This is a genomic window from Pseudomonas sp. MWU13-2517, assembly GCF_023242545.1.
GTDB lineage: Bacteria > Pseudomonadota > Gammaproteobacteria > Pseudomonadales > Pseudomonadaceae > Aquipseudomonas.
Genome location: NZ_JALMFA010000015.1, coordinates 112,933 through 205,642, shown reverse-complemented (window position 1 = coordinate 205,642; position 92,710 = coordinate 112,933). Strand labels below are relative to the sequence as shown.

General features: G+C 58.8%; 104 protein-coding genes, 4 tRNA genes and 1 pseudogene (1 of these 109 cut by a window edge). 77 read left to right on the top strand and 32 right to left on the bottom strand.

Annotation, left to right across the window (positions count from 1 at the left end; all coding sequences use genetic code 11):
- Positions 1-92: 92 nt before the first annotated feature.
- From birA to bfr, 49 genes are all read left to right on the top strand, one after another.
- Entirely contained in the window at positions 93-1,052 is a 960-nt protein-coding gene (birA, locus tag M5B97_RS22015) for a bifunctional biotin--[acetyl-CoA-carboxylase] ligase/biotin operon repressor BirA (protein ID WP_248732641.1), read from the top strand.
- Positions 1,042-1,791, top strand: coding sequence for a pantothenate kinase (locus M5B97_RS22010; protein ID WP_123714346.1), 750 nt, complete (start codon positions 1,042-1,044; stop codon positions 1,789-1,791). Before birA ends, M5B97_RS22010 begins: the two co-directional genes overlap by 11 nt.
- A gap of 7 nt (positions 1,792-1,798) precedes the next feature.
- Positions 1,799-2,245: a hypothetical protein gene (locus M5B97_RS22005; protein ID WP_248732640.1), complete on the top strand. Its 447-nt coding sequence runs from the start codon at positions 1,799-1,801 to the stop codon at positions 2,243-2,245.
- Positions 2,246-2,388: 143 nt separating this feature from the next.
- Positions 2,389-2,473 (top strand) — tRNA-Tyr (locus M5B97_RS22000).
- Positions 2,474-2,497: 24 nt separating this feature from the next.
- Positions 2,498-2,571: transfer RNA gene (locus M5B97_RS21995), tRNA-Gly, on the top strand.
- A gap of 26 nt (positions 2,572-2,597) precedes the next feature.
- Positions 2,598-2,673: transfer RNA gene (locus M5B97_RS21990), tRNA-Thr, on the top strand.
- Positions 2,674-2,835: 162 nt separating this feature from the next.
- A tRNA-Trp gene (locus M5B97_RS21985) sits at positions 2,836-2,911 on the top strand.
- Positions 2,912-2,956: 45 nt separating this feature from the next.
- Positions 2,957-3,325: a preprotein translocase subunit SecE gene (gene secE / locus M5B97_RS21980; RefSeq protein WP_003194658.1), complete on the top strand. Its 369-nt coding sequence runs from the start codon at positions 2,957-2,959 to the stop codon at positions 3,323-3,325.
- Between the two features lie 9 nt (positions 3,326-3,334).
- Positions 3,335-3,868: a transcription termination/antitermination protein NusG gene (gene nusG / locus M5B97_RS21975; RefSeq protein ID WP_123714344.1), complete on the top strand. Its 534-nt coding sequence runs from the start codon at positions 3,335-3,337 to the stop codon at positions 3,866-3,868.
- A 117-nt stretch (positions 3,869-3,985) separates the two neighbouring features.
- Positions 3,986-4,417: a 50S ribosomal protein L11 gene (gene rplK, locus M5B97_RS21970; RefSeq protein ID WP_003176435.1), complete on the top strand. Its 432-nt coding sequence runs from the start codon at positions 3,986-3,988 to the stop codon at positions 4,415-4,417.
- Positions 4,417-5,112, top strand: coding sequence for a 50S ribosomal protein L1 (rplA, locus tag M5B97_RS21965; protein ID WP_025132370.1), 696 nt, complete (start codon positions 4,417-4,419; stop codon positions 5,110-5,112). The genes rplK and rplA overlap by 1 nt, the downstream gene beginning before the upstream one ends.
- Before the next feature lie 198 nt (positions 5,113-5,310).
- Positions 5,311-5,811, top strand: a complete 501-nt coding sequence (rplJ, locus tag M5B97_RS21960) for a 50S ribosomal protein L10 (protein ID WP_123714343.1) — start codon at positions 5,311-5,313, stop codon at positions 5,809-5,811.
- A gap of 78 nt (positions 5,812-5,889) precedes the next feature.
- Positions 5,890-6,255 carry a 50S ribosomal protein L7/L12 gene (gene rplL, locus M5B97_RS21955; RefSeq protein WP_123714342.1) on the top strand — a complete coding sequence of 122 codons (366 nt, stop codon included), beginning with the start codon at positions 5,890-5,892 and terminating at the stop codon, positions 6,253-6,255.
- Between the two features lie 219 nt (positions 6,256-6,474).
- Positions 6,475-10,548 (top strand): DNA-directed RNA polymerase subunit beta, encoded by a 4,074-nt coding sequence (gene rpoB, locus M5B97_RS21950; RefSeq protein ID WP_123714341.1) that lies wholly within the window; start codon positions 6,475-6,477, stop codon positions 10,546-10,548.
- A 64-nt stretch (positions 10,549-10,612) separates the two neighbouring features.
- A complete protein-coding gene (rpoC, locus tag M5B97_RS21945; RefSeq protein ID WP_248732639.1) occupies positions 10,613-14,812 on the top strand; it encodes a DNA-directed RNA polymerase subunit beta' in 4,200 nt (1,399 codons plus the stop codon).
- A 216-nt stretch (positions 14,813-15,028) separates the two neighbouring features.
- A complete protein-coding gene (gene rpsL / locus M5B97_RS21940) occupies positions 15,029-15,400 on the top strand; it encodes a 30S ribosomal protein S12 (RefSeq protein WP_002555494.1) in 372 nt (123 codons plus the stop codon).
- A 118-nt stretch (positions 15,401-15,518) separates the two neighbouring features.
- Positions 15,519-15,989 carry a 30S ribosomal protein S7 gene (gene rpsG / locus M5B97_RS21935; protein WP_002555493.1) on the top strand — a complete coding sequence of 157 codons (471 nt, stop codon included), beginning with the start codon at positions 15,519-15,521 and terminating at the stop codon, positions 15,987-15,989.
- A gap of 30 nt (positions 15,990-16,019) precedes the next feature.
- Complete coding sequence (gene fusA, locus M5B97_RS21930; protein ID WP_123714339.1) at positions 16,020-18,125, top strand: elongation factor G; 2,106 nt, start codon at positions 16,020-16,022, stop codon at positions 18,123-18,125.
- A 30-nt stretch (positions 18,126-18,155) separates the two neighbouring features.
- Positions 18,156-19,349 (top strand): elongation factor Tu, encoded by a 1,194-nt coding sequence (gene tuf, locus M5B97_RS21925; RefSeq protein ID WP_123714338.1) that lies wholly within the window; start codon positions 18,156-18,158, stop codon positions 19,347-19,349.
- 158 nt (positions 19,350-19,507) lie between these two features.
- Positions 19,508-19,819 (top strand): 30S ribosomal protein S10, encoded by a 312-nt coding sequence (gene rpsJ, locus M5B97_RS21920; RefSeq protein ID WP_003186070.1) that lies wholly within the window; start codon positions 19,508-19,510, stop codon positions 19,817-19,819.
- 81 nt (positions 19,820-19,900) lie between these two features.
- Positions 19,901-20,536 carry a 50S ribosomal protein L3 gene (gene rplC, locus M5B97_RS21915; RefSeq protein WP_003194649.1) on the top strand — a complete coding sequence of 212 codons (636 nt, stop codon included), beginning with the start codon at positions 19,901-19,903 and terminating at the stop codon, positions 20,534-20,536.
- Between the two features lie 12 nt (positions 20,537-20,548).
- Positions 20,549-21,151 (top strand): 50S ribosomal protein L4, encoded by a 603-nt coding sequence (gene rplD / locus M5B97_RS21910; protein WP_003176424.1) that lies wholly within the window; start codon positions 20,549-20,551, stop codon positions 21,149-21,151.
- Positions 21,148-21,447 carry a 50S ribosomal protein L23 gene (gene rplW / locus M5B97_RS21905; RefSeq protein WP_002555488.1) on the top strand — a complete coding sequence of 100 codons (300 nt, stop codon included), beginning with the start codon at positions 21,148-21,150 and terminating at the stop codon, positions 21,445-21,447. Before rplD ends, rplW begins: the two co-directional genes overlap by 4 nt.
- Positions 21,448-21,461: 14 nt before the next feature.
- Positions 21,462-22,286, top strand: coding sequence for a 50S ribosomal protein L2 (gene rplB, locus M5B97_RS21900; protein WP_003186055.1), 825 nt, complete (start codon positions 21,462-21,464; stop codon positions 22,284-22,286).
- Positions 22,287-22,302: 16 nt separating this feature from the next.
- On the top strand, positions 22,303-22,578 hold the full coding sequence (gene rpsS / locus M5B97_RS21895) for a 30S ribosomal protein S19 (protein ID WP_002555486.1): 276 nt from the start codon (positions 22,303-22,305) through the stop codon (positions 22,576-22,578).
- A gap of 11 nt (positions 22,579-22,589) precedes the next feature.
- On the top strand, positions 22,590-22,922 hold the full coding sequence (gene rplV / locus M5B97_RS21890) for a 50S ribosomal protein L22 (protein ID WP_003103908.1): 333 nt from the start codon (positions 22,590-22,592) through the stop codon (positions 22,920-22,922).
- Positions 22,923-22,935: 13 nt separating this feature from the next.
- Positions 22,936-23,622 (top strand): 30S ribosomal protein S3, encoded by a 687-nt coding sequence (gene rpsC, locus M5B97_RS21885; protein ID WP_003176422.1) that lies wholly within the window; start codon positions 22,936-22,938, stop codon positions 23,620-23,622.
- 12 nt (positions 23,623-23,634) lie between these two features.
- The gene (gene rplP, locus M5B97_RS21880) at positions 23,635-24,048 is read left to right on the top strand and encodes a 50S ribosomal protein L16 (RefSeq protein WP_003176421.1); all 414 of its coding nucleotides are present in this window, start codon (positions 23,635-23,637) and stop codon (positions 24,046-24,048) included.
- Positions 24,048-24,239, top strand: a complete 192-nt coding sequence (gene rpmC / locus M5B97_RS21875; RefSeq protein WP_002555481.1) for a 50S ribosomal protein L29 — start codon at positions 24,048-24,050, stop codon at positions 24,237-24,239. Before rplP ends, rpmC begins: the two co-directional genes overlap by 1 nt.
- A 2-nt stretch (positions 24,240-24,241) precedes the next feature.
- Positions 24,242-24,508, top strand: a complete 267-nt coding sequence (gene rpsQ, locus M5B97_RS21870; RefSeq protein WP_003176419.1) for a 30S ribosomal protein S17 — start codon at positions 24,242-24,244, stop codon at positions 24,506-24,508.
- A 23-nt stretch (positions 24,509-24,531) separates the two neighbouring features.
- Positions 24,532-24,900, top strand: coding sequence for a 50S ribosomal protein L14 (rplN, locus tag M5B97_RS21865; protein ID WP_002555479.1), 369 nt, complete (start codon positions 24,532-24,534; stop codon positions 24,898-24,900).
- 11 nt (positions 24,901-24,911) lie between these two features.
- The gene (gene rplX / locus M5B97_RS21860; RefSeq protein WP_007896770.1) at positions 24,912-25,226 is read left to right on the top strand and encodes a 50S ribosomal protein L24; all 315 of its coding nucleotides are present in this window, start codon (positions 24,912-24,914) and stop codon (positions 25,224-25,226) included.
- A gap of 22 nt (positions 25,227-25,248) precedes the next feature.
- Positions 25,249-25,788, top strand: a complete 540-nt coding sequence (rplE, locus tag M5B97_RS21855) for a 50S ribosomal protein L5 (protein WP_003194642.1) — start codon at positions 25,249-25,251, stop codon at positions 25,786-25,788.
- 13 nt (positions 25,789-25,801) lie between these two features.
- The gene (gene rpsN, locus M5B97_RS21850; protein WP_003176414.1) at positions 25,802-26,107 is read left to right on the top strand and encodes a 30S ribosomal protein S14; all 306 of its coding nucleotides are present in this window, start codon (positions 25,802-25,804) and stop codon (positions 26,105-26,107) included.
- 208 nt (positions 26,108-26,315) lie between these two features.
- Positions 26,316-26,708 (top strand): 30S ribosomal protein S8, encoded by a 393-nt coding sequence (gene rpsH / locus M5B97_RS21845; RefSeq protein ID WP_010566853.1) that lies wholly within the window; start codon positions 26,316-26,318, stop codon positions 26,706-26,708.
- Positions 26,709-26,720: 12 nt separating this feature from the next.
- Positions 26,721-27,254, top strand: a complete 534-nt coding sequence (rplF, locus tag M5B97_RS21840) for a 50S ribosomal protein L6 (RefSeq protein ID WP_003194640.1) — start codon at positions 26,721-26,723, stop codon at positions 27,252-27,254.
- 10 nt (positions 27,255-27,264) lie between these two features.
- Complete coding sequence (gene rplR / locus M5B97_RS21835; protein ID WP_003186037.1) at positions 27,265-27,615, top strand: 50S ribosomal protein L18; 351 nt, start codon at positions 27,265-27,267, stop codon at positions 27,613-27,615.
- A gap of 3 nt (positions 27,616-27,618) precedes the next feature.
- Positions 27,619-28,119, top strand: a complete 501-nt coding sequence (gene rpsE / locus M5B97_RS21830) for a 30S ribosomal protein S5 (RefSeq protein ID WP_003176409.1) — start codon at positions 27,619-27,621, stop codon at positions 28,117-28,119.
- A 2-nt stretch (positions 28,120-28,121) separates the two neighbouring features.
- Positions 28,122-28,298 carry a 50S ribosomal protein L30 gene (gene rpmD, locus M5B97_RS21825; protein ID WP_003176408.1) on the top strand — a complete coding sequence of 59 codons (177 nt, stop codon included), beginning with the start codon at positions 28,122-28,124 and terminating at the stop codon, positions 28,296-28,298.
- Positions 28,299-28,301: 3 nt separating this feature from the next.
- Positions 28,302-28,739, top strand: a complete 438-nt coding sequence (gene rplO, locus M5B97_RS21820) for a 50S ribosomal protein L15 (protein ID WP_003176407.1) — start codon at positions 28,302-28,304, stop codon at positions 28,737-28,739.
- Positions 28,740-30,068, top strand: coding sequence for a preprotein translocase subunit SecY (secY, locus tag M5B97_RS21815; protein ID WP_016969470.1), 1,329 nt, complete (start codon positions 28,740-28,742; stop codon positions 30,066-30,068).
- A gap of 27 nt (positions 30,069-30,095) precedes the next feature.
- On the top strand, positions 30,096-30,212 hold the full coding sequence (rpmJ, locus tag M5B97_RS21810) for a 50S ribosomal protein L36 (RefSeq protein ID WP_002555468.1): 117 nt from the start codon (positions 30,096-30,098) through the stop codon (positions 30,210-30,212).
- A gap of 129 nt (positions 30,213-30,341) precedes the next feature.
- Entirely contained in the window at positions 30,342-30,698 is a 357-nt protein-coding gene (rpsM, locus tag M5B97_RS21805; protein ID WP_003194635.1) for a 30S ribosomal protein S13, read from the top strand.
- A gap of 30 nt (positions 30,699-30,728) precedes the next feature.
- A complete protein-coding gene (rpsK, locus tag M5B97_RS21800) occupies positions 30,729-31,118 on the top strand; it encodes a 30S ribosomal protein S11 (protein WP_002555466.1) in 390 nt (129 codons plus the stop codon).
- Between the two features lie 18 nt (positions 31,119-31,136).
- Positions 31,137-31,757, top strand: a complete 621-nt coding sequence (rpsD, locus tag M5B97_RS21795) for a 30S ribosomal protein S4 (protein ID WP_003176404.1) — start codon at positions 31,137-31,139, stop codon at positions 31,755-31,757.
- 22 nt (positions 31,758-31,779) lie between these two features.
- Positions 31,780-32,781: a DNA-directed RNA polymerase subunit alpha gene (gene rpoA, locus M5B97_RS21790; protein ID WP_003176403.1), complete on the top strand. Its 1,002-nt coding sequence runs from the start codon at positions 31,780-31,782 to the stop codon at positions 32,779-32,781.
- Positions 32,782-32,822: 41 nt separating this feature from the next.
- Complete coding sequence (rplQ, locus tag M5B97_RS21785) at positions 32,823-33,209, top strand: 50S ribosomal protein L17 (protein WP_003176402.1); 387 nt, start codon at positions 32,823-32,825, stop codon at positions 33,207-33,209.
- Between the two features lie 237 nt (positions 33,210-33,446).
- Positions 33,447-34,895, top strand: a complete 1,449-nt coding sequence (locus M5B97_RS21780) for a catalase (RefSeq protein WP_248732638.1) — start codon at positions 33,447-33,449, stop codon at positions 34,893-34,895.
- 155 nt (positions 34,896-35,050) lie between these two features.
- Positions 35,051-35,515, top strand: a complete 465-nt coding sequence (bfr, locus tag M5B97_RS21775; protein ID WP_015886133.1) for a bacterioferritin — start codon at positions 35,051-35,053, stop codon at positions 35,513-35,515.
- A 67-nt stretch (positions 35,516-35,582) separates the two neighbouring features.
- On the opposite strand, the gene uvrA is transcribed toward bfr, so the two are convergent.
- Entirely contained in the window at positions 35,583-38,417 is a 2,835-nt protein-coding gene (uvrA, locus tag M5B97_RS21770; RefSeq protein ID WP_123717352.1) for an excinuclease ABC subunit UvrA, read from the bottom strand.
- A 178-nt stretch (positions 38,418-38,595) separates the two neighbouring features.
- On the opposite strand from uvrA, the gene M5B97_RS21765 reads away from it, so the two are divergent.
- Together M5B97_RS21765 and M5B97_RS21760 are read left to right on the top strand one after the other, a co-directional pair.
- Positions 38,596-39,990: an MFS transporter gene (locus M5B97_RS21765; protein WP_071489835.1), complete on the top strand. Its 1,395-nt coding sequence runs from the start codon at positions 38,596-38,598 to the stop codon at positions 39,988-39,990.
- Positions 39,991-39,999: 9 nt separating this feature from the next.
- On the top strand, positions 40,000-40,515 hold the full coding sequence (locus M5B97_RS21760) for a single-stranded DNA-binding protein (protein ID WP_003232445.1): 516 nt from the start codon (positions 40,000-40,002) through the stop codon (positions 40,513-40,515).
- A 68-nt stretch (positions 40,516-40,583) separates the two neighbouring features.
- On the opposite strand, the gene M5B97_RS21755 is transcribed toward M5B97_RS21760, so the two are convergent.
- Entirely contained in the window at positions 40,584-41,492 is a 909-nt protein-coding gene (locus M5B97_RS21755; RefSeq protein WP_248732637.1) for a LysR family transcriptional regulator, read from the bottom strand.
- Between the two features lie 101 nt (positions 41,493-41,593).
- Here M5B97_RS21755 and tam point away from each other — a divergent pair, with 101 nt between their 5' ends.
- Positions 41,594-42,355 carry a trans-aconitate 2-methyltransferase gene (tam, locus tag M5B97_RS21750; protein ID WP_248732636.1) on the top strand — a complete coding sequence of 254 codons (762 nt, stop codon included), beginning with the start codon at positions 41,594-41,596 and terminating at the stop codon, positions 42,353-42,355.
- 21 nt (positions 42,356-42,376) lie between these two features.
- On the opposite strand, the gene M5B97_RS21745 is transcribed toward tam, so the two are convergent.
- Positions 42,377-42,940, bottom strand: coding sequence for a cysteine hydrolase family protein (locus tag M5B97_RS21745; RefSeq protein ID WP_248732635.1), 564 nt, complete (start codon positions 42,938-42,940; stop codon positions 42,377-42,379).
- A gap of 99 nt (positions 42,941-43,039) precedes the next feature.
- On the opposite strand from M5B97_RS21745, the gene M5B97_RS21740 reads away from it, so the two are divergent.
- The 3 genes from M5B97_RS21740 (at position 43,040) to M5B97_RS21730 (ending at position 46,006) form a co-directional block, all read left to right on the top strand.
- On the top strand, positions 43,040-43,996 hold the full coding sequence (locus M5B97_RS21740) for a GlxA family transcriptional regulator (protein WP_248732634.1): 957 nt from the start codon (positions 43,040-43,042) through the stop codon (positions 43,994-43,996).
- Between the two features lie 170 nt (positions 43,997-44,166).
- On the top strand, positions 44,167-45,276 hold the full coding sequence (locus M5B97_RS21735) for a DUF3182 family protein (protein WP_248732633.1): 1,110 nt from the start codon (positions 44,167-44,169) through the stop codon (positions 45,274-45,276).
- Positions 45,266-46,006 (top strand): alpha/beta fold hydrolase, encoded by a 741-nt coding sequence (locus M5B97_RS21730; protein ID WP_248732632.1) that lies wholly within the window; start codon positions 45,266-45,268, stop codon positions 46,004-46,006. The genes M5B97_RS21735 and M5B97_RS21730 overlap by 11 nt, the downstream gene beginning before the upstream one ends.
- 5 nt (positions 46,007-46,011) lie before the next feature.
- Here M5B97_RS21730 and M5B97_RS21725 read toward each other — a convergent pair whose 3' ends face one another.
- The 5 genes from M5B97_RS21725 to M5B97_RS21705 all read right to left on the bottom strand — a co-directional run bounded on the left by M5B97_RS21725 (position 46,012) and on the right by M5B97_RS21705 (position 51,345).
- Positions 46,012-46,968 carry a lysylphosphatidylglycerol synthase domain-containing protein gene (locus M5B97_RS21725; protein ID WP_248732631.1) on the bottom strand — a complete coding sequence of 319 codons (957 nt, stop codon included), beginning with the start codon at positions 46,966-46,968 and terminating at the stop codon, positions 46,012-46,014.
- Positions 46,958-48,220 (bottom strand): cardiolipin synthase ClsB, encoded by a 1,263-nt coding sequence (gene clsB, locus M5B97_RS21720; protein ID WP_248732630.1) that lies wholly within the window; start codon positions 48,218-48,220, stop codon positions 46,958-46,960. Before clsB ends, M5B97_RS21725 begins: the two co-directional genes overlap by 11 nt.
- Complete coding sequence (locus tag M5B97_RS21715; protein WP_248732629.1) at positions 48,217-48,993, bottom strand: endonuclease/exonuclease/phosphatase family protein; 777 nt, start codon at positions 48,991-48,993, stop codon at positions 48,217-48,219. Before M5B97_RS21715 ends, clsB begins: the two co-directional genes overlap by 4 nt.
- Complete coding sequence (locus tag M5B97_RS21710; protein ID WP_134660507.1) at positions 48,990-49,916, bottom strand: DUF72 domain-containing protein; 927 nt, start codon at positions 49,914-49,916, stop codon at positions 48,990-48,992. Before M5B97_RS21710 ends, M5B97_RS21715 begins: the two co-directional genes overlap by 4 nt.
- A 226-nt stretch (positions 49,917-50,142) precedes the next feature.
- Positions 50,143-51,345: an MFS transporter gene (locus tag M5B97_RS21705; RefSeq protein WP_248732628.1), complete on the bottom strand. Its 1,203-nt coding sequence runs from the start codon at positions 51,343-51,345 to the stop codon at positions 50,143-50,145.
- A gap of 173 nt (positions 51,346-51,518) precedes the next feature.
- On the opposite strand from M5B97_RS21705, the gene M5B97_RS21700 reads away from it, so the two are divergent.
- Positions 51,519-53,630, top strand: coding sequence for a mechanosensitive ion channel domain-containing protein (locus M5B97_RS21700; RefSeq protein ID WP_123717364.1), 2,112 nt, complete (start codon positions 51,519-51,521; stop codon positions 53,628-53,630).
- 69 nt (positions 53,631-53,699) lie between these two features.
- Here M5B97_RS21700 and M5B97_RS21695 read toward each other — a convergent pair whose 3' ends face one another.
- The gene (locus M5B97_RS21695; RefSeq protein ID WP_248732627.1) at positions 53,700-57,947 is read right to left on the bottom strand and encodes a DEAD/DEAH box helicase; all 4,248 of its coding nucleotides are present in this window, start codon (positions 57,945-57,947) and stop codon (positions 53,700-53,702) included.
- 142 nt (positions 57,948-58,089) lie between these two features.
- Between M5B97_RS21695 and M5B97_RS21690 the strand changes: the two genes are divergently transcribed.
- On the top strand, positions 58,090-58,974 hold the full coding sequence (locus M5B97_RS21690) for a sugar nucleotide-binding protein (RefSeq protein WP_123717366.1): 885 nt from the start codon (positions 58,090-58,092) through the stop codon (positions 58,972-58,974).
- A 127-nt stretch (positions 58,975-59,101) separates the two neighbouring features.
- Here M5B97_RS21690 and M5B97_RS21685 read toward each other — a convergent pair whose 3' ends face one another.
- The 5 genes from M5B97_RS21685 to M5B97_RS21665 form a co-directional block, all read right to left on the bottom strand.
- Positions 59,102-59,800, bottom strand: a complete 699-nt coding sequence (locus M5B97_RS21685; RefSeq protein WP_123717367.1) for an OmpW family outer membrane protein — start codon at positions 59,798-59,800, stop codon at positions 59,102-59,104.
- A 95-nt stretch (positions 59,801-59,895) separates the two neighbouring features.
- On the bottom strand, positions 59,896-60,417 hold the full coding sequence (locus tag M5B97_RS21680; protein ID WP_123717368.1) for a DUF3299 domain-containing protein: 522 nt from the start codon (positions 60,415-60,417) through the stop codon (positions 59,896-59,898).
- A 123-nt stretch (positions 60,418-60,540) separates the two neighbouring features.
- Positions 60,541-61,806, bottom strand: coding sequence for an ABC transporter permease (locus tag M5B97_RS21675; protein ID WP_248732626.1), 1,266 nt, complete (start codon positions 61,804-61,806; stop codon positions 60,541-60,543).
- Position 61,807: 1 nt separating this feature from the next.
- Complete coding sequence (locus M5B97_RS21670) at positions 61,808-62,518, bottom strand: ABC transporter ATP-binding protein (protein WP_248732625.1); 711 nt, start codon at positions 62,516-62,518, stop codon at positions 61,808-61,810.
- Positions 62,519-62,637: 119 nt separating this feature from the next.
- Positions 62,638-63,243, bottom strand: coding sequence for a DUF2796 domain-containing protein (locus M5B97_RS21665; RefSeq protein ID WP_248732624.1), 606 nt, complete (start codon positions 63,241-63,243; stop codon positions 62,638-62,640).
- A gap of 130 nt (positions 63,244-63,373) precedes the next feature.
- On the opposite strand from M5B97_RS21665, the gene M5B97_RS21660 reads away from it, so the two are divergent.
- Complete coding sequence (locus M5B97_RS21660; RefSeq protein WP_248732623.1) at positions 63,374-63,715, top strand: hypothetical protein; 342 nt, start codon at positions 63,374-63,376, stop codon at positions 63,713-63,715.
- Here M5B97_RS21660 and trxA read toward each other — a convergent pair.
- The 3 genes from trxA to M5B97_RS21645 are packed head-to-tail and all read right to left on the bottom strand — an operon-like array spanning position 63,712 to position 65,731.
- On the bottom strand, positions 63,712-64,584 hold the full coding sequence (gene trxA, locus M5B97_RS21655) for a thioredoxin (protein ID WP_123717372.1): 873 nt from the start codon (positions 64,582-64,584) through the stop codon (positions 63,712-63,714). The genes M5B97_RS21660 and trxA overlap by 4 nt on opposite strands.
- A gap of 32 nt (positions 64,585-64,616) precedes the next feature.
- On the bottom strand, positions 64,617-65,279 hold the full coding sequence (locus M5B97_RS21650) for a 50S ribosomal protein L11 methyltransferase (protein ID WP_248732622.1): 663 nt from the start codon (positions 65,277-65,279) through the stop codon (positions 64,617-64,619).
- Positions 65,276-65,731, bottom strand: a complete 456-nt coding sequence (locus M5B97_RS21645; protein ID WP_123717374.1) for a YbaY family lipoprotein — start codon at positions 65,729-65,731, stop codon at positions 65,276-65,278. Before M5B97_RS21645 ends, M5B97_RS21650 begins: the two co-directional genes overlap by 4 nt.
- A gap of 139 nt (positions 65,732-65,870) precedes the next feature.
- Between M5B97_RS21645 and nrdR the strand changes: the two genes are divergently transcribed.
- The 11 genes from nrdR (at position 65,871) to M5B97_RS21590 (ending at position 74,065) form a co-directional block, all read left to right on the top strand.
- On the top strand, positions 65,871-66,335 hold the full coding sequence (nrdR, locus tag M5B97_RS21640; protein ID WP_167659696.1) for a transcriptional regulator NrdR: 465 nt from the start codon (positions 65,871-65,873) through the stop codon (positions 66,333-66,335).
- The gene (gene ribD / locus M5B97_RS21635) at positions 66,332-67,468 is read left to right on the top strand and encodes a bifunctional diaminohydroxyphosphoribosylaminopyrimidine deaminase/5-amino-6-(5-phosphoribosylamino)uracil reductase RibD (RefSeq protein ID WP_248732621.1); all 1,137 of its coding nucleotides are present in this window, start codon (positions 66,332-66,334) and stop codon (positions 67,466-67,468) included. Before nrdR ends, ribD begins: the two co-directional genes overlap by 4 nt.
- Positions 67,469-67,513: 45 nt before the next feature.
- Positions 67,514-68,176 carry a riboflavin synthase gene (locus M5B97_RS21630; protein ID WP_248732620.1) on the top strand — a complete coding sequence of 221 codons (663 nt, stop codon included), beginning with the start codon at positions 67,514-67,516 and terminating at the stop codon, positions 68,174-68,176.
- Between the two features lie 15 nt (positions 68,177-68,191).
- Positions 68,192-69,283, top strand: a complete 1,092-nt coding sequence (gene ribBA, locus M5B97_RS21625) for a bifunctional 3,4-dihydroxy-2-butanone-4-phosphate synthase/GTP cyclohydrolase II (protein WP_123717378.1) — start codon at positions 68,192-68,194, stop codon at positions 69,281-69,283.
- 88 nt (positions 69,284-69,371) lie between these two features.
- Positions 69,372-69,848 (top strand): 6,7-dimethyl-8-ribityllumazine synthase, encoded by a 477-nt coding sequence (ribE, locus tag M5B97_RS21620; protein WP_034100965.1) that lies wholly within the window; start codon positions 69,372-69,374, stop codon positions 69,846-69,848.
- Positions 69,845-70,345, top strand: coding sequence for a transcription antitermination factor NusB (nusB, locus tag M5B97_RS21615; protein ID WP_123717379.1), 501 nt, complete (start codon positions 69,845-69,847; stop codon positions 70,343-70,345). Before ribE ends, nusB begins: the two co-directional genes overlap by 4 nt.
- A gap of 18 nt (positions 70,346-70,363) precedes the next feature.
- Positions 70,364-71,329 carry a thiamine-phosphate kinase gene (gene thiL / locus M5B97_RS21610; protein ID WP_134660511.1) on the top strand — a complete coding sequence of 322 codons (966 nt, stop codon included), beginning with the start codon at positions 70,364-70,366 and terminating at the stop codon, positions 71,327-71,329.
- A gap of 56 nt (positions 71,330-71,385) precedes the next feature.
- The gene (locus M5B97_RS21605) at positions 71,386-72,111 is read left to right on the top strand and encodes a transporter substrate-binding domain-containing protein (RefSeq protein WP_248732619.1); all 726 of its coding nucleotides are present in this window, start codon (positions 71,386-71,388) and stop codon (positions 72,109-72,111) included.
- A gap of 129 nt (positions 72,112-72,240) precedes the next feature.
- Positions 72,241-72,858: a GTP cyclohydrolase II gene (gene ribA / locus M5B97_RS21600; protein ID WP_123717382.1), complete on the top strand. Its 618-nt coding sequence runs from the start codon at positions 72,241-72,243 to the stop codon at positions 72,856-72,858.
- On the top strand, positions 72,855-73,274 hold the full coding sequence (locus M5B97_RS21595) for an MFS transporter (RefSeq protein WP_248732618.1): 420 nt from the start codon (positions 72,855-72,857) through the stop codon (positions 73,272-73,274). The genes ribA and M5B97_RS21595 overlap by 4 nt, the downstream gene beginning before the upstream one ends.
- Positions 73,271-74,065, top strand: coding sequence for a cobalamin-binding protein (locus M5B97_RS21590; RefSeq protein ID WP_248732617.1), 795 nt, complete (start codon positions 73,271-73,273; stop codon positions 74,063-74,065). Before M5B97_RS21595 ends, M5B97_RS21590 begins: the two co-directional genes overlap by 4 nt.
- On the opposite strand, the gene M5B97_RS21585 is transcribed toward M5B97_RS21590, so the two are convergent.
- From M5B97_RS21585 to ycaC, 8 genes and pseudogenes are all read right to left on the bottom strand, one after another.
- The gene (locus tag M5B97_RS21585; RefSeq protein ID WP_248732616.1) at positions 74,062-75,957 is read right to left on the bottom strand and encodes a TonB-dependent receptor; all 1,896 of its coding nucleotides are present in this window, start codon (positions 75,955-75,957) and stop codon (positions 74,062-74,064) included. The genes M5B97_RS21590 and M5B97_RS21585 overlap by 4 nt on opposite strands.
- A gap of 136 nt (positions 75,958-76,093) precedes the next feature.
- Positions 76,094-77,992, bottom strand: a complete 1,899-nt coding sequence (dxs, locus tag M5B97_RS21580) for a 1-deoxy-D-xylulose-5-phosphate synthase (protein ID WP_248732615.1) — start codon at positions 77,990-77,992, stop codon at positions 76,094-76,096.
- 110 nt (positions 77,993-78,102) lie between these two features.
- A complete protein-coding gene (ispA, locus tag M5B97_RS21575; RefSeq protein ID WP_248732614.1) occupies positions 78,103-78,990 on the bottom strand; it encodes a (2E,6E)-farnesyl diphosphate synthase in 888 nt (295 codons plus the stop codon).
- A complete protein-coding gene (locus M5B97_RS21570) occupies positions 78,987-79,229 on the bottom strand; it encodes an exodeoxyribonuclease VII small subunit (protein ID WP_248732613.1) in 243 nt (80 codons plus the stop codon). The genes ispA and M5B97_RS21570 overlap by 4 nt, the downstream gene beginning before the upstream one ends.
- 78 nt (positions 79,230-79,307) lie before the next feature.
- A pseudogene (locus M5B97_RS21565) lies at positions 79,308-79,436 on the bottom strand (DUF4172 domain-containing protein); the annotation flags it as partial.
- Positions 79,437-79,548: 112 nt separating this feature from the next.
- On the bottom strand, positions 79,549-79,929 hold the full coding sequence (locus M5B97_RS21560; RefSeq protein WP_248732612.1) for a MerR family transcriptional regulator: 381 nt from the start codon (positions 79,927-79,929) through the stop codon (positions 79,549-79,551).
- Positions 79,868-80,512, bottom strand: coding sequence for an NAD(P)H-dependent oxidoreductase (locus M5B97_RS21555; RefSeq protein WP_248732611.1), 645 nt, complete (start codon positions 80,510-80,512; stop codon positions 79,868-79,870). The genes M5B97_RS21560 and M5B97_RS21555 overlap by 62 nt, the downstream gene beginning before the upstream one ends.
- 269 nt (positions 80,513-80,781) lie before the next feature.
- A complete protein-coding gene (ycaC, locus tag M5B97_RS21550; protein ID WP_248732610.1) occupies positions 80,782-81,414 on the bottom strand; it encodes an isochorismate family cysteine hydrolase YcaC in 633 nt (210 codons plus the stop codon).
- 328 nt (positions 81,415-81,742) lie between these two features.
- Between ycaC and M5B97_RS21545 the strand changes: the two genes are divergently transcribed.
- From M5B97_RS21545 to M5B97_RS21510, 8 genes are all read left to right on the top strand, one after another.
- A complete protein-coding gene (locus tag M5B97_RS21545) occupies positions 81,743-82,324 on the top strand; it encodes a YjfI family protein (protein WP_060755240.1) in 582 nt (193 codons plus the stop codon).
- A 17-nt stretch (positions 82,325-82,341) separates the two neighbouring features.
- Positions 82,342-83,040, top strand: a complete 699-nt coding sequence (locus M5B97_RS21540) for a PspA/IM30 family protein (RefSeq protein ID WP_060755239.1) — start codon at positions 82,342-82,344, stop codon at positions 83,038-83,040.
- Between the two features lie 54 nt (positions 83,041-83,094).
- Positions 83,095-83,655, top strand: a complete 561-nt coding sequence (locus M5B97_RS21535) for a rhomboid family intramembrane serine protease (protein WP_090365615.1) — start codon at positions 83,095-83,097, stop codon at positions 83,653-83,655.
- A gap of 69 nt (positions 83,656-83,724) precedes the next feature.
- Entirely contained in the window at positions 83,725-84,759 is a 1,035-nt protein-coding gene (locus M5B97_RS21530; protein ID WP_090365617.1) for an ion channel, read from the top strand.
- Positions 84,746-85,420 carry a DUF2491 family protein gene (locus M5B97_RS21525; RefSeq protein ID WP_090365618.1) on the top strand — a complete coding sequence of 225 codons (675 nt, stop codon included), beginning with the start codon at positions 84,746-84,748 and terminating at the stop codon, positions 85,418-85,420. The genes M5B97_RS21530 and M5B97_RS21525 overlap by 14 nt, the downstream gene beginning before the upstream one ends.
- Positions 85,421-85,435: 15 nt before the next feature.
- Positions 85,436-85,864, top strand: a complete 429-nt coding sequence (locus M5B97_RS21520) for a DUF350 domain-containing protein (protein ID WP_090365620.1) — start codon at positions 85,436-85,438, stop codon at positions 85,862-85,864.
- 18 nt (positions 85,865-85,882) lie between these two features.
- Positions 85,883-86,596, top strand: coding sequence for a DUF1190 domain-containing protein (locus M5B97_RS21515; RefSeq protein ID WP_060755234.1), 714 nt, complete (start codon positions 85,883-85,885; stop codon positions 86,594-86,596).
- A 12-nt stretch (positions 86,597-86,608) separates the two neighbouring features.
- Positions 86,609-87,766, top strand: coding sequence for a glutathionylspermidine synthase family protein (locus M5B97_RS21510; RefSeq protein WP_248732609.1), 1,158 nt, complete (start codon positions 86,609-86,611; stop codon positions 87,764-87,766).
- Between the two features lie 24 nt (positions 87,767-87,790).
- Here M5B97_RS21510 and M5B97_RS21505 read toward each other — a convergent pair whose 3' ends face one another.
- The 7 genes from M5B97_RS21505 to eutC all read right to left on the bottom strand — a co-directional run.
- Entirely contained in the window at positions 87,791-88,282 is a 492-nt protein-coding gene (locus M5B97_RS21505) for a TetR/AcrR family transcriptional regulator C-terminal domain-containing protein (protein WP_248732608.1), read from the bottom strand.
- A 243-nt stretch (positions 88,283-88,525) separates the two neighbouring features.
- Positions 88,526-89,296 (bottom strand): S24 family peptidase, encoded by a 771-nt coding sequence (locus tag M5B97_RS21500; protein WP_123717393.1) that lies wholly within the window; start codon positions 89,294-89,296, stop codon positions 88,526-88,528.
- Positions 89,297-89,509: 213 nt separating this feature from the next.
- A complete protein-coding gene (gene ppa, locus M5B97_RS21495) occupies positions 89,510-90,037 on the bottom strand; it encodes an inorganic diphosphatase (RefSeq protein ID WP_003176323.1) in 528 nt (175 codons plus the stop codon).
- A 109-nt stretch (positions 90,038-90,146) separates the two neighbouring features.
- Positions 90,147-90,962, bottom strand: coding sequence for a M90 family metallopeptidase (locus M5B97_RS21490; protein ID WP_134660527.1), 816 nt, complete (start codon positions 90,960-90,962; stop codon positions 90,147-90,149).
- 6 nt (positions 90,963-90,968) lie between these two features.
- Positions 90,969-91,622, bottom strand: a complete 654-nt coding sequence (locus M5B97_RS21485) for a DedA family protein (protein WP_123717395.1) — start codon at positions 91,620-91,622, stop codon at positions 90,969-90,971.
- A 297-nt stretch (positions 91,623-91,919) separates the two neighbouring features.
- On the bottom strand, positions 91,920-92,378 hold the full coding sequence (locus M5B97_RS21480; RefSeq protein WP_123717396.1) for a GNAT family N-acetyltransferase: 459 nt from the start codon (positions 92,376-92,378) through the stop codon (positions 91,920-91,922).
- Between the two features lie 89 nt (positions 92,379-92,467).
- A protein-coding gene (eutC, locus tag M5B97_RS21475) for an ethanolamine ammonia-lyase subunit EutC (RefSeq protein WP_248732607.1) crosses the window boundary here: on the bottom strand, positions 92,468-92,710 show its 3' end. 597 nt of this gene lie beyond the right edge of the window; 243 of the gene's 840 nt are visible here — the last part of the coding sequence; its start codon lies off the right edge, out of view; its stop codon occupies positions 92,468-92,470.

Sequence of the window (92,710 nt, the reverse complement as noted above, 5' to 3'; positions counted from 1 at the left end):
ACAAAGGGCCGATGACTGCTCGCGCTCGGCCTTTCTATGCAATGGCTTTGTGCATGGCTATCATGCGTGCCTCATCGTGAGGCGATATTTGCATGTTGACGTTGCTAGAACTTCTAAAAGATGGCCGATTCCATTCTGGTGAGGCGCTGGGTGCCGCTCTGGGTATAAGCCGTAGTGCTGTTTGGAAGCAGCTCCAGCATCTTGAGGCTGAGTTGAATCTGCCCATCCATAAAGTCCGAGGCAGGGGATATCAACTTGCGTCCCCATTGGCGTTCCTGAATGCCGAAGAAATTGCAGTCAATACAGGTTCTATGGAGTGGCCTGTCTACATTTCCGATTCTATTGATTCCACTAACGCCGAGGCTTTACGTCTTGTCGATGGCGGCTGCGTTGCGCCGTTCCTGGTACTTGCTGAGCAGCAAACGGCAGGGCGTGGAAGGCGTGGTCGCAAATGGGTCAGTCCGTTCGCGCAGAATCTGTATTACAGCCTCGTATTGCGTGTTGATGGAGGGCTGCGTCAGCTGGAGGGCCTTAGCCTTGTCGTGGGCTTGGCGGTCATGCAGGCTCTGCGTGAGTCAGGTGTGCATAGGGCTGCTTTGAAGTGGCCAAACGATGTTTTGGTTGAGGATAAAAAAATTGCCGGTATTTTGCTGGAGTTGGTGGGGGATCCTGCTGACATCTGTCACGTTGTGCTCGGCATCGGTATTAATGTGAATATGCAGAAAGCGGTCGAGGTTGATCGGCAGTGGACTTCGGTTCAATTGGAGACCGGCTCTTCTATTGATCGAAACCAATTGGTTGCCAGGCTGGGTTTGCAATTGGGGGGCTATCTGGACCGACATAAAAGCCATGGCTTCGCTGCTCTCCAGGAAGAGTGGGAGCAAAATCATTTGTGGCAGGGTAGGGCTGTGTGTCTCATAGCGGGCGTCAACCAAATTGATGGGGTAGTGCTGGGTATCGATCATCAAGGGGCATTGCGCTTGAATGTTGATGGTGTCGAGAAAACATACAGCGGTGGTGAGTTAAGCCTGAGGTTGCGTGATGATTCTTGAGCTCGACTGTGGGAATAGCTTCATCAAGTGGCGTGTGCTGGGGCCGGATAAAGCCGGAGTCTTGGCCGAAGGTGTCGTTGGTTCGGATGCTTCATTGATTGAGAGTCTGCTCTCAGTTCCAGGTCTATTGCTGACGCGTTGCCGACTGGTGAGCGTTCGAGCGCTCGAGGAGACCGATAAGCTGGTGGAGGTGCTGCAGCAGGCATTTGGCGTCACCGTCTCGTGTGCGGCTTCAGCGCGCGAAATGGCAGGGGTGCGTAACGGCTATGACGAGTTCGAGCGACTGGGGCTTGATCGTTGGTTGGCAATGCTTGGGGCATTCAAGTTGAGCTCAGGTGCTTGTTTGGTCCTTGATTTTGGCACGGCGGCGACGGCGGATTTTATTGCGGCCGATGGTGAGCATCTGGGGGGCTTTATTTGTCCAGGGATGCCCTTGATGCGCAGCCAGTTACGCACGCATACGCGAAAGATCCGCTACAACGATGCTGCTGCTGAGCAGGCGCTGGAGCAGTTCTCTCCGGGGCGTACCACTGTAGAAGCTGTTGAGCGAGGTTGTACGCTAATGCTGAGGGGGTTTGTGCTGACTCAGCTTGAGCTGGCTCGAAGCTATTGGGGGGATGAATTCTCGGTGTTCCTGACGGGTGGGGATGCTGACCTGGTCTCTGAGGTCGTTCCACATGGGCGGCTCGTTCCGGATCTGGTGTTCGTTGGCCTGGCGATGGCGTGCCCTTTGTCCTGAGGTGTTTATGCGTTGGCTGTTTTTACTTTTGCTTGTGCTCAATGTCTTCTACTACATCTGGCATCAGCAAGAGGCTCCTTTGCGTGCGAAGGATGTCACTCCGTTGAGTCTTTATAAGGGGTCTCAGCAAGATATCCGACTGCTGAGCGAGTCTTCCGATGCGGTTTCCCGGCGCGATCGAGTCAAGGCTCCGGATGCTCAAAGTACCTGCTTATACATAGGTGGGTTCTCTGATCTGCGGCAGGCCCAGTCGCTTGAGCAGCGCCTTATAAGCTTGGATATAAAGGCCAAGGTCCAAATGCTGACCGTTCCGGATGCTGTCGGTTACTGGCTTCGCGTGTCTCCTGAAAGCAGGCGTCTGGCTGACGATCTACCATTTGAAAACCTTGCTAAGGAATTCAATGAGTTAAAACATAAAATAATGTTGTGCGAAGGCGTTGCAAGTCTCGAATAGTTTGCATAGAATGGCGCCCGCTTCGCAGTGAAGGCCTTTACGGTCTACAGTGTGAAGCGAAGGTCAATGCAGCTAACCTCATATTTTTAAATGAGAAAATGCTTGACAGAAGGTCGGCGTAATGTAAAATGCCGGCTCGCTTAGGAGGGGTTCCCGAGCGGCCAAAGGGATCAGACTGTAAATCTGACGTCTACGACTTCGAAGGTTCGAATCCTTCCCCCTCCACCATTTTTAGCGTGAGCTGCAAGCTCCGCGGGTATAGTTTAGTGGTAGAACCTCAGCCTTCCAAGCTGATGATGCGGGTTCGATTCCCGCTACCCGCTCCAAGTTTGCAGGTTGTGCAAGGTGTTTCGCTCTTGTAGCTCAGTTGGTAGAGCACACCCTTGGTAAGGGTGAGGTCAGCGGTTCAAATCCGCTCAAGAGCTCCATATGACAAGGCAGATATGAAAATATCTGCCTTTGTTTTAACAGCTTATCTCGGCTTGATCCTGTTGTGCTTGGCTTCGTTGTCAGGTGGTTTCAAGTCTCTTGGGGTTGGTTGTTGTAAAGTCTTTTTCAGGCCTGCATAATGGTCGGCCTGATTTTGTTTTAGGTCAGTAGCTCAATTGGCAGAGCGACGGTCTCCAAAACCGTAGGTTGGGGGTTCGATTCCCTCCTGACCTGCCAGATTCACGTGGTGTGTCTGGCTTTCTTTTCACAGGATCTTCATAGATGACTCCTAAGGCTGAAGCTCAAAGCTCTCGTTTCGATCTGGTCAAGTGGCTTGCTGTAGTCGCATTGGTGGTCGTAGGCGTTGTTGGCAATCAGTACTACTCTGCTTCGCCGATCCTGTACCGCGTGCTCGCTTTGCTTGCTCTTGCTGCTGTAGCTGCCTTTGTAGGCCTGCAGACTGCCAAAGGCAAGTCTTTCGCGGTCCTGGTAAAGGAAGCTCGCACCGAAATTCGTAAAGTCGTTTGGCCGACTCGCCAAGAAACCACTCAGACCACATTGATTGTCGTGGCTGTTGTTCTGGTTATGGCGTTGCTGTTGTGGGGGCTCGATTCCCTGCTCGGCTGGCTTGTTTCCTTGATTGTTGGCTAAGGGTGTCCCGTGGCTAAGCGTTGGTACGTTGTGCATGCTTACTCGGGTTACGAGAAGCACGTTATGCGCTCTTTGATAGAGCGCGTAAAGCTCGCAGGCATGGAAGAAGGCTTCGGCGAGATTCTGGTTCCCACTGAAGAAGTGGTTGAAATGCGGAATGGCCAGAAGCGCAAAAGCGAACGCAAGTTCTTCCCTGGCTACGTGCTGGTTCAGATGGACATGAATGAGGGTACTTGGCACTTGGTCAAGGACACTCCTCGCGTCATGGGTTTCATTGGCGGTACCGCCGATAAGCCTGCTCCTATCACCGATAAAGAGGCAGAAGCAATTCTGCGTCGTGTTGCGGATGGTAGTGACAAGCCTAAGCCGAAGACGCTGTTCGAGCCGGGTGAGGTTGTTCGTGTCACAGATGGTCCGTTTGCTGATTTCAACGGCACCGTCGAAGAAGTTAACTACGAAAAGAGCCGGATCCAAGTGGCGGTGCTCATTTTCGGTCGCTCTACTCCGGTGGAGCTGGAGTTCAGCCAGGTCGAGAAGGTCTAGCTGAGCAAGCATCCCAACCCCGCAGCCTTAGGCTGTGGGGTTTTGTCGTCACTGGGATAAACGCGCAAGTAACCGGGGAGCCTTTCGAGGCGTCTGAACCCGTAATTGGAGTGCCTCATGGCCAAGAAGATTACCGCTTACATCAAGCTGCAAGTGAAGGCCGCTCAGGCCAACCCTAGTCCACCCGTCGGTCCAGCTCTGGGTCAGCACGGCGTGAACATTATGGAATTCTGCAAGGCCTTCAACGCCCGTACTCAGGGTCTTGAGCCAGGTCTGCCGACTCCAGTAATCATCACTGTATACAGCGACCGTAGCTTCACTTTCGAAACCAAGTCGACCCCGGCTTCGGTTCTGTTGAAGAAGGCTGCAGGTCTGACTAGCGGTTCCGCTCGTCCTAACACCGTTAAAGTCGGCACTGTAACTCGTGCTCAGCTGGAAGAAATCGCGAAAACCAAAAACGCGGATCTGACTGCAGCTGATATGGATGCAGCCGTGCGTACCATCGCCGGTTCTGCTCGTAGCATGGGCCTTAACGTGGAGGGTGTGTAATGGCTAAGCTGACCAAGCGCCAAAAGGCTATCGCCGGCAAAATCGAAGCGGGCAAGGCCTACAACTTTGTAGACGCCGCCGCCCTGCTGACCGAGCTGTCGACTGTCAAGTTCAGCGAGTCCGTTGACGTTGCTGTAAACCTGGGTGTTGACCCACGTAAATCCGACCAGGTCGTTCGTAGCGCAACTGTGCTGCCACACGGTACTGGCAAGACTGTACGTGTTGCTGTGTTCACCCAAGGCCCGGCAGCTGAAGCTGCTCTGGCTGCCGGCGCTGATCGCGTTGGTATGGACGACCTGGCTGCCGAAATGAAAGGCGGCGACCTGAACTATGACGTAGTTATTGCCTCCCCGGATGCAATGCGCGTCGTTGGTCAGTTGGGTCAGGTCCTGGGTCCACGCGGCCTGATGCCTAACCCTAAAGTCGGCACCGTAACTCCAGACGTAGCTACCGCGGTTAAGAACGCCAAAGCTGGTCAGGTTCGTTATCGCACCGACAAAAACGGCATCATTCACACCTCCGTTGGTAAAGTCGGCTTTGATGCCGTCAAGCTGAAGGAAAACGTTGAGGCCCTGATCGCTGATCTGAAGCGTATCAAGCCAGCCTCCTCGAAAGGTATCTACGTTAAGCGCGTTACCCTGAGCACCACTATGGGCCCAGGTCTGGTCATCGACCAAGGCTCGCTGGACGTATAAAACACAGATTGACGCACGATATGCGTCAATCGAAAAAATTGGGGTCCCTGCCTGGCGGGGGCTATCCAAGACCGTAGGCGGCGCAAGTCTTAAACCACAAGCCTACGCAGATGGTGCTCCCGGTTCCTTACCGAATCAGACACCAAAACGACATCCGGCTTCGGCCAGATGAAACGGTAACAAGCAGGAGTTAAACCCGTGGCAATTAATCTCGAAGACAAGAAGGCCATCGTCGCTGAAGTCAACGAGGCTGCCAAAGCTGCTCTGTCCGCTGTCGTGGCTGATGCCCGTGGTGTGACAGTAGGCGCTATGACCGGACTCCGTAAAGAGGCTCGTGAAGCTGGCGTATACGTACGTGTTGTACGTAACACTTTGCTCAAGCGCGCTGTTGCTGACACTGAATACAGTGTTCTCAATGACGCGTTCACCGGCCCGACTCTGATTGCGTTCTCCACAGAACATCCAGGCGCTGCTGCCCGTTTGTTCAAAGAGTTCGCCAAGAGTCAGGATAAGTTCGAGATCAAGGCAGCTGCGTTCGAGGGCAAGTTCCTCGCAGCTAACCAAATCGACGTACTGGCAACACTGCCGACCCGCGACGAAGCCATTTCGCAGCTGATGAGCGTGATTCAAGGCGCTACCAGCAAGCTGGCTCGTACTCTGGCTGCAGTTCGCGAGCAAAAAGAAGCTGCCGCAGCCTAAGGCTGAGCCACTTCTTTCGCGTATTTTTGTTTATTTCGATGGCCGCCTAGGCCGTCCCCCAATTCAGGAAATACAGTAATGTCTATCTCCCAAGAAGATATCCTCAACGCCGTAGCTGAAATGTCGGTTCTGCAGGTTGTTGAGCTGATCAAAGCTTTCGAAGAAAAATTCGGCGTTTCCGCTGCTGCTGCTTCCGCTGGTCCAGCTGTTGCTGTTGCCGCTGCTGAAGAGCAAACCGAATTCAACGTCATGCTGACCGAAGCTGGCGAGAAGAAAGTAAACGTGATCAAGGCAGTACGTGAACTGACCGGTCTGGGCCTGAAAGAAGCCAAGGCTGTAGTTGACGGCGCTCCTGCCATGGTTCTGGAAGCTGTTGCCAAAGACGCAGCTGACAAAGCCAAAGCAGTACTGGAAGAAGCAGGCGCTAAAGTCGAGCTGAAGTAAGCATCGACCTTGCGTCTCCAGCCCAAGCGTTAAGCTGAAGGCTGATGGCTGGTGGCTCTTGCCACCGGCCTTTTTCCGTTCTTGGCTGTCGACTCGGTCGCCGCCATTAACGTGCTGTAGCCACCCGATGCGGTGGTGCAAACCATGGGGTTTGCGAGATTTTCTGGCTGCTCCCGTCGGAGGGGCCAAACAAGCAGGTGACCAAGCTGGGGAACGCTGATGGCTTACTCATATACTGAGAAAAAACGTATCCGCAAGGACTTTAGCAAGTTGCCGGACGTCATGGATGTCCCGTACCTTCTGGCTATCCAGCTGGATTCGTATCGTGAATTCTTGCAGGCGGGAGCGACCAAAGATCAGTTCCGCGACGTGGGCCTGCATGCGGCCTTCAAATCCGTTTTCCCGATCATCAGCTACTCCGGCAATGCTGCGCTGGAGTACGTGGGTTATCGCCTGGGCGAACCGGCATTTGATGTCAAAGAATGCGTGTTGCGCGGTGTTACGTACGCCGTACCGTTGCGGGTAAAAGTCCGCCTGATCATTTTCGATAAAGAATCGTCGAACAAAGCGATCAAGGACATCAAAGAGCAAGAAGTCTACATGGGTGAAATCCCATTGATGACTGAAAACGGTACCTTCGTAATCAATGGTACCGAGCGTGTAATCGTTTCCCAGCTGCACCGTTCCCCGGGCGTGTTCTTCGACCACGACCGCGGTAAGACGCACAGCTCCGGTAAGCTCCTGTACTCCGCGCGCATTATTCCGTACCGCGGTTCGTGGTTGGACTTCGAGTTTGACCCGAAGGACTGCGTGTTCGTGCGTATCGACCGTCGTCGCAAACTGCCGGCTTCGGTGCTGCTGCGCGCGCTGGGTTATAGCACTGAGCAAGTGCTGGATGCCTTCTACACCACCAACATATTCAGCCTGAAGGATGAAACACTCAAGCTGGAGCTGATTGCTTCGCGTCTGCGTGGTGAAATTGCCGTCCTGGACATTCAGGATGAGAAGGGCAAAGTCATCGTTGAGGCTGGCCGCCGTATCACCGCGCGCCACATCAACCAGATCGAAAAAGCCGGTATCAAAGAGCTGGAAGTGCCTCTGGACTACGTCCTGGGTCGCACTACCGCCAAAGTCATCGTTCACCCGGCTACAGGCGAAATCCTGGCTGAGTGCAACACCGAGCTGACCACTGAAATCCTGGCCAAAATCGCCAAGGCCCAGGTTGTTCGCATCGAGACTCTGTACACCAACGATATCGACTGCGGTCCGTTCATCTCCGACACTCTGAAGATCGACTCCACCAGCAACCAATTGGAAGCGCTGGTAGAGATCTATCGCATGATGCGTCCTGGTGAGCCACCGACCAAAGACGCTGCCGAAACCCTGTTCAACAACCTGTTCTTCAGCCCTGAGCGCTATGACCTGTCTGCGGTCGGCCGGATGAAGTTCAACCGTCGTATCGGTCGTACCGAGATCGAAGGTTCGGGCGTGCTGTGCAAGGAAGATATTGTTGCGGTCCTGAAGACCCTGGTCGACATCCGTAACGGTAAAGGCATCGTCGACGACATCGATCACCTGGGTAACCGTCGTGTTCGCTGCGTAGGCGAAATGGCTGAGAACCAGTTCCGCGTTGGCCTGGTGCGTGTTGAGCGTGCGGTCAAAGAGCGTCTGTCGATGGCTGAAAGCGAAGGCCTGATGCCGCAAGACCTGATCAACGCCAAGCCAGTGGCTGCAGCGGTGAAAGAGTTCTTCGGTTCCAGCCAGCTTTCCCAGTTCATGGACCAGAACAACCCGCTCTCCGAGATCACCCACAAGCGCCGTGTGTCCGCACTGGGCCCAGGTGGTCTGACCCGTGAGCGTGCTGGCTTTGAAGTTCGTGACGTACACCCGACGCACTACGGTCGTGTTTGCCCGATCGAAACGCCGGAAGGTCCGAACATCGGTCTGATCAACTCCCTGGCCGCTTATGCGCGCACCAACCAGTACGGCTTCCTCGAGAGCCCGTACCGCGTGGTGAAAGACGCACTGGTCACCGACGAGATCGTATTCCTGTCCGCCATCGAAGAAGCTGATCACGTGATCGCTCAGGCTTCGGCCACGATGAACGACAAGAAAGTCCTGGTCGACGAGCTGGTAGCTGTTCGTCACCTGAACGAGTTCACCGTCAAGGCGCCGGAAGACGTCACCTTGATGGACGTTTCGCCGAAGCAGGTAGTGTCGGTTGCAGCGTCGCTGATCCCGTTCCTGGAGCACGATGACGCCAACCGTGCGTTGATGGGTTCCAACATGCAGCGTCAAGCTGTACCGACCCTGCGCGCTGACAAGCCGCTGGTAGGTACCGGCATGGAGCGTAACGTAGCCCGTGACTCCGGCGTTTGCGTCGTGGCTCGTCGTGGCGGCGTGATCGACTCCGTTGATGCCAGCCGTATCGTGGTCCGTGTTGCTGATGACGAAGTAGAAACTGGCGAAGCCGGCGTCGACATCTACAACCTGACCAAATACACCCGTTCGAACCAGAACACCTGTATCAACCAGCGTCCGCTTGTGAGCAAGGGTGATCGCGTTCAGCGTAGCGACATCATGGCTGACGGCCCGTCCACCGACATGGGTGAGCTGGCTCTGGGTCAGAACATGCGTATCGCGTTCATGGCATGGAACGGCTTCAACTTCGAAGACTCCATCTGCCTGTCCGAGCGTGTTGTTCAAGAAGACCGCTTCACCACGATCCACATCCAGGAACTGACCTGTGTGGCACGTGACACCAAGCTTGGGCCAGAGGAAATCACTGCAGACATCCCGAACGTGGGTGAAGCTGCACTGAACAAGCTGGACGAAGCCGGTATCGTTTACGTAGGTGCTGAAGTTGGCGCAGGCGACATCCTGGTTGGTAAGGTCACGCCGAAAGGCGAGACTCAGCTGACTCCGGAAGAAAAACTGCTGCGTGCCATTTTCGGTGAAAAAGCCAGCGACGTTAAAGACACTTCCCTGCGTGTACCTACCGGTACCAAAGGTACTGTCATCGACGTACAGGTCTTCACCCGTGACGGCGTTGAGCGTGATGCTCGTGCACTGTCCATCGAGAAGACTCAGCTCGACGAGATCCGCAAGGATCTGAACGAAGAGTTCCGTATCGTTGAAGGCGCGACCTTCGAACGTCTGCGTTCCGCTCTGGTAGGCCACAAGGCTGAAGGCGGCGCAGGTCTGAAGAAAGGTCAGGACATCACCGACGAAGTTCTCGACGGTCTTGAGCACGGCCAGTGGTTCAAACTGCGCATGGCTGAAGATGCTCTGAACGAGCAGCTCGAGAAGGCCCAGGCCTACATCGTTGATCGCCGCCGTCTGCTGGACGACAAGTTCGAAGACAAGAAGCGCAAACTGCAGCAGGGCGATGACCTGGCTCCAGGCGTGCTGAAAATCGTCAAGGTTTACCTGGCAATCCGTCGCCGCATCCAGCCGGGCGACAAGATGGCCGGTCGTCACGGTAACAAGGGTGTGGTCTCCGTGATCATGCCGGTTGAAGACATGCCGCACGATGCCAATGGCACCCCGGTCGACGTCGTCCTCAACCCGTTGGGCGTACCTTCGCGTATGAACGTTGGTCAGATCCTTGAAACCCACCTGGGCCTCGCGGCCAAAGGTCTGGGCGAGAAGATCAACCGTATGATCGAAGAGCAGCGCAAGGTCGCAGACCTGCGTAAGTTCCTGCACGAGATCTACAACGAGATCGGCGGTCGCAACGAAGAGCTGGACACCTTCTCCGACCAGGAAATCCTGGATCTGGCGAAGAACCTGCGCGGCGGCGTTCCAATGGCTACCCCGGTGTTCGACGGTGCCAAGGAAAGCGAAATCAAGGCCATGCTGAAACTGGCAGACCTGCCAGAAAGCGGCCAGATGCAGCTGTTCGACGGCCGTACCGGCAACAAGTTCGAGCGCCCGGTTACTGTTGGCTACATGTACATGCTGAAGCTGAACCACTTGGTAGACGACAAGATGCACGCTCGTTCTACCGGTTCGTACAGCCTGGTTACCCAGCAGCCGCTGGGTGGTAAGGCTCAGTTCGGTGGTCAGCGTTTCGGGGAGATGGAGGTCTGGGCACTGGAAGCATACGGTGCTGCTTACACTCTGCAAGAAATGCTCACAGTGAAGTCGGACGATGTGAACGGCCGGACCAAGATGTACAAAAACATCGTGGACGGCGATCACCGTATGGAGCCGGGCATGCCCGAGTCTTTCAACGTGTTGATCAAAGAAATTCGTTCCCTCGGCATCGATATCGATCTGGAAACCGAATAACACGTGACGCGAATCGAGAGCGGGGCTGTTTAGCCCGCTCTCTGCTCCGCCAGGAGGAAAGGCCTTGAAAGACCTACTGAATTTGCTGAAAAACCAGGGTCAAGTCGAAGAGTTCGACGCCATCCGTATTGGGTTGGCATCGCCTGAGATGATCCGTTCGTGGTCGTTCGGTGAAGTTAAAAAACCGGAAACCATCAACTACCGTACGTTCAAGCCTGAGCGTGACGGCCTGTTCTGCGCCAAGATCTTTGGCCCGGTAAAGGATTACGAGTGCCTGTGCGGTAAGTACAAGCGCTTGAAGCACCGTGGTGTGATCTGCGAGAAGTGCGGCGTTGAAGTTGCACTGGCCAAGGTTCGTCGTGAGCGCATGGCGCACATCGAACTGGCTTCGCCGGTTGCCCACATCTGGTTCCTGAAGTCGCTGCCGTCCCGTATCGGCTTGCTGATGGACATGACCCTGCGTGATATCGAACGCGTTCTCTACTTCGAGAGCTATGTCGTTATCGATCCAGGCATGACCACCCTTGAAAAAGGTCAGCTGCTGAACGACGAGCAGTACTTCGAAGCGCTGGAAGAGTTCGGTGACGATTTCGATGCTCGCATGGGCGCCGAAGCTGTCCGCGAGCTGCTGCACGCTATCGACCTGGAGCACGAGATTGGCCGTCTGCGTGAAGAAATTCCGCAAACCAACTCCGAAACCAAGATCAAGAAACTGTCCAAGCGTCTGAAGTTGATGGAGGCCTTCCAGGGCTCCGGTAACTTGCCAGAGTGGATGGTGCTGACCGTTCTGCCGGTTCTGCCGCCAGACCTGCGTCCGCTGGTACCGTTGGATGGTGGCCGTTTCGCAACGTCCGACCTCAACGACCTGTACCGTCGCGTGATCAACCGTAACAACCGCTTGAAGCGTCTGCTTGATCTGTCCGCTCCGGACATCATCGTGCGCAACGAAAAGCGTATGTTGCAGGAAGCTGTCGATGCTCTGCTCGACAACGGTCGTCGTGGCCGCGCTATCACGGGTTCCAACAAGCGTCCTCTGAAATCCTTGGCTGACATGATCAAGGGTAAGCAAGGTCGTTTCCGTCAGAACTTGCTCGGTAAGCGTGTTGACTACTCCGGTCGTTCGGTAATTACCGTAGGCCCGACCCTGCGTCTGCACCAGTGTGGTCTGCCTAAGAAGATGGCGCTTGAGCTGTTCAAGCCGTTCATCTTCGGCAAGCTGGAAATGCGCGGTCTCGCGACCACCATCAAAGCGGCCAAGAAAATGGTCGAGCGCGAACTGCCTGAGGTTTGGGACGTTCTCGCTGAAGTGATTCGCGAACACCCGGTTCTCCTCAACCGTGCACCGACCCTTCACCGTCTGGGTATCCAGGCGTTTGAACCGGTACTGATCGAAGGCAAGGCTATCCAGCTGCACCCTCTGGTCTGTGCTGCGTACAACGCCGACTTCGACGGCGACCAAATGGCCGTGCACGTACCGCTGACGCTGGAAGCCCAGTTGGAAGCGCGTGCGTTGATGATGTCGACCAACAACATTCTGTCGCCAGCCAACGGTGAGCCAATCATCGTTCCTTCGCAGGACGTTGTATTGGGTCTGTACTACATGACGCGTGAAGCGATCAACGCCAAAGGCGAAGGTCGTGTATTCGCTGACCTGCAAGAAGTTGACCGTGTGTTCCGTGCCGGCGAAGCCGCACTGCACGCCAAGGTCAAAGTGCGGATCAACGAAACCGTCAACGACCGTGACGGCGGCAGCGTGACCAGCACCCGTATCGTCGACACCACTGTTGGCCGTGCGTTGTTGTATCAAGTTGTGCCAAAAGGTCTGTCGTACGACGTCGTCAACCTGCCGATGAAGAAAAAGGCGATCTCCAAGCTGATCAACCAGTGCTACCGCGTGGTTGGTTTGAAAGAGACCGTTATCTTCGCTGACCAGTTGATGTACACCGGTTTTGCTTATTCGACCATCTCCGGCGTTTCCATCGGTGTTAACGACTTCGTTATCCCGGATGAAAAAGCCCGCATCATCGGTGCTGCCACCGACGAAGTGAAAGAGATCGAGAGCCAGTACGCTTCCGGCCTGGTAACCCAGGGCGAGAAGTACAACAAGGTAATCGACCTTTGGTCGAAGGCGAACGACGAAGTTTCCAAGGCGATGATGGCCAACCTCTCGAAAGAGAAAGTCATCGACCGTCACGGCAACGAAGTTGAGCAAGAGTCCTTCAACTCGATGTACATGATGGCCGACTCGGGCGCACGGGGTTCTGCTGCGCAGATCCGTCAGCTCGCCGGTATGCGTGGCCTGATGGCCAAGCCGGACGGTTCCATCATTGAAACGCCGATTACTGCGAACTTCCGTGAAGGTTTGAGCGTACTTCAGTACTTCATCTCCACTCACGGTGCTCGTAAAGGTCTGGCGGATACCGCGTTGAAAACGGCTAACTCCGGTTACCTGACTCGTCGTCTGGTAGACGTTGCGCAAGATCTGGTTGTAACCGAGATCGATTGTGGCACCGAGCACGGTCTGCTGATGACTCCGCACATTGAAGGCGGTGACGTTGTAGAGCCGCTGGGTGAGCGCGTATTGGGTCGTGTTATTGCCCGTGACGTATTCAAGCCGGGTACCGAGGACGTTATCGTTCCTGCCGGCACTCTGGTTGATGAGAAGTGGGTCGAGTTCATCGAGCTCAACAGCATCGACGAAGTGATCGTTCGTTCGCCGATCAGCTGCGAAACCCGCTATGGCATTTGCGCCAAGTGCTACGGCCGTGACTTGGCTCGTGGTCACCAGGTGAACATCGGTGAGGCGGTCGGCGTAATCGCTGCTCAGTCTATCGGTGAGCCGGGTACCCAGCTGACCATGCGTACGTTCCACATTGGTGGTGCGGCAAGCCGGACCTCCGCGGCCGATAGCGTTCAGGTGAAAAATGGCGGTACCGTCCGTCTGCACAACCTGAAGCACGTTGAGCGAGTGGATGGCCACCTGGTTGCTGTGTCCCGTTCCGGTGAGCTGGCGATCGCTGATGACTACGGTCGTGAGCGTGAGCGTTACAAGCTGCCGTACGGTGCTGTGATTTCGGTTAAAGAAGGTGACAAGGTCGACGCTGGCGCAATCGTAGCCAAGTGGGATCCGCACACTCACCCAATCGTTACCGAAATGAAAGGTACCGTGACCTACGTGGGCATGGAAGAAGGCATCACGATCAAGCGTCAGACTGACGAATTGACCGGTATGACCAACATTGAAGTACTCGACGCCAAAGATCGTCCAGCTGCCGGTAAAGACATCCGTCCAGCCGTTAAGATGGTTGATGACAACGGTAAGGATCTGTTGCTGCCAGGCACTGACGTAATCGCTCAGTACTTCCTGCCAGCCAACGCCCTGGTCGGTGTAGCGGATGGTGCGAAGATCGCGATCGGTGATGTTATCGCGCGTATCCCGCAAGAAACTTCGAAAACCCGTGACATCACCGGTGGTCTGCCGCGTGTTGCCGACTTGTTCGAAGCTCGTCGTCCGAAAGAAGCGTCGATTCTGGCTGAAGTCAGCGGCACCATCGCCTTCGGTAAAGAGACCAAAGGCAAGCGCCGTCTGGTCATTACCCCGAACGACGGTTCCGATCCGTACGAAGAGCTGATTCCGAAGTGGCGTCACCTGAACGTGTTCGAAGGCGAACAGGTAAACCGCGGCGAAGTTATCTCCGACGGTCCGAGCGATCCACACGACATCCTGCGTCTGCTGGGTGTAAGTGCGCTGGCCAAGTACATCGTGAACGAGATCCAGGACGTTTATCGCCTGCAAGGCGTGAAGATCAACGACAAGCACATCGAGACCATCCTGCGTCAGATGCTGCGTAAAGTTGAGATCTCCGAGTCGGGCGATTCCAGCTTCATCAAGGGCGACCAGATGGAACTGACTCACGTACTGGTAGAGAACGAGAGGCTGGCAGCGGAAGACAAGTTCGTCGCCAAGTTCACTCGCGTGCTGCTGGGTATCACCAAGGCGTCGTTGTCCACTGAGTCGTTCATCTCGGCGGCCTCCTTCCAGGAGACCACTCGCGTACTGACCGAGGCAGCGGTAACCGGCAAGCGCGATTACCTGCGCGGCCTGAAAGAGAACGTGGTCGTGGGTCGTCTGATCCCGGCTGGTACCGGTTTGGCTTACCACAGCGAGCGTAAACGCCGCCGTGATGCTGACAAGCCGTTGCGCGTAAGCGCCAGTGAAGTGGAAGCTGCACTGACCGAAGCGCTGAACTCAAGCGGTAACTGAGTTCTGCGATAAATAAGTCCGGGCCCTGGCACCCCCATTCGTCGGATCGAAGCATTTTTGCTCCGGTTCGACGGGAGGGGAGGTCGGGGCCTTGCCTTGACTGGGGACAAGATCCTCTTTAGACTCTTGTACCCCTAAATTTGGCGGGAATTCGTTCCTGCCATTTTGCTTTTCTTGCAAGACAATAGCGTCGCAAGACAACAGTGGAGCTAGTAGATGGCAACTATCAACCAGCTGGTACGTCAGCCGCGTAAGCGTATCGTCGAGAAATCCGACGTGCCTGCGCTGCAGAACTGCCCGCAACGTCGTGGCGTATGCACCCGTGTGTATACCACCACGCCGAAAAAACCTAACTCGGCACTGCGTAAAGTATGCCGTGTGCGTCTGACCAACGGTTTCGAGGTTTCCTCGTACATCGGCGGTGAAGGCCACAACCTGCAAGAGCACAGCGTGGTACTGATCCGCGGCGGTCGTGTAAAAGACTTGCCAGGTGTTCGTTACCACACCGTACGTGGCTCCTTGGATACTTCCGGCGTTAAAGGCCGTAACCAAGGTCGTTCGAAGTACGGTACCAAGAAGCCTAAGTAGTAGCGGCTTTTTGTAAACCTGAATCATCTTATTTTCTGAGTCGATAAGAGTAAGGTCGGAGGCGTCCCGAAAGGGCACCGATTCCGAGCGAACCTGAAGACCGTTTGAGGGCTTATCCATGCCAAGAAGACGCGTAGCAGCCAAGCGCGAAGTGCTTGACGATCCAAAATACGGAAGCCAAATTCTGGCCAAGTTCATGAACCACGTGATGGAGAGCGGCAAGAAAGCCGTTGCCGAGCGTATCGTTTATGGCGCGCTGGAAAAGGTTAAAGAACGCAAGAACAGCGACCCCCTGGAAATCTTCGAGAAAGCTCTCGACGCCATCGCTCCGCTGGTCGAAGTGAAGTCGCGCCGTGTAGGCGGTGCTACTTACCAGGTTCCGGTTGAAGTTCGCCCGTCCCGTCGTAACGCTCTGGCAATGCGCTGGTTGGTAGACTTCGCCCGTAAGCGCGGCGAGAAGTCTATGGCCCTGCGTTTGGCCGGCGAACTGTTGGACGCTGCTGAAGGTAAAGGTGCTGCTGTTAAGAAGCGTGAAGACGTGCACCGTATGGCTGAAGCCAACAAAGCTTTCTCGCACTACCGCTTCTAATTTTAGCTTCACTAATTTTGCGAGGGCTTTATGGCTCGTACTACTCCGATTAGCCGCTACCGTAACATCGGTATCGTCGCTCACGTGGATGCTGGTAAAACCACTACCACTGAGCGCGTACTGTTTTACACCGGCAAAAGTCACAAAATGGGCGAGGTGCATGACGGCGCCGCGACCACAGACTGGATGGTTCAGGAGCAGGAGCGTGGTATTACCATTACTTCTGCTGCTATTACCGCCTTCTGGAAAGGTTCCGAGAAGCAGTACAAAGACGAGCACCGTTTCAACGTAATCGATACCCCGGGTCACGTGGACTTCACCATTGAAGTTGAGCGTTCCCTGCGTGTACTCGACGGCGCTGTCGTTGTGTTCTGCGGCACCTCGGGTGTTGAGCCTCAGTCGGAAACCGTATGGCGTCAAGCCAACAAGTACGGCGTTCCACGTCTTGTTTATGTCAACAAGATGGACCGTGCTGGCGCCAACTTCCTGCGCGTGATCGGTCAGATCAAGCAGCGTTTGGGTCACACTCCGGTGCCTATCCAATTGGCTATCGGTTCCGAAGACAACTTCCAGGGTCAGATCGATCTGATCAACATGGAAGCGGTCTACTGGAACGATTCCGATAAAGGTATGGTTCCTGTTCGTAAGCCTATCCCTGAAGAGCTTCAGGAGCTGGCTGACGAGTGGCGCAACAACATGGTTGAGGCTGCTGCCGAAGCCAGCGAAGAGCTGATGAACAAGTACCTCGAAGGTGAAGAACTCACCAACGCGGAAATCAAGGCCGCTCTGCGTCAGCGTACTATCGCTGGTGAGATCGTCTTGGCTGTTTGCGGTTCCTCGTTCAAGAACAAGGGCGTTCCCCTGGTTCTCGATGCTGTGATCGACTACCTGCCTGCTCCAACCGACATTCCTGCTATCAAGGGTACCAACCCTGATAACGAGGAAGAAGAAATGGAGCGTCATGCAGACGACAGCGAGCCGTTCTCGGCCCTGGCGTTCAAGATCGCTACCGACCCATTCGTGGGTACTTTGACCTTCGTCCGCGTTTACTCGGGCGTGTTGGCATCCGGCGACGGCGTGATCAACTCGGTTAAAGGTAAGAAAGAGCGCGTGGGTCGTATGGTGCAAATGCACGCAAACGCCCGTGAAGAGATCAAGGAAGTACGCGCTGGTGACATCGCGGCCCTGATCGGCATGAAGGACGTCACCACCGGTGAAACTTTGTGCGACGCTGCTAAGCCAATCATCCTGGTTCGCATGGACTTCCCGGAGCCGGTTATTTCGGTTGCCGTAGAGCCTAAGACCAAGGATGACCAGGAAAAAATGGGTATCGCTCTGGGCAAGCTTGCTCAGGAAGATCCATCTTTCCGCGTCAAGACTGATGAAGAGACTGGTCAGACGATCATCTCCGGCATGGGCGAGCTGCACCTGGACATCCTGGTTGACCGGATGCGCCGTGAGTTCAACGTCGAAGCCAACATCGGTAAGCCTCAGGTTTCCTATCGTGAGCGCATCACGAAGAACTGTGAAATCGAAGGCAAGTTCGTTCGTCAATCCGGCGGTCGTGGTCAGTTCGGTCACTGCTGGATCCGTTTTGCGCCTGCTGACGAAGGTCAGGAAGGTCTGCAATTCGTGAACGAAGTAGTTGGTGGTGTGGTTCCTAAGGAATACATCCCGGCTATCCAGAAGGGTATCGAAGAGCAGATGAAGAACGGTGTTGTTGCCGGCTATCCGCTGATCGGCCTGAAAGCAACCGTTTTTGACGGTTCTTACCACGACGTCGACTCCAACGAGATGGCGTTTAAGGTGGCTGCTTCCATGGCAACCAAGCAACTGGCCCAGAAGGGCGGTGGTGAGTTGCTTGAGCCAATCATGGCGGTAGAAGTTGTTACACCTGAAGACTATATGGGTGATGTCATGGGCGACCTTAACCGTCGTCGCGGCATGATCTTGGGTATGGAAGACACGGTTTCCGGCAAAGTGATTCGCGCCGAGGTTCCGTTGGGTGAGATGTTCGGTTATGCGACCGACGTTCGCTCCATGTCCCAGGGTCGCGCAAGCTACTCTATGGAATTCAAAAAATACAACACAGCTCCGGCGCACATCGCTGAAACTGTATCCAAAAAACAAGGCTGATTCAGTCCTTTAGGCAAGGAGTTAATTGTCGTGGCTAAAGAAAAATTTGATCGTTCCCTACCGCACGTAAACGTTGGCACCATCGGTCACGTTGACCACGGTAAAACCACTCTGACCGCTGCTCTGACTCGCGTCTGCTCCGAAGTTTTCGGTTCGGCTCGTGTTGACTTCGACAAGATCGACAGCGCACCAGAAGAAAAAGCTCGTGGTATCACCATCAACACCGCGCACGTTGAGTACAACTCGACTATTCGTCACTACGCTCACGTTGACTGCCCAGGTCACGCTGACTATGTGAAGAACATGATCACTGGTGCTGCCCAGATGGACGGCGCGATCCTGGTTTGCTCGGCCGCTGATGGTCCGATGCCACAAACCCGTGAACACATCCTGCTGTCCCGTCAGGTAGGCGTTCCGTACATCGTGGTTTACCTGAACAAGGCTGACCTGGTAGACGACGCTGAGCTGCTGGAACTGGTTGAGATGGAAGTGCGCGATCTGCTGAGCACTTACGACTTCCCAGGTGACGACACTCCGATCATCATCGGTTCTGCTCGTATGGCTCTGGAAGGCAAAGACGACAACGAAATGGGCACCACGTCCGTTCGTAAATTGGTTGAAACTCTGGACAGCTACATCCCAGAACCAGTTCGTCTGACCGACAAGCCGTTCCTGATGCCAATCGAAGACGTATTCTCGATCTCTGGTCGCGGTACTGTTGTGACTGGTCGTATCGAGCGCGGTATCGTTCGCGTTCAGGATCCACTGGAAATCGTTGGTCTGCGTGACACTACCGTCACCACCTGCACCGGTGTTGAAATGTTCCGCAAGCTGCTCGACGAAGGTCGTGCTGGCGAGAACTGCGGCGTTCTGCTGCGTGGTACCAAGCGTGACGACGTTGAGCGTGGCCAGGTTCTGGTTAAGCCAGGTTCGGTTAAGCCGCACACCAAGTTCACCGCAGAAGTTTACGTTCTGAGCAAGGAAGAAGGCGGTCGTCACACTCCGTTCTTCAAAGGCTACCGTCCACAGTTCTACTTCCGTACTACTGACGTGACCGGTAACTGCGAATTGCCAGAAGGCGTAGAAATGGTAATGCCAGGCGATAACATTCAAATGACTGTTACCCTGATCAAAACCATCGCTATGGAAGACGGTCTGCGTTTCGCTATCCGTGAAGGCGGCCGTACCGTTGGTGCTGGCGTTGTAGCTAAAATCATCGAGTAATTATCTCTTCTGAGATAGCTTCGATGTTTTGAGAAAGCCCCCGCTCAGCGGGGGCTTTTTTATTGGGTTGACACCTATCTGGGGCGTCTATAGAATTGCGCCTCCTTTTAACGGGCGCATTGCGCCCGGTGGGAATAGCAGCCGGAGTCTGAAATCCAATGCAAAATCAGCAAATCCGTATCAGGTTGAAGGCTTTTGACCATCGCCTGATCGACCAATCCACCCAGGAAATCGTGGAAACCGCGAAACGTACTGGTGCTCAAGTGCGTGGTCCAATTCCACTGCCTACCCGTAAAGAGCGGTTCACCGTTCTGGTCTCCCCGCACGTCAACAAAGACGCGCGTGACCAGTACGAGATACGTACTCATAAGCGCGTACTGGACATCGTCCAGCCAACGGATAAAACCGTTGATGCACTTATGAAGCTCGATCTGGCGGCCGGTGTGGAAGTACAGATCAGCCTCGGCTAAGACTTGGGTCTTAGTCGTGTAACGCTCTGAAATGGGCGGCCATAGCGGGTGAAAGCCCCGTACACTCATGAGGTTTACAACATGACTATTGGTGTAGTCGGTCGTAAATGCGGTATGACCCGTATTTTCACCGAAGAAGGTGTCTCCATTCCGGTCACGGTCATTGAGATCGAACCGAATCGCGTCACCCAGTTCAAAACTGAAGAAACCGATGGCTATCGTGCAGTGCAAGTCACTGTCGGCGAGCGTCGTGCTTCGCGCGTGACTGCTGCTCAAGCAGGTCACTTCGCTAAAGCAAACGTTGCAGCTGGTCGCACTGTTATGGAGTTCCGTCTTGAAGACGGCGACTACCAGGCTGGCGATCTGATCAACGCTGAAATCTTCGCCGCTGGTCAACTGGTTGATGTAACCGGTCAGTCCAAAGGTAAAGGCTTCCAGGGTACGATCAAGCGTTGGAATTTCCGTGGCCAAGACAACACTCACGGTAACTCCGTTTCCCACCGCGTCCCGGGCTCTATTGGCCAGTGCCAGACTCCTGGTCGTGTATTCAAGGGCAAAAAAATGTCCGGTCATATGGGCGCTGAGCGCGTGACCGTGCAGTCCCTCGAAGTAGTGCGCGTCGACGCTGAACGCAATCTGTTGTTGGTCAAGGGTGCTGTTCCTGGCGCTACTGGCGGCAACCTGGTTGTACGTCCAGCGGCCAAGGCTCGCGGTTAAGGGGAAGCTGACATGCAATTAAATGTAAATGACGCTCAAGCGATCGAAGTTTCCGAACTGACATTTGGCGGCGAATTCAACGAGACGCTGGTTCACCAAGCAGTCGTGGCCTACATGGCCGGCGGCCGTCAAGGTAGCAAGCAGCAAAAGACCCGTTCCGACGTACGTGGTGGCGGTAAGCGCCCTTGGCGTCAGAAAGGCACTGGCCGTGCTCGTGCCGGTACTATCCGTAGCCCAATCTGGCGTGGCGGTGGTACCACTTTCGCAGCTCGTCCACAGGATCACTCTCAGAAGCTCAACAAGAAGATGTACCGCGCAGCTCTGCGCTCCATCCTTGCTGAACTCGTGCGTACTGATCGTCTGGTCGTGGTTCAGGACTTCGCTGTTGAAAGTCCAAAAACCAAAGATCTGCTGGGCAAACTGAACAACATGAGCCTGACCGACGTTTTGATCGTGTCTGAAGCTGTTGATCAGAACCTGTACCTGGCTGCTCGCAACCTGCCACACGTTGATGTACGTGACGTGCAAGGTTCCGATCCAGTTAGTCTGATCGCATACGACAAGGTGTTGATCACCGTGTCGGCCGTGAAGAAATTCGAGGAGCTGCTGGGATGAACCAGGAACGCGTATTTAAAGTTCTGCTTGGCCCGCACGTTTCCGAAAAGGCTACGGTTCTGGCTGACAAGAAAGGCCAGTTCGTTTTCAAGGTTGCAACTGACGCAACCAAGCTGGAAATCAAGAAGGCCGTCGAAAGCCTGTTCAGCGTGAAAGTAGAGCGTGTTACTACCCTGAATGTTCTGGGTAAGAGCAAGCGCACTGCTCGCGGTCTGGGCAAGCGTAATGACTGGAAGAAGGCAGTTATCTCCCTTCAGCCAGGCCAAGATCTCGATTTCAGCAGCAGTGCTGAGTAAGGAAGGGGTGCATCATGGCAATCGTTAAATGCAAACCGACTTCCCCTGGCCGCCGTTTTGTGGTCAAGGTGGTCAATCAGGAGCTGCATAAAGGCGCTCCTCACGCACCGCTGCTCGAGAAGAAATCGAAGTCTGGTGGTCGTAACAACAATGGTCGTATTACCACTCGTCACATCGGTGGTGGCCATAAGCAGCATTATCGTCTGGTCGATTTCCGTCGCAACGACAAAGATGGCATCGCTGCCACTGTCGAGCGTATCGAATACGATCCAAACCGTACTGCTCACATCGCTCTGCTGCTGTACGCAGATGGCGAGCGTCGCTACATCATCGCCCCTAAAGGCGTGAGTGCAGGCGACCAGCTGATCGCAGGTGCTCTGGCACCGATCAAGCCGGGCAACGCTCTGCAACTGCGCAACATTCCAGTTGGTAGCACCGTACACGGCATCGAATTGAAGCCAGGTAAAGGCGCGCAAATCGCTCGTTCCGCTGGTGCTTCGGCTCAGCTGATCGCTCGTGAAGGTGTCTACGTGACCCTGCGTCTGCGTTCTGGTGAGATGCGTAAAGTGCTGGCTGAATGCCGTGCGACCCTGGGCGAAGTCTCGAACTCCGAGCACAGCCTGCGTTCGTTGGGTAAAGCTGGTGCCAAACGCTGGCGTGGCGTTCGCCCAACCGTTCGTGGTGTTGCCATGAACCCGGTTGACCACCCACACGGTGGTGGTGAAGGTCGTACCTCTGGTGGTCGTCATCCGGTATCGCCATGGGGCTTCCCGACTAAGGGCGCGAAGACTCGTGGTAATAAGCGTACCGACAAAATGATCGTCCGTCGTCGCAAGTAAATAGAGGGATACGACAGTGCCACGTTCTCTGAAAAAAGGTCCTTTTATTGATCTTCACCTACTGAAGAAGATCGAAGTGGCGGCGGAAAAGAACGATCGCAAACCAGTTAAGACCTGGTCGCGTCGTTCGATGATCCTGCCACAAATGGTCGGTCTGACCATCGCAGTACACAACGGTCGTCAACACGTCCCAGTTCTCGTTAACGAAGACATGGTCGGCCACAAACTGGGCGAGTTTGCCGGTACCCGCACTTATCGTGGGCACGTGGCAGACAAGAAAGCCAAGCGTTAAGGGGTTAGGAAATGGAAGTAGCCGCTAAGTTGTCGGGCGCTCGAATCTCCGCCCAGAAAGCCCGCTTGGTCGCCGACCAGATCCGCGGGAAGAAGGTGGGCGAAGCGCTCAACCTGTTGGCTTTCAGCAGTAAGAAAGCCGCCGAGATCATGAAGAAAGTGCTGGAGTCGGCCGTAGCCAACGCCGAGCATAACGAAGGCGCGGACGTTGATGACCTGAAGGTCAGCACCGTTTTCGTCAACGAAGGGCGTTCGCTGAAGCGCATCATGCCACGTGCCAAAGGCCGTGCTGATCGCATCGTCAAGCGGTCTTGCCATATCACTGTCAAGGTTGCTGACAAGTAACGGAGTCGAAGAGATGGGTCAGAAAGTACATCCCATTGGCATTCGCCTGGGAATCGTCAAGGAGCACACCTCCGTCTGGTACGCAGACGGTCGGACTTATGCGGACTACTTGTTCGCTGATCTGAAGGTGCGTGAGTATCTCCAAGACAAACTAAAAAGCGCGTCCGTAAGCCGTATCGATATCCATCGTCCGGCCCAAACTGCACGTATCACCATCCACACCGCTCGTCCAGGTATCGTTATCGGGAAGAAAGGTGAAGATGTTGAGAAACTGCGTCAGGACCTGACCAAGCAAATGGGTGTGCCTGTGCACATCAATATCGAAGAGATCCGCAAGCCGGAACTCGACGGTATGCTGGTTGCGCAGAGCGTAGCTCAGCAGCTGGAGCGTCGCGTCATGTTCCGTCGCGCTATGAAGCGCGCCGTACAGAACGCCATGCGCATTGGTGCCAAAGGCATCAAAATCCAAGTGAGCGGTCGTCTCGGCGGTGCTGAAATCGCACGTACTGAATGGTATCGCGAAGGTCGTGTGCCACTGCACACCCTGCGTGCCGACATCGACTATGCCAACTACGAAGCTCACACCACTTATGGTGTGATCGGTGTAAAGGTTTGGATCTTCAAAGGCGAAGTAATTGGTGGTCGCCAAGAAGAACTGAAACCACAAGCACCAGCGCCTCGTAAAAAAGCTGCTAAGTAAGGGGTACGCCAAATGTTGCAACCTAAGCGTACGAAGTTCCGCAAGCAGATGACAGGCCACAACCGTGGTCTGGCTCAGCGCGGTAGCAAAGTCAGCTTCGGCGAGTTCGCGCTGAAGTCTGTAGCTCGTGGTCGTCTCACCGCTCGTCAGATCGAGTCAGCGCGTCGTGCTCTGACCCGTCACGTAAAACGTGGCGGCAAGATCTGGATCCGTGTATTCCCGGACAAGCCGATCTCCAAAAAACCTCTCGAGGTTCGGATGGGTAAAGGTAAGGGTAACGTGGAATACTGGGTAGCCCAGATTCAGCCAGGCAAAGTCCTGTATGAAATCGAGGGTGTTTCTGAAGAGCTGGCGCGTGAGGCTTTCGCCCTGGCTGCTGCAAAGCTGCCGCTCGCCACCTCCTTTGTTAAACGGACGGTGATGTGATGAAAGCGAATGAACTTCGTGAAAAATCCGCACAGCAGCTGAACGAGCAACTGCTCGGCCTGCTGCGCGACCAGTTCAATCTGCGTATGCAGAAAGCAACTGGCCAGTTGGGGCAGTCTCATCTGCTCTCGCAAGTTAAGCGTGACATCGCTCGCGTGAAGACTGTGCTCAACCAGCAGGCAGGTAAGTGATCATGGCTGAAGCCGAAAAGACTGTCCGTACGCTGACTGGCCGTGTTGTCAGCGACAAGATGGACAAAACCATCACCGTTTTGATCGAGCGTCGCGTTAAGCACCCGATCTACGGTAAATATGTTAAGCGTTCGACTAAGCTGCACGCGCACGACGAAACCAATCAGTGCCACATCGGCGACAAAGTCACTATTCGTGAAACTCGTCCGCTGGCCAAGACCAAGTCTTGGGCACTGGTTGATGTTCTCGAACGCGCTGTGGAAGTCTAAGGACTAGGGGTCGGAGAAATTATATGATTCAGACTCAATCCATGCTCGATGTGGCCGATAACAGCGGCGCTCGCCGTGTTATGTGCATCAAGGTGCTGGGTGGCTCCCATCGTCGTTACGCTGGTATCGGTGACATCATCAAAGTTACCGTCAAGGAAGCAATTCCTCGCGGTAAAGTGAAAAAAGGCCAAGTGATGACTGCTGTTGTAGTCCGCACTCGTCACGGCGTGCGTCGTGCTGATGGCTCCATTATCCGCTTTGATGGCAACGCTGCTGTTCTTCTGAACAACAAGCAAGAGCCTATCGGCACCCGTATCTTTGGGCCAGTGACCCGTGAACTTCGTACTGAGAAGTTCATGAAGATCGTCTCGCTCGCCCCAGAAGTGCTGTAAGGAGATCCGACATGCAAAAGATTCGTCGTGACGACGAGATCATCGTGATCGCCGGCAAAGACAAAGGTAAGCGCGGTAAGGTGCTGAAGGTTCTGGCTGATGACCGTCTGGTCGTTGGTGGTCTGAACCTGGTCAAGCGTCATACCAAGCCTAACCCGATGTCGGGCGTACAGGGCGGTATCGTCGAGAAAGAAGCGCCACTGCACGCTTCTAACGTCGCCATCTTCAACGGCGAAACCAACAAGGCTGATCGCGTTGGTTTCAAAGTAGAAGACGGTAAGAAAATTCGTGTCTTCAAGTCGACCCAAAAAGCGGTTGATGCTTGAACACTGCTAGGTAGATAAGACCATGGCACGACTACAAGAGATTTACCGGAAGGAAATCGCCCCTAAGCTTAAGGAAGAACTTAAGCTCGGGAACGTGATGGAAGTTCCGCGCGTTACCAAAATCACCCTGAACATGGGTCTGGGCGAAGCGATCGGTGACAAAAAAGTCATCGAGCACGCTGTTGCTGACCTGGAAAAGATCACCGGCCAGAAAGTCGTTGTGACCTACGCTCGCAAATCCATCGCTGGCTTTAAAGTCCGTGAAGGTTGGCCGATCGGCGTCAAAGTGACCCTGCGCCGTGAGCGTATGTACGAATTCCTGGATCGTCTGCTGTCGATCTCCCTGCCTCGGGTCCGCGACTTCCGCGGCCTGAATGCCAAGTCCTTCGATGGTCGTGGTAACTACAGCATGGGCGTGAAAGAGCAGATCATCTTCCCGGAAATCGACTACGACAAGATCGATGCTCTCCGCGGTCTGGACATCACCCTGACCACCACTGCCAAGAACGATGATGAAGGTCGCGCCCTGCTGCGTGCTTTCAAATTCCCGTTCCGCAACTGATTGGAGTAGGACCATGGCCAAGATGAGCATGAAAAACCGCGAGCTGAAGCGTCAGCTCACGGTTGCCAAGTACGCCAAGAAGCGTGCAGCACTGAAAGCGATCATCGTTGATCTGAACGCAAGTCCAGAAGCACGTTGGGAAGCGACAGTTGCCCTGCAGAAGCAGCCACGTGACGCAAGCGCTTCGCGCATGCGTAACCGCTGTCGCCTGACCGGTCGTCCACACGGCGTTTACCGCAAGTTCGGCCTCGGCCGTAACAAACTGCGTGAAGCGGCAATGCGTGGTGACGTACCTGGTCTGGTTAAAGCCAGCTGGTAAGTACTTTCGAAGTCCAGGTGGTTGGCGTCGCAAGATAACGACCACCGGTGACCTTGAATCTGGAACAAGCCCCTTTTGGGGCTTGTTTCATTTCCGGAGTGTGTCTAGAATACCCGGCTCGCCTGAGCCCGTGTTTTCTATGCCCGGAGATTCTCGGCGACATATGTAGCCGCAAGGCTAATTTTTTTGTATTAGGAGCGTCTAGCCCATGAGTATGCAGGACCCGTTAGCGGACATGCTAACTCGTATCCGTAATGCCCAGATGGCTGAAAAGTCCGTCGTAAGCATGCCATCTTCCAAGTTGAAGGTAGCTGTTGCCAAAGTCCTGAAAGACGAAGGCTACATTGCGGGTTATCAGATCAGCAGCGAAACCAAACCACTGCTGTCCATCGAGCTGAAGTACTTCGAAGGCCGTTCGGTCATCGAGGAAGTGAAGCGCGTTAGCCGTCCAGGCCTGCGTCAGTACAAGTCCGCTGAAGATCTGCCGAAAGTTCGTGGCGGTCTGGGCGTGTCTATCGTCTCCACCAACAAAGGTGTGATGACGGATCGTGCTGCGCGCGCTGCCGGTGTCGGCGGCGAAGTTCTTTGCACTGTGTTCTAAGGGGGGATAAGCATGTCTCGCGTCGCTAAGAACCCCGTTAAGCTGCCAGCCGGTGTCGAAGTCAAATTCGCAGGCCAACAGCTTTCGGTGAAGGGTGCCAAGGGTACTCTTGAACTGAACATCCATTCGTCCGTTGAGATCGTTGAAGAAGCTGGTGAGCTGCGTTTCGCTGCTCGCAATGGCGATCAACAAACTCGCGCAATGGCCGGTACCACGCGTGCGTTGGTAAACAACATGGTCCAAGGCGTAAGCCAAGGCTTCGAGCGTAAGCTCCAGCTGGTCGGTGTTGGTTACAAGGCGCAAGCAAAAGGCACGGTTTTGAACCTGGCCCTTGGCTTCTCGCACCCTGTGGATTACGAACTGCCAGCGGGCATCACTGCTGAGACTCCTAGCCAGACCGATATCCTGATCAAGGGCATCGACAAGCAGCTGGTAGGTCAAGTGGCCGCTGAGATCCGCGACTTCCGTCCACCAGAGCCGTACAAAGGCAAAGGTGTGCGCTACGCGGACGAAGTCGTCCGTCGTAAAGAAGCCAAGAAGAAGTAGGGCATAGCAAATGACCGACAAAAAAGTTACTCGACTGCGTCGCGCTCGCAAAGCACGCCTGAAAATGCACGAACTCGAAGTCGTGCGTCTCTGCGTGTTCCGCTCGTCGCAGCACATCTACGCCCAGGTCATCTCGGCCGACGGCAACAAAGTCCTGGCAAGCGCCTCGACTTTGGATAAAGAACTGCGTGATGGTGCCACCGGCAACATCGACGCGGCCACAAAGGTTGGCCAGCTGGTCGCTACGCGTGCTAAGGCCGCTGGCGTCTCGCAAGTGGCTTTCGACCGCTCTGGCTTCAAGTACCACGGCCGCGTTAAAGCGCTGGCTGATGCTGCTCGTGAAGCTGGGCTGGAGTTCTAAGTTATGTCAAATAACGACCAAAAGCGCGACGAAGGCTACATTGAGAAGCTGGTTCAAGTTAACCGCGTAGCCAAAACCGTTAAAGGCGGCCGTATCTTCACTTTCACCGCGTTGACCGTGGTAGGTGATGGTAAAGGGCGTGTTGGCTTCGGCCGTGGCAAGTCGCGTGAAGTGCCTGCTGCGATCCAGAAGGCAATGGAAGCTGCTCGTCGCAACATGATCCAAGTTGATCTGAACGGCACCACTCTGCAGTACGCAATGAAGTCCGCCCATGGCGCTTCGAAGGTGTACATGCAGCCTGCTTCTGAAGGTACCGGTATCATCGCTGGCGGCGCTATGCGTGCTGTCCTCGAAGTTGCTGGCGTTCAGAACGTTCTGGCCAAGTGCTACGGCTCGACTAACCCGGTAAACGTGGTTCACGCCACTTTCAAAGGTTTGAAAGCTATGCAATCTCCTGAGTCCATCGCTGCCAAGCGTGGCCTGACTGTCAAGGAGATCTTCTGATCATGGCTACCGTTAAAGTAACGCTGATCAAAAGCATGACCGGCCGCATCCCTAACCACAAACTGTGCGTTAAAGGTCTGGGTCTGCGTCGCATCGGTCACACTGTAGAAGTCCAGGATACTCCCGAGAATCGCGGGATGATCAACAAGGCTTACTACATGCTGCGTGTAGAGGGTTAATCGATGAAACTCAATGATCTGAGTCCAGCGCCGGGTTCCCGTCGCGAAAAGCATCGTCCGGGCCGTGGTATCGGTAGCGGTTTGGGTAAGACTGGTGGCCGTGGCCACAAAGGTCAAACCTCCCGCTCCGGTGGCACCATCGCTCCAGGCTTTGAAGGCGGTCAACAGCCGCTGCATCGTCGCCTGCCTAAGTTCGGTTTCGTATCCCTGAAAGCCATGGACCGCGCAGAAGTGCGTCTGTCTGAGCTGGCTAAAGTGGAAGGCGACATCGTTACTGTGCAGACCCTGAAAGATGCCAACGTGATCAACGTCAACGTACAGCGTGTGAAAATCATGCTGTCCGGTGAAGTGACTCGCGCTGTCACTATCGGCAAGGGAATCGGCGCCACCAAAGGTGCGCGTTCGGCTATCGAAGCAGCTGGCGGCAAGTTCGAGGAATAAATGGCTAAGCAAGGTGCTCTCTCTGCGCTCGGCAAAGGCGGTATGTCTGAACTTTGGGCACGTCTGCGTTTTCTGTTCCTGGCGATTATCGTCTACCGAATAGGCGCACACATCCCGGTTCCAGGTATCAACCCGGACCGACTCGCAGACCTGTTTCGACAGAATGAGGGGACCATTCTTAGCTTGTTCAACATGTTTTCCGGCGGCGCGCTGGAGCGGATGAGCATCTTTGCATTGGGGATCATGCCGTACATTTCGGCATCGATCATCATGCAACTGATGACCGCCGTCAGCCCGCAGCTGGAGCAGTTGAAGAAGGAAGGTGAAGCTGGCCGTCGCAAGATCAGCCAGTACACCCGCTACGGCACTGTCGTCCTCGCCCTGGTTCAAGCTATCGGCATGTCCGTTGGCTTGGCAGGGCAGGGCGTTGCGTTCACTGGTGACTTTGGCTTCTATTTCGTCGCGGTATCCACTTTTGTGGCTGGTGCGATGTTCATGATGTGGCTGGGTGAGCAGATTACTGAGCGTGGTGTTGGTAACGGTATCTCGATGTTGATTTTCGCAGGTATCGTCGCCGGTCTTCCGAGGGCAATAGGGCAGTCTTTCGAGTCTGCTCGTCAGGGTGATATCAATATCTTCGCCTTGGTTGCCATCGGTTTGCTGGCAGTAGCGATTATCGGTTTTGTGGTGTTCATTGAGCGTGGCCAGCGTCGTATCGCTGTTCACTACGCCAAGCGTCAGCAGGGCCGTAAGGTCTTTGCTGCGCAGACCAGCCACTTGCCGCTGAAAGTGAATATGGCCGGTGTTATCCCGGCAATTTTCGCGAGCAGCATTTTGCTGTTTCCGGCTTCGTTGGGTACCTGGTTTGGTCAGTCTGAAAATATGGGCTGGCTGCAGGACCTCTCTCAGTCGATCGCTCCTGGTCAGCCGTTGAATATTCTGCTGTTTAGTGCAGGGATTATTTTCTTCTGCTTCTTCTATACGGCGTTGATGTTCAATCCGAAAGACGTAGCGGAAAACCTGAAGAAGTCCGGTGCCTTTATTCCGGGTATCCGTCCAGGTGAGCAGTCGGCACGCTATATTGATGGCGTTTTGACTCGTTTGACTCTGTTCGGTGCTCTATATATGACGGCCGTGTGCCTGTTGCCCCAGTTCCTGGTGGTTGCAGCAAACGTTCCGTTCTACCTTGGCGGGACCTCGTTGCTGATCGTGGTCGTGGTTGTGATGGACTTCATGTCCCAAGTACAATCGCACCTCGTTTCGCACCAGTACGAATCCCTGATGAAGAAAGCCAACCTGAAGGGTTACGGCAGCGGCATGTTGCGCTGAGTACCCATAAGGTTCGAGGAGTTGGTGATGAAAGTTCGTGCATCGGTGAAAAAGCTGTGCCGTAACTGCAAGATTATTCGCCGCGAAGGTGTTGTTCGAGTAATTTGCAGCGCGGAACCGCGTCACAAACAGCGCCAAGGCTGAGTGTGATCCGCTTGAAGCCCGGCAGCTAGTGCGCTGCCGGGTTGATTATTTGTTATTACAGCGATATTATCTCGCGCCCTATTTCTTGGCTTCCGGGGCGTAGGTAGCTGTCAATTGGAGTCCCACTGAATGGCCCGTATTGCAGGCGTTAACATTCCAGATAACAAGCACACTGTTATCTCGCTGACCTACATCTATGGTGTTGGTCGCACTACTGCGCAGAAAATTTGCGCAGTTGCTGGGGTAAACCCAGCCGCTAAGATCAAGGATCTGAGCGACGAGCAGATTGAACAGCTGCGTGGCGAAGTGGCGAAGTTCACCACTGAAGGTGACCTGCGTCGCGAAATCAACATGAAAATCAAGCGTTTGATGGACCTCGGTTGCTATCGCGGTCTGCGTCATCGTCGTGGTCTTCCAGTGCGCGGTCAGCGTACCAAGACTAACGCGCGTACCCGTAAAGGTCCGCGTAAGCCGATCCGCAAGTAATCGCCCCAGCGAATCGACAGGAAAATTATCATGGCAAAACCTGCTGCTCGTCCTCGTAAAAAAGTTAAAAAGACAGTGGTTGATGGCATCGCCCACATCCATGCTTCTTTTAACAACACCATCGTGACCATCACCGACCGTCAAGGTAACGCGCTTTCTTGGGCTACCTCTGGTGGTTCGGGTTTCCGCGGTTCCCGCAAGTCCACTCCGTTCGCTGCTCAAGTAGCCGCTGAACGTGCTGGTCAAGCTGCGCTGGAATATGGCCTGAAAAACCTCGACGTTAACGTCAAGGGTCCAGGTCCAGGTCGTGAGTCTGCTGTCCGTGCTTTGAACGGCTGTGGCTATAAGATCGCCAGCATCACCGACGTGACGCCAATCCCGCACAACGGGTGCCGTCCGCCGAAGAAGCGCCGCGTGTAATCCAGGAGATTGTAAAGAATGGCTCGTTACATTGGTCCAAAATGCAAACTCGCTCGTCGCGAGGGCACCGATCTCTTCCTGAAGAGCGGCGTGCGCGCGATCGAATCGAAGTGCAACATTGAAGCAGCACCTGGTATCCACGGCCAGCGCCGCGGTCGCCAGTCCGATTACGGCACCCAACTGCGTGAAAAGCAGAAGGTCCGTCGTATCTACGGCGTTCTCGAGCGTCAGTTCAGCGGCTACTACAAAGAAGCTGCTGGCAAGAAAGGTGCAACCGGTGAAAACCTGCTGCAACTGCTCGAATGCCGTCTGGACAACGTTGTATATCGTATGGGCTTTGGTTCGACTCGTGCCGAATCCCGTCAGCTGGTATCGCACAAGTCGATCAGCGTTAACGGTCAGACCGTAAACGTTCCGTCCTACCAGGTTCGTGCTGGTGACGTGGTCGCAGTTCGCGAGAAAGCAAAAAACCAACTTCGCATTGTCCAAGCTCTCGATCTGTGTGCCCAACGTGGCCGCGTAGAATGGGTAGAAGTAGACACTGAGAAGAAGTCGGGCGTTTTCAAGAACGTTCCTGCTCGCAGTGATCTGTCCGCCGACATCAACGAAAGCCTGATTGTCGAGCTCTACTCCAAGTAAGGGCTAGAAAATAGGTGCATCCATGCAGATTTCGGTAAATGAGTTCCTGACACCCCGCCACATTGATGTGCAGGTTGTCAGTCCAACCCGCGCCAAGATCACTCTCGAGCCTCTCGAGCGTGGTTTTGGCCACACCCTGGGCAACGCGCTGCGCCGCATCCTGTTGTCCTCAATGCCCGGCTGTGCAGTAGTCGAGGCCGAGATTGACGGTGTGCTCCACGAGTACAGCGCCATCGAAGGTGTACAGGAAGACGTAATTGAAATCCTGTTGAACCTTAAAGGTCTGGCTATCAAGCTGCACGGCCGTGACGAAGTTACGCTGACCTTGTCGAAGAAGGGTTCGGGGGTGGTTACCGCTGCCGATATTCAGCTGGATCATGATGTCGAGATCGTTAACCCCGATCACGTAATCGCTAACCTGGCGTCTAACGGCGCCCTGAACATGAAGCTCACCGTAGCTCGTGGTCGTGGTTATGAACCGGCCGACTCGCGTCAGAGCGATGAAGATGAAAGCCGCAGCATTGGTCGCTTGCAGCTTGACTCTTCGTTCAGCCCGGTTCGCCGTATCGCATACGTGGTGGAAAACGCCCGTGTCGAGCAGCGTACCAACCTGGACAAGCTGGTTATTGATCTGGAAACCAACGGTACTCTGGATCCTGAAGAGGCTATCCGCCGCGCTGCAACCATTCTGCAACAGCAGTTGGCTGCGTTCGTCGACCTCAAAGGTGACAGCGAACCAGTGGTAATCGAGCAGGAAGACGAGATCGATCCGATCCTGCTTCGCCCGGTTGACGATCTGGAACTGACTGTACGTTCGGCTAACTGCCTTAAGGCGGAAAACATTTACTACATCGGCGACCTGATTCAGCGTACCGAAGTAGAACTGTTGAAGACTCCGAACCTGGGCAAGAAATCCTTGACTGAAATCAAGGACGTTCTGGCCTCCCGCGGTCTGTCCCTCGGCATGCGCCTCGACAACTGGCCGCCTGCAAGTCTTAAGAAGGACGACAAGGCGACTGCCTGATCGTCGTAATCACCGAACGTGAGTTTGGTAAGGAATGAACCATGCGTCATCGTAAAAGTGGTCGTCACCTGAGCCGTACCAGCTCGCACCGCAAGGCCATGTTCCAAAACATGGCGGTGTCGCTGTTCGAGCACGAGCTGATCAAAACTACACTGCCGAAAGCTAAAGAACTGCGTCGCGTTGCTGAGCCGCTGATCACTTTGGCCAAGACAGACAGCCTGGCTAACCGCCGTCTGGCTTTCGACCGTACTCGTTCGAAAGCTATCGTTGGTAAGCTCTTCAACGACCTGGGCAAGCGTTACGCTACCCGTGAGGGTGGCTACCTGCGCATCCTCAAGTGCGGTTTCCGCGCTGGCGACAACGCGCCTATGGCGTACGTCGAGTTGGTTGATCGTGCTACTGCCGGCGAAGCTGTAAGCGCCGAGTAAGACGACAAGCTGTAACGAAGAACCGGGCCTAGTGCCCGGTTTTTTGTGTGCGTAATAAAAGCGCATGCGTACAAGCCTCCACGCGTTGTGCTTGGCACTATGAGGTCTAGGCAGGCTGGTAGATATTCTCTATCGACGCATACAATTTAATGAATTTGTAGACGTCATATTGATGATCAATACTTCCTCCAAGCCGATTAGCCGGCAGTTCCAAGTCCGACCTGAGGAAAATTGAGCATGAGCCAGAACAAAATCCTTACTACCGCCAGCGGCGCACCCGTTGCGGATAACCAGAATTCCCGCTCCGCCGGTCCGCGCGGTCCGTTGCTGCTCGACGATTTTCATCTGATTGAGAAGCTCGCTCACTTCAACCGTGAAAACATTCCTGAGCGTCGTGTGCACGCCAAGGGCTCGGGCGCTTATGGCACCTTCACCGTCACCCAAGACATCACGCAATACACCAGTGCGAAACTGTTTGAGTCCATCGGCAAGCAAACCCCGACCTTCCTGCGGTTTTCCACCGTAGGCGGTGAGCGCGGTTCGGCTGACACCGAGCGTGACCCACGTGGTTTCGCCTTGAAGTTCTACACCGAAGAAGGCAACTGGGACATCGTGGGTAACAACACCCCTGTGTTCTTCATTCGCGATCCATTGAAGTTCCCGGACTTCATCCATACCCAGAAGCGTCTGCCGCAAAGCAACCTGAAAAGCGCGCAAATGATGTGGGACTTCTGGTCGCACTCCCCTGAGGCGCTGCACCAGGTCACCATCCTGTTTTCGGACCGTGGCATCCCCGACGGCTACCGTCATATGCACGGCTTCGGCAGTCACACCTACAGCCTGATCAACGCCAAGGGCGAGCGTCACTGGGTCAAGTGGCACTACAAGACCAAGCAAGGCATCAAGAACCTGGCGCCGGCCGAAGCTGCGCGCTTGGCCGGTACTGACCCTGATTACGCCCAGCGCGATTTGTTTGGTGCGATCGAGCGCGGTGATTTCCCGAAATGGCGCGTCTGCATCCAGATCATGACTGAGGCTCAGGCCAACGCTCATTACGAGAACCCTTTCGATGTGACCAAGACCTGGTCGCAGAAGGAGTTCCCGTTAATCGAAGTCGGCGAGCTGGAATTGAACCGCAATCCGCAGAACTACTTCGCTGAAGTGGAACAGGCTGCATTCGGCCCGAGCAACATGGTTCTTGGCGTAGGTCTGTCGCCAGACCGCATGCTGCAAGGTCGTGTGTTCGCGTACGCCGATGCCCACCGCTATCGCGTCGGCACCAACCACCAGCAACTGCCGGTGAATGCCCCGCGCAGTCCAGTCAATAGCTACCAGCGTGATGGCTCGATGGCATTCGGCAGCAACGGTGGCGCGGCGCCCAACTATGAGCCGAACAGCTACGCGGATGCACCGAAACAAGCACCTCAGTACGCTGAGCCGGCGTTGGCCTTGAGCGGTGCCGCTGACCGTTATGATCACCGTGAAGACACCGACTACTACAGCCACGCCGGTGCGCTGTTCCGCCTGATGAACGATGAGCAGAAAGCATTGCTCACCAGCAACATCGCCGGTGCGATGGGTGGCGTTTCCAGCGATGTGGTCCAGCGTCAACTGCAGCACTTCTATAAGGCAGATCCTGCTTATGGAGAAGCAATCGCAAAGGCGTTGGGTGTATCGCTTAACTGACTCTAAACGATAAGCAGAACCGCCCTCATTTGGGCGGTTTTTGCGTTATTTCAGCCACTTTTCTCAGATAATCTTCACTTTTCTGCCGTTAGTCTCGTGACCTTCGAGTCATCATGGTTCAAACTACAGACTTTCAAGCAGGGAGATGTAGGGCGATGCAAGGTCACCCCGACGTAATCGATTACCTCAACACGTTGCTGACGGGCGAACTGGCAGCTCGTGACCAATATTTCATCCATTCGCGCATGTACGAAGACTGGGGCTTTACCGAGCTCTATGAGCGTATCAACCACGAAATGGAAGAAGAGGCACAGCACGCCGATGCACTGATGCGCCGTATCCTGATGCTCGAAGGCACGCCGCGTATGCGTCCCGACGATCTGGATGTGGGGACCACGGTACCTGACATGCTCGCCGCCGACCTTCGTCTCGAATACAAGGTCCGTGCTGCGCTCTGCAAAGGCATCGAACTCTGCGAGCAGCACAACGACTATGTCACTCGGGAAATCCTGCGAGTGCAATTGAACGACACCGAAGAAGATCACACCTACTGGCTCGAAAAGCAGCTTGGTTTGATCAAGCTGGTCGGTCTGGAAAACTACCTGCAATCGCAGTTCTGATTTCCGGCTACAAAAAAAGCCCCTGTCACCGCGAGGTGACAGGGGCTTTTTATCAGGCTTGAAAAAGTCAGGCCCGGTCGCGTTCCAACAAAGGTTTCAAGTAGTAACCAGTGTGTGACTGCGGCATTTCTGAGACCTGCTCCGGCGTGCCCACGGCGATAATCTGGCCACCCTTGGAGCCGCCTTCCGGCCCCAGGTCCACCAGCCAATCCGCGGTCTTGATCACGTCAAGGTTGTGCTCGATCACCACCACAGTGTTGCCGTGGTCACGCAGGCGGTGCAACACGTCGAGCAGTTGTTGGATATCCGCAAAGTGCAGACCCGTGGTCGGCTCATCGAGGATATACAGGGTTTTGCCCGTATCGCGCTTGGACAGCTCGCGAGACAGCTTCACCCGCTGTGCTTCACCACCGGACAGCGTAGTCGCCGATTGCCCCAGCTTGATGTACGACAGGCCCACATCCATCAGCGTCTGAAGCTTGCGTGCCAACGCAGGAACCGCGTCAAAGAACTCCCGCGCCTCCTCGATCGTCATCTCCAGGGTTTCATGAATGCTCTTGCCCTTGTACTTGATCTCCAGGGTTTCGCGGTTATAGCGCTTGCTCTTGCACACGTCGCACGGCACGTAGATGTCCGGCAGAAAGTGCATCTCTACCTTGATCAAGCCATCGCCCTGGCACGCCTCACAGCGCCCGCCCTTGACGTTGAACGAGAACCGTCCAGGCCCGTAGCCGCGTGAGCGGGATTCCGGAACGCCCGCAAACAGCTCGCGAATGGGGGTGAACAAGCCGGTATAGGTCGCCGGGTTGGAACGCGGCGTGCGGCCAATCGGGCTTTGGTCGATATCGACCACCTTGTCGAGGTGCTCAAGGCCTTTGATGCTGTCGTGGGCAGCCGCTTCCAGTGTGGTCGCACCATTCAGGGCGGTGGCGCTCAACGGGAACAGCGTATTGTTGATCAGGGTCGATTTACCCGAGCCGGACACACCGGTCACGCAGGTCAGCAGGCCCAGCGGAATTTCCAGGTCGACGTTGCGCAAGTTGTTGCCACGCGCGCCCTTGAGGTGCAGCGCCAGCTTCTTGTTGCGCGGCGTGCGTTTGGCCGGCACTTCGATCTTCACGCGGCCCGACAGGTACTTGCCGGTCAACGAATCTGGATGAGCCATGACTTCGGCAGGCGTGCCCTCGGCGACAATATGTCCACCATGCACACCTGCGCCCGGACCAATGTCGACGACGTAATCCGCCAGGCGGATCGCGTCTTCATCGTGCTCGACCACAATCACCGTGTTGCCGATATCCCGCAGGTGTTTCAGCGTGCCCAGCAGGCGATCGTTGTCGCGCTGGTGCAAACCAATCGACGGTTCATCGAGGATGTACAGCACGCCCACCAGTCCGGCACCAATCTGGCTGGCCAGGCGAATCCGCTGGGCTTCACCGCCAGACAAGGTATCGGCACTGCGATCCAGCGACAGGTAATCCAGGCCAACGTTGACCAGGAACTGCAAGCGCTCGCGAATTTCCTTGAGGATCTTGTCGGCAATTTCCCCGCGACGCCCCGTCAGCTTAAGCACGGCAAAGTACTCGCAAGCGTCACCGATCGGCAGGTTGGTCACTGCCGGCAGGGTTTTCTCACCGACCCACACATGCCGCGCCTCACGACGCAGGCGAGTGCCGCGGCAATCCGGACAAGGCTGAGTACTGAGGTATTTCGCCAACTCTTCGCGCACGCTGGCCGACTCGGTCTCGCGATAACGACGCTCCAGGTTCGGCACGATGCCTTCGAACGGGTGAGAGCGTTTGACGATATCGCCCCTGTCGTTCAGGTACTTGAAGTCGACGTTTTGCGACCCGCTGCCGTGAAGGATGACTTTCTGCTGCTCGGCCGGCAGTTGGTTGAACGGTACTTCCAGGCTGAATTTATAGTGCGACGCCAACGACCCCAGCATCTGGAAGTAATAGACGTTGCGCCTGTCCCAGCCGCGTATCGCGCCTTCCGCCAGGGTCAGCTCGCCGTTGACCAGGCGCTTGATATCGAAGAACTGCTTCACCCCCAGGCCATCACAGGTCGGGCAGGCGCCAGCTGGGTTGTTGAAGGAAAACAGCTTGGGTTCCAGCTCGCTGATGGCATGACCGCAGATCGGGCAGGCGAAGCGCGCAGAAAAGATGATCTCTTCGCCCGGCTCGTCATCCATCGGCGCCACCAGGGCAATGCCATCCGCCAGCTTCAATGCCGTCTCGAACGATTCCGCCAAGCGCTGCTGCAGATCCGCCCGTACCTTGAAGCGGTCGACCACTACATCAATGGAGTGCTTCTTCTGTTTGTCGAGCTTCGGCGCTTCGTCCAGCTCATACAGCTTGCCGTTGATGCGTGCGCGCACGAAACCTTGGGCCCGCAGCTCCTCGAAGACGGAAAGGTGTTCACCCTTGCGCTCGCGAATCACTGGCGCCAGCAGCATCAGCTTCGCGCCTTCCGGCTGGGCCAATACCAGGTCGACCATCTGGCTGACGGTCTGGGCTTCCAGGGGAATATCGTGGTCCGGGCAACGCGGAATACCCACCCGCGCGTAAAGCAGGCGCAGGTAGTCGTAGATTTCGGTGATGGTGCCCACGGTGGAGCGCGGGTTGTGGGAGGTCGACTTCTGCTCGATGGAGATCGCCGGCGACAGGCCTTCAATGGTGTCGACGTCGGGCTTTTCCATCATGGACAGGAACTGCCGGGCATAGGCCGACAGCGACTCCACATAACGCCGCTGGCCTTCGGCATACAGCGTGTCGAACGCCAGGGACGATTTGCCGGACCCGGACAAGCCGGTGATGACGATCAGTTTGTCCCGCGGCAGGGTCAGGTCGATGTTCTTCAGGTTGTGGGTTCTAGCCCCACGAATCAGGATCTTGTCCAAGATGGCCTCGCACGGCGGGCGTAAATAATGCCGGAGTATACGGCTAAAGACTGGATGAATATACACTGTCAAAAAGCCGCTTGCAGCTTTAGATGAAAGCTGCGCGGCAAAGCGCCGCATATACCCTCTCAATCGATGGGACTGGTAGAATCGCCGCCGGTTCACACGAGGTTTTTCCATGCACGATCCCCACAGCGAACGCATGAGTAGCGGCGAGACCCGAGCGGCAAGCGGTCTGGCCCTGGTGTTCGCCTTCCGTATGCTTGGCATGTTTATGGTGTTGCCGGTGCTGGCGACCTATGGAATGGATCTCGCAGGAGCGACCCCCGCCTTGATCGGCCTGGCAATCGGCGCCTATGGCCTGACCCAGGCGATTTTTCAGATTCCATTCGGGATTATTTCCGACCGCATTGGCCGTCGCCCGGTGATTTACCTCGGGCTGATCGTGTTCGCCCTCGGCAGTGTGCTTGCGGCCCAGTCCGACTCCATCTGGGGCGTCATCGCCGGACGGATCCTGCAAGGCGCCGGGGCCATTTCCGCTGCTGTTATGGCGTTGCTTTCGGACCTGACCCGCGAACAGCATCGCACCAAGGCGATGGCCATGATCGGCATGACGATCGGGCTGTCATTCGCGGTGGCCATGGTGGTCGGCCCGCTGCTGACGCGTGCGTTTGGCTTGCATGGGCTGTTCCTCGCCACCGGCGGCATGGCGTTGTTCGGGATCGTGATCGTGGCGTTCATGGTGCCGCGTTCCACCGGTACATTGCAGCACCGTGAGTCCGGCGTCGCGCGCAAGGCGCTGCTGCCGACGCTCAAGCACCCGGACCTGTTGCGCCTCGATTTAGGTATCTTCGTATTACACGCCATGCTGATGTGCAGCTTCGTCGCGTTGCCCCTCGCCTTGGTCGAAAAAGCCGGCCTGCCCAAGGAGCAGCACTGGTGGGTCTACCTCACAGCGTTGCTGATTTCGTTCTTCGCCATGATCCCGTTCATCATTTATGGCGAGAAGAAACGCAAAATGAAACGAGTTCTACTCGGCGCCGTCGCGACGCTGATGCTCACTGAGCTATTCTTCTGGCAGTTCGGCGACAGCCTGCGGGCGCTGGTGATCGGCACGGTCGTATTCTTCACCGCGTTCAATCTGCTGGAGGCCTCGTTGCCTTCGTTGATCAGTAAAGTTTCACCAGCGGGTGGCAAGGGCACGGCGATGGGGGTGTATTCCACCAGCCAGTTCCTCGGTTCTGCGCTGGGCGGCATCATGGGTGGCTGGATGTTCCAGCATGGCGGTTTGTCGGTTGTGTTCCTTGGATGCGCAGGTCTGGCTGCCCTCTGGCTGGCCTTTGCTGTTACCATGCGTGAACCTCCGTATGTGACGAGCCTGCGTTTGCCGTTATCGCCAGAAGCGATCCGCGAAGCCGGTCTGGTTGAGCGCCTCAAGGCCGTCACAGGGGTTACCGATGCCGTGGTTGTTGCTGAAGAAGCCGCCATCTACATCAAATTGGACACCGAATTATTGGATCGCGCGACGCTCGAGCAGTTGGTCAACCCAGTGCCGACAGCGCGCCCAGCCTAGGAGAACGTTATGGCCCGTGGGGTTAACAAAGTCATATTGGTCGGTACATGCGGCCAGGATCCCGAAGTTCGCTACCTGCCCAACGGTAACGCTGTGACCAACCTGAGTCTGGCGACCAGCGAACAGTGGACCGACAAGCAGACCGGCCAGAAGGTCGAGAAAACCGAATGGCACCGTGTGTCGATGTTCGGCAAAGTTGCAGAGATCGCCGGTGAGTACCTGCGCAAAGGCTCGCAGGTCTACATCGAAGGCAAACTGCAAACCCGCGAGTGGGAAAAAGACGGCATCAAGCGTTACACCACTGAAATCGTGGTCGATATGCAAGGCACCATGCAACTGCTGGGCGGCCGTCCACAAGGCGACCAGCAGGGCCAGGGCGGTATGTCCAACTCGGCTCCGCGCCCACAACAGTCCCGTCCGCAGCCAAGCCAGCAGCCACAGCGTGAGTCGCGTCCAGCGCCACAACAGGCCGCTCCGCAACCGGCTCCGGATTTCGACAGCTTTGATGACGATATCCCGTTCTAAGGTCTAAAGACCCGGAACAAGCAAAACCCCCGATGGCTAAACCCTCGGGGGTTTTTTATTGCCGCTGATCACGCATCCGTCGACGCCGCCGTCACCACCATCTCTTTGAACCGGCGCAATACCGCCGAACCGTCACCGATCCGTGTCGCCAGATGCAACGGCGCGACCAGGCTCCGGCACTCTGTCAGCTCTCGGTAGACGATGCCGTCGCCCCGCAACCGCTGCATCGACGCCGGCACAATCGACACCCCAAGCCCCGCCGCCACCAGGCTCAATGTTGCGGTCATGCGCGGCGCTTCCTGGACCACCTGTGGGCTGAAGCCAGCCTCACGACAAGCCACCAGGATCGCGTCATATAGCCCCAACCCCACGCGACGGCGATAAAGCACAAAGGACTCGGTCGCCAAGGCCGCCAATGGCAGGGGCGATGCGGAGTCGATTGCCAAGGGGTGGTCCGTCGGCAGCGCCAGCAGCATGGGCTCCACCAGAATCGGTTCGTCCTGCAGCGACGGCGCCCCGCTGAGCGGCGAACGGATAAACGCCGCATCGAGTTTCTCGTGCACCAATGCATCCAGTAGTTCGCCGGTGCCGGCTTCCTCCAGCACGACTGAAACACCGACAAAGGTTTCGCGAAAAAGCCGCAATACGCTGGGTACAAATGGATGCAGGGCAGCAGAGCTGGTGAAACCAATGGCCAGGCGGCCACGTTCACCGCGCGCGGCACGCTGCACTACTTCGGCCAACCCCTCAGCCTGGGCCAGTATTTCCCGTGCCTCGTCCAACAAGGCCAGGCCAGCAGTGGTGGGGCGCACACCACGTGGCAGGCGTTCCATCAGGCTCACACCGAGTTCGGCCTCAAGGTTTTGCAACATCCGCGTCAAGGGTGGTTGCTGCATGCCCAGGCGTTCGGCGGCTCGGGTGATATAGCCTTCTTCGGCGATGGCGACGAAGGCTTTAAGCTGGCGCAGTTCCAACATTGGGATACTTTTCAGGTATGGGAGAGCGTCAATCCTGGCATTTGTTCTCATGGCTCACAAGAATTAGGCTGTAGCCAACCTCAAGAAGAAGGAAAGCCGCGATGACCTGGTCAGCCAAGCAGTACACGATGTTCGAACAGCAGCGTACACGTCCGGTGCGTGATCTCGTTGCGGCTATTCCCAATACTGAAGTGCGCAATGCCATCGACCTGGGCTGCGGCCCCGGCAACTCCACTGAGGTCCTGGCCGAGCGCTTTCCGCATGCCCACGTGACCGGCATGGACAGCTCCGATGACATGCTGGCCGATGCGCGTAATCGGCTACCGGCGCTGAACTTCGAGCGGTCGGATATCGGCGATTGGAAGCCCGCGCAAACCTTCGACGTGATTTTGGCTAACGCATCCCTGCAGTGGCTGCCGGACCACGCCACGCTTTACCCGCATTTGATCCATCAACTGGCGCCGGGCGGCACGTTAGCGGTGCAGACACCGGATAACCTCGACGAACCCGCTCACCGGCTTGCTCGCGAGGTCGCTGCCGATGGCCCGTGGTCATCGCGGATCGGCACGGTCAAACACAATGAGCGCCATACCGCGAGCTACTACTACGAGCTGCTGAGCAAACACTGCAGCACCGTCGATGTGTGGCGCACCACCTACCAGCATCCGTTGGCGGATCACGCCGCAGTGGTGGAATGGTTCAAGGCTTCAGCCCTGAGACCCTTCCTCGCACCTTTGACCGAGGGTGAAAGGGCTGACTTCCTACAGCAATACAAGACGCGGATCACTCAGGCTTACCCAGCCCTGGGCGATGGCACCGTACTGCTGCCATTCCCGCGCCTGTTCATTATCGCGACCCGCTGACGCAGTAACGCCAAGTGGCGGTCAGGCCGCCGCCGCTTGCGCCTCCAAGTACTCAGCCGCCGACAGCACGCTTGCATAACCAAATGCCAGTGAAGCCATATAGGCCCCATGCACCTGCGCCGCTGGAATCACCTGGCCGTTGAACTCCAGGTCCCGCGTCGCACACGCATCATGAATCACCGTGACCTTGTACCCCAGGTCCGCCGCCGCTCGCACCACGCCGTCGATGCACATATGGCTCATGCTGCCGACCACCACCAGATCGGTGATGCTGCGCTGCTCCAGCAGGGTGCGCAGGTGGGTCCCGCGAAATGCATTCACAAAATGTTTGAGTACTACGGGCTCGCTGCCCTCGTTCAACACTTTGGTGTGCAGGTGGGCACCTTCGGAGCCCGGAGTGAAGAACGGTGCGTCATCGGAGGTGAACTCATGACGCACATGAATCACCGCGTCGCCTTTCTGGCGAAACGCCTGCAGCACTTGTGCGGCCTTGTCTGCGGCGGCATCCACGCCATCAAGCGGCCATTTGCCTTGAGGGAAGTAGTCGTTCTGGATATCGATTAGGATGAGCGCTTGCTTGACCATGTGTGTCGCCTCGCGAGATGGGGTTGATGGGCCCATTATCTTAACTGGCGCCTGCACCCGGGATTGGCTGCACCGACAATAACAGGGGGAAAACTGACAATGGTGGTTGAGCTCGGCGTGTTGATCTACCCCGGTGCGCAAATGGCGGCTGTGCATGGTCTGACTGATCTGTTCGGTGTGGCCAATCGCATCGCCGCCGACTATCAATCCGCGCAATTGCCACGGCTGCGGGTCAGCCACTGGCAGTTGAATGCGACAGGCACACCGATACGCGTATTCAGCAGCGATCCCGGTCCCGATCAACCGATGATGGCCGTACTGGTGCCCCCGTCGATAGGCGAGTTCACCGAAGACCAGGCACCCCCGGCATTGCTGGAATGGATTCGTCAGCAACACGCGGCAGGTGCGGTGCTGGGCGGCGTGTGTATCGGCTCGATCATGCTGGCACGCAGTGGGTTGCTGGATGGGCGCAGTGCTACCACCCACTGGTCGTCCGCCAAATCCTTCGCGGCCCGTTACCCCGCCGTACGCCTGGAGGCGGATAAACCCATCGTCGATGATGGCGACCTGATCACGACCGCTGGCTTGATGGCCTGGTCCGAACTCGGCCTGCGCCTAGTCGATCGCCTGATGGGCCCGAGCATCGCAGCCGACACGGCACGTTTTCTGGTGATCGAGCACAGTGACAGTGCCAGCCAGTGCGGCAGCAACTTCGCGCCCATTCTCGGCCACGGTGACGCTGCCATACTCAAGGTTCAGCACTGGCTGCAGGTCAGCGGGGCGGTGGACGTTTCCGTGGCGGCGATGGCTCAGGAGGCGGGGCTGGAAGAGCGTACGTTCCTGCGGCGTTTTCGCAGCGCCACGGGCTTGAAACCCACCGAATACTGCCAGCACCTGCGTGTGGGCAAGGCGCGGCAGATGCTGGAGTTCACCAACGCGACCGTCGACCATATCGCCTGGACCGTGGGTTACCAGGACCCCAGCGCATTCCGCGCCACCTTCAAGAAAATCACCGGTCTGGCGCCCAGTGAATACCGCAGCCGCTTTGGCGTTTGAATCGTGCAGAACGCCCCGGCACCCACGCAACGTCGTGCAGAATGAAGCAGGCCAACTGCTATCGTTTTTTCAGCAACTGCTTGATTTAAAAACTGTCCTCCCCGAAAGAGCCTTGGCCTATCCCTGCAACCTCCCTTGCACACACATGGCGCAATGGCCCAGGGGGACGCATGACCCTGACTCAACGCAAGAAGCTGGTAGTCGCTCATTCCGTACGCGGAGGGGCGCCGTTGCATGAGGTGCAAACCAACCGCGTTTTGGCCCGCTGGCTGGCGCAGGTTCTGGAGCTGCCATTCGGCGGCAGCTACGACGCCGGGTTGCATGCCGGCCAAGCGCTGTATCTTTTGCCTACGCAGACTCTGGTCGGACAGGCGCAGGCCCGCGCGCTCAACGTCCAAGGCCCGCAGGATTTGTGGGGCGGCTACGTCGACCACGATTTCATCTGCACCAAAGCCATCACTCACGGTGTGCTCGGCCCGCAGGCCAAGGTTCCCGAAGGTTGGTCGGCGCAGTTCTGCGAGCGTGTGCGAACGGTCGTGCTGGATGGCTTGAGCGTCTTCGCCCTGGAAGATGCCCGACCCGCAGCCACGCGCTTGCTGTACAGCGGGCCAATTCGCATGAAGCCGGTGCATGCCTGCGCGGGCCGTGGCCAGGAAGTTATCCACAGCGTGGATGAGTTCGACGCATTGCTGGCACGACCTGACGCCGCGCAGCGCTTCAACGACGGCGTGGTGCTGGAGCAGGACCTGCGCGACGTGGTCACCCATAGCGTCGGCCAGAGCTTTATCGGCGGTCACGTGTTGAGCTACTGCGGCGAGCAATACCTGACAAAAGACGGGCAGGGGGAAGACGTGTACGGCGGCTCCAACCTGCTGGTGGTGCCCGGAGACTACGACGACTTGCTGCAGTTGGAACTGTCCGCCGATGTGCGCGAAGCCATCGAGCAAGCCAGGGTGTTCGACGCCGCCGCCGATGAGGCATACCCGGGTTTTTATGCATCACGGCGCAACTACGATATCGCCCAGGGCCTGGACAACGACGGCCAGCGTCGCAGCGGTGTGCTTGAACAATCCTGGCGCATGGGCGGGGCCAGCAGCGCGGAAGTGGCTGCCCTGCAGACATTTATCAACAGCCCCGGCCTGCGTGCTATCCGCGTGTCCTCGGTGGAAACCTACGAGGACTTACTGCTGCCCGCCGGCGCCATCGAGGTGTATCGCGGCCCGGCGCAAACCAGCGAATTTCTTCTCAAGTACGTAACGGTTGAACCTTATGACGGCTAGAAGCGAAAGCATTGTGATCGAGATTGACGACGAACAGATGAGCGGCACGTTCCTGAGCCCCAAGTCCAAAGTGCCGGGGGTGCTGTTTGTGCACGGCTGGGGCGGCAGCCAGGAGCGGGACCTTGAACGGGCCAAAGGCATTGCCGGCCTGGGGTGCGTGTGCCTGACGTTCGATCTGCGCGGCCACGCCCTGGCCCGCGTCACCCGCGAGGACAACCTGCGCGACCTGCTGGCGGCCTACGACCGGCTACTGTCGCACCCGGCCATCGATACCTCGGCGGTGGCCGTGGTGGGCACCAGCTATGGCGGGTACCTCGCGGCGATACTCACCTCTTTGCGGCCCGTGCGTTGGCTGGCGCTGCGCGTGCCTGCGCTGTACCGCGACCAGGAATGGCTCAAGCCCAAACGCGAACTGGATAAGGCCGACTTGATGGACTACCGCAGTACCCTGGTTCACGCCGAAACCAATCGTGCCCTGCACGCCTGTTCGGTGTTTACCGGGGATGTGCTGATTGTCGAATCGGAAACCGATGACCATGTCCCCCACGCCACGATCATGAGCTACCGCGCGGCGTGTCAGCACACCCATTCCCTGACGCATCGCATCATCGACGGTGCCGACCATTCCCTCAGCGATCCGGTGTCCCAGCAGGCCTACACCTCCATCCTGGTGGACTGGGTGACCGAGATGGTGGTGGGCGAGCGGTTGAGCATCATCCAGTCCCGCTGAAGCGTTCACGCGGGTGTTTTCTTGACCCTGAGCGCTTTGGCCTTGGCTTCCACGCCGAGGTACATCATCAGCGCGATCAGCAGCGGCACAATGAAATAGATGGCCCGATAGGCAATCAACCCGGCCAGCAAGCTGCCCCGTGACGCCTCGTGCTGCAACAGCGCGATAAACACTGCCTCCAGTACACCCAGGCCGGCCGGTATATGAGTGAGCACCCCGGCAATTGCACTGATCAGCAGCACGCCCAGTACCAGTGGATAGTCAAGTTTGGCCGGCAGCAAGGTGAAGATCACTGCGGCCATCAGCGACCAGTTCAACGCCCCCAACATCAGTTGCAAGCACGCCATGCGCAAGGACGGCAGGTTGATTTCCATGCCTCGGATCGTCCAGGCACGCTTTTTTGAATACTGGCAGGCCGCCAGATAACCGATGCTGACCAGCACCAACACCGCACCAATGCCCTGCAATGCACTGCTGCTGACTTTCCAGCCGGGCGGCATCGTCACCAAACCGCTGCTGAAAATCACCCCGGCGATCGCCATGTAGCCGAACCAATTGGTCGCCAGGCTCAGCCCGAGGATCTTGGCGATATTGTGGGTGCTCACCCCCAGGCGTGAATACAGCCGATAGCGCATGGCGATGCCGCCGACCCACGCACTCAGGTTGAGGTTGAAGGCGTAGCTGATGATCCCCACCGGCAGGATCTGCTTCCACCCCAGGGGTTGGCGGATATAGGTGCGGCCGATCAGGTCGAAGCTGGCGTAGACCAGGAAACTGCACAGCGTCAGCGCGCTCGCGATGACCAATGTGCGCACTTTGAAGTCGCTCAGGGTCTGTATCACTTCGTTCCAGTCGATACGCCGCGCGAGCAGGGTGAACAGAACGATCAGCAACAGGAAGAAGGCGATGGTCAGCGGTTTTTTCCAGCGCTTGAACCGTGAGCGTTGGGTATCAGGTGTCATGGTGCTGGACCTCAAAAGGCTTGAGTCGAGGTTTGTGCGCCGGCAACCATCCCGTCAGCATGGGAAAATGGCGCATTACATGGAAGACCAGGAAACCGACGGTCAATCGCCAAAGCCACAGGCGTTGCTTGCGGTTCTCCGGCATGGTCCGGCAATGGTTCTTGGCCAGGGTTTCCAGGCGTTCATACAGGTGCTGATTGAAGGCTCGGTCGCGAATCAACACGTTGGCTTCCAGGTTCAACGACAGGCTCAAGGGGTCCAGGTTGCTCGAACCCACGGTGCTCCAATCGTCATCCACCAGCGCCACCTTGCCGTGCAGCGGGCGCTCGCAGTACTCATGAATGACCACGCCGTCCTTGAGCAGGTAACCATAGAGCGTGCGCGCCGCCAGCTTGGCCAACAGCACGTCGGGCTGGCCCTGCATGATCAATTGCACTCGCACGCCCCGGCGCGCGGCGTTGCGGATTTCCCGCAGCAGGCGATAGCCGGGGAAGAAGTACGCGTTGGCGATCACCACGCGTTTTTGTGCCTGGCTCAAGGCGTGGATGTAGGCTTCTTCGATGTCATCACGGTGATGCACGTTATCGCGGTAAATCAGGCGCACCTGGCCGTCGCCTTTTTCGGTGTGCCATGGGGAAGGCCTCTGCTGGCGTCGCCGCCAGCCGCGTCGCGTGCGTACCTGGCGGCCACTCTGCGCAAGTGCAAAATGATGCAGGTCCGCCACCACCGGACCGGTCACTTGCAACGCATAATCCTGCTTGGCCTCGGGGCCATAATCACCCAGGTGATCGGCGGAGAAATTGATCCCGCCGATGAACGCGACTTCGGCGTCCACCACCACAATCTTGCGGTGCAAGCGGCGAAACCAATTGGTGCGAATGCCCAGCGTCTTGGCGGCCGGGTCGAACATCTGCACCGCCACGCCCGCTTCGGCCAGTTCCCTCAGAAAAGCCGGGCTCAACTCGCCGCAGCCAAAGCCATCCAGGCTGACCACCACCTTCACTCCACGTTGCGCGGCCTCGATCAGCACCGCCTTGAGCTCAAGGCCCACCTTGTCTTCGAAGAGGATGAAGGTCTCCAGCAGGATCTCCCGCCGCGCCTTACGCAATGCATCGAAGACCTGTGGAAAGTACGTCTCGCCGTTCTCCAGCAACTCGACCTGGTTGCCGCCCTGCCAGCCATAATCGAGGTCACGGGCCTTGGCTTCGTCCGGCGGCTGATCAGTGGAAATATGCTCTACGGCAACGGTCATAGTTCGATCTCCACCGACAGCGGCACATGGTCCGACAGATGGGACCATGGCCGTGTGGCCAGGACCCGAGGGTTATGCACCTTCACATTACGCACGTAAATCCGGTCCAGTGGCAGCAACGGAAGGCGTGCAGGGAACGTGCGCGCGGGTTTGCCCAGGCGTTGGTTGAATACTTCCTGCAGGCCGCTCAGGCTCAGGTCGGCCTTTTGGCGCCAGTCGTTGAAATCGCCGGCAACCACCAGCGGCGCGGTGGCCGGGATCTCGCTGATGCGCTGTTCCAGCAAGCGCAATTGCTGCTGGCGATGTACTTCACGCAAGCCTAAATGAATGCAGATGGCGTGCACCTCCTGGCCGGTACCCGGCAGCCGCAGCACGCAATGCAGCAGGCCACGGTTTTCATGCCCGCTCTGGGAGATATCGAGGTTGTCGTAGCGCACGATCTGGAATTTCGACAGCAGCGCATTGCCGTGATCGCCGTGGGGGTAGACCGCATTGCGCCCATAGGCGAACTGCGGCCAGATGCTGTCGGCGAGAAACTCGTACTGCGGCATGTTCGGCCAGTCGCTGTAGCGCTGCGGGTGGCGTTCGTGAGTGCCGTGGATTTCCTGCAGGAACACGATGTCAGCGCCCACGCTGCGCACCGCCTCACGCAGTTCGGGCAGGATGAAGCGTCGATTCAGCGCGGTGAAGCCCTTGTGGATATTCACCGTCAGCACTGTGAAGTGCGTAATGGCAGCGGTGGGAGGGGCGGGGATCAATTCCGGATGCGTCATGGCAACACCCCCGGCTCCGGCAATACGCCGGGCGTTGTGGCCAGGTGCTTGTCCAGGCCGAAACGTTGCAGCAATTGGCGCGCATCGAAGGGCGCGCGCACCTTGATGTCATTGTCGAAAAAGCAGAATACATCGCGCTGCTTGCAGGCGCGGGGCTTGTGTTGCGGGGCGACCAGATGCGCATCCGCCGGTTGCTTGCCATGCGCCCAGCACTCGATGCGATCACCCCAACGCTTGAGTGCTTCGGCGCTGTAGCCGCTGGCATACAGCTGCTTATCGCCGTGCAGGCGCAGGTAAAGAAAGTTGGCGGTGACGTCTTCGATATACGGCCACTTGCCGGCGGTGTCTGCAACCACCAGCGCCACGCCGTGTTTTGCCAGCATTTGCACGAACTCCGGTACCGCAAAACTTTTATGGCGAATCTCCACCGCATGGCGTAACGCGCGTTTGCCATGGGCCTGCATGCTCGCCTTGCCGTTCAGGCGCGACTCATGCTGGTGGGCGAGGGCGGCGGCTTGTTGAGTGTCGGTGGGTAATTCGGCGAGAAAAGCTTCGAACAGGGGCGGGTCGAATTTAAAGCTGGGCGGGAATTGCCAAAGGATCGGCCCGAGCTTTTCTTTCAGCTCCAGTACACCTGAGGCGAAGAAATTAGCCATCGGCTTATGCACCTCGCGCAGGCGCAGGATATGGGTGATATAGCGGGGTGCCTTGACGCTGAACTGGAAATCTTCAGGCGTCTGGGCGTACCACTCGGCATAGCGCTTGGGCGTTTGCAGCGCGTAGAACGAGCCATTGATTTCGATGCTGTTGACGGCGCGTGACGCGAACTGCAACTCACGTTTCTGGGTCAGCCCCTCGGGGTAGAAATCCCCGCGCCAGGGCTTGTAGCGCCAGCCGGAAATGCCGATATGTATCGCCGTCATGGTTGCTCCCGTGAATGATCGGTCGGTTGACCTCTGTTCTGGGATGACTGGAATAGTCGGCGGAAAGTTTCTGCGTTTCTACAGACGGCATGTAGGACGGCACATGAAACGACATGTGCCAAACCTGTGGGCTCGCTCGCGAATGGGGCGGTTCAGCCGTGAATCTATTGGCTGATGCCCAACGCTTGCGAGCAAGCCCGTTCCCACAGGGTGTGTGGCGACTGACTCAGTGTCCGACTGCCACAGGGTTCGATGACTCGGCATACACCGGCCCCAACCGATCAAGTCGGCCACTCCATGCCGTCAGTGCCAAAGCCACCAGGACCACCAGCCCACCGATCCAGGCCGTGTGGATCAGCCCCATATGCGCCACGATCAAACCACCGCCCCAGGCGCCGCCGGCGATACCCAGGTTAAACGCGGCGATATTCAGGCCCGAAGCCACATCCACCGCTTGCGGGGTGTGATGCTCAGCCTGGCGCACCACATAGACTTGCAGGCCAGGCACGTTACCGAAGGCGACCGCGCCCCACACCAGTACGGTGGCCAGGGCCAGCCATGGGCTCGCCGCAGTGAACGTCAGCATGAACAATACCGCTGCGAGCAGGGCGAAGATGATTTTCAATGCGCTGATGGGGCCACGCTTGTCGGCGAGCTTGCCGCCCCAGATATTCCCGGCGGCTACCGAAACCCCGTACACCAGCAGCACCAGGCTTACGGTGCTGGCGCTGAAGCCGGAGATATCCTGAAGGATCGGCGCCAGGAAGGTAAACGCGATAAATGAGCCGCCGTAGCCGACGGCGGTCATGGCATACACCAGCAGCAAGCGCGGTTGCTTGAGCACTAGCAACTGTTGCAGCAACGACGCGGGTTTGCTGTGGCTGATGTTTTTCGGCACGTAGAGCAAGCTGCCGATAAATGCGATCACGCCCAGGGCCGAGACGGCCAGAAAGGTTTCACGCCAGCCGAAGTGCTGGCCGATGAACGTGCCCAGCGGCACGCCGGTGACCAGGGCGACGGTCAAGCCGGTAAACATGATGGCAATTGCGCTGGCGGCTTTTTCCTTGGGCACAAGGCTGGTGGCGATGGTCGAGCCAATCGAGAAAAACACGCCATGGGCCAGGCCGGTGACGATCCGCGCGAGTACCAGGGACTCATAACTCGGCGCCTGCCAGGCCAGCAGGTTGCCGAGGGTAAACAGCACCATCAACGACAGCAGCAGCCATTTGCGCGGCACTTTGCCGGTGAGCGCCGTGAGCACTGGCGCACCGATGGCCACGCCCAGGGCGTAGAGGCTGACCAAGAGGCCGGCGGACGGCAAGTCGACACCCAGGTCGGCGCCGATGGTGGGTAACAGGCCAACGATGACGAACTCGGTCGTCCCGATGGCGAAAGCGCTGAGGGTCAGCGCGAGCAAGGCAATGGGCATGGCTGCAACTCCGGTGGGTTGATTCAGGAGCGCAGTGTCTGGGTTTGGCTTGTGCGGAAAAAGCCAGGTATTGGCATTTGATATTTGTCTTGGGCGCAAAAGTAAGACGAGGGGGAACGATCGGAGCGTAAACCCGTCAGTTCCTTACAGACCTTGCTGAAGGAGCCGCTGTTTTGCTGAATCTCAAGACTGCATTACTGCTCGGTGCGCTGCTGCTGTTTGGCAACGGCGTGCTGCAAGCTGCTACGACGGTGCCGGCTCCAGCGTCTGCTGCACCGGCCAAGCCCGAGTTATTGGTCGAGGGTGGCTTGCTCGGCGCCATCAGTTCCAGCATCGACGATGTGCAGGACAAACTCGACCTCAATGAAAACCTCATCGACGCCTGGCGCCTTCGCGCCGACCGTGCGGCGGACGAGGTCGGGCGGCTGGTGGACCAGACCGCCGAGCGCTCGCCGTGGCGCGTGGCCGGGGATTTCCTGCTGCTGTCGGGGGTATGGGGTGGTGCCTTTGCGGTCTTGATGCTGCTGGGACGATTGGCCGTAAAGCGTCTGAGTCGACAGCGCTTCATTGGGACACGTGGGCGCCTGCAAGCGGTTTTGGGGTATGTGATGCCCTACACCCTGCCTGCATTGATTTGCCTGCCACTGACGCTTTACGTCAGCCACTTTTTACCCTCGTCGGTGGGGCGAGCGCTGGCACTGTGTTTCGCCTACGCCACCAGCAGCGGCATTTTTTCCACGTCGATGTTGTTGTGCGTCATCGTCATGTTCAACGTTGGTCACAAGCGTACGGCCGTGCAGATTATTCGTAGTTACTGCCCGAGGCCGTTGTTTCTGATCGGCTTCCTTGCCGCCCTCAGCGACGCGCTGACCAGCCCGCAAATCGCGCGACAACTGGGTGGCAATATCACCAGCAGCATTGCCGTGTTCACCGGGCTGTTTGCGGCGGTGATTTTTGGCGTACTGGTGGTGCGCCTGCGCCGTCCGGTGGCCCATTTGATTCGCAACCGGCCATTGGCCCAGCGCCTGAAACACCCGGCACTGCAGCAATCGCTGCGGGTGTTTTCCGGGCTGTGGTACTGGCCGATCCTGTTGATGGTGCTGGTCTCGGCGATCAACCTGATCGGCGCTGGCGACGATAATCAGAAAGCCCTGCGTTGCGCGTTGTTCACGACGATTTTGCTGATTGGCACCGTGTTCCTCAGTACGGTGCTGCAACACCTGTTCAAGTCCCGCAGTCAGGTGGCGATCCAGCGCAGCAGCGCCTACAAGGAACGCTTCCTCAGCCTGTTACACGCGATCCTGCGCATTGTCATGGCGATCGCTTTTATCGAAATTCTCGGGCGCATCTGGGGCGTATCGTTGTTTGAATTTGCCCAGCGCAACTCGGTAGGCCGGGCGATCAGTGACTCCCTGAGCAGCATCGGCCTGATCCTGCTGATGACCTGGCTCTTCTGGGTGGTGCTCGACACGGCCATTCAGGAAGCTCTGAAGCCGCCGGTGAATAAGCGCTCCAGCCGCCAGCCCAGCACGCGGGTCAAAACCATCCTGCCGCTGCTGCGTAATGCGGTGAAAATCATCCTGGTGGTGATCTGCGCGATCACCACCATGGCCAATCTGGGTATCAACGTCGCGCCGCTGTTGGCGGGTGCTGGTGTGGTCGGCCTGGCCATCGGCTTTGGCTCGCAGCAGTTGGTGCAGGATGTGATTACGGGCCTGTTCATCATCATCGAAGACACCCTGTCTATTGGCGACTGGGTCGTGCTCGATTCCGGCCACGCCGGCACGGTCGAGGGCCTGACCATTCGCACCCTGCGTCTGCGCGACGGCAAAGGTTTTGTGCACTCGGTGCCATTCGGGCAGATCAAGGCGGTCACCAACCAGTCGCGGCAATTTGCCTATGCGTTCTTCTCGGTGCAGTTCACCTACGATACCGATGTGGACAAAGCCGTGGAGCTGATCCGCGAGGCCGGGCAATCGATCCGTGATGACGCGTTCCTCCAATACAACCTGCAAGGGCCGCTGGAGGTATTCGGCGTCGACAAGATGGACCTCAATGGCGTGGTGCTCACCGCGCAGTTCCGCACGGTGTCGGGCGGGCAATATGCTGTCAGCCGCGCGTTCAATCAGCGCCTGAAAAAGCTTGTGGATAACTGTGCGCAGGTGCACTTCGCGCAAACTTACCCACAGCAGGTTTTCTTGCCCAAGCGCAGCGCCCAGGTGGACGAGCCGGATGAAGAGGTACCGGCGTCGTTGGTGCTGACCGAGCAGCCGCGCCCTCAATGAGGGCGCTTGAAACGCATTCCCGGTGTGGGAGGGCGCTGGCTCCCGATGAGGGCTTCAACGCCCCCGACGTCAGTGCCTGATCAACTTCTCCTGCACCGCTTGCTGATCGCTGTCCACCAGCAGTTGCGGCTTGCCGCTCACCATCACGGCGGCCGGCAACCCGTCCCGGTACACGATCCGATTGCCGCTCACCGCCGGCACCTTGCTGCCCGGCAACAGCGTGCCCACCAGGTTCAACGGGTCGGCGCCACACACCACCACCAAGCTGCCGTCGTGAGGCCTGCGCCGTACTTCGCGCAGTAACGGGATCGCCTCCGGCAACGCAAATTGTTCGCCCGCCAGGCCGCTGACAAACCGCCCTCCACGAATTTCCCCGCGCGCTTCGAGCCGATGAAAGGTGCGCAGCAACTCTCGCCAGCTCGGCAGCCACTCCGCCTCACGCTCCAGCAAGCGCCAGAACACCACGCCATAACGGCGCAGCAGGGTCATCGCCACGTGTTCCAGCGTCTCGGCCGAATGCGCACCAGGGGCCGTTGGCGGTCGGCGCACCAAGGCCCACCGCCCGGCGTCGTCCATTCCGCCGACAAATGCACCCCGCCCACGCCGGCTGCTGCGTGCCTGGCGTTTGCTGGCGGGCGTGGTCAGCGCACGCAGCCCGGCAAAGCTGTCGGCATTCACCAACCCGGCGCCCACCAGTTCCTGCAACGCGGTTTCCAATTCACTGCGCAGCAGATGGGCTTCGTGCACCAGCTCATCGAAAAACAACGCGCCATGATCACGCAGGGCCTGAAGGACTTTCTGCGCCTTGAGCGACAGCGTGGTGCTGTCGGTGAGGTCGGTCAGCCCACTCCACAATGGCACCTGGCTGCGTGGCAACAGCACCACCGGTGTGCTGCGCAAGGCACTGGCGCTGGCCTTGTTACTCAAACGCATCCACACCAGCTTGCCGCTGCGGCACAGTTCGTCGAGCCAGGTGGAGGCGTAGTCCTTGAGCCGCGCACTGAGCAAGTCACTGTCCCAGGCGGATGCGGCGGCGCTATAACCTTCGAACTGGGCCATGATCTGCGGCAGCATGGCGCTGCCCTGGCCGCGCGTGGCGTTGGACAGGTGCTGCCAATCGAACAGGAAGCGCATGAAATCCTGCAGCGCCACCGGTTCGATTTCACGGCGCAGGCGCTTGACCGTGTAGCGATGAATGCGCGCGAGCAAATGCCGTTCGCACCATTGCTCTGCGTCGGTGCTGGGGCTGAAGCGACCGCGCAGCACATAACCTTCCTGCTCCAGACGCGCGAGTGCCTGAGTGACATCAGCCATTGGCAATGCCAGGGGCGCGGCGATTTCGATCAGGCTCAGCGGGCCGAATCCTGCGAGGCGTGCGCGCAGCACTTCGACCACCGCATCGTCATAGCTCCATGGTTCATCGAAGCCCGGCATAAGCGGCAAGTTGCCGGGATAGATCGTCTGCAAACAACTCAAACGTTCCACGGCCACCCACAAGCCGTTGGGCAATTGACAGGCGCGCCCGCCCTTGGCCAAGGCGTGCAGCCACTCGGCCCATTGCGGTGTGACTTCGCCGGCGGCGATACATGCCATGCTCATCAACGCCTCATGCATTTCGTCCAGGCCGTTGGGCGCCGGCCAGGCCTCTTCACGCACGCCGGCAATGGCGTCAGCGTCCAGCGCGCCGAGGTCGTCGGTGCTCTGCGGGTCGCTCCAGCGCCGGTTGAGCACGGCCTGGGTGCGGCGTTCTTCCAGCGGGGCGTCGTCGAGAAAGGTGTAGGGGCGGGCACTGAGGATTTCGGCGGCCATGGGCGAGGGGGCAGGCAAGTCTCGGCTGATCAAGCGCACTTCGCCGCGCTCCATACGCCGCAGCAGGGCCAGCCAGGCGTCGCTGTCCATGGCTTCGTGCAGGCAGTCGTCGAGGGTTTGTTCCACCAACGGGTGTTCGGGTACTTCGCGCTCCCCGGCCAGGTTTTCCAGGCAGGCGATCTGGTCGGGAAACACGCTGGCGATCAGGTCTTCGCTTTTCATGCGCTGGATCTGCGGCGCCACCTTGCGCCCACCGGCAAACCGCGGCAATGCCAGGGCCACGCCTGCGTTCCAGCGCCAGCGCACGCCGAACAATGGCGCGTCCAGCACGGCCTGGATCAGGATGTGCTCGGCGCTGTGACTGTTCAGATAGCGCCACACCTCATCCAGCTCAAAGCTGTGACTGGTGGACAGCGACAGCACGATGGCATTTTCACTGGCAGCCGCCTGCAATTCGAAATTGAACGTGCGGCAAAACCGCTTGCGCAAGGCCAGGCCCCAGGCGCGGTTGAGGCGGCTGCCGAAGGGCGTGTGAATAATCAGTTGGGTGCCGCCGGACTCATCGAAAAACCGCTCCATGATCAGCGTGTCCTGAGACGGCAGGGCGCTCAGGGCCAGGCGCGCACGGGCCAGGTAGTCGAGGATCTGCTCGGCGCTGGCGTGGTTCAGGCCGAGCGTGTGGGTGAGCCACTCCAGCGCGGGTTGCAGGTCGCCCGGGCTGGCACCGAGCACAGCGTCCAACTGGCCCTGGAGACGTGCCACCGCCGCCGACAACTCGTTGCTGCGCCCTGGCGCCTCGCCGAGCCAGAAAGGAATGGTCGGTGGCTGCCCGTGGGCGTCCTCGACCCGCACCTTGCCGCTTTCTACGCGCAAAATCCGGTACGACGTATTGCCGAGCTGGAAGATATCCCCGGCGATGCTTTCCACCGCGAAGTCTTCGTTGACGCTGCCGATATTCAGGCTCTGGGGTTCGAGCAATACGCTGTAGTCGGCGTTGTCGGGGATGGTGCCGCCGCTGGTGACGGCCGTCAGCCTGGCGCCCCGGCGGCCGCGCAGGGTGCGGGTCACTGCGTCGCGGTGCAGGTAGGCGCTGCGGATGCCTTGGCGGCCGTTGTAGCCGTCGCTGAGCATATGCAGCAGCGCCTGGTAGTGGCGCTCATCCAGCTCGGCGTAAGGCGCGGCGCGACGTACCAGCTCGAGCAACGCCAGTTCCGGCCATTCCTGGGCGCTGACTTCGGCAATCAGCTGCTGGGCCAGCACGTCCAGTGGCGCGACGGGGATCTGCAGCGTATCCAACTCGCCCCGACGCACACAGTCGAGCAGCGCGGCGCATTCGATCAGGTCGTCGCGGGTAGTGGCAAACAGGCGGCCCTTGGGCGTGCCGCCGACCTGATGCCCGGAGCGTCCCACCCGTTGCAGAAAGCCGTTGATCGAACCGGGTGAGCCGATCTGGCACACCAGGTCCACGTCGCCGATATCAATCCCCAGTTCCAGCGATGCAGTGGCAATCAGCACTTGCAGCTCGCCGGCCTTGAGCCGTTGCTCGGCGTCCAGACGCATCTCCTTGGCCAGGCTGCCATGGTGGGCGGCCACGGCCGTTTTGCCCAGGCGCTCGCTCAGATGCCGCGCGAGGCGTTCGGCCAGGCGTCGGGTGTTGACGAATATCAGTGTGGTGCGGTGTTCGCGGGCCAGTGTGGCGAGGCGGTCGTAGACCAATTCCCACACGTCGTTGGCCATCACCGCCGAGAGCGGCACGGGCGGCACTTCAATATCCAAGTCACGAGGCCGGGCATGGCCGATATCGACGATGGCGCATTCGCGCGCCGTGCCCACCAGAAAGCGCGAGACCGCCTCGATAGGTTTTTGCGTGGCCGACAGGCCGATACGCGTCAACGGCTGGGTGCACAGCCCTTGCAGGCGCTCCAGGCTTAACGCCAGATGACTGCCGCGCTTGCTGGCGGCGATGGCGTGGATTTCGTCGACAATCACCGTGCGGGTATTGCCCAGCATATGCCGGCCGGAGTCCGAGCCGAGCAGCACATAGAGCGATTCCGGCGTGGTCACCAGGATATGCGGCGCACGCTTGCGCATCAGGGCACGGTCTTTTTGCGGGGTATCGCCAGTGCGCACGGCGGTGCGGATCACCAACGGCGGCAAGCCCAGGCGCTGCAACTGTTCGGTGATGCCCGCCAACGGGTTTTGCAGGTTGATCTGGATGTCGTTGGACAGCGCCTTGAGCGGCGACACATACACCACCAGCGTCTCATCCGGCAGTTGCCCGCCGTTGGCCAGGCCTTGATGGACGAGGTCATCAAGCACCGCCAGGAAGGCGGTCAGCGTCTTGCCGGAACCCGTGGGGGCGGCAATCAGGGTCGAGCGGCGCTGTTTGATCAGCGGCCATGCCTGGGCCTGGGCGCTGGTCACCGACGGGAAGGTACTGCGGAACCAGGCGCTGACGGCAGGGTGGAAGCCGTCCAGGACCTTGTCCGTGGATTCAGGAAGGTTCATGCATTCAGTTATGGCGTCGGCCCCGACAACTTGCAACCCCATACTTTTATCCGTGACGGTTGCGCGACAAACCCGCAAAATGCAACGATCCTTACAAATATCCAAAAACCTTCGTTCCATACAGACCGGGCCTGCTCAATCTATGCGAATGCGCCTTATGTTACTGGGCGGCGGGAATGCCCTCGGGCAGGCGCTGATTCGCCTCGGTGCAGAGGAAGACATCGGTTTCCTCGCACCCAAACCGCCCCAAGACGGCTGGGATGCCGCGAGCCTTACCCAATTGCTCGACGACACCCGTCCCGATGCGTTGATCAACCTCGCCTACTATTTCGACTGGTTCCAGGCCGAGGCAGTCAGCGAAAGCCGTTTGGCCGCGCAGGAGTTCGCTATCGAACGCCTGGCCGAACTGTGCCAGCACCACGGCATCACGTTGCTGCAACCGTCCAGCTACCGCGTATTCGATGGCTCCCGCGCCACCGCCTACAGCGAAAAAGACGAACCGGTGCCCTTGGGCCTGCGCGGCCAGGCGTTGTGGCGTATTGAACAGAGTGTGCGCGCCACCTGCCCGCAACATGTGCTGCTGCGTTTTGGCTGGCTGCTGGATGACAGCATGGATGGCACCTTGGGACGCTTTCTGGCCCGTGCGGAAAAACCGGATGAGTTGTTGATGGCGGACGACCGTCGCGGTAACCCGACGCCGGTGGATGATGCCGCCCGGGTAATCATTTCCGTGCTCAAGCAACTCGATTGCGCGGCGCCGCTGTGGGGGACCTATCACTACGCCGGCCAAGAGGCGACCACGCCATTGGCCCTGGGCCAGGCGATCCTCACCGAAGCGCGCAACTATCATCCGCTGGCCATTGAATCGCCCACCGCTCAGGCCCACGCGGCACGGCCGGATGCAAGCGATGAACCGCAGCATGCGGTGCTGGCCTGCAAGAAAATCCTGCACACCTTCGGCATCAAGCCACGGGCTTGGCGGGCGGGGCTGCCGGCGTTGCTGGATCGGTATTACCGCCACAGCTGACATAACGCAAAAGCAGATGTGAGAGGGGGCTTGCTCCCGATTGCGGAGTACCAGTCATTGACTGATTCACCGTAATCGGGAGCTAGCCCCCTCTCACCTGGGTTATGCGCCCTTGCTTACACCGGGATCAGAATTTGTAGCCGATACCCACCATGTAAACCATCGGGTCCACGTCCACATTCACTTTGGCACGGGTGCCCTGGCCCAACGCGTTGTTGTCCACGGTCGCCTTGGTGCTGATGTCGATGTAGCGCGCCTGGGCGTTGATCATCCACTTGTCGTTGATCATGTAGTCGGCGCCGATTTGCGCGGCCCAGCCCCAGGAGTTGTCTGCCTTGAAGTTGCTGAAACCGGCTTGTTGCGCACGGCTGCCGACGTGCTCGTCGTAGATCCAGGTGTAGTTGATACCGGCGCCTACGTAGGGTTGGAACGCCGACTTGCTGTCCAGCGGGTAGTACACGACGCTCAGGGTTGGCGGCAGGTGTTTCAAGGTGCCGAGCTTGCCGTTGGCGGCGCCCAGGGCGGTGTTCTTGATCTTCACGTCATGCTCGAATGGCGTGGCGGCCAGCAGTTCGATACCGACGTGATTGGTCAGCATGTAGGCGAAGTTCAAGCCCAACTGGGTGTCGCTGCTCATGGTCGCCTTGCCGCCCAGGTTGGTGCCCGCCAATGGGCCCTGGTCGACCTTCACGTGGCCGCTGTCAGCTTTCGGGTTCACGGTGATAGCACCGGCACGAACCAGAATGTCGCCAGCTTCGTGAGCGTGGACGGCAGGGGCGGCGAGGGCGAGCGCGAAGAGGGACGCGCCGAGCAGAGACTTGTTCATGGGAGCTCCAAAAGGACGTTTAAAAGTTGTACGTCCAATGGTAAAGATCGTTCCGCTCGATCTTTTGACTCAGCTCAATGAATGGGCAATCAGCGCTAGTCCGGCAGTTCGTAGACGTAAATCTTCTCGGCATCCATCTGGTAACCGGCATCCGCCAACTCGCTGGTAGAGGGTTTGACCTGCATTGAGCCCTCGATCCAATACGGCTGGTACAGCTCATCGAGCTTCACGCCGACTTCGCTTTTTACATGCACGATCTGGTTCGACGGCGGCGGCGGCACGTGAATACACGCGCCGAAATACGGCACCAGCAGAAACTCGGTGGTGCGGCCTTCTTCGCTGACTTCCAGCGGCACGATATAACCCGGCAAGCGGATGTGCTGGCCGTCCAGGCTTTGCACCACCGGCGCGTTGGGCAGCTCCTGCTTGGCCGCAGGCGCCGCCTCGACCGACAAGGCATCGGCCATGTTCGACAGGTCGTGCAACGGTTTCATGTTAGGGATTTCCGGTGGCGCATCCGCTGGAATCATCTCTTGCCACGACAGATCCTTGGGCTGGTCGGCGGACCAGACCGGCACGCTCACCAGCAGCAACAGCGCAAACAGGGCACGACGCATGTGATTCCTCAGTAGGTAGCTATCAGCTATCAGCTGCAAGCTTCAAGCTTCAAGCTTCAAGTAAAAGCCGACGCGCTTCCTGCTTGAAGCTTAAAGCTTAAAGCTTGCAGCTGCTCTTCTCTTCTAAACCCTAATCGACAGGCCATCGGCCAGTGATTGTCGATAGGCACGCCACGCGGGCACGCTGCCCATCAACAACGCTGCGCACAAGATACCGGCGAGCAGTGTCCATTCATATTCGCTCGGCCACGACATCGGTAAGTCCAGACCATAGTTGGCCTGCAAATACCCGCGCGATGCGGTGATGCATACGTACAGCAAACCCACGCCCACCACCACGCCGGACAACGCCAGGGCGAAGGCTTCGAAGATCAGCAGCGTCGCGATATGCCAGGGCCGTGCGCCCACCGACCGCAATATCGCCATTTCGCGGCGACGTTCGTTGAGGCTGGTGAGGATCGCCGTGAGCATGCCGATCAGACCGGTCAGCACTACAAATAACGAAATTACGAACAGCGCCTTTTCGGCGGTGCCCATCATGCTCCACAACTCTTGCAGGGCCACGCCCGGCAGGATCGCCAGCATCGGCTCACCACGGAAATCATTGATTTCCCGTTGCAGGGCGAAGGTGGAAATCTTGTTGTTCAGGCCGAGCATGAAGGCCGTGATGGCCTGTGGAGTGAGGTCCATATTGCGCGCCTGCTCGGCACTGATGCGGCCTTTGCCCTGGGCCGGTACGCCGTTGTGCCAGTCGATATGGATCGCTTCCATGCCGCCGAGGCTGATGTGCAGCGTGCGGTCCACCGGCGTGCCGGTGCGCTTGAGAATGCCGACCACGGTGAACGGCTTGTCATCGTGTTTCACCAGGCTGACGACCGCCACGCCATGGGCCAGCACCAGCTTGTCGCCGAGTTTGTAATGCAGGGCATCGGCCACTTCGGCGCCCAGTACCACTTCGAACGGGTCGGTGGCGAAGGCGCGGCCGCTGGCCAGTTCGAGGTTCTGTTTGCGGCCGTACTGGTAATGCTCGAAGTAGGACGCGTTGGTGCCCATCACGCGGTAGCCGCGGTGGGAGTCGCCGAGGGAAATCGGGATCGCCCACTTCACTTGCGGGCTGGCGGCGAAGTGCTCGTAGCTGTCCCAGCGGATGTTGTTGGTGGCATTGCCGATGCGGAACACCGAGTACAGCAGCAGGTTGACCGAGCCGGAGCGGGCGCCGACGATCAAGTCGGTACCGCTGATGGTGCTGGCGAAACTGTTGCGCGCTTCAGTGCGCACCCGCTCTACGGCCAGCAGTAGACACACCGACAGGGCGATGGCGAAAGCGGTGAGGATCGCGGTAAAGCGGCGGTTAGCCAGGCTGGCCATGGCTAGACGGAACAAATACATCTCAAACCTCTGCGGGCGTGGCGGCGCGATTGAGTTCGGCCAGCGACAGGTTGCGGTCGAACAGCGGTGCCAGGCTCTGATCATGGCTGACGAACAACAGGCTGGCGCCGGCTTCGCGGCATTCGGCGAACAACAACTGGATGAACGCTTCGCGGGCGTCGTAGTCCAGGGCCGAGGTGGGTTCGTCGGCGATCACCAGTTCCGGCTGGCCAATCAGCGCACGGGCGGCGGCCACCCGTTGCTGCTGGCCGATGGACAGCGAGTCGGCGCGGCGCTCCAAAAGCTCCGGGGCGTTGAGCCCCAAATGCGCCAGCAAAGTGGCTGCGGCCTGATCGACGCTGCCGTGACGCTGGATCGCCCGTCGCGCGCGCAGCTTGGAAAAGTGGCAGGGCAGTTCGACGTTCTCGCGCACCGACAGAAACGGCAGCAGGTTGAACTGCTGGAAGATATAGCCGGTGTGATCGACGCGGAAACGGTCGCGGGCACCCGCCGACAGTTCGGTGAGTTCCTGGCCGAGCAGGCGAATGCTGCCGCGGCTGGGTTTCTGCACGCCGCCCAGCAGCCCGAGCAGGGTGGTTTTGCCGCTGCCGCTCGGGCCTTTGAGGAACAGGGTTTCTCCCGCTTCCAGGCGGAACGCGGGGATGTCCAGCAACTGTGGGTGACCGGGCCAGTTGAAGCCCAGGTCAGACAGTTCGATTAACGCTTGAGTCATGGTTGCAGTTCACGCATTGGGCTTTCTGTAGGAGCGAGCTTGCTCGCGAAAGACGTTAACGATAACGCGGCATTCCGGTGAACGCGGCGCGCTTGAGTTTTTCGTGAGCAAGCTGGTTCCTACAACTTCAGGGTGGCTGCGGTGGCCGTCGCTTCGACGCCTTGCTGGCCGCTTGGACCGATCAGTTGTACCTGGATTTTCTGGGTGGCGGGGAAGGTCTTGAACACTTGCGTCAGGTCGAAATTGCTCAGGGCCGTCGGCGTGGTGCACGTGAATTGGTAATGCGCATGGATCTCGCTGTGGTCGTGATGATGCTCGTGGGCGGCGGCGCCTTTGCCGTCGGTGGCGTGGTCGTCATCGTCGTCGTCATGGTCGGCTTCAGGCTTGTCGCCGAACAGCGGGCTGTTGAGCTCCTGGGTACTGATCACGCAGCCGGCGGCTTTGGGCAGGTTGAACAGGGCCAGCGGATTTTCCAGCTGTTTGCGCACGGCGGCGACCTTGGCCTTGTCGGCGGCGGTGCTGGCCTGGTGTTCGAAGCCCACGAGGTTCATGGCCGGGCTGTCGAACTCCACCTCCAGCGCCTGGCCGTCAAGCACGGCGTTAAGGCGACCGACCCCGTGTTCATGGGCGCCCAGGCTGCCGTGTTCATGTTCGTGATCGTCATGAGCGTGGGCGACAGCCAATGGCAGCAGGGCAAACGGCAAAGCGAGCAGCAGACGGCGCATGAGAGGGCTCCAGAACATGAAAGTTTTGTTATGTGATCTTATAACAATGTTGCGAGAGTTTGACCGCCTGCTTGGCGTTGCGCAAGCCGCGTGGGAGCATGCCCGTCAGAAAAGTGCAGGAGTAAGGACGATGTTGCGAATTCGTGGAACTGTCGGCGACCTGCCGGTGGATTTGACCCTGGAGCTGGACGACGGCGACTGGGCCCGGCTGGGCGCGCAGTTGCAGGCGGCTCCGGTGCCGACTGCGCCAACCGTTGCGCCGGTCAAACAGACCGATGACCTGTGGCAGAAAGCCCAGGACCTGTTACGCAAGGCCGGACAACTCAGCGGGTTGGAGTTACTGGATCAACTGGAAGGTCTGGCCGGCGATGCTGTGTCCGGCAAGCGCCTGTTGGTGCGCTTGCGACACAGTGCCAATGTGAAAGTCGCCAGCGGCTGGGACACGCCGCTGTACCGTTGGGTCGAGGCTTAATACAGCGCGGCGAACAACTTGCGACGGTATACGGTTACCAGCGGATGCTCATTGCCGAGCAATTCGAACACCTGCAGCAGGGTCTTGTGCGGCAAACCCTCGCTGTAGCTGCGATTGCGGATAAACAGCTTCAGCAAGCCTTCCAGCGCCGCGTCGTATTGCTGGCGCGCCAGTTGTTGAATCGCCAGTTGATAGGCCGCTTCATCGTCCTGCGGGTTTTGCGCCAGGCGGCTTTTCAGTTCGGCCGCGTCCGGCAGGTCGGCAGCCTGGCGCAGGAAAGTGATCTGTGCCTTCGCCCCGGCGAGTGCGGCCTTGTGCTCATCGCCCTTCACGGCATCCAGCACGGCCTGGGCTTCGCCCAATTCACCCCGTTCGGCCAGGCAGCGCGCGTACAGGATCAGCGCGGCGGCGTTGGTGTTGTCTTCGCCCAACAGTGCGACCAGCACCGCTTCGGCCTCGCTGATACGCCCTTCGGCAAACAGCGCCTGAGCCTGTTCCAGAGGATCGGCCGCGGCCGGTGGTGGCATCTGCACATGCGGCTCCAGCATCGCCCGCACCGCCGACTCCGGCTGTGCACCGGCAAATCCGTCCACCGGTTGGCCATCCTTGAACAACACCACGGTTGGCAGGCTGCGAATGCCAAAACGCGCGACGATATCCTGCTCGGCCTCGCAGTCGACCTTGGCCAGCAGCAACTCGCCCTGATAACTCTCGGCAATCTGCGCCAACAGCGGCATCAGCGCTTTGCACGGCGCACACCACTCGGCCCAGAAATCCACCAGCACGGGCTTGTGGAACGAATTCTCGATCACCGCCTGGTCGAAGGTGGCGGTGGTGGCATCGAAGATGTACGGCGTCGGCTCACTCATGGGGCGTCTCGAATAAAGCGGGAATGGGGCAACTATAAGGGCTGGCGCCGCGAATGGTACAGGCTCACCTTGCGAAACTCCCAAGGTTCGGCCAGGTCTGGCAATGTCAGCGCATCAAGGATCTCCAACCGCCGATAATCCGGGTGTTGAAAGTCCTTCACCCGCGAATCCGCCACCAGCGCTTCGCGGCCGCGGGTCAGAAACTGGTCCAGCAGCGGCAGGTTGGCACGGTCGTAGAGCACGTCGGCCACCAGGATCAGGTCGAAGCGGTCGGCTTCGGCGAAAAAGTCTGCCGAATAACCCAGTGCCACACCGTTGAGTTCGGCGTTGGCCCGGCAGGCGGCCAACGCCAGTGGGTCAAGGTCGCAGGCCACCACCTCCAGCGCGCCCGCTTTGACGGCGGCAATCCCGGCCACGCCGGAGCCGGCGCCAAAATCCAGTACGCGCTTGCCGGCGACCCATTCGGGGTAGGCCGCCAGGTAACGCGCCAGCGCCAGACCGCTGGCCCAGCAGAAACTCCAGTAGGGCGGTTCATACAGGATGCGCCGGGTTTCTTCCTGGCTGAATTCGCGGTCCATGTTGTCCGCGTCCAGCAACCACAGCGACAACTCGGTGCCCGGCAGCGGGCAGGGCACCAGTTGTGCGTCGCCGATCAATTCGCTCAGGGCGCGCTGCAGGTGCAGCGGTGGCGTCATGGTGCCTTGACGAGTTGCAGGGGGCCGGTGGTCTGGGTGATCGCCTGGGTGATACGCACCGCGGGCAGGTGCAGGATCAACTGGCCGGACTGGCTGGCGCGGCCACGTAATTCAACCCGCGCACCGACCGGGAAGGCCTCGGGGTTGAAGCGCAGACGGAAGGCCAGCGGCTTGCCGTTGGCGTTCAACACGCTGCTGGCGAGCAATTGCTGCGGGCGGTTGCGCTCATCGATCACCAGCAATGCCAGTTCGACCTCGGCGTTGGCCGGCACGCCGTTGAGGACGCCGCTGATTTCCCGTTGATAAGCCGGCAAGGGGCCGAGGTCTTCAATACCGGGCACTTTTTTCTCTTGTGCCGGTGTGGGTTGAGGCGCGGCCGGCTTGGGGGCTTCGCTGCTGCAGGCGACCAGAAAACTGAACAGGGCGAGTAAAACCAGTGGTCGTAGCTGCATGTACGGCTCCAGAAAGGACAAAATCCGTGGTTTGAAAATCAACAAACATAATAGCCCGCCTATATACCGTAAAGGCTATGGCTTGTCTTGCCACGGGGATGCGCTACCATGGCCCTCCCTTTTTTTGTTGCCTGCCACCATGCACTGTCCCTTCTGCGGTGCCAACGACACCAAGGTCATTGACTCGCGTCTGGTCGCCGAGGGCGATCAAGTGCGTCGCCGGCGCGAATGCCTGGCCTGCGGTGAACGTTTCACCACCTTCGAAACCGCCGAACTGGTATTGCCCCGTCTGATCAAATCCGACGGCAGCCGCCAGCCTTTCGACGAAGACAAACTTCGCGCCGGTATGCAGCGCGCCCTGGAAAAACGCCCGGTGAGTGTCGAGCGGCTGGAGGCGGCGCTGGTGCATATCAAGCACAAGCTGCGCGCGACCGGCGAGCGCGAGGTCAAGAGCCTGGTGGTTGGAGAGCTGGTGATGGGCGAGCTGCAAAAGCTCGACGAAGTCGCCTATATCCGTTTCGCCTCGGTGTATCGACGCTTCCAGGACCTCAATGAGTTCCGCGAAGAGATCGACCGCCTGGCCCGTGAGCCGGTTAAACAATGACGACACCTTCCGCTGAGCAGGCCGTGCTCGACGCCCATTACATGGCGCGTGCGCTCGAACTGGCGCGCAAGGGCCTGTACACCACGCACCCCAACCCGCGTGTGGGTTGCGTGATCGTGCGTGATGGGCAGGTTGTCGGCGAAGGCTGGCATGAGCGCGCCGGCGAGCCCCACGCAGAGCCCAACGCCCTGCGCGCCGCCGGTGACAAGGCGCGTGGCGCCACGGTGTACGTGACCCTCGAACCCTGCAGCCATCATGGGCGTACACCGCCGTGCGCGGATGCCTTGGTGAGCGCAGGTGTAGCCCGTGTCGTTGCAGCGATGCAGGACCCCAACCCGGAAGTGGCCGGGCGTGGCATGCAGCGCTTGGCTCAGGCCGGCATCGAGGTCCATGGCGGTGTCCTCGAGGCGCAGGCGCGAGCATTGAACCCGGGGTTCCTCAAACGCATGGAACACGGCCTGCCATTTGTGCGGGTCAAGCTGGCGATGAGCCTGGATGGCCGTACCGCCATGGCCAGCGGCGAAAGCCAATGGATCACCGGCCTGTCTGCCCGCGCCGCCGTGCAACGCCTGCGTGCCGAAGCCAGTGTGGTGCTGACCGGCGCCGACACTGTATTGGCCGATGGTGCGCGCCTGACCGTGCGTGCCGCCGAGCTGGGCCTGGATGAGGCCACCACCGCCTTGGCCATGTCGCGCCCGCCATTGCGCGTGCTGATCGACGGTCGCCTGCGCGTGCCGCTCGATGCGCCGTTCTTCAAGGCCGGGCCGGCCTTGGTCATCACCTGTGTCACGCCGGAGAATCAGTTCCCTCGTGGCCCTGAATGCCTGGTGGTACCGGGAGTTGCTGGCCAGGTCGACCTGCGCTCGGCGCTGGTTGCCCTGGCCGCCCGTGGCGTCAACGAGGTGTTGGTAGAAGCCGGCCCAAGCCTGGCAGGCGCTTTTGCCCAGCAGGGCCTGGTCGACGAGTACGTGATTTTCGTCGCCGGCAAGTTTCTCGGTTCCGCTGCCCGGCCTTTGTTGGACTGGCCGCTTGAGAAACTGGCGGATGCCCCCCAACTCAAGATCACTGAAATGCGCGCTGTGGGCGACGACTGGCGAGTCACTGCCATTCCTTTGCCAGTAGCGAGCGTATAATTTTCGGCCTGCGCCAGGCGCAGCCCCGTTTTCCAGGAGAAGGCCATGTTCACCGGCATCATCGAATCCATCGGCAGCATCCGCGCCATGACCCCAAAAGGCGGCGATGTGCGCCTGCTGGTTGAAACCGGCAAGCTCGATCTCGGCGACGTCAAGCTGGGCGACAGCATCGCCGTCAACGGCGTGTGCCTGACCGTCATCGAGTTGCCGGGCAACGGCTTTGCCGCCGATGTCAGCCGGGAAACCCTGGACTGCACCGCGATGAATGACCTCAAGGCGGGCAGCCCGGTCAACCTGGAAAAAGCCCTGACCCCCACCACCCGCCTGGGCGGTCACTTGGTCAGCGGCCATGTCGACGGCGTTGGCGAAGTGGTGGCGCGCAGCGAAAACGCACGTGCCGTGGAATTCCGCATCCGTGCCCCCAAAGAGCTGGCCAAGTACATCGCCCACAAAGGCTCGGTCACCGTCGACGGCACCAGCCTGACCGTGAACGCAGTGAATGGCGCCGAGTTTGAACTGACCATCATTCCCCACACCCTCAGCGAAACCATCATGGCCTCCTACCAGCCGGGTCGCCGGGTGAACCTGGAAGTGGACTTGCTTGCCCGTTACCTGGAGCGCCTGCTGTTGGGCGATAAGGCCGCAGAGCCTGCGTCCGGGAACATCACTGAAAGTTTTCTGGCCGCTAACGGCTACCTGAAATCCTGACCAAGGGGGTGCCGCGTGGCGCTCAATAGCATCGAAGAACTGGTTGAAGACATCCGCCAAGGCAAGATGGTCATCCTGATGGATGACGAAGACCGCGAAAACGAAGGCGACATCATCATGGCCGCCGAGGCCTGCCAGGCCGAGCACATCAACTTCATGGCCAAGCACGCCCGCGGGCTGATCTGCATGCCCATGAGCCGCGAGCGCTGCGAGTTGCTCAAGCTGCCGTTGATGGCGCCGCGCAATGGGTCGGGTTTCGGCACCAAGTTCACGGTTTCCATTGAGGCAACCACTGGCGTCACCACCGGTATCTCCGCCGCTGACCGCGCGCGCACCGTACAAGCCGCTGCCGCTAAGGACGCCAAGGCTGAGGACATCGTCAGCCCGGGCCACATTTTCCCGTTGATGGCCCAGCCGGGCGGTACTCTGGCGCGTGCCGGCCACACCGAAGCCGCCTGCGACCTGGCGCGCATGGCCGGTTTTGAGCCGAGCGGGGTGATCTGCGAGGTGATGAACGACGACGGCACCATGGCCCGTCGTGCTGAACTGGAAACCTTTGCCGCTGAACACAACATCAAGATCGGCACTATTGCCGACCTGATCCACTACCGCATGATCCACGAACGTACCGTTCAGCGGATTGCCGAGCAGCCGTTGGACAGCGAACTGGGCCAATTCAATTTGGTGACCTACCGTGATTCAGTGGAAGGCGACGTGCACATGGCCCTGACCCTGGGCAACATCTGCGCGGAAGAACCGACCCTGGTGCGGGTGCACAACATGGACCCGCTGCGTGACCTGCTGATGGTCAAGCAACCGGGTCGCTGGAGCCTGCGGGCCGCCATGGCTGCGGTTTCCGAGGCAGGCAGCGGTGTTGTGCTGTTGCTCGGTCACCCGCTGGATGGCGACGTGCTGCTGGCGCATATCCGCGAAACCGCCGACCACGCGCCGGTGAAAAAGCCGACCACCTACAGCATTGTCGGTGCCGGTTCGCAGATCCTGCGTGACCTCGGTGTGCGCAAAATGCGCCTGATGAGCGCACCGATGAAATTTAATGCGATATCCGGTTTCGACCTGGAAGTTGTAGAATACGTGCCCTCCGAATAAAGGCCGGCGATTCCTGCCCCTTGTTCGCGGTTAAATCATCACTAAGGGGCGCCTTTTTCGCGTCCCGGCTCTTTAAGAGATTTGTCGAATGACCCTGAAGACCATCGAAGGTACCTTCATCGCCCCCAAAGGCCGCTATGCCCTGGTGGTTGGCCGCTTCAACAGCTTCGTGGTTGAAAGCCTGGTAAGCGGCGCTGTGGACGCCCTGGTTCGCCACGGTGTGAGCGAAAGCGACATCACCATCATCCGTGCCCCTGGCGCCTTCGAGATTCCACTGGTTGCGCAAAAAGTCGCGCAACAGGCCGAATACGCGGCGATCATCGCCCTGGGCGCGGTCATTCGTGGCGGTACCCCGCATTTCGAATACGTGGCTGGCGAATGCACCAAGGGCCTGGCCCAGGTGTCCATGGAGTTCGGCGTACCGGTTGCCTTCGGCGTACTGACCGTTGATTCCATTGAACAAGCCATCGAGCGTTCCGGCACCAAGGCCGGTAACAAAGGCGCCGAGGCTGCCCTGTCCGCCCTGGAAATGGTCAGCCTGCTGTCGCAGTTGGAGGCCAAGTGATTTCCGACGAGAGCGATCGTTTCAACCCACGCGACCCACGCCCAGCGGACGCCGGCAAGCCATCGAAGAACGAGAAGCGCCGCGCTGCTCGTCAATTGGCGACCCAGGCGCTGTATCAGCGTCAACTGGCGGGCGCTTCGTTGAACGAAATCGAAGCGCAGTTTCGCGTCGACAACGATTTCACCTTTGCCGATCTGCCGTACTTCCACGACATCCTGCACGGTGTGCATGCCCACCTGACCGAGATCGATACGGCCCTGGCGCCTTGCCTGGACCTGACCCTCGAAGAGCTGGACCCGGTTGAGCTGTGCGTGATGCGGCTGTCGGCCTGGGAACTGATCTATCGTGTCGACGTACCGTACCGCGTGGTGATCAACGAAGGTATCGAACTGGCGAAAGTCTACGGTTCGACCGACGGCCACAAGTTCGTCAACGGCGTGCTCGACAAACTGGCCCCGCGCCTGCGTGAAGCCGAAGTGAAGGAACATAAGCGCTGATTTGCGCTTGAGTCCCTGATGGGTGAGTTCGAGCTGATCCGCAATTACTTCGCCGCCGCGCCTTGTGCGCAAGGTGGCGAAGGCGTTGCCCTGGGGATCGGCGACGACTGCGCCTTGCTGGCGCTCCCGCCCGGGGAGCAGTTGGCAATCTCTACGGATACATTGGTGGCCGGCGTGCATTTTGCCGACCCCTGCGATCCCTTCCTGCTCGGCCAGCGTTCACTGGCCGTGGCGGTAAGCGACCTGGCCGCCATGGGCGCCAACCCTCTTGCGTTTACGCTTGCCCTGACGACTCCGACGGTCGATGCCGATTGGCTGCAACGCTATGCCCAGGGTTTGAACGCCATGGCGCAACATTGCGGTGTGAGGCTGGTCGGTGGCGACACCACCCGTGGGCCGCTGAGCCTGACCCTGACGGTATTGGGGCGTGTGCCGGCTGGGCAGGCGTTGACGCGCAGCGGGGCGCGGCCGGGTGACCTGCTGTGTGTCGGAGGGGCGTTGGGTAATGCGGCCGGGGCCTTGCCGCTGGTGCTCGGCCAGCGCAGTGCGCAGGCCGCCATTGCCGATCCGTTGCTTGCGCATTACTGGTCGCCACAACCGCAACTGGCCTTAGGGTTGGCGCTGCGGGGCAGGGCCACGTCTGCGATGGATATCTCCGATGGGCTGTTGGCTGATTGCGGGCATATTGCCAAGGCGTCGTCTGTCGGCCTGTTGGTCGAGCGTCAGCAGCTGCCACTGTCCGCGGCCCTGCTGGCATTTGTCGGCGATGATGAGGCGCGTGTGGCCGCCCTGAGCGGCGGTGACGACTACGTACTGGTGTTCACCTTGCCGCCAGCCGAGTTGGCGCCGCTGCTGGCCGACGGCTGGCCGATTCATGTGATCGGCCGGGTCGAGGCGGGGCAGGGCGTGACGCTGCTCGATGCGAACGGGCAGGACATCACTCCGGCCGTTCGTGGTTATCAGCATTTTCGCGAGACGCCGTGAACTGGCTACCTGCACTACCCTCTATACGGTTCACACTGTGTCGGAGACCTTTCACCATGCCTATGCGTCATTGGCTGCTGATAGCGCTGTGTACCGTCGCACCGCTGGTGCAGGCGGATGAGACGTCGCCTCCAGGCAAAGTCATGCTGGCCAGCGAGGAGTGGAACGACTACACCAACCCGGATGGCACAGGGCTGGCCTGGGACGTGTTGCGAAAGATCTTCGAGCCGGCAGGCATCACCTTAGAAAGCCGCAGCGTGCCTTATACCCGCTCGGTCGGCCTGGCCCAGCGCGGCGAAGTGGATGGCTGGGTCGGTTCTTACCGCAACGAAGCCGAGGGCGTGCTGTACCCCCACTGGAACTTCGACTCCGACCACATCTACGCACTGGGGCTGGCCACTGCGCCGACACCGAGCATCGCAACGCTGGGCAACTACCGTCTGGCCTGGGTGCGCGGCTACAAGTACGAGGAGTACTTACCTAATGTGCGTCGCTTCAATCCGGTCGAGCGCCGCAGCGGTATCCTGCCGATGCTGCAACACGGACGTGCCGATTTTTACATCGATGCGCTGTCCGAAGCCAAGTACGTCCTCGCTCAGGCCGATGACCCCGCACAGTTCAAACTTACCCACATCGCCGAGCTGCCATTGTACATAGGCTTTGCCGATAACGAGCGTGGCCGTGCGTTGATGGCGGTGTATGACCGGCGCATGGCTGCTCTGGTCAAAAGTGGCGAACTGAAGCCGATTTTCGAGCAGTGGAAACAGCCGTATCCGTTCTGACCTGCATAGAACCAGGACGAAGGCCAATCGAACCTATTGATCTTTATCAGCGATAATTCAGCTTAAGCGTCTGTAGGAACCTGCTGTTACAATGACAGCCTCTGTGAAATCTGAAATCAGGAGCACACGGTGCCCGTCGTTTTCGTCGCCGCTTCCAAGCTGCCTACCCCTTTTGCCACCTTCACCATGAACGGCTTTCTCGAAGAGGCCACCGGCCGCGAGCACGTTGTGCTCAGCCTGGGTGACATCGCCGATGGCGCGCCGGTGCTGGGCCGTGTGCATTCCGAGTGCCTGACCGGTGACGCGCTGTTCAGCCAGCGTTGCGACTGTGGTTCGCAGTTGGAAGCCGCATTGCGAGCCATCGCCCGGGAAGGCCGTGGTGTGTTGCTGTACCTGCGCCAGGAAGGTCGTGGTATTGGCCTGATGAACAAGATCCGCGCCTATGAGCTGCAGGACGGCGGGGCCGACACCGTCGAAGCCAACGAACGCCTGGGTTTTGCCGCCGATCAGCGTGACTACGGCATCTGCCTGCCGATGCTGGAGCATCTGGGTGTGAAATCCCTGCGCCTGATGACCAACAACCCGCGCAAGGTCAAGGCCTTGACCGAGATGGGCATCACCGTGGCCGAACGGGTGCCGCTGCACACTGGGCATAACCCGCACAACAAGCTCTACCTGGCGACCAAGGCGAGCAAACTCGACCACATGATGGGCAACGAGCACCAGGGCGAGGTCGACCGCGCGTGACCCGTGGCCAGGTGAAACGACGACTGTCCTTCAACTGGTGGCAGTACCTGGCCCTGGCGTTGCTGCCCTTGTTCATGATCAACCTGCTGTTCGGCCAGGCCGAACCGATGCTGTCGATATTGGCCATGCCGTTTTTTATCGCCGGTGTGGCCTCGATGTTTTTGAGCCTGCGTTACTTTAACGGCTATAAACATGCCCTGATCGCCACCTCTAAAGCCCTCGACACCCAAGATGAACCGGCTGCCTGGATCACCCTCGCGGCCCGTCGACGCACGGCGTTGCTGGTGGCTGCCTTGCCGGCCTGGATCGGTGCGCTGGCGGTATTCGTTGGCCTGGAAGCGGTGCCCTTGTGCTTACTGGCACTGTCGACCCTGGTGTTGTTCTACCTTTACCGCATCCCGCGTCAGCTGGGATGAGGCGCTACTGGCTGGCGGTGTTGCTGCTGGCATTCAGTGTTCAGGGGATGGCCGTTGAACGTGTGGTCAGCCTGGCGCCGTCCCTCTCTGAAATGGTGGTGGAACTGGGTGCCGCCGACCTGCTGGTGGGCGTGCTCGACGGCGGCGAAAGGCCTGCTGCATTGGCCAAGGTGCCCTCGGTCGGGCGTTACGGCCAATTGGACATGGAGCGCCTGCTCAGTCTCAAACCCGACCTGATCCTGCTGTGGCCCGGCAGCGTCGGCCCGGCCCAGCGTGAGCAACTGCAGCGCCTGAACATTCCGGTGTACGTCGCCGAGCCCCACAGCCTTGAACAACTCACCACGCAGGTTCAGGCGATCGCCGAGCAATTGGGCCGCCCTGATACGGGTCGACAGCTGGCCGCGCAATTGCGCCAACGTCTCGCCGAACTGCGCCGGCGCTATCAGCGTACCGAACCGCTGCGGGTGTTCTACCAGGTGTGGAACCAGCCGCTGTATACCGTCGGCGGTGGGCAGATCATCAGCGATGCGCTGAGTGTGTGCGGTGCACGCAATGTCTTCGACGACCTCAAGCTGCCCGCGCCGCAAGTCAGTATCGAGTCGGTATTACAGCGTAATCCCGAAGTAATCCTGGCGGGGGATCAGCCTCAGTTGGACGCGTGGAAGGCATGGCCCCAAGTCGCCGCGGTGGCGCAGGGGCGTTTATTGCTGGTGCCGGACAAGGGCCTTGAACGGCCCAGCGGGCAGATGCTGGAGGCGGTGGCGCGATTGTGTGAGGTGATGGCCCGTTAGAGTTCCGGTGTCCAGGTCACGCCAAACATCAGTGCCCGACCTTCTTCCCGATAGCCATATTGCTGGCCTTGATACTGATACAACGCGCGGCTGTAGCGTTTATCCAGCAGGTTATCGACCTTCACGTTCAGCGCGACTTCATGGTTCACGGCCCAGCTGGCGCGCAACCCGAGCAATCCATAACCGGCCAACGGGTGTTGGTTCTGCGGGTCGTCGTAGCTGCTGCTGACGGCTTGCCAACTGGCGCCGACGCCGAGTCGGTCGAATTGCCGATCCAGGTCAAGGCTCACGGTGCGTCGGGCGCGACGCACCAAGGTGCGCCCGGAGTCGCGGTCGCGTGGGTCAATCATCGCCAGCCCCAGGCTGCCTTGCCAGCCGAACAGCTCTTGCCGGAGCGTGGCTTCGAAGCCGTTGATGCGCGCCGAGCTGACGTTTTGCGGGCCTGCGCTGCCGAATACGATGGCGTCCCGAATATCGGTGCGGTACAGCGAAGCCTCCAGGCGGAGGGTGTCGCTGAGCTGGCTGCGCCATTGCACTTCGTAGCTTTTCGAGGTTTCGGGTTTCAGATCCGGGTTGCTGTTTTTAAAACCGTATTCGTCCGGGTAGTACAGGTCATTGAACGTCGGGGCACGAAAACCCTCGCTGTAGCTCAGCAGCAGATCGTTGTCCGGGTTGATGGGCAGGGTCAAGGCGCCGCTCCAGCTGTTATGAGCGCCGAACTGTTGGTTCTGGTCGCGTCGCAGGCCCAGCTCTGTGGAAAAGTACCGGGCTTGAAAGCGGTGCTGGATAAACGCCGCGCGGTTCCAGCGGCTGTCTTCGGCGAACGCGGTGCTGCTGTTGACCTGGTCTTCGTACCAGTCGGCGCCCAGGATAAGACTGTTCTGATCATTGAGGGTCAGATCGTTCTGCCAGTTCAGCGAGTTGCGGTAGGTGTTGAACATACTGCGTTCATCGCTGAGTTTATCCAGGGATTTTTCGCGGTTTTCGCTGTGGCCCAGTTCTACGCGCGATTTCCAGATGTCGTTGACATGGGCGTCGATAAAGCTGCTGACGTTACTGACGGTGAAGTCGGTGTAGGGTTTCTGTTGGAAACTCTGGTAGGTGGCCGAGTCATAGCGACCAAAGGGGTTGTCGAATTCGCTTTTGCCACGGTTATCCAGCACGTTTATGCCGGCATCGACATCATCGGTGAACGCGTGGCTCAGGCTGAAACTGATGGCTTGGTTGCGATAGGCATCATGGTCGCCATCGCTGGGGTACGACGTGTAGGTGCGATTGATCCCGGCGGTGTCATCCAGGCTGGCACCGAGGTTGAAGCGGGTTTGCTGGTCGCCCCCGGACAATCCCAGGCTGCGCTCCCATGTCTGGTGGCTGCCGAAGCCCACATGCATGCGCGGTTGCAGACCGGACGCCGTATTGCGCCGTGTGAAGATCTGAATCACCCCGCCGATGGCATCGCTGCCGTAGATCGCCGAGCGTGAACCCCGTAGCACCTCTATACGTTCGATCTGCTCGATGTTGAGGTATTGCAGGTTGCTGGTGCCGGTGGTGGAGCTGCTGATGCGCTGGCCGTCCACCAGCACCAGGCTCTGGGCGGTGGAGGTTCCACGAATATAAACGTTGGTCGCGCTGCCACGACCACCACTTTGTGCCACTTGCACGCCGGGCACACGGCTCAGCAAGTCGCTCACGCTGGTGGGCTGCAAGCGTTCGATATCGTCGCGAGTGAAGACGGTGTTGGTGGCGCTGCTGTCGCTGCGCGCCTGGACCTGGCGGTTGGCGCTGATGACGACATCGGGGAGTTTCAGGGCGTTGTCGCGCTCGAAGGTGTCGGCGAGCAGGTCGGTAGCGGGGAGCAGTAACAGCGGCAGGGCAAAGCGCAGGCGGTTCATGGGCTTTCCGTAGCATTGGAATTTGGCATAAATCAAATGGAAGAAGGCTCGCTCCCGATTGCACTGGATCAGCCTCACCACCCATGGCTGATCCACCGCTATCGGGAGCAAGCCCCCTTCCACATTTGGCTTCGACTTACAGGTTCAGTAGCGCCATGCGCTCGCGCACTGCTGCCTCAATGCCGGCTTCATCCAGCCCGCATTCAGCCAGCATCTGCGCCGGTTTGGCATGTTCGACGTACACATCCGGCAAGCCCAGGTGCAGCACCGACTTGAGCACGTTCTTCCGCGCCAGGAACTCACTGACCGCCGCGCCCGCGCCACCCATGATGGCGTTCTCTTCGATGGTCACCAACAGCTCATGGCTACCGGCAACTTCGCGCACGAGCGCTTCGTCGAGCGGTTTGACGAAACGCATGTCGACCACGGTGGCGTCGATCTTCTCGGCCACTTTCAAGGCTTCGGCCAATTGCACGCCAAACACCAGGAATGCAGTTTTGCTGCCTTGGCGGCGCACGATGCCTTTGCCGATTTCGATAGGCTCCAGGTCCTTCTCGATCACTGCATTCGGGCCAGTGCCACGTGGGTAACGCACGGCGGCCGGGCCGTTGTACAGGTGGCCGGTGCTGAGCATTTTGCGCAGTTCGTTCTCGTCGCTCGGTGTCATCACCAGCATGCCGGGGATGCAACGCAGGTACGACAGATCGAAACTGCCGGCGTGGGTAGGGCCGTCTTCGCCCACCAGGCCGGCGCGATCAATGGCGAACAAGACGTCGAGATTCTGCACGGCCACATCGTGAACAAGCTGGTCATAAGCGCGCTGCAGGAACGTCGAGTAAATCGCCACCACCGGCTTGGCGCCTTCACAGGCCATGCCGGCGGCGAACGTGACCGCGTGCTGCTCGGCAATCGCCACGTCGAAGTAGCGCAACGGGAAACGCTCGCTGAACGCCACCAGGTCGGAGCCTTCCTTCATCGCCGGGGTTATGCCTACCAGGCGCGGGTCGGCGGCGGCCATGTCGCACAGCCATTCGCCAAACACCCCGGAATACTTCGGCCCGCTGGCTTTTTTCGGCGCGGCGGCGGGGGCGTCCAGCGGCTCCAGCTTGGTGATCGCGTGGTAGCCGATCGGGTCGACTTCCGCCGGGGCGAAGCCTTTGCCCTTCTTGGTGACGATATGCAGGAACTGCGGGCCTTTGAGGTCACGCATATTGCGCAACGTGGCGATCAGGGTCGGCAGGTCGTGGCCATCGATGGGGCCGATGTAGTTCCAGCCCAGCTCTTCGAACAGGGTGCCGGGCACCAGCATGCCCTTGGCATACTCTTCAGTGCGGCGGGCAATTTCCCACGCGCCGGGCAGACGCGAGAGCACCTTCTTACTGCCCTCACGCATGCTGGCGTAAGTACGGCTGGAGAGGATTTTGGCCAGGTAATTGGACAGGCCACCGACATTGCGCGAGATCGACATGTCATTGTCGTTGAGGATCACCAGCATGTTGGCGTCCACTTCCGGCGCGTGGTTCAGCGCCTCGAAAGCCATGCCGGCGGTCAGCGCGCCGTCACCAATCACCGCAATCGCCTTGCGATCGCTGTTTTGCAGGCGGGCGGCAATCGCCATGCCCAGCGCCGCACTGATAGAGGTGCTGGAGTGGCCGACGCCAAAGGTGTCGTACTCGCTCTCGGCGCGACGCGGGAAGGCGGCTAGGCCGTCTTTCTGGCGCAGAGTACCCATGCGTTCGCGACGGCCGGTCAGGATTTTATGTGGATACGCCTGGTGGCCCACGTCCCACACCAGCCGGTCATCCGGCGTGTCGAACACGTAATGCAGGGCGATGGTCAGCTCGATCACGCCCAGCCCGGCACCGAAATGCCCACCGGTCTGGCCGACCGTGTAGAGCAATTCCAGGCGCAACTCATCGGCCAGGGTTTCCAGCTCGGCTTCACCCAGTCGACGCAGGCCGTCCGGCGTGGCAGCACGGTCGAGCAGGGGCGTGGACGGGCGCTTGCGGGGAATCTCTTGAAACGTCGTGGGCATCAGGCGAATCGTTATAGGTATAAAAGAGGCGGCAGTTTACCTCAAGCATCGCAAACTGCCCACGCGGAGCGCCGAACTTGGCTGATATGCGGCGTGAATGGCCGCACTTATCAGTGGCGACGTTCGACGATATACCGCGCCAGGTTGCGCAGTGGCTCGGCTGCCGCGTCGAAAGGTCGCAGGGCATCCAGGGCCTGGTCGCGCAGTTCCAGGGCGTAGACCTTGGCGGCGTCAAGGCCGAGCAGCGACGGATAGGTCGGTTTGTCCCGTGCGATATCGGCACCTTGGCGTTTGCCCAGGGTGGCGGTGTCACTCTCCACGTCGAGAATGTCGTCCTGCACCTGGAACGCCAGGCCGATGGCTTGGGAGTAGGTCTGCAGGGCCGCCAATTGTGCAGCTTGCGCGCGGCCACTGGCCAGGGCGCCCAGGTGCACGGCGGCTTCGATCAATGCGCCGGTCTTGTGGCGATGCATATGTTCCAGGGCTTGCTGGCCCAGTTTGAGGCTGACGGAGCCCATGTCGATGGCTTGCCCGCCCACCATGCCGGCCGGGCCCGCGGCGTGGGCCAGTGCAGTCACCATGCGCAGGCGGATCTCGGCACTCACGCTGCTCAAGCGCGGGTCCAGCAAGGCGCTGAACGCCAGGCTCTGCAGGCCATCACCGGCCAGAATCGCATAAGCCTCGTCAAAGGCTTTATGGGTCGTCGGCTGGCCGCGACGCAGGTCGTCGTCGTCCATGGCCGGCAAGTCGTCATGCACCAGGGAGTAGGCGTGAATCAGTTCAACCGCACACGCCGCGCCATTGGCCTTCTCGGCCGGCGCACCCAGCGCTTCACAGGCCGCATAGGCCAGCAAGGGGCGCACACGCTTGCCGCCATTCATCACGCTGTAGCGCATGGCTGCATAAAGGCGGTCCATTTCCGGGCTTGGCGCAACGAACAACGGTTCCAGCGCCGCATTGACCCGGGCTTGGCTACTGGCCTGATACGCGTCGATCATTGCGGCTCTTCCGCATCGAAAGGTTCCTCGGCCAACTCCCCGTCACGTTCCAGCAGCACCTGCACCTTCTGCTCCGCCTGCGCCAACGCGCTCTGGCAGTCGCGAGTCAGGCCGATGCCTTGCTCAAACGCCGTCAACGAGTCTTCCAGCGACAACTCGCCGTTCTCCAGACGCTCGACCAGGGTTTGCAGTTCGGCGAGGGATTGTTCGAAATCGAGTGCAACTTTTTTGCGGGCCATGGCGGCTATTCCGGTAGACGGTAAACCGGCGCGACACTAGCAGACATGGGGGACTGGGGCAAATGAGGAGGGGGTGTTTCAGTTGCCCCGACCGTTGATTTGATAGCGCGTGCTACGGCCTCCACCGGCTAATCGCACCAGGCAGTTTTTATCCAGCAAGTCCGCCAGGTGTCGCGTTGCCGTGGCCTTGGATACCTTCGCTACGGCTGCCAGATCCAGTGTGGATGGTCCATCGAGGAAATACCTGAGGCGTGAGCCGAATAGGGTGCTTATTCGGCTCATTTAGTGAGCCGATTGTGCATCCTAATCGGCTCACGCCTCAGGCGGGCATTGCCTGCGACTGAGTGCATCGCTCTTGTGCGTTCTTCAATTGGCTTTCGAATTCCAGCAAGCCTGCCTGCATCTTTTGCAGCGTAATGATCTGCACCGCCAGCTCGTGCTTCTTGTTGGCGATGGCCTGGTCCGCCCGTTCCCAAGGCAATGTGTCACCTTGATGCTCGTGCAGGATTTCCTGCAATTCCTTGAGCTTGAACCCCAGCTGTTGCGCGCACTTGATAAACATCAGCAGCTCGACGCTCTGCTCCGAATAAACCCGATACTGGCCCTGCCGCCGCGGTGCCGGCAGCAGCCCAATTGCCTCATAGTGACGAATCGCCTTGATGGTCGTGCCCGACCTTTGCGCGGCTTTGCCGATGTACATGAAAATTCCCTTTTTCAAATAGTGCGAGGACCTGTTTCAACCACTTGGCCCGCTGCGTCAGTGTAGAGCCCAGCACTGGCCCGAACAGTAACGTCTTGACCGGCTTGATGCCACACAACCCCAGCGTGGTCTTGCGCATCTGATGGATGCCCGGCATGTGATAGAACCAGCGGTAGTACCACGGTGGTGTATCCAGGGTCACCAACAGGTGTGCGGTCCGGCCTCGCAGCAGCTTGTCGGGGAAAGCCTTGCCTGCCCGGTACTTGAAGGCAAAACCGGACAGGAAAACGCGGTCAATGAAGCCCTTCATCAAGGCGGGGATACCGCCCCACCAGATCGGGAAGACAAACGTCAGATGGTTGGCCCAGAGGATGTCGGATTGCGCGCTGAGCAGGTCGGGTTCCAGCGGTTGGCTCTGGCTGTAGCCATGATGCAGGACCGGGTCGAAAGCCAGGTCGCCCAAGCGCAGGACGCGTATTTGATGACCGGCGGCTTTTGCGCCGTGGATGTAGGTGTCAGCCAGGGCCGAACAGAAACTGGTGGAGGATGGGTGGCCGAGGATGACGAGGATGCGTTGGGACACGGTGGGGTGAATCCTGAAAGGGGGTTTCAGGGTAGGGGGTGCCGTATAGGGGAGAGTCAAGGACCACGGCTAACGCCATGTTTGTTGTCGACCCAATGGCGAATGGTCTCGGCAACACGCTGGTGCTGCACATTAAAAACCGCCTGCTGGAGCGCAGCGGCTCAATTTTCCCTGCATTGAACAGATTGAGCGAGAGTTGGCGGGGGCGAACCGGGAAAGTAATGCAAGCCTGCTTTTCAGGGCAGGCTTGTCGTCACGACTCGGTCGGCTTACTTCTGATGGGCCGTCAGCGCCGCATACCCATTCATCAAGTTGCGATAGTTAGGGATACGTTGGGACAACAGGTTCCCCAGCCCTTCGATATCGTTGCGCCAGTCGCGGTGCAGCTCACACGCCACCGAGAACCAGTTCATCATCTGTGCCCCGGCTTGGGTCATCCGGCTCCACGCCGCTTGCTGCACCGTGGTGTTGAAAGTACCGGACGCATCGGTGACCACAAACACCTCAAACCCTTCCGCCAATGCCGACAACGTCGGGAACGCCACGCACACATCCGTCACCACACCGGCAATGATGATCTGCTTGCGGCCGGTGGCCTTGATCGCCTTCACGAAATCTTCGTTGTCCCACGCATTGATCTGACCAGGGCGAGCGATGTACGGCGCGTCCGGGAACATTTCCTTCAGCTCCGGCACCAGTGGGCCGTTAGGGCCTTGCTCGAAGCTGGTGGTCAGGATGGTCGGCAGGTTGAAGAACTTGGCCAGGTCAGCCAGGGCGAGCACGTTGTTCTTGAATTCGTTGGGGGAGAAGTCCTGCACCAGGGAGATCAGGCCGGTCTGGTGGTCGACCAGCAGAACCACGGCGTCGTCTTTGTTGAGGCGGTTGTAGGTTGGAGTGCTCATGGTTGAATCCTTTTTGTTTAAGTGGGTTTGGCGTTGCGTTCAACATGGGCACAGATTACTGGGGGAGTGCTGGGCGATAAATCGGCTGAAACAGGTCATACCGTCAACTCAAAAGGGACAATATTGAATGGCTAAAAATCTCACGCGTGAGCTATTGAGCCCGACAAGCATTACCTGTAGATTTTCTCACGCGTGAGTTTTTCAGAGCGAGGTCAGTGGTATGAACAGCAGCTCTCCATCGAGCCCGTCAGCAGGGCCCGAGACCGATTCAGCAAGCCTTCAGGGAGAGCGCTTGAAACCGTCCGCGAAAAAACCATCGAGCTTCTACATGAAGCAGATGCGCGCGGGCCTGGCGGCCGCCGGTTATGTGAAACACGAGACTTGGGTGCTTCCCGAAAATCGAAGCCTGCTCAAGCAAATGGAGAAACAGCTTCGCCAGCCGATTCTAGCTGGCTCATTCTTGTCGGAGACTTATATGAGCGCAGGTACCAACTGGAACATCGATCGCCTCTTCAGCGCGCTTCAGGCCCTGGACGAGGTGGTCAACAAGGACATCACGCTTTCTCTGCTTCAAGGCTCCGAGTCCAGTATCAAGCTGGAAATGAACGACTTCGGTGGCTTGCCGATTTACATCGCGGTGGTGGGCGAACAGATCATCGTGGATACCGTGCTGGTCGACGTCGAGTCCATCAACGATGTACCCCGGTTCAATGACGCGGTGCTGCGCAGCCGGGAAATGTTCCCGCTGTCTTCCATCGGTATCGAGTCCATGCCTAACGGGCAGGTCGTCTACAACATGTTCGGCGCGTTGAGCTCCGACTCCAGCCTGACCAACATCGTGACCGAGGTGAAAACCCTCGTCGACAACGTGCAGCGCGCCAGCGAAGCCTTTGAACGTTTCTTCAATTAAGTATTCGGGAGTATCCAATGACTCAATCCATCTGGAGCAAACTGTTCACCGCGCTGCGTGGCGGTGCCAACGAAGTCGGCGAATCGATCGTCGACCAGCAAGCCTTGCGCATCCTCGACCAGGAAATTCGCGATGCCGACAGCGCCCTGGCCAACGCCAAGCGTGAACTGGTCAGCATCATGGCCAAACACAAACTGGCGACTGATCGCGTCAATGAGTACAACGCCAAGATCTCTGACCTGGAGTCCAAGGCGATGGCCGCGATCCAGGCCAATCGTGAAGACCTGGCCCTTGAAGTGGCCGAAGCCATTTCGACCCTGACCAACGACCGCGACGTCGAGCAAAAGCAGGCGGCCGAGTTCGGTGGCTATGCCGACGGCATGCGCAAGGACATCACCAAGGCCGAAGGCCGGATCAAAAGCCTGCGCCAGCAAGTGGATATGGCCAAGGCGCGTGAAAGCGTGCAGAAGGCCCAGGTCAGCGCTTCCATCGCCAGCGGCGGTGCCAACGGCAAGCTGGAAACCGCCGTCGGTACGCTCAATCGTCTGCAGGCCAAGCAGCAGCAACGCGCCGCTGAGCTGCAAGCCCAGGACGAACTGGCCGATGCATCGACCGGTACCGACCTCGAGCGCAAGCTTCGCGAAGCTGGCATCACGCCGAACGAAGGCAGTGCCAATGCGATTCTGGAGCGTCTGAAGCAAAAGTCGGCCGAGTAAATACAGCCGCAACAAGAAGGGCGCTGTCTGCCCTTCTTTTATGTCGAGGTCAGGATGGACGCCCTGAAAGGTTTCAAGACAATCGCAGGCCTGGCCCTGTTCATGGTCGCGCTGCAACTGCTGAATGTAGCGACCGGCTACAGCCTCATGGCGTTTGGTCTGATCCCAAGAACACTGCAGGGGTTGGCCGGCATCCTCACGTCACCGTTTTTGCACGCGTCTTTCGCCCACCTGAGTGCGAACCTGATTGCCTTCCTGGTGCTGGGCACGCTGGTGATTATCGAAGGGCTCAATCGGTTCGTGACCGTCAGCGCGATCATTATTCTGCTGGGCGGTTCGCTGGTCTGGTTATTCGGTTTCGCGGGCATACACGTGGGGGCCAGCGGTTGGGTATTCGGCTTATGGGCCTACCTGTTGTCTCGCGCCTGGTTTCACAGGAGCTGGAGCAACCTGATAACAGCGGGTGTCGTGGCGGCACTGTATGGCGGCCTGGTCCTGGGCTTTCTTCCTCGCCAAGGGGTTTCCTTCGAAGGGCATCTGTTTGGTGCATTCGCCGGATTTATTGCAGCCAAGGTACTTCTCTCCAAACCACGTAGCAGGTTTAATGCCGGCTGAGCGCACTCGAGCATCCAGATGCCGAGGCGACGACATCAGGAAGCAAAAACCCAGGGAACCAGGGACGAAATGTCGATTTTTCTTCTATTGCGCATGTACGCTTCCTCCCTTTTTCACCGTTTCGGCTGGGCAGGTCTGGTCATTGCCTTGGGCGTCCACCTGAGCACGGCTTATCTGGGCCTGGTGTATCTGGGCGAACAACACCTGACCGCTCTCGCCACATTTGTTTACTTCTATCTCACCACCACGCTGACCGTCGGCTATGGCGATCTTGCGCCGCAGACTTCGGCAGGCCGAGTGTTCGTGGCGGCTTGGGTCATGCTCGGAGGCATCGCGCTGCTGACCGCGGCCATCGGTAAAACCACCAGCAGTGTCATCGATGCATGGAGAAAAGGCATGAAGGGAAAAGGCGATTTCACCGGCAAGGTCGGCCATACCGTGCTCATCGGCTGGGAAGGCGCATCCAGTGAGCGGGTCATTGAGTTGCTGCTGCAAGACGAGACCTCGAACGACAACCTGATCGTCATCTGCGATTGCACCCTCGACGAAAACCCGATGCCGGGCAAGGCGGCATTCATCCGTGGCGAAAGCCTGTCCTCCATCGCGTTATTGCTGCGTGCGGGGGTGCCCGGTGCAGAACGCGTGCTGGTGCGAACCCCCTCTGACGATCTGACCCTGGCCACCGTGCTGGCGGTGAACCAACTCAATCCTGTCGGGCATGTGGTCGCCCACTTCAATGACAGTGAAATCGCCGCACTGGCCAGCTCCTATGCACCCCGCCTGGAGTGCACCTCAAGCATGGCCATCGAGATGCTGGTGCGCGCCTCTCAGGATCCGGGCTCGTCGGTGGTCATTAATGAGCTGCTGTGCGTGGGGCAGGGTGCCACCCAATACCTGATGAAGTTGCCCGAAGCCTTTGAAGCCACCTTTGGCGACCTGTACACCCGGATGAAAGAACAGCACAACGCCACGCTCATCGGCTATCGCGCCAAAGATGCCCAGCAACCGTCGATCAACCCGCCCAGCGCCACCCGCGTTGAAGGCGGCGAACTTTTCTACATCGCCTCCACCCGCCTCAAGGAAATCTCCAATGGGATGGTTTAAACAATTGATGGGGCTTGAGGCCCCGAACGCGAATACCCCAGCGAACCGGGCCGCCGCCGAACCGCTGCCGACGACCGGGCCGCTGGGCCTGGCGCCGGGCAAAGGCGTGATGTTCGACAGCAGCCTGAAGTTGCTGCTCGACGGGCAAACCACAGTGGTCATTCCAGGCTCCCAGGAAATCTGGAGCAACGGCACCATTGACCTCGGGCAGTCGACCTGGCTGTCGCGCTATTACATGAACGATGAAGATTACTGGTTGCAGGTGCACACCACAGGCGACATCGCCGGCCAGGTGGAGTCAGTGATCCTGTTCAACTACCTGAGTTACGTCACCCTCAGCAGCGAAGCGGAACTGCGTCGGCTGGCCGGCCCGCAAAGCCTGATCGGGTTGCCGACCTACACCCACGACGGCGTCGAATACGCGCGCGTGTGGGGCAGTGAAAATGGCCAGACAGAACTGGTGGCGATGAGTGAGCAGGTGATAAACCCCGAGACCTCCTACAGCGTCGAGCACCGCTCGATGCTATATGCCCGTGATACCGGCCTGACCGATCGCCGGGAGTTCCTGCTGTTCTCCGTCGAGGAAGACGCTGAAGGCACCGTCAGCCTGAGCACGTCGCTGGGCATCTCGCTGTACACAACCGATTTGAATGTGCTCTAAAAAAGGAAGAAGTCCATGCTCGAAGCTCTCTCTATTTCCCTGAACAAAGCGGCCGTGTTCGGGTTTGTCATCTACATCCTGGGGGCTGCCGTGCTGTTCGGCCTGTTCCAGTTCATCTACACCCGCGTCACCCCGCACAAGGAGTTCGAGCTGATCCGTGCGAACAACGTGGCGGCGGCGGTCGCGCTGGGCGGTGCGATTATCGGTTTCGCGATTCCGGCCAGCAATGTGATTGCCTACTCGATCAACCTCCTCGACTTCGCCGTCTGGGCGGTGATCGCAGCCGTCGTCCAGCTGTTGGCGTTTCTGCTGACCAGCCTGGTGCTCAAAGGCACGTCCGAGCGCATCAAGAACGGCGAGCTCGCGGCCGGTATCTACGTGGCCGCCGTCGCCATCAGCGTCGGCATGTTGAATGCCGCGTGCATGACGCCTACCCAGAACTGATTGCGCACGGAGCCTTTGATGAAACGAAGCAAGTATGTCCAGCTGTCGCTGGCTGCGTCGGTCGCCATGGCGATATCCGGTTGTGGGCCGACGGAAAAAACCTACGATTTGCAGAAGAAGTACAACTTCCAGTCGGTTCAGCAATGCGCCGATGAAAAGCTTCCGGTGGACGTCTGCTCGGACGCCTACATGACGGCCATGGCTGAGCACCGCCGCATTGCGCCGGTGTACGACAGCCAGGCCGATTGCGATGCCGACTTTGTCGCCGACTGGTGCCAGCAGGACTCCACCGGCAAGTTCATCCCCAGGCTGGGCGGTTTCGAACTGACCGCCGCGGGCCAGGTGACACAGTCCCAGGTCGACGCTGCCAACGCCCAAGTGGCTGGCGCGCAAGCCAGCGGTGGCGGCTCCGGCTTCTCCACCAGCAGCCTGCTGACCGGGCTGCTGATCGGCAACATGCTGAGCAACAACCGCAACAGCTACAGCTCCGAGCCGGTGTATCGCTATCGCGATGATCGCGGCAACTACGCCTCCTCGACGCTCAACCAGCGCGTATCCAATGGGGCTACATTCGGCCGCTCGAACCAGGCCCGGTACGGCAGCAGCAACTACTCGAACACGCTGCGCTCTTCGAGCAAGCCGGTGTCCGTTGCATCGTCCACCTCCCGTGGCGGTTTTGGCAGCAAGGCCAGCGCACGCAGCGGCTGGGGCGGCGGCGGGTCGAGCAGTTAAGGAAATCTGGCCATGAAGAAGATCCATTGCGCAGAGCGTCATGACTGGAAACAGACGGCCGAAAGCCTCGGCTTTCTGTTCCATACCATTGACGACGAACCCTACTGGGACGAGCGCGCGTATTACCAGTTCACGCTCAAGCAAATCGAGCAAGACCTCGAAGACCCGACCACCGAGATCCATGACATGTGCATGGACCTCGTGGCCCGCGTGGTCCACAGCGAAGAGCTGCTCGGGCGCCTGAGCATTCCCGCAGCCTTCTTCGACATGATCCGAACCTCATGGCTCGAAGGGCACCCGCACTTGTATGGGCGCATGGACTTCTCCTACAACGGCGCCGGGCCGGCCAGGTTGCTGGAACTCAACTACGACACACCGACCAGCTTGTATGAAGCGGCGGCGTTCCAGTGGGGCTGGTTGGAACAATGCATCGAGCGCGGCTTGCTGCCCAAGCATGCCGACCAGTTCAACAGCATCGACACCAAACTGCACCAGGCTTTCGCCCAGTTGCAGGTCAAGCAGCCGTTCTACTTCGCCTCGATGAAAGACTCGGTCGAAGACAAGGGCACCACCGACTACCTGCGGCTGGTCGCGGAAACAGTCGGCATCGAATCGCGCCACATCGACATCGAAGACATCGGTCTGACCAGTGAAGGCCGTTTCGTCGATCTCGAAGATCGCTGGATTCCCCACCTGTTCAAACTGCACGCCTGGGAATTCATCTTCCACGAGCCTTTTGGTGCGGCGATCGCCCAGAGTGACACGCAGTTTTTCGAGCCCGCCTGGAAATCCGTCCTCTCCAACAAAGGCATCCTGCCGCTGTTGTGGGAGTTCAACAAAGGCCACCCGAATCTGCTCGCGTCCCACCTGGATGCCGACCCCGGCAAGGCCGTGCCGAAGGGCTGGGTGCGCAAGCCGTTCTTCTCGCGGGAAGGCGCGAATATTGAGCTGCAAACCGCCGACGGCCTGATCGTGAAGGAGGACGGGCCTTACACGGATGCGCCGTTTATCCTTCAGGAGTTTGCGCCGCTGCCACGGTTTGGCGACAGCTACACGCTGATTGGCTCTTGGGTGATTGGCGATCAGGCCGCAGGCATCGGCGTGCGGGAGGACAATAGTCTGATTACCAAGGATTCGAGCCGGTTTTTGCCGCACTTGATACTGGACTGAGCACATCCGCTGGGGTACGAATGATCAGCGGCGGGCAGCCAGGGTTTCCAGGCCGCAGAGGAGGGTGTCGACGTAGAACGTGAAGCTGTCATTCAGCGCCGCGTCGACACCATTTTGCCAACGCAGGCTGAAGCCGCGATTGCTCAATTGGTCCATGTTCTGCGCGAGCGTGGGGTGTTGCTCCGCGTCGACGGCCCGCAGGTTTTCCTGCACCTGGCGCTGCCAGGCAGCGGTGTTCTCCGACAGGGGGGCGAACTCCAGCGTGGTGAACCCGGCGAGGGCGGCGATAAAGGAGTTATAGGCCCCAGCCAGGGAAGGGCCGCTGAAACCGGCCTGTTGCAACGCGGCCAACACGCCTTCGACCAACTTGAAATCCGTGCTGGCGTTGGACACCAATTGCGAACCCAGCAGTGGTGCGATATTCGGATGTCGGCGCACTGCGTCATGGCAGTTGACCATCGCCGCACGCAGATAATCCTGCCAGCGTTCCTGAGGGTCGGGGGCTACATGTTCCACAATATTTAGCGGGTAATTGAAGTTTGGATATTCTAGGCATTAAAAAGCCGGCTTGTGGCCGGCTTCTCGGGGACTGCGTCAGCTTGTTTTTGACAAACTTCACCAGCCTTCAAATCGCTCAGCCCACGTTGCGTCGGGCTGAATAGTAGGGGCATCCGCGGGAACTCCTCCGCTTCGCCTGGCAGGGCGCATAGCTAAAAGCCACCCCTGCCAAATGTGCCGCGCATGATACCCACATTCATCTCAATTGCCCACCTCAGGTTCCGATTTAGAGCCTTCCCAGCCCAATAAGTGCTCGTCCAGCGGTACGGGTGGGCGTCGGTTGTTGAGGGTGGACCACCAGAACACCCAACCCACGATCTGGAAGCTCTGTTCGAAGCGTTGTTCGTAGGTCAGGTATTCGTCCGGGTGTTCGGCGGCGTTGTGGCTGCGCATGCGCAGGCCGCCGCCGGGACGGTTGTAGAGGTATTTGATGCGCAGCATGCCGTCGTGCTCGACGGCGTAGATTTCGCCGTCGATGATTTGGGTGCGGCCGCGGTCGATGGCGAGGGTGGCGCCTTGTTGGATGATCTCGATCATGCTGTTGTCGACCATGTAGGCGCCGCAGGCACGGTCGGGGTTCACGTTGAGTGTGTCGAGGGTGTGCAGTGAGACGCGGATGCGCTCGGTGGAGGTGAACGTGGGGTGGAGGGGGATCTCCACATCGAGTTTTTCCGGAGGGCAGGCGGGGCCTGTGAGGTACTTTCCGCTTTCTTCGCGGGCGAGTGCAGTCCTTGCAGTGGGGCCTTCCAACAGGAAGTTGGCCGGCGGGTGTTTGGGGCCAAGGCCGGTGTTCAGCCACCGGCTGGAGACGCACAATAACTCTGCGATCTCGTTGAGTCGGCCCATGGGGACACCGCGTTTGAACCAGTTGTTCACGTGTTGAGGCGTGACGCCGCGGTTCTTGGCGAAGTCGGAGGCGGAAAGATGAACTTCCCGTAATAGCGCTTTTAGACGATCACCTGATGTATTCATAAACGCAGAGTTTACTGGCCGGGAAAGCTATTCAAATAAACCATGCGTTGAATTGCGCGTGTAGGTTTTTGCTGGGTTGTAGCCGAATTTTTCTATATCTATACGGTGTTAAACGTTGGTGGTTGTTAGTTGAACTTGGCGTTTAACTTTTTCCATAAAAAAGCCCCGAATGATCGGGGCTTTTTAAATTGCCGAAGCAATGAGAAGTGGGTATCAGCCTTTGTAGGCGGCAACCGACTTCATGATCTCGGCGCGGGCGGCGTCTGCGTTGCCCCAACCGTCGATCTTCACCCATTTGCCTTTTTCGAGGTCTTTATAGTTCTCGAAGAAGTGCTTGATCTGCTCCAGCAACAGTGGCGGCAGGTCGGTGTATTCCTTCACGTCCACATACAGCTGGGACAGCTTGTCGTGTGGCACTGCGATAACTTTGGCATCGCCGCCGCCGTCGTCGGTCATGTTCAGGATGCCAACTGGACGTGCACGGATAACCGAGCCTGGGGTAACCGGGTAAGGGGTTACAACCAGCACGTCGAGGGGGTCACCGTCGTCAGCCAGGGTGTTTGGAATGAAACCGTAGTTGGCCGGGTAGAACATCGGGGTGGCCATGAAACGGTCAACGAACAGGCAGTCGCTGTCTTTGTCGATTTCGTATTTGATCGGCGCGTGGTTGGCCGGAATTTCGATGGCGACGTAGATGTCGTTCGGCAGGTCTTTGCCAGCCGGAATCTTGCTGTAGCTCATTGGGCGTTGCCCCCGTTAATTGGCCAAGAAACTTGGCCGGATTGGCCTAAAAGTGGCGGCGATTATAGGCACATTCTGACGCCGATGCCATGCGCCAGACGTCGCAAGCTCATACGCCGTGCGGCGGGTAGTGCGGGTCATGGGCTTGCAGCCGGGCCAGGCGTTCCAGCGGATCCTGGCGGTAAAAACGGCTGAGTTGCGCGTACACCTGCGGATAGTGGCTGACCAGTAAATCCGGGGCACTGAAGAAATATTCGCTGGTAACGGCGAAGAATTCCGCCGGGTTTTCGGCGGCGTAGGGGTCGATCTCGGTTTCGGCGTCCGGGTTGGCGTCCAGCTGGCGATTGAGGTCATCAAAGGCGCTTTGCATCACACTGGCCCATTCCTGCACACGCATGTCATGGTGCAGCGGCGGCAGGCCGTTGGCGTCGCCGTTGAGCATGTCGAGTTTGTGGGCCAGTTCGTGGATGACCAGGTTGTAGCCTTCCCATTTGCCACTGGCCAATACCCCGGGCCAGGCGAGGATCACCGGGCCTTGTTGCCAGGCTTCGCCGCTGTGTTCGCCGTCCCATTCGTGCTCGACGCCGCTGGCATCGCGATGGCGCTGCGGGCTCAGGAAGTCGTCGGGGTACAGCACGATTTCGTGAAAGCCCTGGTACCAGTCCAGGTCTCCCAGGTTCATCAAGGGCAGTTGCGCCTGGGCGGCGAGCAGCAGGCGTTGTTCCTGATGCAGTTCGACGCCGGGCAGGGCGGTGAGGTGTTTTTCGGCGAGAAACACCACGCACGCTTCGCGCAGCCACTGGTCCTGCTCGGCGCTGATGCCGTCGAGGAAGGTCAGGTGGTGCCGCACCCGTTGCCAGGTGTCATCGGCAATCGGGTGCTTGGCCAGCAGGCGCCGGCGACGCCAGGCGCTGAGGGACCACATCGGTGATTACGGCTTGGCTTCGGAAGAGGTGTTGCCGAAGCGGCTGCGGATCACACCGATGATCATCGGCACGAGGGACAGCAGAATGATGAACACCACCAGCAACGACAGGTTTTTCTTGATAAATGGCACGTTGCCGAAGAAGTAACCCAGGGTCACCAGGCCACCGACCCAGATCACGGTGCCGAATACGCTGAACCCGAAGAAGCGCGGGTAGGGCATTTTGGCGATACCGGCGACGAACGGCGCAAAGGTCCGCAGGATTGGCAGGAAACGCGCCAGGGTCACGGTTTTGCCGCCGTGCTTGTCGTAGAAGTCGTGGGTCTTCTGCAGGTAGTCGCGACGGAAGATTTTTGAGTTCGGGTTACTGAACAGGCGTTCTCCGGCCGTTCGTCCGATCACATAGTTGGTGCTGTCCCCGAGGATCGCCGCCAACATCAACAGGCCCGCCAGCAATACCGGGTCCATACCGCCACCTGCGGCGACGGCGCCGGCGATGAACAGCAACGAATCACCCGGCAGGAACGGCATGACCACCAGGCCGGTTTCACAAAAAATAACCAGGAACAAAATGGCGTAGATCCACACACCGTAGTTTTTCACCAGCATGTCGAGGTATACGTCGAGATGCAGGATAAGGTCGAGCGGGTTGAAATCCATGAATGGCACCTGTGTGAATGGCCCGGCTCAGCAGGCCAGTGCGGGGGGCTACGGTTAAGTTAGGCTACAAGCTTGTGTCGTGATTCTTACAACCGAAAGAGGCCCGCATTATACGGATCGGCAAGTGAAAAGCGTGTTGGTTTTGTAGCGGGGGATGTCGCGGTTATCCAGGATATACATCGATCTGAAGGTGGGACGGGGTTGCTCCGATTGCGCAGTGTCAGTTGGCGTTTCCATTGACTGACCTGCCGCAATCGGGGCAAGCCCCCTGCTACAGCTGATTTTGACATCTCGACGTCAGTCTTCACTGATCGGCAGCACATAGCTCTTGAACTCGGTGTCTTCACGAAACCCGATCGACTCATAGGTCTTCTGCGCCACCTCATTGTCACTGCTGGTGGACACCCGCAGCCGTACCGCATGGGTTTCCTTGGCCATCTTCTTCGCCGTGCGCATCAAGTTGTCTGCCACCAGCTGGCGGCGGGCGTCTTCGGCCACATAAATGTCGTTGAGAATCCACACGCGCTTGAGCGACAACGACGAAAAGCTTGGGTACAGCTGACAGAACCCCAGCAGCTTCTTGTCATCGTCATCCGCCAGGGCCAGGTAAATCACCGACTCCTTGCGCCGCAGGCGCTTTTCCAGGAAGGCCCGCGACGAGTCCGGGAACGGCAACGCGCCGTAGAATTCACGGTATTTGACGAACAAGGGTGTCAGCAGGTCCAGGTGTTCCAGGGTCGCTTGAGTAATCCGCATGTCAGGCCTCGACGTCTAAATGGGGTATGACCACGCAAGGGGCCGTGACTCGATGCTGCCTAACGGCGCTAAAAAGCGCAATCGTGCTGCTATCGGTCATCCGGTGGGCTGAGCAGGAAATTCCCTTTCATCAGGTCCGGATCATCCGACTCGATGGTCTGAACCTGCGCCTCGTCCTTGAGATTGACCCCCGACAGTTGCCGGCGACACGCCTCTTTCATCAAGTAAAGCAGGCGATGAGCCGCCATGCCGTAGCTGAGGCCCTCAAGGCGTACATTGGAAATGCAGTTACGGTAAGCGTCGGTGAGGCCGACCTTGGGGTTGTAAGTGAA

Bases quoted from the DNA above. Each gene is read 5' to 3' on its own strand.
- rplN (WP_002555479.1), top strand. From the start codon at position 24,532: ATGATTCAGACTCAATCCATGCTCGATGTGGCCGATAACAGCGGCGCT.
- M5B97_RS21735 (WP_248732633.1), top strand. From the start codon at position 44,167: ATGACCCTGACTCAACGCAAGAAGCTGGTAGTCGCTCATTCCGTACGC.
- rplL (WP_123714342.1), top strand. From the start codon at position 5,890: ATGTCTATCTCCCAAGAAGATATCCTCAACGCCGTAGCTGAAATGTCG.
- M5B97_RS21585 (WP_248732616.1), bottom strand. From the start codon at position 75,957: ATGAACCGCCTGCGCTTTGCCCTGCCGCTGTTACTGCTCCCCGCTACC.
- M5B97_RS21765 (WP_071489835.1), top strand. From the start codon at position 38,596: ATGCACGATCCCCACAGCGAACGCATGAGTAGCGGCGAGACCCGAGCG.
- rpsC (WP_003176422.1), top strand. From the start codon at position 22,936: ATGGGTCAGAAAGTACATCCCATTGGCATTCGCCTGGGAATCGTCAAG.
- M5B97_RS21740 (WP_248732634.1), top strand. From the start codon at position 43,040: ATGGTGGTTGAGCTCGGCGTGTTGATCTACCCCGGTGCGCAAATGGCG.
- M5B97_RS22005 (WP_248732640.1), top strand. From the start codon at position 1,799: ATGCGTTGGCTGTTTTTACTTTTGCTTGTGCTCAATGTCTTCTACTAC.
- M5B97_RS21755 (WP_248732637.1), bottom strand. From the start codon at position 41,492: ATGTTGGAACTGCGCCAGCTTAAAGCCTTCGTCGCCATCGCCGAAGAA.
- rplD (WP_003176424.1), top strand. From the start codon at position 20,549: ATGCAATTAAATGTAAATGACGCTCAAGCGATCGAAGTTTCCGAACTG.
- rpsH (WP_010566853.1), top strand. From the start codon at position 26,316: ATGAGTATGCAGGACCCGTTAGCGGACATGCTAACTCGTATCCGTAAT.
- rpmC (WP_002555481.1), top strand. From the start codon at position 24,048: ATGAAAGCGAATGAACTTCGTGAAAAATCCGCACAGCAGCTGAACGAG.
- ribD (WP_248732621.1), top strand. From the start codon at position 66,332: ATGACGACACCTTCCGCTGAGCAGGCCGTGCTCGACGCCCATTACATG.
- ppa (WP_003176323.1), bottom strand. From the start codon at position 90,037: ATGAGCTACAGCAAGATTCCGGCTGGCAAAGACCTGCCGAACGACATC.
- ispA (WP_248732614.1), bottom strand. From the start codon at position 78,990: ATGATCGACGCGTATCAGGCCAGTAGCCAAGCCCGGGTCAATGCGGCG.
- M5B97_RS21480 (WP_123717396.1), bottom strand. From the start codon at position 92,378: ATGCGGATTACTCAAGCGACCCTGGAACACCTGGACCTGCTGACACCC.
- M5B97_RS21515 (WP_060755234.1), top strand. From the start codon at position 85,883: ATGAAACGAAGCAAGTATGTCCAGCTGTCGCTGGCTGCGTCGGTCGCC.
- ycaC (WP_248732610.1), bottom strand. From the start codon at position 81,414: ATGAGCACTCCAACCTACAACCGCCTCAACAAAGACGACGCCGTGGTT.
- rplP (WP_003176421.1), top strand. From the start codon at position 23,635: ATGTTGCAACCTAAGCGTACGAAGTTCCGCAAGCAGATGACAGGCCAC.
- rplA (WP_025132370.1), top strand. From the start codon at position 4,417: ATGGCTAAGCTGACCAAGCGCCAAAAGGCTATCGCCGGCAAAATCGAA.
- M5B97_RS21510 (WP_248732609.1), top strand. From the start codon at position 86,609: ATGAAGAAGATCCATTGCGCAGAGCGTCATGACTGGAAACAGACGGCC.
- M5B97_RS21685 (WP_123717367.1), bottom strand. From the start codon at position 59,800: ATGAACAAGTCTCTGCTCGGCGCGTCCCTCTTCGCGCTCGCCCTCGCC.
- M5B97_RS22010 (WP_123714346.1), top strand. From the start codon at position 1,042: ATGATTCTTGAGCTCGACTGTGGGAATAGCTTCATCAAGTGGCGTGTG.
- rplV (WP_003103908.1), top strand. From the start codon at position 22,590: ATGGAAGTAGCCGCTAAGTTGTCGGGCGCTCGAATCTCCGCCCAGAAA.
- trxA (WP_123717372.1), bottom strand. From the start codon at position 64,584: ATGAGTGAGCCGACGCCGTACATCTTCGATGCCACCACCGCCACCTTC.
- rpsM (WP_003194635.1), top strand. From the start codon at position 30,342: ATGGCCCGTATTGCAGGCGTTAACATTCCAGATAACAAGCACACTGTT.
- M5B97_RS21680 (WP_123717368.1), bottom strand. From the start codon at position 60,417: ATGCGTCGTGCCCTGTTTGCGCTGTTGCTGCTGGTGAGCGTGCCGGTC.
- rplE (WP_003194642.1), top strand. From the start codon at position 25,249: ATGGCACGACTACAAGAGATTTACCGGAAGGAAATCGCCCCTAAGCTT.
- M5B97_RS21520 (WP_090365620.1), top strand. From the start codon at position 85,436: ATGCTCGAAGCTCTCTCTATTTCCCTGAACAAAGCGGCCGTGTTCGGG.
- M5B97_RS21490 (WP_134660527.1), bottom strand. From the start codon at position 90,962: ATGTGGTCCCTCAGCGCCTGGCGTCGCCGGCGCCTGCTGGCCAAGCAC.
- rpsQ (WP_003176419.1), top strand. From the start codon at position 24,242: ATGGCTGAAGCCGAAAAGACTGTCCGTACGCTGACTGGCCGTGTTGTC.
- M5B97_RS21590 (WP_248732617.1), top strand. From the start codon at position 73,271: ATGAGGCGCTACTGGCTGGCGGTGTTGCTGCTGGCATTCAGTGTTCAG.
- rpsE (WP_003176409.1), top strand. From the start codon at position 27,619: ATGTCAAATAACGACCAAAAGCGCGACGAAGGCTACATTGAGAAGCTG.
- tam (WP_248732636.1), top strand. From the start codon at position 41,594: ATGACCTGGTCAGCCAAGCAGTACACGATGTTCGAACAGCAGCGTACA.
- rpsK (WP_002555466.1), top strand. From the start codon at position 30,729: ATGGCAAAACCTGCTGCTCGTCCTCGTAAAAAAGTTAAAAAGACAGTG.
- M5B97_RS21485 (WP_123717395.1), bottom strand. From the start codon at position 91,622: ATGGATTTCAACCCGCTCGACCTTATCCTGCATCTCGACGTATACCTC.
- M5B97_RS21705 (WP_248732628.1), bottom strand. From the start codon at position 51,345: ATGCCCATTGCCTTGCTCGCGCTGACCCTCAGCGCTTTCGCCATCGGG.
- rplF (WP_003194640.1), top strand. From the start codon at position 26,721: ATGTCTCGCGTCGCTAAGAACCCCGTTAAGCTGCCAGCCGGTGTCGAA.
- M5B97_RS21675 (WP_248732626.1), bottom strand. From the start codon at position 61,806: ATGTATTTGTTCCGTCTAGCCATGGCCAGCCTGGCTAACCGCCGCTTT.
- M5B97_RS21710 (WP_134660507.1), bottom strand. From the start codon at position 49,916: ATGACGGCGATACATATCGGCATTTCCGGCTGGCGCTACAAGCCCTGG.
- rpsN (WP_003176414.1), top strand. From the start codon at position 25,802: ATGGCCAAGATGAGCATGAAAAACCGCGAGCTGAAGCGTCAGCTCACG.
- rpoB (WP_123714341.1), top strand. From the start codon at position 6,475: ATGGCTTACTCATATACTGAGAAAAAACGTATCCGCAAGGACTTTAGC.
- rplX (WP_007896770.1), top strand. From the start codon at position 24,912: ATGCAAAAGATTCGTCGTGACGACGAGATCATCGTGATCGCCGGCAAA.
- M5B97_RS21545 (WP_060755240.1), top strand. From the start codon at position 81,743: ATGAAGCAGATGCGCGCGGGCCTGGCGGCCGCCGGTTATGTGAAACAC.
- secY (WP_016969470.1), top strand. From the start codon at position 28,740: ATGGCTAAGCAAGGTGCTCTCTCTGCGCTCGGCAAAGGCGGTATGTCT.
- rplO (WP_003176407.1), top strand. From the start codon at position 28,302: ATGAAACTCAATGATCTGAGTCCAGCGCCGGGTTCCCGTCGCGAAAAG.
- M5B97_RS21535 (WP_090365615.1), top strand. From the start codon at position 83,095: ATGGACGCCCTGAAAGGTTTCAAGACAATCGCAGGCCTGGCCCTGTTC.
- rpoA (WP_003176403.1), top strand. From the start codon at position 31,780: ATGCAGATTTCGGTAAATGAGTTCCTGACACCCCGCCACATTGATGTG.
- M5B97_RS21730 (WP_248732632.1), top strand. From the start codon at position 45,266: ATGACGGCTAGAAGCGAAAGCATTGTGATCGAGATTGACGACGAACAG.
- dxs (WP_248732615.1), bottom strand. From the start codon at position 77,992: ATGCCCACGACGTTTCAAGAGATTCCCCGCAAGCGCCCGTCCACGCCC.
- M5B97_RS21670 (WP_248732625.1), bottom strand. From the start codon at position 62,518: ATGACTCAAGCGTTAATCGAACTGTCTGACCTGGGCTTCAACTGGCCC.
- thiL (WP_134660511.1), top strand. From the start codon at position 70,364: ATGGGTGAGTTCGAGCTGATCCGCAATTACTTCGCCGCCGCGCCTTGT.
- M5B97_RS21780 (WP_248732638.1), top strand. From the start codon at position 33,447: ATGAGCCAGAACAAAATCCTTACTACCGCCAGCGGCGCACCCGTTGCG.
- rplC (WP_003194649.1), top strand. From the start codon at position 19,901: ATGACTATTGGTGTAGTCGGTCGTAAATGCGGTATGACCCGTATTTTC.
- secE (WP_003194658.1), top strand. From the start codon at position 2,957: ATGACTCCTAAGGCTGAAGCTCAAAGCTCTCGTTTCGATCTGGTCAAG.
- fusA (WP_123714339.1), top strand. From the start codon at position 16,020: ATGGCTCGTACTACTCCGATTAGCCGCTACCGTAACATCGGTATCGTC.
- M5B97_RS21725 (WP_248732631.1), bottom strand. From the start codon at position 46,968: ATGACACCTGATACCCAACGCTCACGGTTCAAGCGCTGGAAAAAACCG.
- M5B97_RS21525 (WP_090365618.1), top strand. From the start codon at position 84,746: ATGGGATGGTTTAAACAATTGATGGGGCTTGAGGCCCCGAACGCGAAT.
- M5B97_RS21690 (WP_123717366.1), top strand. From the start codon at position 58,090: ATGCGAATGCGCCTTATGTTACTGGGCGGCGGGAATGCCCTCGGGCAG.
- M5B97_RS21630 (WP_248732620.1), top strand. From the start codon at position 67,514: ATGTTCACCGGCATCATCGAATCCATCGGCAGCATCCGCGCCATGACC.
- rplB (WP_003186055.1), top strand. From the start codon at position 21,462: ATGGCAATCGTTAAATGCAAACCGACTTCCCCTGGCCGCCGTTTTGTG.
- M5B97_RS21570 (WP_248732613.1), bottom strand. From the start codon at position 79,229: ATGGCCCGCAAAAAAGTTGCACTCGATTTCGAACAATCCCTCGCCGAA.
- bfr (WP_015886133.1), top strand. From the start codon at position 35,051: ATGCAAGGTCACCCCGACGTAATCGATTACCTCAACACGTTGCTGACG.
- M5B97_RS21715 (WP_248732629.1), bottom strand. From the start codon at position 48,993: ATGACGCATCCGGAATTGATCCCCGCCCCTCCCACCGCTGCCATTACG.
- ribE (WP_034100965.1), top strand. From the start codon at position 69,372: ATGACCCTGAAGACCATCGAAGGTACCTTCATCGCCCCCAAAGGCCGC.
- M5B97_RS21760 (WP_003232445.1), top strand. From the start codon at position 40,000: ATGGCCCGTGGGGTTAACAAAGTCATATTGGTCGGTACATGCGGCCAG.
- rpmD (WP_003176408.1), top strand. From the start codon at position 28,122: ATGGCTACCGTTAAAGTAACGCTGATCAAAAGCATGACCGGCCGCATC.
- M5B97_RS21500 (WP_123717393.1), bottom strand. From the start codon at position 89,296: ATGAATACATCAGGTGATCGTCTAAAAGCGCTATTACGGGAAGTTCAT.
- M5B97_RS21645 (WP_123717374.1), bottom strand. From the start codon at position 65,731: ATGCAGCTACGACCACTGGTTTTACTCGCCCTGTTCAGTTTTCTGGTC.
- rpsG (WP_002555493.1), top strand. From the start codon at position 15,519: ATGCCAAGAAGACGCGTAGCAGCCAAGCGCGAAGTGCTTGACGATCCA.
- rpmJ (WP_002555468.1), top strand. From the start codon at position 30,096: ATGAAAGTTCGTGCATCGGTGAAAAAGCTGTGCCGTAACTGCAAGATT.
- M5B97_RS21530 (WP_090365617.1), top strand. From the start codon at position 83,725: ATGTCGATTTTTCTTCTATTGCGCATGTACGCTTCCTCCCTTTTTCAC.
- rplK (WP_003176435.1), top strand. From the start codon at position 3,986: ATGGCCAAGAAGATTACCGCTTACATCAAGCTGCAAGTGAAGGCCGCT.
- rplR (WP_003186037.1), top strand. From the start codon at position 27,265: ATGACCGACAAAAAAGTTACTCGACTGCGTCGCGCTCGCAAAGCACGC.
- clsB (WP_248732630.1), bottom strand. From the start codon at position 48,220: ATGACCGTTGCCGTAGAGCATATTTCCACTGATCAGCCGCCGGACGAA.
- rplQ (WP_003176402.1), top strand. From the start codon at position 32,823: ATGCGTCATCGTAAAAGTGGTCGTCACCTGAGCCGTACCAGCTCGCAC.
- M5B97_RS21605 (WP_248732619.1), top strand. From the start codon at position 71,386: ATGCCTATGCGTCATTGGCTGCTGATAGCGCTGTGTACCGTCGCACCG.
- M5B97_RS21660 (WP_248732623.1), top strand. From the start codon at position 63,374: ATGTTGCGAATTCGTGGAACTGTCGGCGACCTGCCGGTGGATTTGACC.
- M5B97_RS21560 (WP_248732612.1), bottom strand. From the start codon at position 79,929: ATGTACATCGGCAAAGCCGCGCAAAGGTCGGGCACGACCATCAAGGCG.
- M5B97_RS21695 (WP_248732627.1), bottom strand. From the start codon at position 57,947: ATGAACCTTCCTGAATCCACGGACAAGGTCCTGGACGGCTTCCACCCT.
- birA (WP_248732641.1), top strand. From the start codon at position 93: ATGTTGACGTTGCTAGAACTTCTAAAAGATGGCCGATTCCATTCTGGT.
- M5B97_RS21665 (WP_248732624.1), bottom strand. From the start codon at position 63,243: ATGCGCCGTCTGCTGCTCGCTTTGCCGTTTGCCCTGCTGCCATTGGCT.
- nrdR (WP_167659696.1), top strand. From the start codon at position 65,871: ATGCACTGTCCCTTCTGCGGTGCCAACGACACCAAGGTCATTGACTCG.
- M5B97_RS21745 (WP_248732635.1), bottom strand. From the start codon at position 42,940: ATGGTCAAGCAAGCGCTCATCCTAATCGATATCCAGAACGACTACTTC.
- rpsL (WP_002555494.1), top strand. From the start codon at position 15,029: ATGGCAACTATCAACCAGCTGGTACGTCAGCCGCGTAAGCGTATCGTC.
- M5B97_RS21540 (WP_060755239.1), top strand. From the start codon at position 82,342: ATGACTCAATCCATCTGGAGCAAACTGTTCACCGCGCTGCGTGGCGGT.
- rplW (WP_002555488.1), top strand. From the start codon at position 21,148: ATGAACCAGGAACGCGTATTTAAAGTTCTGCTTGGCCCGCACGTTTCC.
- rpsD (WP_003176404.1), top strand. From the start codon at position 31,137: ATGGCTCGTTACATTGGTCCAAAATGCAAACTCGCTCGTCGCGAGGGC.
- rpsJ (WP_003186070.1), top strand. From the start codon at position 19,508: ATGCAAAATCAGCAAATCCGTATCAGGTTGAAGGCTTTTGACCATCGC.
- M5B97_RS21650 (WP_248732622.1), bottom strand. From the start codon at position 65,279: ATGACGCCACCGCTGCACCTGCAGCGCGCCCTGAGCGAATTGATCGGC.